A 98,949-nucleotide genomic window follows, 5' to 3' on the forward strand; every position below is an offset into this window, starting at 1 on the left:
GCGGCAGGCTGCCATGCTTTCGAACAAGACATTGAATGCGGCCAAAATCGTTATTTCGATGATTCCCATTTTGGTGGTCTATCCGTTCATGCAGCGGTATTTCATTCAAGGTATTATGTTGGGCTCGGTCAAGGAATAGAAATTGGAGAAGGATTGGATCTCAATGTCCAAACCATTTATATTAGCTAACAACCAATTTCAAATCGAAGTGGGCAAGGCAACCGGGGGGCTTCGTTCCCTGGTTCACCCCAAGGATCCGTACGGCATGAATTGGATCGAAGGGAGCCGTGTTTGGGGCAACTTCATATTGAATAAATATGATCATACCGACTCGATGGCTTCGCGCACAGAAATCCAATTTACCCCTGATCAAGTTTGAAAACCGTGCCGCTCTTCTCATCATACAACTCGCGCAGCATGAAGTCGTAATACAACTCCATGCTCTTCGCCATCATCTCATGATCAACAGTTGATTTCGGCTGCCGGCTTAGGTACGACGCCAGCAGGACGCCCATTCCAATTCTCTCGCGACCCGCATTATGATCATCATGCTTTTGTCCGTAATATTGTTCTTTCGATTCTTATCCAGGCATTGCTGCTTCTCCACAATATATTGGCACCGTGCGGCCAAGATTTTATCAAGAGGAGGTACACTCAGGACGTTTAGATGAGTAGACGCTGAGCCATCTCTCTTGGGAGATACCTTTCCCCACTACTGGAGCACGTTAACGGCTATTGCCTACAAGTATTATTATCAAGCGACCGGTCGGAGTGAATTCAACAAGAAAGCGAACACGATTCTTCGCGGTAATTTATGCTTGTTCGATGCGGATGGTTTTGGTTCGTGTGCGTATCTGTATCCCCACTCGGTCAATCATAGGATGGCAGGATATTATGATCCTTGGGCCAACGATCAGGACTGGGCGTTGCTATATGCGATGAAATTTTTGGATCTCCCATGAGGCAGAAGGAATAAAAGGAAGCAGTTATTCCAGCCGTACCGGCGGGTTGGCTGTTATTATTCTATGAATTAAGTACTGGGAGGATGGTAACCTGTTCAACGATTATTCGGGCAATGCCTCCCCAGTCACAATGGATCAACTCAAACAGTTGAACGATACGTCGTCTGCTTCACCACTACTGGGATTCTTGTACAATCCGGATACCTTGAAGCAAGAATACGCTCAAGTAAATGCGATTTTGAGCGAATTGATTCCTGCCGTTATGAGGGAACAGTCGATCCGGAAAAGACCATTTCGAAATACGTGGATCGTCTGAACAAAGCCGGAATGGCCAAGTTGATCGAAGACGCGCAAAAGCAAATCAATTAGTGGAAATCTGCTAACGGCAAGTAAGCGGCAACCTTGTAGAACCGACCCAATCTCAATTCGCGAACTAGGGAGTAGGGCGGTTCTAATGCCTCGGATGCTGGATACTTTATCTCGAATCACGCATTCGATCGATCCTACCCGTCCAACCATTGCTTGCATGAATCATGGATGGAACGAGGGTGGCTATAGCGATTCAGTGGATATTACGGGCTATAACTATGGTCAAAGAGAAGATCAATATATTCGCGACCATGAGCATATTCCGGAGCGGATCATGATCGGAAGCGAGAGCACGAGTTGTACGACTACACGTGGAATCTATGAGAATGATGCAGTTAGAGGGTAGTATAACCGAAATCAAGCGACAAATGGTTAAAAAGACTCGCGCAACTATTTGGAAGCGCTCACAATTGTGACCGCAGTTGTTCTCATGATGTGAGCTGCTTGTAGCAAGCATAGACGATTGATAGGAAGGGGCCTGATATGCCGATAACAGTCAGATGTTTTCTGCGACAATCTGGAAACAGAATTATCAGATTACACATAAAGGCTGGTTTTTGAGCTTGATTGCTCGGATCAGCCACAAATAGCGAATATTTTAGAAAGGGGGTGTTCTATCGATTTGTTTCTTGAAGCTAGAGCATTAAAAAAGTAGGTAGTGATTGAACTGTTTTAATCAGTGAGTTGAATACGAATTGATGGAGGAGAACAAACGCAGATGAAGAAAATTAGAAGAAGCCTTCACAAAAAGGTAAGTGTTTCATTCTTGGCTGCTATGTTTTTGCTTATGCAAGCTATGCCGGGCATCGGAGTTGCATATGATGGAAAGTCCACAGACTCTGAAATGGGCAAATCACCCGTAATCGAGTCAGTTCTTAATCTTAATGAGAATTCAGGAGAAACTGTTACGGATTCCAGCTATTCTGACTTGTCGCAGCTTGTTCAAGCGGTAACAGTAACGAGCAGTGATCGATTTGAACGAGATTATACATAGTTGCCGGATGACTCAAGCATCGATGAATTGACAGGCACAGTTTCTGAGAAGATCCAGGATGGAAAGTTAACTACTACTCTTTTACCCTATGACCAGCAGCTATTTACCCAGTCACCGATGATCCAGGACGGCTATTACAAGATTAGGCTTAGTTCAAGCGCCTATGACCGATTTGGTTTGATCATCCGAGACAATGGGGAGTACTTAACCACTTTAGTTCATGATGTAAGCGGAAACTGGCACACCAGTTTGTTTAAAAACGGTGAATGGAAGGGCAATATTAGCTACGAAGGAAGCGGATATATCCCAAAAGATGGTGATACTTCTGAGTACACGGTTCATATGGAAGGAAATAGCGTTAAGCTCTGGGTAGATGGCCATGCTAGAAATGGCAACTATGCTGTTAAGAGCATATGAGGTCATGAATGGCAAGGTGGATAAGGTTTCTACTACGCACTTCACTGATGTGTCGCAAATCTCAGCTTGGGCAAAAACAAATGTAGCTACTGCAGCTGAATTGAAGCTTATTAATGGACGCGATAATGGAAAGTTTGATCCTAAGAGTGCTATGACACGTGCAGAAGCAGCACAAGTGATCTACAACCTGATTCAAGACTAATCGATTTCACTTTCCGGAAGTGCTCAAAAAAGGCGGAAAGCCTATCAAAACGACGAGGAGAATGGCAATGAAAATAGAACTCCGTAACCAGTCTAAAAAAGGCTTTAGAGCTACAAAACAAGCAACATACCGCTTATGCCAGGTGTTGGCGATGACGCTCTGCGTATGCCTTGCGATTTCAGGACTACCGATTACAGCTTTCGCTGCTCCTGCTGTCATTGACTCTGGTGCTCCAGACGTTGGTGAAACACTAAGTCCTGAGCTTTACCCGAAATATTTTACGAATTTGGCCAAAGAGACTACGGCAACCTTAAACGTGCCGGAGTACCCCGGTCACCCCGCCAGCCATGCGGTGGACGGGAATTTGAATTCTTATGCCCAAGGAAATGTGGGACAGCTTTTTGACTTGACTCTGAAACTGAAAAATAAGAGCAAAGTGGACACCATTATATTGAAAGATTCGAGTAGTATCTTTGGTAGTTTACCTGCACTCAATCAATTTCAGGTATCTACGTCTGAGGACGGTGAAAACTGGACGGAAGCAGTTACCCATACGGTACAGGACAGTGAGCGTGATCGTGATATTGTGGTAAACTTTGCCTCTGCGGAAGCGACTTATGTAAAAATCGAAATATTGGATGGAGCGACATGGGTGGTGATCACTGAGCTAGAAGTTTACGATACTTCTAGAGTGCCGTCGGTAACAAGCGGTGTAAAAAGTGGCAGTACACTTCCTAAAGGCTGGAAAATTATCTTAAGCGCACCGTTTAATGCGGAGATTTTTTACACTATCGATGGTTCTGATCCCCTAACCTCGGAAACGAAGCAGCGTTATGTAGAGCCTATTGAATTTAGCGGTGATGTTACCATCAAGGCCTATGCCAGAAAAGATGGGATGATTGATTCCGACGTAAATACTTTTAGCTACTTGATGAGGTATATGGACGCATCTCCGGATAGTGGAATAGTAGAAAATGGCGCAACAGTCACCTTGAGCAGTTATCTGCCGGAATCTCATATTTTCTATACCACAGACGGAAGTGACCCAACGACTTCTCATAACGCCAATGAGTATACCCAACCTATCACCATCAATGGATATACGCAAATACTCGCCTATGCTAAAAGTCAGGCTAGTAACACACCGGTATACGAGTTCGTTTACGTCACCGAAAATGAAAACGTCGGAGTTGGCAAAACTGTTACAGCTCAGAGTGGTGACAATCCGATAAATATCAACGACGGCAACGAAGGTACGGTTTGGCAGGCCAGTAAGGATCAGTGGTTCAAAATTGATTTCGGCGTTCCATTTGATTTCTCCGGTATGAAAATCATTTGGGAGGACGACGGCGCCAACTACAAATACTTGGTTGAAACATCCTCTAATAATAATACTTGGTATAAATACTATGAAACCGACATGGGCAAACCGGGGCAAGAGCATGCGATAGTCAATCTGGAAAATCACCGCCAGTATATGCGGTTTAAGATTTTTGATGCGAAAGATGGCGCAACCTATGGCATCAAGGAAATTAAGGTGACTGGTAAAGAGAGTGAATCGGTACCGGAAATTCCTATGTATAATAACCCTGAAACAGATATATATGACCGCGTGGTGGTAAATCCCATTCCCGATCGAGTAGAAGGGGTCGCAGAGCCGGTCATATCTCTAAATGGAGAATGGAAATTCGCAATGTACCCACAAGATGGATTCTGGAGAAATACCACTGATCTATCCCACTGGGATACAGTAAAAGTCCCTGGTGATCTGGACGCGCAAGGCATCCCTGTTTATGATCCGGAAAATCCAGACAAACACTACAGCTTCGGATATGCTATCGAGCATTTTTTCTATCCCGGCAATAATAAGGAAATGGTATATAAAAGAGAAATTGACGTACCGGCAGATTTCGCAGGCCAAAAGGTGTTCCTTCGGGTCGATAATGCTCATAACTATTCTCGTATATGGGTTAACGGCCATTATGTGCGTGACCACCGCGGTGCGTTCAACGCCTGGGACGCTGATATCACCGATTATTTGATGCCCGGTCAGAAAAACTGGATCACCGTTTCGATAACCACCGAAGGCAGCTTAGACGACGATGGAAATTGGTTGAGTTTCCTCGAGTTACGCACTTATCGTGGTATTTTGGGTGACATTACCATGTATGCGACTCCAAAGACTTATTTGAACCGTCTGAATGTAGAGTCTGACTTGGACGATCAATATAAGGACGCGAACCTGACCGTGACAGCAAACACGGATTTAGAGGATGGCAAGAGCGCTGAAGTGAGGCTAACCTTGAAAGACATGAAAGGCAACTCTGTCGATTTAGATACCAACACAGATTTAGATACAAATACAATCCACATTACGGAAAATTTTAAGGATACGAGCGTCACCATTCCAATCCAAGATCCTGCTAAATGGGATCCGGAGCACCCTAATCTCTATACATTAACCGCTGAACTTGTGGTGGATAACAAAACCGTAGAAACAGTGGTTAGGAAGATTGGCTTCCGCGAAATCACCATTGAGTCTGTGGATGGAACAAAGGTGTTTAAAGTCAATGGTATTCCTACAAAGCTGCGTGGAGTCAACTATGGTTTTACAGTTTATGGAACCGAATATATGGGTTATGATTTCGAAATTGATAAGAAGTATTTGGAAGAAATAAAGAAAAACAACATCAACTTCATCCGCGCTGCGCACAATCCGCTTTCCGACAAATTTTTAAACCTCTGCGATGAACTTGGTTTTTTCGTAGAGCAGGAAAGTTCTGTAACCTTTGCTGGAAGGGGTTGGATAAAAGATGGAGCCGAGGATATGCCGTATTACCAGACATATGAGCTCAACATGGTAAGTGAAATGGTAGAAAAGGACAGAAGTCACCCGTCCATTATCATATGGTCCATCGGTAATGAATCCAAATGGGGCGAAAATTATAATATTGTTAGCCAATACATCAAGGCTGTGGATCCGTCCAGACCAATCATTTTCTCGTATGGAGTGCTGGATCCAGAAACCTCTCCGGCTATCGATATCTATAGCAGTCACTATAGTACGGGGGATGAATGGGAAGGGAGAGTAATCTTGAATGACGAATACGCCCATCCCTACGCCCAAGGTGATGAACCCGACATGCAATTTGATCCTGGTTTCAGAGAAAATTATTATCAGAACCTTCAGTATCACTGGGAGGAGATCTACAAGAAGCCCTTCGATATGGGGGGAGCCATCTGGAATTTTAGTGACAACTTCTATGAAGGTAAAAACCAAGTGATGGGGAACGGTAACTGGGGACTAGTTGATGCTTGGGGTCGTGAGAAGCCTGAAATATGGGCTACCAAAAACATATATTCGCCCGTGCAATACAAGGGGGAGGATGCAGTAAAATATCCTGGAGTGAGCAAGGAACTAAAACTTCCATACGAAAACCGATATGAGACAGTCGCATTTAATAATCAGGATTTTGAAATCATGTATTCCATAAACGATATACCGCAGGGGTCTCTCAGGAGTGATCTAGCACCAAAGAATAGTGGTAATATTTCCATCCCTGCGCCGGAGGAAGGATGGGGAATAGGTGACAAAATCACGGTCGAATTTTATAAAACGACCAATGGTATACGCAGAAATGTAGTAACCAACGTGGTCACGATTGGCAATCCTGTGTATTTGTTTGCCCAGTCAGGCGATACAGCACCTGAGCTTGTGGAAACCAACAACGCCATTAAGGTAACAGGGAAGGATTTCTCACTGGAATTCAATAAGCTCACAGGTAAGATTACAAATGGTTCCGTCAAAGAAGAGACAGTTTTGGCGGGAGGACCGCATCTGAATCTAGGAATGAATACGCTGGGCGAATGGAAACTGAATCAGATTCAAGCAAAAACGGAAGAAGGCGCGGTTGTTGTCATCATAGACGGTCAGTACGGTTCTATGGGCTGCACCTTTATTCTCACCATTGATGCGTATGGCAGGATAGACACTCGTTACAAGCTATCCAACACTTCTGCTATTAACAGCTATGAGGTCGGCGTGTCCTTCGATCTGCCATCTACCGCAGACAAAATTTCTTGGGTGCGGGACGGTTATCTGAGCAATTATCCGGAAAACCAGCTTGGCCGCTTAGAAGGCACCGCTGTCAAGGAAACCGAATGGAAGCGCGAATTTGGAGTAAAACCAACCATGGAGTGGAAGGACGATGACAAGGATTTCTTTAGTTTTGGCCGCGATGATGAGGGTGGACGTGGAACGACGGATTTTCGTGCTTCCAAAACAAATGTCCACTATGCGGAAATGGGTTTTGATGGGATAGGAACGACACTAGCGGTGCTGGGCGACGGAAATGGCTCGGTGCGCACAAACATCAACAAGGACGGATCGGTAAGTCTGGCCATCAATAACGCTTGGGGTTTTCCTACCTCGCTTCTTTCTGGTATATATAAGAGAGTTGTGGTTAAGCCCAACTATGAAAACACGATTTCTATGAAACTTACCGACAAAACTCACAATTATTATCGGAATTACACCACAGATGAGAATAATGTCATCGTGAAGCCTGACGGCGACTTGAACGTCCTAACTAAAGATACGATGCAGTTTACCGCCTCAGAGCAAAACGTGAAGTGGAGCGTTGTGAATTTGGATGGTACGAAAACAAATAAAGCTTCCATCGATCAAAATGGTCTACTGAAAGCGTCCGCTTATAGTGGAGAGGTGGCAGTACGCGCCAAGTCTTCGAATGATGGTGGAGTTCAAGGTATATGCATTATCACCATTGACCGATCGGATGTTACGCCGCAGGGACCTTCAAACGTCACTCCAAGCGGAAAACAAGATCATACCGATGACAAAGGTACTCTAACGCTTCCGGCGGACAAACTGATCGGCAACGGGAATGGCAAAGTGACCGTCGAACTGCCGAGCGGCACGACCGAAGTCAAATTGCCGTCCAACTCATCCGAGGCGCTTTCGAATAACAAGCTCGAGCTGAAGTCGGACAAGTTGACTCTCGAGGTTCCGGCAGAACTTCTCAAGCAGTTGGAAGCTAAACTGCCCGCTAGCGAATTGAAGGACGCTTCGATCTCGCTCAAGCTTGTACCGCTGACCTCTTCCGAAGCGAATGATGTGCTGTCCAAAGGCAAATCCGCGTCGAACGCCACGATCAAAGCGGCGGGAGAAATATTCGAATTCAGCTTGTCGATCACTTCGGCGAGCGGTAAAACGGTGTATTTGACCCGGTTCGACCAACCGATCACGATTCGGCTGAAGGTCGGTACGGAAGTCGATCCGAAAACGGCCGGCATCTATTACATTTCCGACGACGGCAAGCTCGAATACATCGGAGGAAAGCTTGAAGGCGGCGAGATGGTCGCGGCAATCAGCCATTTCAGCAAATATGCCGTTCTGCAAGTATCCGTCGATTTCCTGGACGTCGGTTCGAAGCATTGGGCCTACAGCGTCATTCGGGAGTTGGCGGCGAAGCAGATCGTCAAAGGAACGAGCGAAACGGCATTCGAGCCGGATAGATCGATCACTCGAGCCGAATTTACGGCTCTGCTCGTTAACGCGTTAAAGCTGAAGGCGGAAAGCAACGTTAAATTTACCGACGTATCCGCGAATGCCTGGTATGCCAAACCGATTTCCATCGCGTACCAAGCAGGCATTGTCACGGGCAAAAGCGTTTCCAGCTTCGATCCGAACGGTACCATCACGCGGGAAGAAATGGTCACGATGATGATGAAGGCGTACGGCTTGCTGCACGGGCAGCAACCGGTTGCGTCGGGAAGCGCGCCGTTTAACGATATGGAACGCGTCTCGTCGTGGGCTTTCGATTACGTGAAAGCGGCTGGCGGTCTTCACCTGATTAAGGGACGCTCTTCGGGCAACTTCGTTCCCGACGGCGTTTCGACCCGCGCGGAATCCGCCCAGGTCATCTACAACCTGATCCAAACGAATAACTAATTAGACATTCAAGGCTTATTGGAACCGAACCAGGGATGCCATTCGAAATAATGGCATCCCTCTATGAGCTTATGAGGTCATGAATGGCAAGGTGGATAAGGTTTCTTCTACGCACTTCACTGATGAGTTGCAAATCTCAGCTTGGGCAAAAACAAATGTAGCTACTGCAGCTGAATTGAAGCTTATTAATGGACGCGATAATGGAAAGTTTGATCCTAAGAGTGCTATGACACGTGCAGAAGCAGCACAAGTGATCTACAACCTGATTCAAGACTAATCGATTTCGATATGGAATGAAGTACGGGATACCCCCCTGTGTCAGAATAGTTGTCGTACCCCTAAACAGTAGCGAATAACTACTAACGTGGACTCGTTACTGCCTAGCTGCCATGAGCTACAAGGGGAACTAATAACTAATCATTCGTTTTAATGGCAGGGTCACGTCTGCTAAGTCATGGCATCACCTAAGAAGATCTAGATGGCCCTCTAGGTCGTGGCTGGTTTGTTGATGGAACCTACTTACGAGGTTCCACACCTTCCGGTAGTAACCAGATGTCCAGCGACTGCAAGTGAGTTGAGGTTAAGCGTGACAAAATCCCAAGGAAGGGGCCACTTCCTTGGGATTTTGTCGTTAAATAAGTAGAAGGACCGTTCGGTTAATACTTAGCGACCTCTATTTTATGTAACTCCGATTTGCTGAAGTACCATAGCTAAATCCCCCGCAAGAGCACGAAGTTCCTCTTAAGCCCCGAAATTGGATTTGAGTCTAGTACACTTAACAGTGTGTAAGCCAGAAACAGAACCAATGGAGGGGATTTTTTAATGTTTAGGTCTTCTTTGCGATCTTTTCTACCGAAGCCGGTCAGCAGCCACAGGTTGCCAACCGGCTTTTTGTTCGTGGGCTAGATCGGAGTCGATGCGGGGCTACGCCCGGAAGGATGCCACCGCCGCGGTGCGGTGCCTTCGGATTCAAGCGGTGGCCACCAGTACCGGAGGAGAAGCAGATCTCGAAGAAGAAAACCTTCTTGAAAGACAAAACCCTTGTGAGAAATCTCGAAGAAGAAAAGGGCGGGGCTTGATTCGCAGAACGATTCTGCAGCGCTGGCACTTCGCTCCTGTCGTTTTCAATGAGCCACATCCGGCGTATTTCGTATCTGTCATCTTAGCCAACCATGACGAACCTCTCCGTGCAATGGTGGCTTATCTCATTCGAGAACGCCATCCCGGCTTTGCCGGGCAGACCATTGCACTACGAGAACCGGTCATGGTTAAACGTGGCTATGACGGCTTCGAAATACGGATGTTCTGCTCCTTTGAAAACCCCATACGCTCCACGCTTGCCAGCGGCGGCGGATTTGCTTATCAAGCCCTTAAAGATTCCGCTCATCGCCGCTCGGGCTAGACAGGCTTCGGATATTTGGGGTTCAACGGTCACCTTTTTTGATATTCTTGGTATCTGGCCGATAGGTGCCGCCTGGATGTGCAGACATTTATATGAGCATTATCTGTATAATTTTGATGACGTTTTCCTTAGGGAGAAGGCGTATCCGCTCGTCAAGGGGGCAGTCAGGTTCTTCCTTGACTTCATGGTGGAAGCGCCCGAGGGTACAGCTTGTCCCGGAAGTCTTGTGTGCAATCCGACGCATTCTCCGGAGAACGCTTTTGTTGTGGCTGACGGTTCGGCGGGCATATTCACCTATGGCGCAACGATGGATACCGAAATCATCTATGATATTGGCACGATTTGTGTCGAGATGATCGATATTTTAAGCAGAGACGAAGAATAGGATTGACATCAATAGTGAGAATGTTTATCATGTATACGAAAGTGATAATCATTATCACTAAGTGAAGGTTAACTGAAATTCATAGTGAGAAGCAGATTCTCGGTCGAAATATACGTCATAAGCTGCCTGTTTAACGCAGATTACGCAGCATATCCAGCTTTTTGGAAACGAAAAAGCGATCATTTATTAAGGAGTGAGAGTGATGCAAACTGAAACAAGTAAGCCTTGGAATTGGCTGCTCTTTCCCTTTTCATCGATAAAGGCAGGACCTGACTGCGTATTTGCGGCTTCAGTCGGCCACGGAATTTATCAGATTGATGATGAAGGCGGCTGGGAGAAGCTGGGCTCAGGAATGGACGATCTGAACAATGTGAAGCGGCTGCAGCTGCAGCATGATTTGCTCCATGCTTGCACAAGCAGCGGCCTATTCGAGTGGAGCGGAGAAGCATGGGTCAATGATGGTATATCCATACCATGTTATCAATTTCGCAAAATAGGCGGAACAAGTTATGCGGCAACAGAATATGGTCTTTGGTCTAAAGCAGGCTCCAGATGGGAGCAAATCGCTTGTAATGATAAACGAGTCTTCGATTTTTTGAATTTACCCCAATATTTGATCATTGGGCATGAGAATGGAATTTCATTATATGATCGCTTTATGGATGATTGGGCACATTTTGAGCTGGCAGCAAGCATAACAAGCTTGGCTGTGTTCAAAGGTCATTTAATTGGAGCAAGTGATCAAGGTGAGCTGTTCATCGGTGATAAGCAAGGTCGCTTTGATAAAATTCGCTTCGGTAATCGTTTTATTTTTTCTGTACTCGCTAAGGGCAACGACGTTTATGTCTGCACGGATCGTGGACTCTTCAAGCTCACACTCCTTTGTAATCAAGTAACACTGCTATCTGTTAAGCTAGGCTATCCTGTTACGGATATAGATACGTACGGGGGGAATCTCTATCTTGCAACCCTCTTTGAAGGCATACAAACATTACAAGCTAAAGGATAAATAAATAGGAATGGGAGGAATGACAGTTGTCTAAAGTACTGGTGGTGTATGCAAGTATGACGGGAAATACAGAGGAAATGGCGGAAGCTATTGCAGAAGGCGCTAGGTTAGCTGGTGCAGAGGTTGTTTCGAAGGAAGCTTTCGACGCTAGCGCGAGTGAGCTTAATGATTATGATGGCATTATTATTGGTGCATATACTTGGGGTGATGGCGAACTGCCAGATGAGTTTATTGATTTTTTCAATGAGATGGAATCACTTGATCTAAGCGGAAAAAAAGCGGCAGTATTTGGATCAGGTGATACATCATATCCGATCTATTGCGGCGCGGTGGATACAATTGAAGCGAAGCTAAAGGAGCTCGGCGCAGAAATGGCAGGCGAGTGCATTAAATTTGAATACAACCCGTCTGAAGAAGAGAAGGAGCAAGGCAGGAGATTAGGACGCCAGATCGCGAGTCTCGCAGCGGTAGCAGGATAATAATGATGGAGCAGATGCCAGCGATCTTAAGAGTAGAGGATTATAAGTTAGAAGAGCTGCTGCGATGTCCTGAAAGGTTCGCCAAAAGAAAGTCCAGCCGCAAGCAGGGGCGGGATGTGAATTGGAGACAATTGGTTCAATTCGCAGCCAGTCACAGTGTAAATGACTTTTATAGACATCCCAAAGAGACGCGAACCAGAGAAACGATAAATACGTCAGTTGAGTATTGGTGGACAAACCGAAATTATAAATTTCATTCGGATGAGCATTTTTTGCAAATGAAACAAACGATTAAAGAACAGTTAGCTTCCTTTTTGCTTGGCGATTCATGCCCGCTCATGCCGATTGTTTTCTATGAGCAGATGACTGCCTATGTTGAGGAGCTTGATTTGGAGCTATCGCAAATCTTTCATTTGGTTTCTGCAGATCAGGAAGGTTCTCCTAGTGATTATATCGTCCAAAAGCTGTCTGTTGATATGGATGAAGAATCACTTCAATTGCTTTTCCATATGACATCCGTTTTTTGCATGAGCGCCTTTGAGAAGCTTCCTACTCGCATAGAAGTGCTCTCACTCTTAAGCGGGAACCAGGTTGTTTTTGTACCCAATGAGGAATCGCTTGAGCGATCCTACGATTATATGTATTTGATCAAAAGCGTAATGCCGGAAGCAGAAGCCTTTAAGGTTAATCCTGGATCAGCAGTACAGTTAGTTATGTAAAATATGCACTAAAATGGATAGCGTAAATAATAATCCCCCAAACCATTCCCGGCTGAGGAATGTCGGGGGATTTGTTTTGTTGTAGACAAATGAAATGGTTTTCAAGTAACATGAGCAGGAGTCGTTTTTTGCATATTTGCACATGTGTATTGCATGAAGGATTTATTTTGCAATTCATAAATAATCATATGCTGTTAGAAGTAAGTTTTGCTTCGCAAAACTGTATAAGGAGAGAGATTAGGTTGTCAGAAGAGCTATTACTAACGTTTCGTTCACCACCATTGCCATTTTTCATAGAGTCTGACCGATTGGTTTATCGCGCTGGCGAGGAGCATCCGAATCGGACCAACCTTGGCGTATTTGATTTGTTGTATGTAAACAAAGGCGCGCTGCATGTAGCAGAGGATAATCGCAGCTGGACTCTCGAGCCGGGAGATGTACTTATTCTTAGGCCCGACCGCTGGCATTATTCGACGCGTCCTTGTGAGGAAGATACCGTATTTGATTGGATACATTTTCAGACAGTAGGTGCTTGGGAAGAGACGGTTGGAAATCAAAGCGGGTCGCTTAGAGGCGACTACTATACCTATGCCATTCGTCTGCCCAAAAAAATGAAGCTGACGTATCCAGATGAAGCGAATCTTATCTTCTCACAGCTGCATGAGGCTGCCAAAAGCTCGTCTCACGGTGCATTCTGGGATCGCCAACAGCGTTTTCTGCATTTGCTTCAAATGCTGGATGAAGGCTGGCGTTCGGATGCGGCCAAAGCAGCTGTATCCGTTGCGGAGCGTGCGGCTGCCTACTTAAAGCTGAATTATCGTGCTCCGATCAGCAACACGATGCTGAGTGATGTACTTCAACTACATACTAATTACATTACACGCTGTATGAGTGAGGTGTTTGACTGCACACCGCAGCAATATTTACTCTATTACAGATTGGATCAAGCGAAGCTGCTGCTTATTAAGACAGATTGGACCATTGCAAAAGTTGCAGAGGAAACGGGCTTCCGGCAGACGCCGCATTTCTCAAGGCTGTTTGCATCACATACGGGTATGCCCCCACTGAAATTCCGAAAACGATTTACGATGTAAATTGTACGATCAGGAAGCACGGTACTATTTTTAACAACGCGTAAGATAAATGATTCTAACTAGAAATGCTGCATAAATTTCGACACTTTAACAAAAACTGGATTCAACAACGTGAAAAGGGTGGTCGCGATGATTGAACGGTTTTCGTTAACAGCAGAAATTGGCGATATAGTGGAGATGTTTAATGTAGGCAAGGTCATTCGAGGACATACGAACCGCTTTAATGCGGCTCCAACTCAGACGGTATCCATTGTAATGAATGATCGATTTGATCAGCGGACAATGGCGGAGTCGAGATGGGGGCTTTTTCCTTTCTGGGCGAAGGATGCGATTAATGCGGATCATATGACGCTTTCCGAGAAGCCTTTTCTAGATAGAATGCTGCGAAGACAGAGATGTGTCCTGCCATGCAGCGGTTTTTTTGGACAAAAGCAATTCGGAGTAGAACGTGATCCGAGGGCGATGCACATCGTCGTTCCAAGTCAGCCGTTATTCGGCATTGCGGGCATTTACGATTGCTGGAAAAACGTAAACGGCAAAGAAGTGCGTGCCTTTACGATGATTACTGCAGCTTCGACAGGAGCGATGTCGGTATGGCAGCCTCGGGTTCCAGTTATTTTGGATGATGAAGGAATAGAGGATTGGCTTAATCCGCGTATTACAGAATTCAGCGGACTGCGGAAGCATCTGGAGGCTATGGACACGTATCTCATGCGCGCTTACCCTGTTACTAATGCGGTACATGATGATTTGTACGAGTCACCGGATTGTATTCGCGAAATTCGTCCTGATTTTGCATAGGTAAGAAACAGCACGACAAAACAAAGCGTTCTCTCCTTATTGGCTCTTTAAGAAGCCAAGCAGGGGAGGACGCTTTTGTTTATGGGAAATGCTGCACTTTGAGCTGTGGTAGAAGATGGACTATGTGGTGAAATGAGCATAGTTAATTGGGTTAATCTTTTATTAAGACAGGTTCGCCAATAAACGCACGACTGTGGGTAGATTATGGCTGGATGTCTGACTGGTGAGACTTATTAAGGACGTACGCGCTGCAGCTCACTTGTTAATAAGGGCACAACCTCGAACAAATCACCTACGATGCCGTAATCAGCTACGCTGAAAATAGGGGCGTCGGGGTCTTTGTTGATGGCGACGATGACACGGGATTGGCTCATGCCAGCCAAATGCTGAATAGCGCCGCTGATCCCGCAGGCAATATACAGCTGCGGTGTGACGACTTTACCGGTTTGCCCAATCTGAAGGGCATAATCGCAGTAGCCGGCGTCGCATGCGCCGCGCGAGGCGCCAACTGCACCTCCGAGCGCGGTTGCCATTGCTTGCAGCGGCTCAAAGCCAGCTGCGCTGCGGACGCCTCGACCGCCGGATACGACGACGTCGGCTTCGGCTAGATCAAGCTGGCCGCCGGCGCGGCGCACAAGGCTGCGCACGGCGGTGTAGAGCGGCGGCACCGTGAAGGGCAGCTCCGCAACGGTGCCCTTAATTTCGGCGGCGTCAAGCGGTTCCGCCACTGGCAAATTGTTCGGGCGCACCGTGATTACCCACGGCTGGCCCGGTACGAAGCTGCGCCGCTCGAACGCCTTGCCGGCGTAGAGCGGGCGAATGAACAAGGCGTCATCGCCATCGTCTGTTGTTTCGATGGCGATGACGTCGGCAATGTGGCCGGCGCCATAGGCTGCGGCCACACGGGGCGCGAGCTCGCGCCCCATAGCGGTGTGGCCGAGCAATAGCGCGTCCGGCTGCACCGCAGCCATTGCTGCGCCGAGGGCGGCGATGTACGCCTCGGGCGCAAAGGCGCGGAGGGCCGGATCGTCGGCAATATGCACGACGTCCGCGCCCCGCGCGGTTAGCGCGGCGGCGTCTTCCGCCGCGCCGCCGAAGCAGGCAATGACGGCGTGAACAGTGCCGTCGTTGCCTGCGAGCCGCCGTGCTGCGCCGAGTGCCTCCAGCGCCACTCGGCGGAGTGCGCCGTTCCGGCTTTCAGCAAATACGAGGATCGTTTTGGACATAGGATTCATCTCCTCTCTCACAGCTTTTACGAATAAACTAAGCTCAATCAACAAACGTAGAACTAGTTTTTTTTGAATCATAGCCTCGCCAAACTAACTTTTTTAATCGACAGTGGTTAGACAAACTAATGTTCCTCACTAACTTTGCTCATCTACCCGCACACAACTCTACACTGCAGAAAGTACAACAGAAACCTCACGTGAGAGCCCTAAACGAGTGCTACGTTGTAGAAATACAGCAGAACGGACGGATAATCACGTTTGAGTGCCTTCTGAGCGTGATTCTACTGCACAAAGTGCAATGTAGGTTGGCTGGCTAGGATATACGGCTTATTACATTGCAGAAACTACAATGTAGCTTAGTTAGCAAAGTTCCGCAGACTGACATCTACCCGCACAGGTTTCCTACACTGTAATGCTCCCCACTAACTTTGCTCATCTACGCGCACACAACTCTACACTGCAGAAAGTACAACAGAAACCTCACATGAGAGCCCTAAACGAGTGCTACGTTGTAGAAATGCAGCAGAAAGGACGGATAATCACGTTTGAGTGCCTTCTGAGCGTGATTCTACTGCACAAAGTGCAATGTAGGTTGTCTGGCTAGGATGTACGGCTTATTACATTGCAGAAACTGCAATGTAGCTTAGTTATCAAAGTTCCGCAGACTGACATCTACCCGCACAGGTTTCCTACACTGTAATGCTCCCCACTAACTTTGCTCATCTACCCGCACACAACTCTACATTGCAGAAAGTACAACAGAAACCTCACATGAGAGCCCTAAACGAGTGCTACGTTGCAGAAATGCAGCAGAAAGGACGGATAATCACGTTTGAGTGCCTTCCGAGCGTGAATCTACTGCACAAAGTGCAATGTAGGTTGGTCGGCGAGGATGAACCTTCGATTACATTGCAGAAACTACAATGTAGCTTAGTTAGCACAGTTCTATTAATTGTCCTATTGCACAAGTTGCAAAGCTGCACACCCTGTTGGTTACTTAAGCTGCTGTTAGAGGGAGAGGTAATCTCTGCATCCAAGCTACAGTCGAGTAAGAAAGTCATGAGTATTTGCTAGCAACAGTTTTCCTTTTGGTTTCACGCTAGCCACCCGCCGAAGTTCTGCCGAAGTTCCACTCCCGCTCGTCATTCACGGTCAAAGAGGTGCTTTCCGTATGACGCTCTGGTCCGTCAGATACTCGGACACTGCTCAACCGAAGCTCATTCATCCACCATATTACAGCTGTCTTCTTCGTCTAATCTCGACCGCCAGATAATCCGACTTCTGCTCAACCGAAGCTCATTCACCCACCGCTATACAGCTGTCATATTCGTCTGCCTCTCGTCCGCCAGATAATCCGACTTCTGCTTAACCGAAGCTCATTCATCCACCATATTACAGCTGTCTTCTTCGTCTAATCTCGTCCGCCAGATAATCCGACTTCTGCTTAACCGAAGCTCATTCATCCATCGTATTACAGCTGTCATCTTCGTCTGATCTCGTCCGCCAGATACTCCGACTTCTGCTCAACCGAAGCTCATTCATCCACCGCTATACAGCTGTCATCATCGTCTGCCTCTCGTCCACGGCTATACAGCTGCCATTTTCATCTGCCTCCCGTCCGCCAGATATTCCGACTCCTGCTGAACCGAAGCTCATTCAACCACCGCTATACAGCTGTCATCTTCGTCTGATCTCGTCTGCCAGATACTCCGACACTCCTCAACCGAAGCTCATTCATCCACCGCTATACAGCTGTCTTCTTCGCCTGCCTCTCGTCCACCGCTATACATCTGTCTTTTCGTCTAACTCTCATCAATCCACCATCCACCATCCACTACCAATTTCACCTCTACCGAAGCCAAGCCTACAACAGCTTTGCTTCCTCCCGAAGAAGAGAAACTAGCGCTGCTGCTTGTGCGGCGGGCTCGCCGGGGAGGCGCTTGCCCGCTGCGCGAGGCGGGGGAGGGAGCAGCTGCGTCCGAGTGGTACGAGGCGAAGCTTGCTCAAGAGTGAGCGCGCCGCTTGCGATCAGCTCATCGACAGTAATCGTACGAAGCGGCTTGCGCTTCGCCTTCATGATGCCCGGCAGCGACGGATAACGCGGCTCGTTTAATCCCTGCTGAGCGGTAATGAGCGCAGGAAGAGGGAGCGATACCGTTTCTGTATCTCCTTCGACATCGCGCTCGACTAATGCGTAACGCTCAGCGGTCACGGTAGCAGGAGAGCCGAGCACTTCATCAGCTGGCAATAAACTAAGCTCGTCAGCTGTCAAGAGGGTGAGCTTCACCGCGGAAGCAGCATGGGGCAAATGAAGCCGCTCAGCAATTTGCAAAGCAACGCTTCCAGATCCGCTGTCTACTGCAAATAAGCCGGCCAGCAGCAGATCTGGGGCGAGCGGTTTAATTACGGCAGCTAATGCAGCAGCAACGGCGGTGCTGTCATCCGGCAAGTTGGTGTTATCAAGCCGAATGGCTTCATCCGCTCCGATCGCCAGTGCGGTACGCAGCGCCTCTTGTGAGCGCTCGGAGCCGCAGGTGATAACAATGACCTCACCGCCGAGCCGCTCTCTCTGACGAAGTGCCTCCTCGAGTGCATACTCATCGTAAGGATTGATTACAAATTTGGCGTCTTTTTCGTCAACGCCAGCAGGTGTGACAATGATTTTTTCCTCGGTATCGAACGTTTGCTTGAGAAGTACAACTATTTTTAGCATAGGAGTTCCCTCACTTGTACCGCTATTTTGTTGATACTGTCCATCAGTGCTAGGATATGTTTTTTTGCTATGGAATAGACCGTCTGCAATAGCCGTCTGAGCGGCATGTTCAAGGTCCATAGCTCATATACATGGAGCACTGCGGCTATTTTTGTAAGCGCTTCAATACTTGTCCGACTACTGCGCGCGTAGGTGCTCGGCTTAATAAGCCAGCATATAAGGGAGGCGGAGCGTATGCCATCGTTTACGGCACTCAGAAGTATAGATCTACCGTTTTTGGAACTTAGAAATGTTGATCCATCGTCTACTGTACTCAGAAATATCGATCTATCTTTTTCGGCACTCAGAAATATCGATCTACCGTTTTTGGCACTTGGAAATGTCGATCAATGGTTGATAGGGGGAAGATGGGCGTTGTTCGCGGTGGTTGTGCTGTTTGCTATTGCCATGTTCGCGATGGTTGTGCATAGGCGCATCCTGTATATGAGGCTTGGAGTGCCGGCGGTATTTGAACGGTATCGACGTAAGTCTAGCAGCAAAACTAGCTTTACCTCGCAAGTGCTCGGTCATCGAAAGCTGCTGAACGATGTGAAGAGCGGCGTGATGCATTTGGTTTATTTTTACGGCTTTATTGTGCTTCAGTTTGGTGCGGCGGATTTGATTTGGAAAGGGCTGAATCAAGGTGTTCCACTGCCGCTGCCCTACTATAATGGGTTCTCGCTCACGCAGGAGATGACCGTTACGCTCGTATTTGCTGCGGTGCTGTATGGAGCCTTTCGCCGTTACGGGGAGCGGCTGCCACGGCTAAAGCGAGGGTGGAAGCCGTCGCTTGTCATGTGGTTTATTGGCTCATTGATGCTGACCATTTTATTGTCATTAGCCTTTGAGAGATTAGCTGCGGAAGACCGTGTCGGTCCGATAACAGCGGCAAATAAGTCCGCCGCATCTATCGTAGAGGCGAGTTTCGCTCCAGTTAGCGCACCGCTCGCGAGTATGCTGGAGAACGCAGGTATAAAGCCGCAAAGTACGGCTGCCCATGCTGGTTTTGAATTATTTTGGTGGCTGCATCTGCTTGTTTTGCTTAGTTTCCTTGTGTACGTGCCGCAGTCGAAGCATTTTCATTTGTTGACCGCGCCGGTCAATTTGTGGTTTCGGCGAAATACACCTCCCGGCCGGCTTGTGCCGCTCAATTTGGAGGATGAGGAAGCGGAGTCTTTCGGTGCAGGGAAGGTGGAGCATTTCTCGCAAAAACAGATGCTTGATTTGTACTCGTGCGTCGAATGCGGCCGCTGTACAAATGTTTGTCCGGCTTCAAGTACCGGCAAGCTGTTGTCGCCGATGCATCTTATCGTGAAGCTTAGGGACCATTTAACCGAGAAAGGTGCTGCCATAACATCTAAGTCTCCATGGCTTCCAGCGAGCCTAATGCAATCCAAATTACGAGCGCCTAACGCCCATGTGATGGGGGCGGTGCCTCCAGCATGGGAAACTGCATCCGAATGGGGCACCAATATTGCACCTACTATGGCTGCGCAGGCCGGGGCATGGAGCATACGGGAGGACACGAAACCAGAGGACGTAGAGTTGATTGGCGAGGTTTTGACGGAAGAGGAGTTATGGGCTTGTACGACCTGCCGCAACTGTGAGGATCAATGTCCGGTCGGCAATGAGCATGTCGACAAAATTATCGATATGCGCCGTTATTTGGTGCTAATGGAGGGGCGGCTGCCGTCCGATGGCCAGCGAGCGCTGCAAAATATCGAGCGGCAAAGCAACCCTTGGGGCTTGCCGAGAGCTGAGCGGGCCGCTTGGATCAGCGATTGTGAGAGCCGTACCGGTATTCGAGTACCAACCATGCAGGAACTTAAGAAGCAGGGGAAGAAGGCTGACGTTCTGCTATGGGCAGGCTCGATGGGAGCGTATGATATGCGAAGCCGCCGTGTTTTGTACGATGTGGTGCGGCTGCTTGATCATGCGGGGATCAACTTCGCAACACTTGGTTTAGAGGAGAAAAGCTCAGGCGATACAGCAAGACGAATCGGCAATGAGCTGCTTTTCCAAGAGCTTTGCCTTGAGAACATAGAGACGCTTAACAAGTATGGCGTTACGCAAATCGTGACGGCATGCCCGCATACGTTCAATACGTTCAAAAATGAATATCCTGACTTCGGTCTCAGCACGAGTATTATCGTTGAGCATCATACGGAACTGCTCGCGCGTTTGCTTGAGGAAGGTTTATTAAAACCCGAGCATACGATTGAAGAGCGAGTAACGGTTCATGATTCTTGCTATCTCGGCCGCTACAACGATACTTATGAAGCGCCGCGCAGCCTGCTTCGCTCTATTCCAGGCGTAATGATTGAAGAGATGGAGCGCTCGCGCTCAAACGGCATGTGCTGCGGCGCGGGGGGCGGGCTCATGTGGATGGAGGAGCATTCGGGAACTCGCATCAACCATGCGAGAACCGCTCAAGCGCTGGAGGTCAAACCTTCGGTCATCAGCTCGGCATGCCCCTACTGCCTGACGATGATGGAGGATGGACTTAAGGCACTGGGTGCCGACGAGAAAGTGATCGCGCGTGATGTGGCTGAGCTGCTTGCTGAGAGTGTATTTGGCGAGTAAAAGCATTTCAGTCATGTTTCTAAAAAGGAGGAGGAGGCTATGACGATTCAAGCATCGCAAAAAAACAAAGCCGCCATTCGCAAAGCCGCTGTGGTCGGCTCCGGCGTTATGGGAGCGGGCATCGCTGCCCATCTAGCAAATGCGGGCATGCGGGTTATTTTGCTGGACGTTGTTCCGCAGGCGCTGAATGCAGAGGAGGAAAGACAGGGTCTCACACTCTCTGACGCCAAGGTACGCAATCGGCTGGCAAATGCGGCAATTGCAAAAATGGGCAAGGCACAGCCAGCGCAGCTTTACGATCCGTCTTGGTCGTCCCGCATTACGCCAGGTAATTTAACCGATCATCTGGCATCGCTTTCGGATGTGGACTGGATCGTTGAAGCGGTTGTCGAGCGGCTCGATATTAAGCGTGAGGTGCTGGCTGCAATTGAAGCGGCTCGCAAGCCGGGCAGTATCGTTTCCACGAATACGTCGGGTTTATCGGCTGCTTCTATGGCTGAGGGCAGGAGCACGGAGTTTAGGCAGAATTTTGCGGTGACGCATTTCTTCAACCCGCCGCGGTATATGAAGCTTGTTGAGATCGTGCCTACTGCGGACACGACACCAGAGGTTATCCAATTGCTAACAGAAGTATGTGAGAAACGGCTTGGCAAAGGTGTTGTTCTAGCCAAGGATACGCCGAACTTCATAGCGAATCGGATCGGAACCTACGGCATGCTTGTTACGCTTGAGGATACGCTTGCCTTCGGACTTACGGTAGAGGAAGCGGATGCCCTGACAGGACCTGCGATGGGAAGACCAAAGACAGCGACGCTGCGCATGCTCGACTTGGTCGGATTAGATACGCTGCTGCATGTTGTGGATAATGTGCGGGAGCGAAGCAGCGATCCAGCGGAGCAAAAGGTTTTTGCGAGGCCGCCGCTGCTTGAGCAGCTTGTCGCATCTGGGCGGCTCGGTGAAAAAGCTGGCGCGGGCTTTTACCGGAAGGTGAAGGGCAAAGGCGGCAGTGAGATTGAATCGCTCAAGCTGCATACGCTCGAATATGGGCCTAAGCGGTCGGTAAACTCGCCTGTTATTGATGCTTCGAAGGCAGCGAAAGGTGCGGCGGCTAAGGTGAAGGCACTGCTTCGAACCGAACCGAATGATCGCTACGCTAAATTTGCATGGTCAACGATCAAAAAAACGCTGCTTTATGCAGCTGCGCAAGTCGGTGTCATTGCAGATTCGATCTCGGATATCGACCGTGCGATGCGCTGGGGCTTTAACTGGGAGCTCGGTCCGTTCGAACTGTGGGATGCCATAGGGGTTCGCAAGTCGGTGCAGCAAATGCAGAAGGAGGGCGATGCGATACCGGAGTGGGTTGCGGCTTGGCTGGAAGCGGGACATGAAAGGTTTTATAAAGTGGAGGGTACTGAGCGGGTCTACGCTGCGAGCGGCGCATACAAGTTAGAGGCGGAGGAGGCCGATTCCACTTCCTTAGCGGCGTTAAAGGCTGCGGGCAAAACGGTACTGTCTACGTCAGGGGCTAGTCTTATTGATATTGGCGATGAAGTGGCGCTGCTCGAATTCCATTCGCCGAACAATGCGATTGGCGGCGATATTTTATCTGCTATCCGGCTGAGCACAGAAGAGGTATCACAAAACTGGCGCGGACTGGTTGTCGCAAATGAAGGACGTAATTTTTGTGTGGGAGCAAATTTGATGCTTCTGTTAATGGAAGCGCAGAGCGGCGAATGGGATGAGGTGGAGGAGATTATCCGCTTCTTTCAGAGCAGTATGCTGGGGCTCAAGCGGCTCGACCGTCCCGTTGTGGCAGCTCCGCATCGGATGACGCTGGGCGGCGGGGTAGAGGCATGCTTGCCTGCCGACCGAATTATTTATTCACCAGAGACCTATTTTGGGTTAGTGGAAACAGGAGTGGGCCTTATTCCTGCGGGCGGGGGCTGCAAGGAAGCGGCAGTGATGGCAGCTGAACGGGCTTTGATCGCAAATGCCGGTAAGGCAGGCGGGGACTTGCAGCCGCATTTGAATGCGCTGTTCGAGACGATTGCGCTGGCGAAGTCGTCGACCAGCGGCTACGAGGTTAGCCGTTTAGGATTTATGCGCCCGCAGGACCGCGTCATTATGCGGCAGGAGGCACGTATAGCCGAAGCGAAGCGGGCGGTACTGGAGCTCGATCGGGCGGGATATTCAGCTCCCGCAGAAGAGCGTATCCGCGTTGCCGGACGAGAAGGCAACGCGGTGCTTAAGGTAGCGGTGCAAGCAATGCGGCTAAGCGGTCATATTAGTGAGCACGACGCGCTTATTGCCGGCAAGCTTGGACATGTGCTCGCCGGCGGAGATATTCAGCCGGGCGCTGAGGTGAGTGAGCAATATATGCTCGATCTGGAATGCGAAGCATTCCTCAGCCTGTGCGGTGAGCGCAAGACGCAGGAGCGTATGAGCCATATGCTCGCGACGGGCAAGCCGCTGCGAAATTAGCCGTAATTGGGTGCGATAAACAAAAAGGAGGAGAGCGAAATGTCAGCTTCATCACCGTTTGAAGATCACGATCGTGATGCCGTTATCGTTGCTGCGGTGAGGACGGCGGTCGGCAAAGCATCGAAGGGGAGCCTTGCAGAAACGAGGGCGGAGGATCTCGGGCGGACCGTGCTGCAAGGCGCGCTAGAGCGGCTGCCCGGCTTGACGCCAGAGCTTATAGAGGATGTCATTATTGGCTGCGCGATGCCCGAAGGCGAGCAGGGGTTAAATATGGCTCGCACCATCTCGCTTTATGCGGGCTTGCCGGTGACTACGCCGGCAGTAACGATTAACCGTTTCTGCGCTTCGGGTCTGCAAGCAATCGCTTATGCAGCGGAGCGCATTAGGCTCGGTGATGCGGAGATTATTGCGGCCGGCGGTGTGGAGAGCATGAGCCATGTGCCGATGACCGGCTTCAGGCTGTCGCCGCATCCTGCGATTGTCGATGCGTTGCCCGAAGTATACATGGGCATGGGACATACAGCTGAAGAGGTCGCCCGCCGGTATGGCGTGACGCGTGAGGAGCAGGATACTTTTGCAGCATCCAGTCACCGCAAGGCGGCAGCGGCTATCGAAGCCGGACGCTTCAAAGCGGAGATCGTTCCGATCACGACAAGCCGCTCAGGTGTAAACGATGCGGGTCGTCCTTGGTCGAAGGTGTTTACATTCGATACCGATGAAGGGGTAAGGCCGGAGACGAGCGTTCAAACCTTGGCGCCGCTTAAGCCTTCTTTTGCAAGGGAAGGAACGGTTACAGCAGGCAATACATCTCAAATGAGCGATGGAGCCGCTGCTGTAATTGTGATGAGCAGAGCACGTGCACAGGAGCTGGGATTACGTCCGCTCGCGGTATTCCGCAGCTTTAGTGTAGCTGGCGTTGCTCCTGAGGTTATGGGCATAGGCCCCATCGAAGCCGTCCCTAAGGCGCTGAAAAAAGCAGGAATCACGATGGAGCAGGTCGATCTGTTTGAGCTTAACGAAGCCTTTGCTGCTCAGTGCGTGCCCATTATTAAGGAGCTGGGAATTGATCCCGAGCGGGTCAATGTGAACGGCGGAGCTATCGCGCTCGGGCATCCGCTTGGCTGTACGGGGACGAAGCTGTCGGTGTCGCTTATTCATGAGCTTGGGCGAAGAGGCGGAGGAATCGGCGTCGTCACGATGTGCATTGGCGGAGGGATGGGAGCAGCAGGTGTGATTGAAGTTTATCGTTCCGCCCAGTAAGCAATAGGTGCCCTAAGAGCCAGGGGGAAGTTGAGCGGCGGTATTGAACAAAATATTCAGTTGACTGAAAGGAGAGCTGCGGTATGGCTGAAACGATACGTTTTGGCGGTCGGTTTGTCGTGGAGGACAGTATGCCGGAATCGGTCGTGACACCCGAGGATTTTACGGAAGAACAGCGGATGATGGCGGATGCGGCGCAGCAGTTCATGGATGCGGAAATTACGCCGCGCGATGCGGAGCTGGAAGCTTTGAACTATGATCTGACGGTAGAGCTGATGCGCAAGGCGGGCGAGCTTGGACTGCTCGGGGCAGATGTGCCGGAGGCTTACGGCGGGCTGGGGCTCGACAAGGTAAGTACGACGCTGCTCGCAGAAACATTAGCGCGCACCTCTTCCTTCGCGCTGTCAGTAGGTGCTCATACGGGTATCGGAACGCTGCCGATCGTATTTTTCGGTACGCCTGCCCAAAAGAAAATGTACTTGCCTGCGCTTGCGTCAGGAGAGCGGATAGCTGCTTATTGCTTGACAGAGCCTGCATCAGGCTCGGACGCTCTTGGTGCTAAGACGACGGCAAGACTTTCGCCGGATGGCAAGCATTATGTGCTGAACGGATCAAAGCTATATATAACAAACGCAGGTTTTGCTGACCTGTTTATCGTGTATGCGAAGGTAGATGGGGAGTATTTTACGGCGTTTATTGTCGAGAAGGGTATGCCGGGGTTCAGTATTGGGCCGGAGGAGCATAAGATGGGCATCAAGGGTTCTTCAACTCGCCCTCTATTTTTTGAAGATGTTGCGGTGCCGGTTGAAAACGTGCTTGGGGAGGTTGGGAAAGGACATCAAATTGCATTTAATATTTTGAACATTGGACGTTTCAAGCTTGGAGCAGCATGTCTCGGCTCATCGAAGGAGACCATTGAGCTTGCTTCAGCTTATGCGAACACGCGGAAGCAATTTGGACGGCCGATTTCCTCGTATCCGCTTATAGGCGCCAAGCTGGCTGATATGAACATTCGTACTTATGTACTGGAGAGCATGGTCTACCGGACTGCCGGCTGGATCGATGCAATGCTCCGGACAACGGAAGAAGATGAGGGAACGGCTGCAGGTGGCATGACAGTGGCGAAGGCAATCGGAGAGTATGCCATCGAATGTTCGATCATCAAGGTTTTTGCATCTGAAGCGCTCGATTTTGTTGCAGACGAAGGTGTGCAGATACACGGCGGCTACGGCTATATTCGCGATTATAAGGTGGAGAGGATTTATCGGGATTCACGTATTAATCGGATTTTTGAAGGGACAAATGAGATCAATAGGCTGCTCATTCCTGGCACGCTGATGAAAAAAGCGTTAAAGGGCGAGCTGCCGCTGCTGCGTAAAGCTAAAGCGCTGCAAGCTGAGCTCGTGCAGCCTATGCCGATTCCGCCGCTGGAAAAGCCGCTGAGCAAGGAAGCATTCCGTGTAGGCCAAGCGAAAAAGATCTTTCTCGCCATTGGCGGGCTTGCTGTTCAGAAGCTGGGCCTGCGGCTGGAGCAGGAGCAAGAAGTGTTGTGCTCACTTGCTGATCTTATGATCAACATATTCGCTATGGAAAGTGCTTTACTGCGATCACAAAAAATAATGAAAGCCAGCCGCGGCGCGGCTTCGGATAAGACGGAGAATGTTTTGGCAATGACGACGGTCTTCGTACAGGAGTCTATGGAGCGGGTCGAGTCGTTAGCCAAGCTTGCACTCGCTGCGCTGGAGCAGGGAGATGGACTGCAAATGCAGCTTTCGATTTTGAAGAAGCTGATGCGCGCGCCTCTCTCAGATACGGTAGCTTTGAAGCGAACGATTGCTGCTCGTGTTATTAGCAGTGAGCATTATGTCGTGTGAAGGGGGAGAGCTTGAATGGATTCGCTCAGACCGGAAGACCCGTCCTTGCCCGAGCAACCGCTCATTGAAGCTGAAGAGCACGAGCGTCCATGGCTTCGACATTACCCGAAGGAGATTTCTCCTTCGCAGATCTATCCCGATCAGAGCATCGTACAGTTTTTAGTTAATGCGGTTAATAACCACCCGAACCACCCCGCTGTGCATTTCCTTGGCAAAATCATGACGTACCGCGAGCTGCATGAAAATGCGCTTAATCTCGCTTATGGTCTCCAATCGCTAGGCATAGTCAAAGGAGACCGTGTGGCGATTATGCTGCCCAATTGCCCGCAGGCGGTTGCAGCCTTCTATGGCGTGCTGCTTGCAGGGGGCGTAGTCGTACAGACGAATCCGCTATATGTAGAGCGGGAACTTGAGCATCAGCTTAAAGATAGTGGCGCTGTTGCTATTATTACGGTCGATCTGCTCTATGCGCGCTTGTCTCGGGTTCGAGGCGAGCAGCCGGAGTCAGGTCCGCTGCCGCAGCTGAAGCATGCCATTATTACATCGATTAAGGATGGGCTCCCTTTTCCGAAGAACTTGCTTTATCCGCTTAAGCAGCGAAAAGAAGGCTTTCGCGCAGACATCCCCTATGGCAGTTTTGGTGTCATTGCTTATAAGAAGCTGCTTGCAGCCAAGCGAGCAGCAGTGGCGCTGCCGAGTCCAGCTAAGGGCTCTGACCTTGCAGCGCTGCAATATACTGGAGGCACGACAGGAACGCCTAAGGGTGTTATGCTGACCCATCGTAATCTCGTAGCAAACACGATGCAAATATCTGCCTGGTGTTATAGGGCGGAGGATGCCAAGGAACGTTTTCTGGCGGCGCTGCCGCTGTTCCATGTGTTTGGATTAACGGTATTAATGAATATGTCGGTGCTGCGGGCGGGCACATTGATTTTACTTCCGCGTTTCGAAGTAGAGACGGTGCTCCAAACGATCAAGCAGCAGAAACCAACGATTTTCCCGGGTGCGCCAACGATGTACGTCGCACTAATAAACCATAAGTTAGCGGCACAAACCGACCTTTCGTCCATTAATGTATGTGTCAGCGGCTCGGCAGCTTTGCCGCTTGAAGTTCAGGAGAAATTCGAGTCGTTAACCGGCGGAAGACTTGTTGAAGGTTTTGGTTTGTCGGAGGCATCTCCCGTTACACATGCCAATCCGGTGTGGGGGAAGCGCAAAATCGGTACGGTCGGCATCCCTTTTCCAGATACCGACGCTGCAATAATTGATCCTGAAACCGGAAAGAGGCTTCCGGTTGGCGAGCTTGGAGAGTTAATCGTCCGAGGTCCGCAGGTCATGCGAGGGTATTGGAATAAGCCTGCTGATTCGGATCAGGTACTACGGGACGGATGGTTATACACAGGCGATCTCGCAACGATGGACGAAGATGGCTATTTTACGATAATGGATCGGATTAAGGATGTGATCATCGCAGGCGGTTTCAATATTTATCCGCGTGAGGTGGAGGAGGTGCTGTTCGAGCATCCAGCTGTAAGAGAAGCTGCTGTTATTGGGGTGAAGGATGAATACCGGGGTGAAACGGTAAAAGCCTTTATTGTGTTTAAAGAGGGCGTAAAGGTATCGAGCAGCCAACTCGATCGTTGGTGCAGAGAACGCCTAGCCTCCTACAAAGTACCGCACCACTATACTTTTAGGGAAACGCTTCCAAAAACAATGATCGGCAAGGTGCTTCGCCGCAAGCTGCAGGAGGAGGAAGCGGAGCAGGCGCAGGCCGCGAAGGAGAAGGGAGAGTGAGCAGCATAGAAGAGGAATGGTTTGCTCAGCAGGCGGATCAGCTCGGTCATCTGACCAAGCTCGCAGAGCGTGCACAAGCGACTTTTTGGGGACATTTAGGCTGTGAAATTGTGCAGGCGAGTGCGAGTAAAGCGACGATTTGTCTAGATGCCTCTGAGCGGCATCTTAATCTGCTGAACATCGTTCATGGCGGAGTACTGATGTCACTGCTTGATAATGCAATGGGGCTGGTGGTCATGCTGGCGACACCTGATAAGAGCTCGGTTACGGCAAATTTGAATACGCAATTTCTCGCTAGCTGCAAAGGCGGTGTGCTGCTATGCGAGGCAGAACTGATTCATCGAACGCAGCGCACACTGACGCTGCAAGCAGAGGTCAAGGATGACGGAGGAAAGCTGCTTGTATGCGGAATCGGCGCTTATCGAATCCTTTAGGGAAGCCTTGAATAAGTTGCTTGCGTTCCGCAGATTCGGTATAATAATAACTAAAATATGGTAAGTTAATGGAAGTAGAAAAGAACTAATATTCAAGGAAATTTTACCGATAAATATAGTATGGGAAGGAGGCGAGGACATGGTTCAGGGCTGGGTAACGACATTGGTGTTAGCATTTGGAATTGTGGTAGCCATCATTGGCGTGATTGCATATTTAAGAATGTTTCGAAAAGATAGGCTATCGTCTACATCTCATCAGTCAGTCGATGTCTCGCCTCCAAATGTAATGAATGCAGCAGCAGCAAGGGAAGCTGAGCATAATAAGCACGCAAAACCCGAACAAGCCGCACCGAGAGATTAATAAATGCTCACTTTCATATTCCTAACCACAATGATATAATAGTAAGAAAAATGCGAACATTGTGACTCATTGACCATGGAGTTGCCTGTACCGAGTGGGGGGTTCTTGCGGAATAATTGCCGCATGCGGTCTCGTATAATGCTGTTTAGGACGACCATCCAACGTAAAGGGGAGGGGATTTCATGGCGAAACATAGCCAGAATGAAGTCAAGGAAAGCCTGAAAGAACTCACGAGAATTTTTCAACCCAAGGACCCGCGTAAATTTGTTAAAGAGTATATTCGCAAGTACCGGATTACCGGAGGCTACGAAGATGAATTAACGACATTGGTGGAAAATGAATTAGGCAGAATCAACCCCTCGGTTAGCTAAACTCATCATGTATAATGGCTTTGCAGCCTGTCTTATGAGACAGATTGCAAAGCTTTTTTATTGTTAAGGAACAAATAATAGATCAAATGAATGCACAAACAAAACAACTCCTTTACGCGTACTACCGGGTAAAGGAGTTGTTTCCATATTCAGAAAGCATGTTAGTGCTCATTATCCAAAAGTCGACTTGTCGATTCTCGTTCGATCAAGGTAGTTGGAAGATGAATTTCAATAAAGGATTCTGCCGGATTGCTCATTCTCCAAAGCAGCTGCTTAAATGCTTGTCGGCCATATTTACTCAAATCTATAGCGATTGTAGTTGTCGTAGGCGTATTGATTCGCGATAGTTGTCCGTTATCAAAGCTGCAAACGGAGAAATCATCGGGTACCTTGTATCCCATTTGCTGTAAGCACGAAATTAATAAAAACCCTAACCCGTCATTGACGCAAAACCAAGCCGTTGGCAGTGAAGACAGCTTTGACAGCTTGTCGGTTACATCAACTGCTTCCTCGACAGCGTCCTTCACCAGCCACTCCGGATTAATCTCCAGATCAGCCTCATTCATAGCTAGGTTGTAACCTTCCAGTCTCTCGTGATAGCTAGGCGAGAAAGAGGTATTCCCTAAGAACCCAATTTTTTTGTGGCCAAGATTGATTAAGTGGTGAACTGCTTCATACCCGCCAAAGCGATTATTGGTCAAGATACAGTCTGCCTGGATCTTCGGATGATGGTGGTCAATCAGCACGGTCGGAATACCTGTAGCTAATACGGCATTAATATATTCAGTACTAATGTGTGAGAGAACAAGCACACCGTCAACAGTCTGGTTTTGCAGAAAGGACGGCAAAATAAGATGATCTCTGGCATGAGGATTTATGGGCTGTATCTGTAATGTCATTCCGTGTTTTGAACATTCTTGTTCTATTGTTAAATAAATTTCGCCAAAAAAGCTTCTTTGTGAGAAGGCGAAGTCCGATGCAATCAAAGCGATGCTTCTGCTCCGCTCGGACTGTCTTTTCTTTCGAGTTTCGGAGTATGAATATCCCAGCCGTTCAGCTGTTTGTATAACCAGTTGTCTGGTTTCCTCGCTGACCCCATCTTTCCCCGTTAGAGCCTGCGACACGGAGTTTTTAGATATATTTAAAGTTTCAGCAATCATTTGCATCGTCACTTTTTGCTGCTTCAAAAGTACCGTTCCTTTCCAAGTGCACAATGTTCTATTATGCTTAAAAGTTTGTAACGTTACAAATTATATCTCATTCCACACGAAAAAGGAACTGTTTGAAAAAGGAACTCTCACTTATTAAGTTTTGATTGACTTTTTATTTCATGTCATTAATAATGGGTGTAAATTAATTTATAAAGCAAAGTAATTGTTTTATAACGTTACAATTTTTAATTAGTAATGTATTTTGTATTTTTGGTGTATGAAAAAATAAAATTCACGTAAAGGGGAAATTTTGGTGAAAAAGCTGGTTAAAAATGAAGTGAAAGTGTGTGCAACGCTCCTAAACGAATATTTGAACAAAAAAGAATCTGTAACGGATGCGGTAAAGCTGCGATTTGCGGGTGTTGGCGAACGTGATGTATATAACATTACAGCTCCTTTTGAAGACGAGGGGGATCTGGTCATTGCTGGACGCGTAGAGTCCAGAGATAGTGAGCATTCTCAGGTTAAGTTTTTCGTAGAACGGGATGGAGCATGGGTGCCTAAGGAAGGAATGCCGGTGCTGACGCTTCAGGACCCCTTCTATACAAGAATCAATGGTGAAATTGTTCTCGGCGGCGTAGAGGTGTACCCTCATCCTGTTCATGAAGGTGCGCTTGCGTGGCGAACAGTGATGTACAAAGGCAGCACTCTTCAAAGTTTAGAGTTATTTTTCATCGGACCTAACGGAATGAAGGATCTTCGCATAGCGCAGCTGCCTGATGGCAGCGTCGCGATATTTACAAGGCCGCAGGGCGATAAGGGAGGACGCGGTAAGATTGGATTCGTACGCGCAGCTTCTCTAGAGGAGCTAACCATTGAACGAGTAGAAGAAGCTCCGCTTCTGCAAGGGCAATTTATCGAAGCAGAGTGGGGAGGCGCAAATGAAGCCCATGTGCTGTCAAATGGACTTGTCGGAATTTTGGGTCACATCGCGAGCTTCGATGAAGCAGAGGACCGCCATTATTACCCTATGGTATTTGCTATAAATCCGATGACGGGTGAGTTTTCGGATATTGAATTAATTGCAATTCGCGATAAATTTCTCTCAGGCGATGCAAAAAGAAAAGATTTGATTGACGTCGTTTTCAGTGGCGGCCTTGTAAGGCGTAAGGATGGAATGGCTGATTTATATGCCGGAATCAGCGATGCAGAGGCTCATAGAATTACGATTCCAGATCCGTTTCTGAAATTTGAAGGGCTTGAGGTGAACTAGGGATGAATATTTACCGATATGAAGAAAATCCTATTATTACTCCAGCCGATATACAGCCATATCATGATGGCTTTAAGGTCATCGGCGCATTTAATGCGGGTGTTGCTGAATATAACGGCGAAATCTTGTTGCTGCTAAGGGTTGCCGAACAACCAATTAGTGATGATCCGAATAAAGTATTGGCTCCCGTATACAATACGGTTACTGAGAAAATCGATCTTGTAGAGCTTTCTCGAAATGATGAGCGGTATGACTTTTCAGATCCTCGCGTTGTTAGAGATGTTACACAAAGTGCTACGTTTGCCTATTTAACTTCTATTTCATACGTGCGCATTGCGCGAAGCAAGGACGGACACCATTTTACGATAGACAATGAGCCGTTTATTTACCCGTCCAACGCTCAAGAAATTTTTGGAGTGGAAGATCCTCGCGTAACGCAAATGGGAGAAGATTATTATATTTATTTTTCAGTCGTTTCTCCGAAAGGGATTGGGGAATCGATGGTTTCAACCAGAGACTTTATTAACGTTACTCATCACGGAATGATCTTCTGTCCTGACAACAAGGATGTGCTTATTTTCCCGGAAAAGATTGGTGGAAAATATTATGCGCTTCATCGTCCGACGATGAAAAGTATCGGTACGCCAGAGATTTGGATTGCAGAATCGGACAATTTGCTTTATTGGGGAAATCACAAGCATCTGCTTGGCTTGAGGGAAGGCATGTGGGACAGCGGCAGAATCGGCGGAGGGGCAGTACCTATAAAAACGGAAAAGGGATGGCTCGAGCTGTATCATGGAGCGACGAAGGAACATCGTTACTGCATGGGAGCTGTGCTGCTTGATTTGGAGCACCCTGAGAAAGTTATCGCACGTTCTGCAAAGCCAGTTCTGGAGCCTGAGGCTGCTTATGAGCAGAAAGGCTTTTTTGGGGATGTCGTTTTTTCCTGCGGGGTTATTGTGGAGGGGGACCTCGTAAAAATGTATTATGGCGTTGCTGATACTTCAATGGCTTGCGCCGAGCTTAGTCTAAATGAAATATTGGACAGCCTAGTGTATGAGTAAATGATGAAAGCGGTCGAAGAGGACAGTCGAACAGACTGTTTTCTTTTCTGTTCTATTTTTTCTTAGCACTCAAAATAAGATACAGCCTCTATATGATTTCTGAATATCGCATGACTTAACATTACAAAATCACATTACAAGTGTATGAAATAGACAATGATTTTTTTGTAGAATAATGTTGACAAATGTAAAAAGTAATTTAAAATAAGGATATAAAACGTTTACATTTACATTACAATTCATCTTGTTTGGTTGGCTGTCATGCTGATTTGAATAAATGATTTATAGGGGGAGAGAATGTGCGTTCAAAAAAATTTACGGGTTATATCTATATATCTCCGTGGATCATTGGATTTCTTATATTTACGGTCGCGCCGCTCATCTTTGCTTTTTATGTAGGCTTAACCGAGTGGGATACGTTCAACAAACCAAAGTACATTGGCTTTGAAAATTACACAGATTTAATTAAAGATGAGGATTTCCGCAAAGCACTGTGGGTGACAATCAAATTTGCCGTCATATCCGTACCTTTGGGCATTGCGACTTCAATGCTTATCGCTATGTTGGTCAATACAAAGGTAAAAGGGGTTTATTTCTTCCGAACGGCACTCTATTTACCTGCTATCGTCTCTGGGGTATCCATCTCCTTGCTGTGGAAATGGATCTTGGACACGGACTTTGGACTTATCAATCTCCTGCTCTCCAAGGTCGGTATTGCTCCGCTGGGCTGGTTAACAGAAGGATCACTCGTTATGCCTTCCTACTTAATGATGGTGGTGTGGGGAGCGGGAGGCGGCATGCTAACTTATCTCGCTGGTCTGCAGGATATTCCCGGACATTTATATGAAGCTGCTGATATTGACGGGGCAAATGGCTTCCAGAAATTCAAGCATATTACGTTGACGATGCTGACGCCGGTTATTTTCTACAACCTCATAATGGGTATTGTAGGTGCTATGCGTAAATTTGGGGATGCTTATATTATTGGCGGTGCGGACAACGAGGGTCGTTTTTATATGATCTATCTGTATGAGAATGCATTCAAGTTTTTCAAAATGGGATATGCAACAGCAATGGCATGGATATTATTCGTCATTATCATGATTCTTACGCTGATCGCATTTAAGTCATCCTCGGCTTGGGTTTACTACGAGAGTGAAGCCAAAACAAAAAAGCGGAAAGGAAGGTGAAATGAATGGTCTCTTACGGGATAGGAAGAAAGAAGATGAGGATTTTACGCAGCGTTATGTTATATGTCTTGCTCGGAGTCTTCGCCATAAGCACCTTGTTTCCGCTGCTTTGGATGATTTCTACTTCATTAAAATCAGGAGATGTCATTTTTCAAATCCCTCCTCAGTTTTTGCCGGATGGGTTGCATTGGGAAAACTACGCAAGGGCTATTACAGAAATCAACTTTTTTGTTCTCTTTAAGAACACGCTGGTCATCACTTTTTTTCAACTGTTATCTAATGTATTTGTTTCTGCCCTCGTGGCGTACGGTTTTGCAAGGTTCAACTTCCCGGGAAAAAACATATGGTTTCTGCTGGTGCTTTCCACTATCATGCTTCCAGGTGAAGTAACGATGATTCCGGTGTTTATCGGTTTTAGTGAAATTGGTTGGAGCAATTCAATCCTGCCGCTTGTTGTGCCCGGCTTTTTTGGAGGGGCACCGGTATTTATCTTTCTTCTTCGGCAGTTTTTTTACTCGGTTCCGAAGGATCTGGAAGAATCGGCGGTTATCGATGGAGCAAACAGCTTTACTATTTTTCTGAAAATTTTCCTTCCATTATCTATTCCAGCATTGGTTACGATCGGCATTTTCTCTTTCCAAGGAAGCTGGAACGATTTGCTGGGTCCGTTGATTTATTTGAATGACGTAGACAAATTCACTTTGACACTTGGTTTGTCCATGTTTAAAGGGGTTATGAAAGTAGAATGGGGTCCCCTTATGGCAGGATCAATACTGGCTCTGCTTCCGGTGCTTATCATGTTCTTCCTAGCTCAAAAGCATTTTGTAGAAGGCGTCAAGTTAAGCGGAATTAAGGGCTAAGCATTTGTGATCAGGATGAAGCTTGATTTTTGACGATACCGTCGGAATCATTTCAAATATAAATTAAGGGGAACTCTCACATGAAAAAGAATGTAACTGCAAGGTTTGGAATTCTTCTCGTGTTGGTGCTGGCATTAACGGTAGTCTTAGCTGCTTGCGGCGGCTCAAAGAAAAGCGATGCAGAGGGCAAAGAACCAGCAAGCACTGATCAGCCTGCTGGAAAAGTAAAGCTGAAAGTAGCGACTTGGGCAGGAGCGGAAGAGCTTAGAGAATTTGAAGATTTGGTAGCGAAGGTGAATACAAGCGCGACAGATTATGAAATCGAAGTACAAAGCATTCCGGCTGACTATTATCAGAAGCTTCAAACGATGATTGCAGGTAAACAATCACCAGATTTCATGTGGTTGTCCCAAGAATATATAGCGCAATATGCGAGTTTGGGCGCTATCGCTCCGCTTGATGAGCATCTTTCTGGATTAAGCAATTATAAAGCTGATGATTATTTCCAAGGTACAATTGATGTAGGGCAATACAAAGAGCAATTGTATGCACTGCCGTGGATTTCTCAACCGTATATGCTTTATTACAATCAAGATATGTTCGAAAAAGCAGGCGTTGCGCTTCCTACAAATGACTGGACGTGGGATGACTTTATTGCAGCCGGAAAACAATTGACAAAAGACGGCGAATGGGGCGCTTTGCTGAGCAATATCCCAACAGCAATGTACACGTGGTCTTATGGCGGCGATGTATTTGATAAAACAGGGAACATCACACTAGATTCTCCTGAATCGATTAAAGGTTTGGAAATGTATCAATCCATTATCAAATCAGGTATAGCTCCGGCACGCGCTCAAGCCGAGTCTATGGGTAACGGCGATATGTTTAAAACAGGAAAAGTAGCTATGTTCGTAGGAGGTGCAGGCGATGATTTCGAAAAAACGGCAAACTTCAAAGTCGGCATGGTTATCCCTCCGCATGGAACAGAGAATGTAACGTTTAGCTGGATCGGAGTTACGGCAATGGCAAGCTCCACTAAAAACCCGGAGATTGCGGCAAAAGCACTTGTAGACATGACGAACGCCGTTCATCAATGGAAAGTAGTAGCACCTACAAAAAGTGGTTTTGATCTTATTAAAACAAGCCGCCCAGAAAAAGTATATGCAGTTGAAACCATTCGCCAAGCATCTGAAATAGCAAGGGGCTTCAACAATCAGCCGAAGCAAGGTGAAATTGATGGAGCGATTTGGGAGAAGTTGACCCAAGCGATCGAAAAAGGTGAAGACGTGAATACAGCCGTGAAGAGCACCATTGATAAAATTAACACGATTATTAAATAATTGTAATCATTTATATGATTAACATGAAGAAACACCTGCCGCCAATGGAGTGCAAAAACTCCTGTAACGGCGGGTGTTTTTTTATAAGCACGGCGAAGACTTTCCTGTATTATAATCCTTATAAGACCGAACAGAACGTCAAGATCGCCTGCTTGGGCAGCGAAGCCGGACGGAACGAAAACAGGTCATTTTATATTGGATGTAATGAAGGAAATGCGGCGGATGCATCCGGATATTGCCTATGTTATTGATCAAGAAATCGCCATTATCCAGGAGGATAGTATCCTTAATCGAGGGGGTATTAGCTCACCGTTCATGACTGTCGATGTTGCCAGAAATCCGGTCTTAACGGTGGAGATGCAATTGTGGTTTCTTGCGGAAGGGGCTGAGAAGGCGAATGCGGGTGTTCGTTCATTCGAGCTTTCTTATGAGAAGGACGATAGTCTGTCTATGTGGCTATATGCAATGATAGCTATTGGAACAGCGGGAGGTCTTATGTTTGTTTTGATTATGAGGAGGAGAAAATGACATGAAGCTAACTAAGATATCTGTGAAAGGCAGCAGTCCTTGGAATGAGGATGCGCTTGTTATAAATCCTTCGTTAAATATGTATGGAGTCATTGATGGAGCCACTTCGCTTGCGCCTTTTAAGGGTGAGCATGGCGAGACTGGCGGATATTATGCCGCGCAGATCATATCTGAATATTTACAAGAGATGCAAAGCCCCTCGAATAAAGAGTGGAGCCCAGCGGAAGCTTTGCTGCAAGCAAACAGGAAATTACGCGCAGAAATGATGAAGCACGGCATTCAGACGGATCGTAAGGAAGAATTGTGGGGAGCATGTGCCGTTCTGATTCGTATGGGCGACAACTTCATTGAATACGCACAAGCAGGGGATTGTATGCTGATTGCCGAGTATGAGGATGGCACGGTTCGAACTGTCACACATGATCAACTAGCGCATGTGGACAATAAGACAAGAGCGCTTTGGGCGGAAGGGATTGAAGCTGGTCTTCAATCAAGCGAAGACTTATGGGATTATGTAAAGCCTCAAATCGTTAGCGGCCGCCATACCGCTAACACGCAGGAAGGCTACGCTGTACTAAATGGTGATCCTGATTTGTCTCGATACATAGAGAGTGGGAAAATTAACTATATTAAATTAAAAACGCTGCTGCTTATGTCGGATGGTTTATATCATGCGAAGCCAATCGGCCACGAGCCGGCAAATGCGGAAGAAACCGCTCGCTTCGTATCCTCTACGGGACTTGAAGGCTACATTCAGCACCTCATTCAGCTTGAAGAAGGAGATCCGCACTGTCTTCACTTTCCGCGTGTCAAAAAATCTGACGATAAAACCGCGATCTGGATTGATTTTACCTAGAAAGGTGACTACACTATGATTCGAAAAGTGGAACATATGCCTAACTTACCGACCCCCTTCCATATGAGAGATTGGAAGCAGGTAGCAGCTGATTATGACGAGCTAATCTTTAATTTTGAAGCTAAAGGTGATTTTTTTCCGCTCATTTGGTGGGACCAAACAGGTAAAAACACGGGAAGGGCTGCTTTTGCCCTCCCATCCTATATTGGAGCCCCCAGGGATGCTTCTAATCATGAAGCGATAAATTGCGTGACTGCTGTGCTGGGGGCAACGATAGCCGGTATTGATAAGAGCGACCAAAATGGACATAACTGGGTAGAGATGTGTGAATGCTATTACAATACGGATAACGGCGAGAATTTGGTCTTGAATCGTACGGATGCGAATACGGGAAGCAGCTTCTGGTATGAGGTTTATCCCCATGTTCTAATCTATTCGCTTACGCATTTTTATCCTAGAGTAGGTAAGCTGGAGCAAATCATGCAGCAAACGGCTGATAAATGGTACGAAGCTTGTTATGAATTAGGTGGTAAAGATGGAGCAGCTGATTTCAATCATCTATCGTATAATTTCAAGCTTAAGAAACCTGTCGATAATGGCAAGTGGAAGGAGCCGGAGGCGGCAGCAGGCATTGCATGGATGGAGTACATGGCCTATGTCAAATGGGGAAATCCTCGTCACCTGGAAGCGGCAGAATGGTGCATGGATTTTTTGCAGCGGTCAACAGATAACCCGTTTTATGAGATTCTTCTGCCGTATGGTGCTTATACTGCAGCTCGGATGAACGCAGAGCTGGGGTATAATTACGACGTTGCAAAAATGCTGAACTGGTGCTTCGACGGTGATAGCGCATGCCGTAACGGCTGGGGCGTTATTGCGGAGAGATGGGGAGAGTACGACGCTCATGGTCTCTGCGGAAGCTTGACGGACTTCGGACAGCGCTGGGACCAGATGCAGGACAATGCAACGAATGAATATCATGAGGACTCAAGCGGATACGCATTTGCAGCCAATACTTTTTCTCTTGCGGCATCCTTGATTCCTCTTGTACGGTACGATGCAAGGTTTGCCCGCGATATTGGGAAATGGATGCTGAATGCGGCCAATAATGCCAGATTGTTTTATCCAGATGCTTTGCCGGCAATTCAACAATCCTGCCATTTCTTCCGAAGTGATCCGAAGCACGTTATTGCCTATGAAGGGTTGCGAAAAAAATGGGATCACCAAAGTCCCTATGCGACAGGAGACGCTATTCGTTACAGCTGGGGATCTATCGATCTCGGTCTCTATGGCTCCTCCCATGTCGGTATGTTCGGTGGAACAATCTCCTGTACGAATGTTCCCGCAATCCTGCGTTTGGACTGTTTACGAACGGATTATTTCAGAAGTGACGCCTTTCCAACATACCTATACTATAACCCTTATGAAGAAGAGAAACGTGTGAGTGTGGAGCTTGGAGAGGAGGCATGTGATATCTATGATGCGATAACACATACTTACATCTGTGAAAATATTAATGGAGGAACGATGATCACCATACCGGCGGATACTGCGGTTCTAATTGTTATTTTGCCTGCGGACGGTATTAAAAGCATAGATGGGACGAAGCTGCTTGTGAATGATACGATCATTGATTACCATCTCGATTATTAGAAGGAAATATAAACTTAATATGAAGTGCGGTCATAATTTTGTCATATATATGGGCATGTGTCTCCCTTTTCCCGAATAAGTTATACATAGACAAATCTACTCGTTATCATAGAGGTGGATTTTACTTATGTAAAATCTAGGTCAATGCTTTCGAAGTTGATTTTACTTACGTAAAACCTTGAGGAGGTTAGGACACACATGGCAGTGGATTTGAAAACGAAGGAACATATTCGAGGTATTCGTAAAGCTGGTCGTATTGTCGCTGCCTGTCATCAAGCGCTCTCCAAACGGATAGCGCCGGGCGTTACAACACAAGAAATTGATCGGTTCGTTGAACGATTCATGCTGGATCGAGGGGCGACGCCGGCACAGAAAGGCTATAAGGGATATCCATTCGCTACGTGTGCCTCTGTTAACGAGGTTGTTTGCCATGGCTTCCCAGACTCAGAACCGCTTGAAGCTGGTGATATAGTTACTATTGATATGGTAGCTGATTTGGACGGATGGAAAGCTGATTCTGCATGGACATACGCGATTGGCAAGACGAATTCGGCTACCGAAAAGCTGCTCGTTGCAGCAGAACAATCGTTGAACGACGGAATAAAGCAAGCTGTACTTGGCAATCGTTTAGGGGACATCGGTTACGCGGTACAAAGGAGAGCGGAGAGATCTGGCTTTGAGGTAGTCACGGCTTTCGTAGGGCATGGTATTGGCAAATGCATGCATGAATTTCCAGAGGTTATGCATAATGGGTTGCCTGGTCAAGGTGTTGCCCTTGAAGAAGGCATGGTCATAACGATAGAGCCTATACTTACAGCTGGAAGAGCGGATGTATTTATTGCACAGGATGGATGGACAGCGCGCACTAGAGATGGTGCATGGGCAGCACAATTTGAGCATACAGTGGCTATTACGAAGGAAGGTCCGATCGTTTTGACCCGGTGGGATTAATGAGGAAGATATAAACTAAACATGCCCAAAAGCCGAGTGTGTGCAGGATGTCGCTGCTGATGCTCGGCTTTTATTGATATATCATCACGGTATTGACGGAAAAAATATACAGTAATAGTATGTAAGAATAAAGGAACAAGCTATAGCAGAGGGAGAAGTATAAATGGAGAATCACGAATATTTAGAATCAGTTTCTGAGAGGAGCCGAAACAGTCTGCAGTCTGATTGCGAGAACTGCTTCGGCTTGTGCTGCGTGGCGCTGCCATTCTCAGCTTCGATAGACTTTGCAGTAGACAAAAATGCCGGACAAGCGTGCAACAATTTGCAATTGGACTTCCGCTGCGGCGTCCATACTACCCTGAGAGAGCGAGGTTTTCGAGGCTGTACCGTGTATGACTGCTTCGGGGCGGGACAACAGGTTTCTAATGTTACCTTCGGTGGACTCGACTGGAGGAAAAAACCAGATACCGCGAAGCAAATGTTCGAGGTGTTCCCGGTCATGAAACAAATTCATGAGCTGCTTTGGTATTTAAACGAAGCGCTGACATATCAGCCCGCCCGTTCTATTCACAGTGATCTTCGCCTCGCACTCGAAGAGACGGAACGTCTGACTTGTCTTAGTCCTGACGCTCTTATGGAGCTGGATGTGGCAGCGCACCGAGCAAATGTTAATGAGCTGTTGTTGCGGACGAGCGAGCTCGTTCGGGCTGAGGCCAATCGCGAGCAGAAAAAGAAGCAAGATAATAAGAAGGCATTCGGACGAGGAGCAGACCTCATTGGAGCAAGGATGAAGGGTGCTGATCTCAGAGCAGTCAACCTGAGAGGGGCATACCTTATTGCTGCGGATCTCAGAAGCGCAGATCTTAGAATGGCTGATCTCATCGGAGCTGATTTCCGTGACACAGACCTGAGAGGCGCAAATCTCACAGACAGTATTTTTCTTACCCAACCTCAGCTCAACGCCGCGAAGGGAGATACCAATACGAAGCTGCCGCCATCCCTTACCCGTCCAACGCACTGGTGAGTGCACCGTTTATAGGCTGCGAAGTACTTTAGAAGCATTCTCTTTCACTGCTGAAACAATTAAGAACATAGGTCTGCGATTTTCATCTTGCATCATAGGGTTATTCTTGAGCATTTCATCGGAAGGCATAGGTTCTTTGATTGTTTTTAAAACAAACCCAGCTCCAATAAGGTCATTGATATAAGTTGAAATCGTACGATGATATTTAATTACGTTATCTGTGAGAAACGATGTGTCTCGTAATCCCTCTGACTGATATTGATCTACTGGCCAGTGCAGAATGTTTCCCTGATCATCGTAATGCCAATCTTGTACATCGCGAGATGTAAATATAGGATGCTCTACAGAGAAAATAAAATGGCCTCCCGGTTTCAGGCAATCATATATTTTTTGGCAAATGGCTTCGAAGGATTCGATGTAGTGGAAGGCTAATGAACTGATTACGACATCAAATTGTGAAGGTGAGAATTCGATGTCTTCAATCGGCATTTGTAAATAGGATATAGCAGGGTCATCTGTTTGTTCCCGAGCCTTTTGAAGCATTTTCTCAGAGATATCAACACCAATCACAGAACTTGCTTGCTGCTCCCGAGCGTATAAGCAATGCCAGCCGAAGCCGCACCCTAAATCAAGTACGCTTTTATTACTTAAATCTGGTAATAACGATTGGAATACATGCCACTCTCCTGCCGCTTCCAGTCCGTTGATTGAGCGTGCCATTTGCTTATATGCATCAAAGAAAATTGAATTATCATATTTGTTCTGTTTCACTCGTATACACATCCCCAATACTTAAGATTGGTTTCCCATCACAATGCTAACTGATACAAATCAATTTCTCAAGTGACTAACCAGTCTTTGTCTTCCGATAATCAGAAGGGGTTACGCCGAAGCTCTTCTTGAACATCCGGTGGAAGTAGGAGCTGCTCGTATAGCCGCTCTTCACAGCGATATCAACGATCGACAAATCAGTGTTTTCCAGATGCTCCTTAGCTCGTTCCATACGTACATTATTAATGACATCAACTATAGTCGTTAACGTCTGCTGTTTGTATACCCTGCTCAAATAGATGGAAGACATGTCTAGTTCATCGGCTAGCCAGTTCAAGCTGAGATTCGCATTTGCGTATTCCGCATGGATAAGGTCATTAATTTTGCGAATGAGATCCCCTTGCTTCGTCGAGCGTTTCATGGAAAGCTTCATCTGAATGTCATCGAACAAGGAGAAGAACACTTCATTAAGCTCGTTAATTGTTTCAAAATGATCCGGCGTCGGGATTTGAATGCTGAGGCTTGCCTCGACGTCCAAACTGTTGTTTTTCTGAATCGTAAACAATATATTGTTTACCGTCATCGTCAGATGCGAGATCGCCAGCTGAACCACATGGATGGGATACTCGGCTGTTTCCTGGACGATTTCTGCGAATAGCTTCTTCGCCTCCTCTGTCTTGGAGGTCATTAAGGCATCGGTTAGCTTTCGCTCCTTGTCAGCCGGGAAGATATACTCCTTCGATTTCAGGGATATGATGTCCTCGGCATTAATTAACGACTTATGCCCATAAAATAACCGATGCTGCGCTGCTTCTTTCACCAGTCTGTAATGAGTTGAGAGCTGCGCTGCTTGCATCGCTTCAGGACTGTAGGTGATAGAGAGACCAATCTTCAAATAATCTAATGAGGATTGCTGGATCTTCATGAGCATAGTCCTCAGTTGTTCATCATCAGACTCACCCGAGTCACCTTGGCGGCCAAGAAGCATGATGACATAATCGGCATCCATATCGACAGTTTCCACGCGATAATCGCTAACGCCGATCTCGGAGCTAATATTCATAATGGCGAATTTGTAGACATGAAGATCATCGCCGCGCGTTTCCTTCAAGGCAGCAAGCTCGTCAATTTTTAATAGGACAACACGATAGCGTGAATGAAAGTCAAAGGTAATTCCGACTTGCGACAGCTTTTGGAGCTGTGCGTTCGTTTGCAGTGATTGCGAGCCTTGGATCAGACTGCGTAGCATATTTTGCCTAATCGTATAGGAGCTATTGCGTTTCTCTGTTTCAAGTATGCTCATTTTGTTCATGATCTGACGGATAGGTCGATAGAGCATGCGAGAAAGCAGCCAAGAGATAAATAGGCCAATGACCAAAATAACGACAGCAATTAAAATTGTAGTGTTGCGAATGGAATAGATCGCTTTGGTTACTTGTTTGTATGGTGTAACACGTACATACTGCCAGTCCAATGAATCCGGAGAGGTATAAGAGATGAGAGATTTCTTTCCCTCGAAGTCGGCTACAACATAACCGGATTCTTTGTTTCTAATATTTTTGCTGATGAAGGAGCTATCCGCTTCGTTTAATGATTTGGATAAAAGTGAGTCACCTGACAGCAGACGATCCTGATTGTCTAGAATATAGGATTTACCTTCGCTGTCGCTCTTATTGATGCCGATGTCTTTGTTAATCCAAGCGGAAGAAATGTTAATGATAACGGCAGAATTAATCGTTTGTGTTTTGCCGATGGCATCATAACCTAAATAGGTATAAGCCTTCGTAAGCTGCTCTCCAGCCAGAGTAGTAGTTGGGTAGGTTCTCGGAATAGGAGTGAACGGTTTATACTGCTGAAAGTTTTCGAGAATATCGAGTATCCCCTTATCTGCAAGCTGCTCTTTGCTGAACGTCCCCCCTTCTCCATGACGGCTCGCTGTGTAGAATAGACCGTTAGCCGAATTGTACACATAGATGGATTCAATGAAAGGCATAGAGCTCAAGTAGTTGTTCAGCTCGTTCATGGCTGCCGTCTCATCATAAATGTTGGGCTCGTTGTAGAACATGAGCTTAGAAATAGTGAAGGTTCGATAGATTTGGAAAGAGAGTGACTGTGCGCTCTCAGTCATGCTAATTACTTCTTTGCTTGTTTGGGTTAGATTACTGACATCGGATTGGTAAGCTTTCTTCAAATCAATCTGCATATAAGTGAAGAAGTAGAACAAGGAAGATACTAATAAAGTAAGTACGATGCATAAGGTGATCGTGAACAGAAGCTTACTGTATAATTTCCCGTTGTTTTTCAATTGAACGGCTGGCATTCAAGCTCCCCCTTTATGTATATAAAGCGTTATAGACTTGTGTGGATAATACCGGTAGAGTAAGCGCTTCCTAATGTGATTTGTAAATCACTCATCGAGCAGGCAATTAGTTAGAATATTTCACTAGATCACTGCTTGATACAATGAACATTATAATATTCACCCATCGTTTGGTGCAATGAACCAAATAAATGAAGGTGAATGAACCTGATTTAACGCAGTGAACAATACAAACCAGAGTGAACTTATTGGCGAAACGCTCCAATTAAGATGACAAGAAGGTCCCGTATCCGTTAGAATGTCACGGAATTCGATGCTAAGGGCAGAAGGGACCGTGAAGAAATGATAAATACGAAGCTAAAGCAGATCTGGTACGGGGGAGACTATAATCCCGATCAATGGCCGGAAGAAATATGGCAACTTGATTCAAACGTTGTGTGAAAAACATCAGATCGCGGCTCCATTCGAAGCAGCAACAGGTGTTGAACTCGCTCAGAGAGTTAAGGATGGTCAAGTGTATACTTTCGTTTTGAATCATAATAGCCACCAATCGACAATTTCACTCGGAAATGAGAGCTATATCGACCTGTTAACGAGCCGCAAGGTGAGCGAGACGGTAGAAATAGAACCGCATGGCGTCATGATTTTGCAAAAACCATAATTCATTATCTTAAAAACCACGACTTCGTTCGTCTCGAAAAAGCAGTTCGAGCAGACGATATCGTGGTTTTTTTGATGCCTAATGCTAGTGAAACCGCTAATTTATACATAAAAGTTTAAATCGTTCACTGTTCATTACGCTAATTCGTTCACTAACTTTGCTTTCTTACTCTTTCTTCCAAACGGGGCGAGCCGTACAGTGAGAACAGCAGACAACACAAAACAGAAAAGAACGCTTTGAGAGGAGACATCATCTGCATGTTGAAAAAAAATGGAGTGCTTAAGGAGCTTGTAACGAATCGTATACTCTTCCTTATGTTATTGCCGGCGCTTATCTTTTTCGTTATTAACTCGTATGTACCTATGGTAGGTATCTACTATGCATTCACAAGGTTCGACTTCAACACAAGCTTGTTCAACAGCCAATTTGTTGGGCTCGACAACTTCAAGTTTTTATGGAAATCGGGGGTTCTCGCAAGACTTACCTTAAATACGGTCGGCTATAACATCGTATTTATTCTACTCGGAAACGTGCTCGCCATTGCGCTGGCCATTCTTCTAAGTGAGCTGCGCTTGCATTGGTTTAAGAAGCTGACGCAATCGATCATGTTTCTTCCATACTTTGTTTCCTTCGTTATTCTTAGTGTCATCGTATACAACGTGTTCAACTACGAAAGTGGATTTCTGAACTCGACGTTGAAGTCACTCGGATACGATGCAGTGGACGTATACAATACACCTTGGGTGTGGGTATTCCTTATTATCATCTTCTACCTGTGGAAAAATATCGGTTACAGCATGGTCATCTATCTGGCATCGATTACAGGGATCAGCGAGGAATATTATGAGGCTGCCAAAATTGACGGCGCGAACATCTTCCAGCGTATCTGGTACATTACTGTTCCTATGCTGAAGACAACATTTGTTATGCTCCTGCTGTTCGCACTAGGTACGATCATGAAAGGTCAGTTCGACTTGTTCTACCAACTGATCGGCAATAACGGTGTACTTTACAATACGACAGATATTCTCGATACGTATGTGTATCGTTCCCTGAAGGTGACGTTTGATATCGGAATGTCGACAGCAGCAGGTCTTTACCAATCGCTATTCGGCTTCGTTCTCATCATGACCGTCAACTACATCATCAAGAAAATCAATGACGAATACGCGTTGTTCTAAACGAACCGCAGCAACCGATATCAGCTAACTGTAGGAGGTACCCATGAAAATCAAAGACGACAATTATATGAAGTGGTTTAGACTTATTGCTTTTGTAGTCATACTCATTTCAACCGTAGCATGCTTGTTTCCTTTCCTGCTCATCATCTCGGCTTCTTTCACGCAAAATGAGGCGATTATACGAGATGGCTACAATCTGATTCCGACTGTGTTCTCATTAGAGGGATATGCAACGGTGTTCCGCTTTCCGAAGCAGGTATTGACGGCTTATGGCGTGACGGCTTTCACAACGGTTATCGGAACGACACTTGGCCTGTTCCTAATGACGATGGCTGGTTATGTCTTGCAGCGTAAGGATTTCAAATACCGCAACTTCTTCGCCTTCATGATTTATTTCACAACATTGTTTGGCGGCGGACTTGTACCTTGGTACATCTTAATGACTAAATACTTGAAGCTGACGGACAAGCTTGAGGTATTGATTTTGCCGGGCCTTATGACGCCCTTCCTTATTATATTGATGAAAAACTTTATCCGCTCCGCAGTACCGGATGAGGTTATCGAATCCGCTAAGATTGACGGCGCGAACGACTTCACGATCTATAGCCGCATTGTGCTTCAGCTGTCGATGCCGGGTATCGCAACCGTTGGATTGTTCCTGGCGCTTCATTATTGGAATGACTGGTTCACTTCCTCGTTGTTTATTAACGACACGTCCAAGTACCAGCTGCAATATTACTTGTACAACGTCATTAATGCGATGAGCTTTGTCGCACAAATGGGCTCAGGAACTGGCGTCTCGCTTGGCTCTGACATGCCAACCGAATCGACGAAGATGGCGATGTCCATTATCGTAACGGGTCCGATCCTATTCCTATATCCGTTCGTTCAGCGTTATTTTGTAAAAGGATTGACGATCGGCGCTGTAAAAGGTTAGAACTAGACATGGGATTAATAGTCCGCGTTTAGCTAACATAGATAAGAACTTATTAAAGGGAGGATTCACATGATTAAGAAAACAGCAAAAGCAGTTTCAATGTTTCTATCGATCATCATACTTACTACAGTATTAGCAGCTTGCGGATCGAACAACAATGGAAATAGCGGCGGCAATGCTGCAAATGCTCCGACAGACAAAGAAGGCACGACAAACGAAGGCGGAGAAAAAACAGCACTCGACACTTCGAAAAAAGTGGAATTGCAATTTTATATGCTAGGTGATGCTCCTAAAGATATCGCTTCGATTCAAGAGCAAGTTAACCAAATGGCATTGGAAGATTTGAATGCTACAGTTAAATTCAACTACACTTCATGGACAGATTGGGATCAAAAGTACAAGCTTCTGTTAGGTTCAGGTCAACAGGTTGACTTGATCTTCACAGCTGATTGGACGCAATACCAATCGTATGCGAAGAAAGGCGCATTCCAAGCGCTTGATGAAATTCTTCCTGCGGCAGCGCCTACGCTTAATTCTTATGTACCTGCTGATATGTGGGAAGCTGTAAAAATCGACGGTAAAATTTACACGGTGCCGGCTACTTACAAAGAGTATGTAACAGACGGCTTTGTATGGCGCGAAGATCTTCGCGAGAAATACAATCTGCCTACGCCTGTGGATATCCCGACATTCGAGCAGTATCTAGATGGCATCAAGAAAAACGAACCAACGGTTACACCGCTTTCGATGAACTCTGATGTGAAAACAAACCTTATGGACCGCTTCACAGGTATTTCACACTCTCCTGTCGGCGCGCTTCCTTACGGTATCGGCATCAAATATGCAACGCCTAACGAGGTTTACTCCTACTGGGGTTCTGACGAGCAAAAAGAAGATTTGACTGTATTGAAGCGTTGGCAGGATAACGGCTACATGGTGAAAAACGTGTTGGCTGTTAAAGATACTTTGCAGGATCAAATTACAAGCGGTAAAGCAGCAGCTGTTCTTGGCGATAACCCAACTCGTTTCAATGACATGGTTATCAAAATTCAAGCGACTCACCCGGATTGGAAGCTTGGCTACCACCCATTCCCGAAAACAAACGGTATTGCAACACCAGTTCACGCGATCCACAACGGCTTCGCTATTCCAGCTAGCAGTAAAAACGCAGAACGCGCGCTTGCTTTCTACGAGAAGCTAGTTACAGACAAACGTTATAACATGCTTACGCAATACGGCGTTGAAGGCAAAAACTATGAAGTAAAAAACGGCTACTACTCCATGATCGGCGATTCAAACTCCAACGGCTTCCCTCGTGAGGGCATGAACGGTTGGGCTTGGAGAAACCCGGAGTACATGCTGTTCGACAAAAACTATGACGGCGTAAAAGCGATCTTCGACGAGCTTGATAAAATCCAAGTGCCTGATAAATTTACTGGCTTCGCTGAAGATTACACAGCATACCAAGCAGAGCGAGCGGCGCTTGAGCAAGTGGAGAAGCAATACCTGTTCCCGCTTAATGCTGGACTTGTGAAAAGTGTAGACGATGGCTTGAACACATTTATGGAAAAAGCGAAACAAGCTGGACTTGAGAAAATTCAAGCAGAATACACGAAACAATGGCAAGCTTACGTAACGGAGCAAGGAATTAAATAAGTCAGTTTATGAAGACAGGTCATTCCTCTTAGGAGGTTGATCTGTTTTTTTTATTTTGAGCAAGAGCTCGATTCCGAATGGGAATCGAGCTCTTTTTTTAATTAAATGCATAGGTTATTGAGTTGTGAAAGGTTTCTGAGAATAAGTATGAGAGCTATTTAGCCACAGTTTCTAGCGCGACTTCGATCATGTCGTTGAAGGTGGTTTGTCTCTCTTGTGCAGTTGTTTGCTCTCCAGTAAGAATATGATCACTTACCGTTAGGAGGCTAAGGCCTTTTACGCCGAATTTGACTGTTAAATAATAAAGTGCGGCTGTTTCCATTTCTACTGCGAGCACACCATGCCGACCTAGCTTTATAACGGCATCTTTGTCTTCTGTGTAGAAAACATCAGAAGAAAGAACGTTTCCTACGCGAAGGTTAAGGCCTTTGCCTTCTCCAATTTCATAAGCGGACTTAATTAAATCAAAGCTTCCAATCTGAGGGAAGTCAAATCCAGGGAATTGGTTGCGAATGATAGCCGAATCGGTAGCCGCTGCTTGCGCAATAAGAACATCGCGGAGATTAACATCATTTTGAATACCGCCGCATGTTCCGATACGAACGAGATTTTTTGCACCATAATCGTTGATCAATTCATGAATATATATGGACGCAGAAGGCATACCCATTCCTGTACCTTGAATCGATACTCGGTTGCCCTTATATGTGCCTGTAAAGCCTAACATGCCACGTACATTGTTGTAACAAACGACATTTTCGAGGAAGGTCTCCGCAATATACTTTGCACGCAGCGGATCTCCAGGTAATAAGACGGACTCTGCAATTTCGCCAATCTTTGCTTCAATATGAAAACTCATGTGAATTCCCTCCAATGTTTCTTATCGTATATCACAAAAAAGAATGCACGAGAATCATAGCACGGTTCAAATCCACATGATGTTAAAGGGATTACTTTACTTTTGTGAACTGGTTCACAGAATAACTGTTAGCACAGTAACGGAAATAAAGCGCTGTCATTTGTAATATAAGGTGCACGGCATCGTTAAAGGGTATGCCACTTGCGCAGTCTAGGCAGCTCTTCCGTTTCATTACAGATCGATTCTAACATTTCCTTATCAAGGAGGTATAAATACTTATCACGAATGTCGATCAGTCCTTCGGCTTGAAAATCACCGAGCGTTTTGGATATGGATTCTCGTGTGACTCCGAGCATGTTGGCGAACAAGGATTGATTAATTTTAAAGTCAATTTTGTATGCGTTATCATTTGCGACTCCAAAGTTGTAATAGAGATCCAGAATGAGATTAACTACTTTTCCACGTACGTCATGGAAGGTCAAATAACGAATCATACGATTGAGCATTCGAGTTCGCTCTACAAGTATTTTATAAGCGTTTCGCAGGATGGAAGGATATTGATCCACTAGCTGTAGGAAATCTCGTTTTGACAACAGCCAAACGTTGACGTCTTCTATGGCTTCTATGGATGAGATCCGATGATTGTCGCTGGACAAGGCTTCTACTTCTCCAACGATATCGCCAGCACTAATAATACTGAGAACGACTTCTTTTCCTTCATACATGCGATAAACCTTGATCATACCTGAGCGAATAAGATAAACCTCGTCACTTTGGTCATTTTCAAACATTAGAACATGATTCTTTTTGAATCTTCGTTCCTTGAGTAATGAGGTTATTTTTGGCAATTCATCTTTAGGAATGTCCGAGAAAATCGAGATGTCTGAGATGTTGTCAATCATAAGTATTTTTCCTTTCGCATTTCAATATTTAAGCAACTCTCAGGTAAGAGATTGCGAAACGGCTAGAAACGTATTGTAGCATGGATCGAATGGAAAATAGCAATGTATTGCCTTAGCTTTTAATGAGAATTGAGGTGTATTTATGAAATTCGAGCGAATAAGCGTGATTGTGCTGGATAGTGTTGGTATTGGTGCTTTACCAGATGCTTCGGACTTCGGAGATGAAGGCAGCCATACATTAGGGCATATTTGCGAACAGGTACCAGACATGAAATTACCAAATCTTACAGCTCTGGGACTAGGTAATATTGCACCGATGGTTGCGATCTCGCAAGTGGATCATCCTCTAGCACGCTATGGCAAGATGGCGGAGGTGTCCGCTAATAAAGATACAATGACGGGTCACTGGGAACTGATGGGGCTCGAGGTAAAGGTACCCTTTCAAGTATATTCCGATGGATTTCCAGCTGAATTGATTGGAAAGTTCGAAGCCATGACAGGTCGTAAGGTGATTGGAAACAAGCCAGCTTCTGGAACTGAGATTTTGGACGAGTACGGAGAAGAGCAGCTCCGAACGGGCGCATGGATTGTTTATACTTCCGGAGACAGCGTATTCCAAATCGCAGCTCATGAGGATGTTATTCCATTAAAGGAGTTGTATTATGCATGTGAAATTGCACGTGAGTTGACTTTGAATGATCCGTATGTAGTTGGTCGAGTCATAGCTAGACCCTACATCGGTGAGCCAGGTGCTTATAAGCGTACACCTAATCGGCATGATTATGCACTCAAACCTTTCGGAGAAACAGTACTTGATCATCTTAAGAATGAAGGTCTCGATGTTATTTCAGTCGGGAAGATCAACGATATTTTCACAGGACAAGGAATTAGTGAATCCTATCCAACAAAGAGCAATTTGGATGGCATTAGGGCGACGATCAAGCTTCTGAATCGGCCGTTTAAAGGATTGTTATTCACAAACTTAGTTGATTTTGATTCTTTATATGGCCATCGTCGCGATCCTAAAGGATACGCTGACTGCTTGGAAGAGTTCGATCACTATGTACCAGAGCTCATGCAGCAAATGGGCGACAACGATTTACTTATCATTACGGCTGATCATGGCAACGACCCAACCGCGCCTGGAACTGATCATACCCGTGAATACGTACCTATTTTGATCTACAGCCCATCGTTAGCAAAGGAAAGCGTTTCTATTGGCATAAGAAACACGTTTGCTGATTTAGCTGCAACGATTGCAGAAAATTTCATGGTAACTAAACCAGCTATCGGAGAAAGCTTCTTGAAATTTTTAGTAAATCAAACCCATTGCGTGGAACAAAACATTAGGGGGAATTCACAATGAAAAGAACATTGAAAGCATTATTGCCTTTAATACTGATTTTTACGCTAGTCATAACAGCATGCGGTCAAAATGGCAGCAAAACCTCTAGCGATACGGGTAACGCAGGGGCTGCAGGTACGAACGATAAACAAGAGCTTAAAAAGCTGAAAGTCGGAATGGTAACTGACCTTGGCAGTGTAAATGATAAATCCTTTAACCAAAGTGCTTGGGAAGCGTTGCAGAAATTAAAGACGGACTTTGGCTTTGAAGTGAAATACTTGGAACCAAAAACAGATGGTGAAGTTGTTCCTAACTTAAACCAATTTGTCAAAGCAAACTATGATTTAACATGGGCAACTGCTTTTACTTTAGCTGATGCTATAACACAGCTATCCAAAGAAAATCCTGATAAGATGTTTGGAATTGTCGATTCTGATATCGTGCTGCCAAATGTAGCAGCTATCTCCTTTAAGGAGCAAGAAGGCGCGTTCCTCGTAGGCGTTATTGCAGGATTAACGACGAAAACGGATAAAATCGGCTTTGTAGGCGGCATGGAAATTCCCGTTATTAAGCGATTTGAAGCTGGCTTCCGTGAAGGAATAAAAGCTGTAAATCCAGATGCGAAATTAATCGTTAACTATACAGGGCTATTCAACCGGGTAGATATGGGGAAATCTGCGGCCTCTACAATCTATAACGATGGTGCAGATATCATATTCCATGCAGCAGGACTAACAGGCAATGGTGTATTTAACGAAGCGAAGGAACGGGGCAGCAAGGGCGGAAAAGTATGGGTAATTGGTGTGGATAAAGATCAATCTTTAACCTTCGGAGATGATGTTACGTTAACTTCGATGATCAAAAAAGTGGATGAGGCTGTTTACCAAGCTTCAAAAAGATTAGCTGAAGGCGATTTCCCGACGGGTAAAGTGACATTAATGGGCCTCAAAGAAAACGGAGTCGATATTGCTCCTAATTCGGATGTTAATGTAGCGCCGGAGGTTCTTGCAAAGGTCGAGGAATATCGCATGAAAATAATCAATGGTGAAATTGTCGTGCCGGAAAAATAATGCGATGTCGTCCCCTCTTCTATCACTGTTAAATAGGGAGGGGACGAATATTTTGGGGAGGGTCCTATATGACTAAGACAGATGTCGTGTTAGAGCTGAAAGGAATAACCAAAAGATTCCCCGGCGTAGTCGCCAACGATTCGATTAGCTTGCAATTAAAGCGTGGAGAAATTCATGCTTTGCTCGGAGAAAACGGATCAGGGAAATCCACTCTAATGAGTATCGTATTCGGATTATATCAGCCAGACGAAGGTGAAATTCATGTGAATGGGAAACATGAGCTGATGGATAGTCCAAACAAGGCGATTGAGCTCGGGATTGGGATGGTGCATCAGCATTTTAAATTGGTAGAGCCCTTTACGGTAACGGAAAATATCATTCTCGGGATGGAACCCAAAAGGGGTATGAAGATTGATATTAAAGGGGCAAGCAAAAAAGTCCAGGAACTTTCTGAACGTTATAAGCTGGATGTTGATCCAATGGCAACCATTGAATCGATCAGTGTAGGGATGCAGCAGCGTGTAGAAATTTTAAAAACACTGTACCGTGGAGCTGATATTCTAATCTTTGATGAGCCGACTGCTGTGTTAACTCCACAAGAAATCACAGAATTACTGGCTATTATGAAGCGTCTTGTGGCTGAGGGCAAATCTATTATTCTCATTACACATAAGCTTAAGGAAATTATGGAAATAGCGGACACTTGCACTATTATTCGGCGCGGGAAGCGGATTGAAAGTGTGGAAGTTGCTAAGACCGATGCGCAGCAATTAGCAGAAAAAATGGTAGGTAAAGAAGTTAATTTTAAGACTGCAAAAAGAGCAGCTAAACCGAAAGAAGCGTTATTAAAAGTAAAAGAATTGGTGGTTCAAGGTACTAATGGCAAGGCCGCGGTTAATAATCTCAGCTTCTCTGTACGTGCGGGTGAGATTGTCGGTATTGCTGGTGTAGACGGCAATGGTCAGTCCGAGCTAATCGAAGCTTTAACGGGTATGCGAAGCATTCGTTCAGGTGAAATTTGGTTACAAGGTAAAAGCATCGCCAATCTTGCACCGCGTACTATTTCTGAAGCGGGAATGTCACATATTCCGCAGGATCGGCATAAACATGGACTCGTTCTGGACTTTTCTGTCAGTGAAAATACAATTTTACAAACGTATTATCAACCAGAAATAAGCAAGCATGGTTTCATTAATAAGAAAACGATGGATGACATGGCAACGCGTTTAGTGAACGAGTTCGATATACGCACACCTGGCATTGATACATCCGTTCGTTCGATGTCAGGAGGAAATCAACAAAAAATCATTATCGCACGCGAAATCGATAAAAATCCGCAGGTCATGATTGCCGCTCAACCTACGCGAGGGCTGGACGTAGGCGCGATTGAATTTGTGCATCAACAATTAATCGCAGAACGTGATCAAGGCAAGGCTGTTTTGCTTATTTCGTTTGAGTTGGATGAAATACTCAATGTAGCAGACCGTATTCTGGTCCTATTCGGCGGACAAATTGTTGGAGAAACAACGCCAGAAACAACAAATGATCAGCAATTAGGAATGATGATGGCAGGTAAGCATGAAGGAGAAGGGAGAAGGCAACCATGAATAAAATAATGAGTATTTTCAAACGTGAATCTGCACTTATCCCGCTTGTTGCCATTGTCATGGGTTTGCTATTAGGCGCAATTATTATGTGGATCGGCGGCTACGATCCAGTGCTGGCCTATAAATCACTAATCGATAAAACATTCGGCAACCGTTACGATTTTGGAGAAGTCTTGCGTACCATTGTTCCACTCATTATGAGCGGCTTGGCCGTAGCGATCGCTTTTCGTTCCGGGATGTTTAATATTGGCGTAGACGGTCAAATTATTATGGGATCTTTGGGTGCCTTAATAGTAGGCACACAGTTTAGTCTGCCACCTCTGCTGCATGCGCTGCTCGCTGTCCTAGTTGGCGCCTTGCTTGGCGGGATGTGGGGAGCGCTTGTGGGTTATATTAAGGCAAAACGTGGTATTAATGAAGTGATTACCAGCATCATGCTTAATTTTATTGCGCTTTATTTGGCGAATTACATTATTCGTACGTTCATTCCGCAAGCAGGTACACAACGATCTGCCTTGATCCATGAATCTGCCAGTATTCAAATTAGCTGGCTCTCTGAGCTGATGGATGGCGCACGTATCCACTGGGGATTTTTGATTGCGATGGTTGCGGTTGTTTTTTATCACATCTATTTAACCAAGACCACATGGGGTTATGAGCTGCGAGCAGTTGGACTTAATTCTGATGCTGCTAAATATGCAGGAATGAAGGTTTCGAATGTTATGGTTCGTACGATGTTTATTTCAGGCGTATTTGGCGGTTTGATTGGTACCTTTGAAGTTTTAGGTGTGTTTAACTATGTGGCGATCAACTCGGTTTCATCTGGTCTCGGTTTTGATGGTATAGCGGTAGCTTTGCTTGGCGGCAATAGTGCACTTGGCGTATTCCTCTCCGCGTCCCTGATTGGGGGCCTTACCTATGGTTCACAAGGCATGAGCTTTGGTGCAGAGGTGCCAGGCGAAATTATTCGGATGATTATTGCGTTTATTATCTTTTTTGTTGCTGCACCAGGCATTGTTAAGTTGCTTTTCCGGACAATTAAACTCAAACCAAAGAAGAAGGTGTGACGGATGGAGATAATTGGAAATTTACTGAATGGGACGCTCGTATTCTCAACTGCTCTTATCTTTGCCGCACTCGGTGGACTCATTTCCGAACGCTCAGGAGTCATTAATATTGGACTGGAAGGGTTTATGGTATCGGGAGCCTTCTTCTCTGCAATAACGACTCATTATGCAGAAATAGCGGGCTTTGGCGGATTCTCACCTTGGCTTGGCTTACTCGGAGCCTTCCTATTTACAATTATCTTTTCTAGCATTCATGCGGTCGCCTCGATTACGTTTAAGGCGAATCAGGTTGTGAGCGGGGTTGTCATCAATATTCTCGCAGCAAGCTCCACGTTCTTTTTCGTAAAATTACTTTTTGACGGGTCAGCAGAAACACCGCTTCTAACAACTGTATTTCATAAGGTGACGATTCCCTATTTAAGCGACATTCCGTTCATTGGAAATGTGTTCTTCAATGCCTATCCGACTACGTATATTGCCATTGCATTAGTCATCGTCCTATTCACTTATTTATTTAAGACCTCAGGCGGACTCCGGCTTCGTTCTGTTGGTGAACATCCAAGTGCGGCAGATACGGTTGGAATAAAAGTAAATCGCACGCGCTACATCGCTGTTATTTTAAGCGGATCGCTTGCAGCACTTGGCGGAGCAACGATTGTACTTACCTCAAATGGCAACTTTGCTTTTAATACCATTTCAGGACAAGGCTATATTGCGCTAGCGGCTGTTATTTTTGGGAAATGGAATCCTATTGGTGTGATGCTTGCTTCATTATTTTTTGGTTTAGCTCAGGCAGCAAAGGACCAATTGCAAATCTTTGAGTTTGCGGCTAGCATTCCAAATGAGTTCTTCTATATGCTACCATATGTTTTAACATTACTCGTATTAATTGGAGCGGTAGGGAAAGCTCGTTCACCCAAAGCATTAGGGGAACCTTATGATGTTGGGAAACGATAAAAGGTGGTTATACTTTGGAAAGTCGATTGCAGAAAATGTTCCATATTAAAAAAGAAAATTCTACGGTACGTACGGAATTAGTTGCAGGAACAACTTCATTTATGACGGTTGCCTATATCATTGCGGTGAATGGAGCCATCTTGCAGCTAGCCGGCATGCCCTATGAAGCAGCAACGATTGTTACGGTAATCTGCTCTTTTATCGGTTGTATGCTGATGGCACTTTGGGCGAATTCACCGTTAATTCTCGTCCCTGGGATGGGGGACAATGCATTTTTTGTTTTTACTTTGGTATTCTCGTTAGGACTTACGTGGCAGCAAGCACTTGCGGCTGTATTTTTAGCGGGTGTTGTATTTATGTTAACTGCGGTAACGAAAGGGGCTGACTATTTATCGCGCTCGATCCCGACGTCGATGATTAACGCCATGACCGCCGGTATTGGTCTTTTTATTGCTTTTCTAGGATTAAAAAATGGGGGAATTATCGTTGCGAGCGAAGGAACTTTCGTTACTTTGGCGAAGCTGAGTGATCCCTATGCACTAACGACTATATTGACTTTATTGATTGCGATACCGCTTTTCATGCGAAATGTAAAAGGCAGCTTCTTAATTGCCATTATCGCAGGCACAGGCATTGGTGCGCTGCTTGGTATCGTCGACTTTTCAACTTTGCGTGATTTCAGTATTTCCTTTAATGGATACGGAGAGTTGTTTTTTGCCTTGGACTTTAGTGGAATAGGTACGCTTAATTTTTGGACAGCTGTTTTTTCGTTATCGATGGTCATTATTTTTCAAAATATGGGAGCGCAGCTAGGGATGCTTCCAGACAAGGCAAAGTTTCGCAAGTCTTTTCAGGCTAACTCTGTCTCGGTTATAAGTGCAGGGCTTCTTGGTTGTAGCCCGATGACGACAGCAGCTGAGTCTGCAACAGGTATTGCATCAGGCGGGAGGACGGGGCTAACCTCTTTTACAACGGGAATTCTGTTTATTCCTGCTTTGTTTCTCATTCCTCTTTTCAAAATAATTCCAAACAGTGCGATTGCGCCTGTACTCATCATTGTTGGCTGCCTTATGTTTCAGAGCATTAAGGAGATTCTGTTCAATGATTTTACAGAAGCTTTTCCAGCTTATCTGATGATGGCAATTATGCCGCTATCCTTTAGCATTGCGAATGGGATTGCGTTTGGTTTCATTGCGTACCCGATTTTGAAGCTGGTCACGGGTCGGAAGAAAGAAGTATCTATTACGATGTATGTCATCGCATTTTTCTTCTTGCTTTATTTTATATTGGGTTCGATTTAAGCGGAAAGTTGGTACACCATATGTAGGATTTGATACATCGCTAAGTAGGCCGTATGCCTTGGGCGGTGTTTTTTTTATGCTCTTGCTCTGAATCAACAAAGAGTCAATAGCTTGCTGTGATATAGCTTAATTCAATCACGTTTGAGTCGTATCAGCGTCTCAACAGCGTTATAATATTGTATAATGACGGCAATACAAAAACCGTTTCGATATATATTCACACTTTTCGAAAACGATAGAGCAAAATTGGAGGCTAACCGATGAGCGGACTAATGGAACGGATTCGCAAGGGTTATGGTAAAAAGCTCGTTTCACTGCATGCTTGGAACGGCTGGATTGTCGTTATTTTGGCATTAACCGGACTGATATTGGTAGGCGGTTTCTGGCGCGGCGTTCTCGGTGAGGTTCGCGTATGGATTAAGTGGGCGCATGTGGTTGTCGGTATAGCCTCTATTCTCCCAGTCTTCTACTATCTGGCGCTGGCGGGCAAGCATTGGAAGCAGCTTAAGCAAAAGCCTTGGCAGCGATTCAATGTACTCATCGTGCTTGGTCTTTTGCTTGGCTGGTTCGGATCAGGCGTACTGCTTTGGCAATTTAGAGCGGTGGGGCCGGGGGTGTCCAATGCTGCGTTAGTCGTACATGATTTGCTTACATGGATCGGCCTTCCTTATATCATTTATCATTCCATTACGAGGGTCAAATGGTTGAAAGAGCCGAATCGCCGTACAATCAGAAACGAGCAGCAGGAAGCGGATGGCATCCATCCAGCGGGAGCACCTCAGGCGGTTTATACGCGGAAAGCGTTCATTCGCGGAGCAATTGGCTTAGGTTTGGCTGTTACAATCGGGCCTTCTTTTCTGAAATGGCTTGGTACTTCGCTTGGAAGCGTGGGCGGTGGACAAACTATCGATAAGCTGATCGAGAAAGATACGAATATGCTGCTGCCGGCACCACAGCCGCTGCCTGCTTCTGCTCCGCCGATGGGGGGAGGCGCGATTGGGCAGTTCCGTGTGTATACAGTAACGCCGATCCCTTCTTTTACAAATGCGGATTGGAATTTTACGATAGATGGACTGGTAGATAAGCCATTGAAATGGAATTGGGAGCAGTTCGTGGCGCTTAAGCGAACGGTGCAGGTTAGTGATTTTCATTGTGTTACCGGTTGGTCGGTTTACAAAAACACATGGGAGGGTATTCCACTGAAAGAGCTGCTGAAAATGGCGGGTGTGCAGCAAGGTGCTCAAACGGTGAAGCTTTACTCAGGTGATGGGGTATATACAGATACGCTGACGCTAGATCAGGCCGACATGGACGATGTTATGGTGGTGATCATGCATGACGGCAAGCCGATTCCGAGCGATCTTGGCGGTCCGGTACGTCTTGTCGTACCGAAAATGTACGCTTACAAGTCAGTAAAATGGTTAAATCGAATTGAGCTGATTAAAGGGGAGCATGTGGGATACTGGGAGGCTCGCGGATATTCGAACGATGCTTGGGTTTAGTTTCTTTATGAAATTTTAAAGCAACTTTATTCTTACATAAAATTGTCCGTTAATGATTAAACTAATTTTTGTGCTCCAAGGAGCGCAATTACCAGGAGGCGATAAATAATGGCAAAACCGGATAATCGGGCAGATAATGTTGAGCATTTACAGCAAAGTATCCAAAATACAAAGGAAAACATGGAAGAAGCTGAAAATTACTTAAACGAATTTTCATCCGAAATCAACAGCACGGAACGTAACCAAATCGAAGAAAAAAATGCACGCCGCAGAGAAAGTATACAAGGTTTTCAAGAGGAGATTAAAGACGAATCAGCTTTTTCCCAAGAGTAGATAAATAACAGGCGATTCAGTCCCAGACATTCAAATGGGGCTGAATCCATTTAACTTGCATGACAGATTGAGCCTAGCCCCATTCGGGTATCACGTATCTCTCATTGTGGACACCGCGATGACGTCAGGTGCACGATCTATAAGAAGCGGAAGAACGCGTGGGCTGGGCTTAAAAAACTAAGTTAGTCTTATTAAGCCGAGATATCCGGAGTCAACTGAAATAGAAAAGACCCGCTAAGTATTCACATAGCGGGTCATCATAATGAGCTATTTCACAGTAGCTTCAATGTTTGTAAACTTACCTTTGTATTTTACTGTAATGATTGTTTTGCCTTTTTTCAATGCCTTTACAGTACCACCGTCAACCTCTAGAATGCTATCATTCTTAACAGTCCAAACAGCGCGATCGGTCACATCAATCTTAACGTTATCAATATATAGTGCTTCTGCAATCAACTGTTTTTCTGATCCTTTTTTAATTTCAATCTTTGATGGGCTTGAAATAATAGCTTTGACAGCCTTTTCTTTTATTACCTCTACATTAAATGAAAACTCCGTCGAGCCATGGCTTACATAAACAACTGCCTTACCTGGTTTACCCGCAGTCAATATGCCTGAATCTGCATCAACTACGTCACTTTTACTAGTTTGCCATAATACTTCATCTGTCACTTCTACTTTCTGACCATCCTCTGTTAAACCATAAATACGAATTGTTTTCTCGTCACCAGGAAGAAGTTTAATGTTCTTATTAGAAGCTACTAGGGACACATATTGAATGGCTTCCTCCTCTTCTTCTGAGATAACGGTTACTTCAATAGCTACTGTAAGACCATTATAATTAGCAGTTATGGTTGTCGTTCCTTCCGCTACCGCTTCAACTTCGCCAGAATCAATGTCCGCTATGTCACTGTCGTCTGTTGTCCAAACTGCTAAATTCGTTATATCTTTGGCTTTACCATCTGAAAAAGTGCCTGTTAGCTTAATTTGCTTCGTGTCGCCAACGGTTAATATTGTTTTCTTAGTGGATGCTTTAATCGACATAGCAGCATCTTTTGTTACTTTAACGTTAATCGTTAATTTTTTCCCTAAATAAGTAATAACTAGATTCGTTGATCCTACTTTGTTTCCGGCAGTGACTACCCCTTTTTTAATATCGGCTATAGCGGCTGATTCGGACCGAATAACTAACCCCTTATCAGCAGTTACTTCCTTTTCTTCACCGTTCGTATATATAGCATACACTTTAATCTTTTGAGATTTACCTACTCCAAGAACAATTTCCTGCTCAGTAGCTTCCAAGTGATCTAGTGAAGCATTACTACCAGTACCTGAAGAGCCGGTATCAGAAGTGTTTCCTGTAAATTCAATTGTTCCAATCTGATATGCTAATGGCATGTTATCTACGTCATATAAGATAGTCATAGGATAATAAGCCCCTGATTGAGATAATCCTGATCCATATCCTCTTGTATCATCATATAAACTAGACGTGGAAATGAAATCGACCCATTTAAAACGAGAGATGTCGGGTTTTGAACCCCTATAGCTAACAACGCCAATCCGTCTAAAGTTATCGGCCACATCTTCCGGTAAATCATCTAAATTCACATAAGTTACGAAGCCTTTCTCATTAAGTTTGTGCTCTATCCCTTTTGTTAATTCGACAATTTCCTTTCCATCTGATCGAGAAGTTGCATTTCCAATAACCGGAAATATACTGAATAATGTTGCAAATAGCATTAACATAATAATTGCTTTTTTCAATTAACTCACTCCTATGGGTAATATGTCTCATGAACTGGAACTATACGACTATAACACGAAATTGGTAATATTTACACCTTAATTTGTCGTGAATCACTATGGTTGAGGGTAAAACTTCCAACTGGAACGATTGGGTTTCTTGGCAAAATTGTATAATGACCGGGATATTAAAACATTGTTTGTAAATGAAAGTTTCAAGATAATTTCATGGAGAACGGTACGAGATTTGCAAAAAAATTCGAAGTTAATCGTTGTAAGAAAACCGATAGCTGGAGTGATAGAAATCGTACGCCCAAACAAACCTAACTTCGTACCGTGTACATGGCATTCGAATGGAAGGTAAGTGCAAATAGATCTTCTTCTCAAATACACAAAAGATGCCGGGCCTTTCGCCCGTAATTGGCCAGCATCTTGATTAGACAAAGTGACGTTTCTATGATATGGTGTGGGTTACAGACAGGCATTCCACTTTCCGAAGTGGGGTGCCTTGCTGTATATTTACGGAAGTTTTACATTAAATGTATTGTGCCATAATCGGCAGAACATGGAGGTGGTGATGCTATGTTTCGCTCTTTATCCCCTAGCGGGGAAGATTCAGCGGCTAAGGAACCAGCGCAAAAATCTTTTAATAAAGAGGAGAGAGTTAAGCATGACAACATTTATGCAAGCAGAGAAACGTACACATTTGAATACATCAGGGCTTCGTAATCTACGTAAATCAGGACGACTGCCAGGTATTGTGTTTGGTAGAAATGTAGACAATGAGATGATTCATATTTCAACGATAGAATTTCATAGGTGGTTGAAGCAAGGTGCATCTGGTTTTATCGATATACAGCTTGATGGGAAAGATTCGGTGTCCGTACTGCTTGAGGATCTTCAGCGAGATCCGGTAACGCGTGACTTGATTCATGTTGATTTCCAGCAAGTGCAGACTAATGAAATCGTTCGCACAAAGATTCCGGTAAAGTTCATAGGCAAACCAATCGGAATGAAGCAGGGCGGGGTCGTGCAACTTCAGTCCGAGTTTGTTGAGGTAGAAGCTTTGCCAAGGCATTTGCCGTCGGTGATAGAATATGATATCAGCGGCATGAATATCGGTGATTCCGTCTTTGTGAAGGATTTGGATTTGTCATCAGAAGTTACACCTATTTCAGGTGAAAACGAGTTGCTCCTATCTGTATTAAAGCCTTAACTTATCCTATTAGGTTTCAACTATTATAAACACGTCGTATCTGCAGCTTACCTGCTGGTACGACGTGTTTTTGCGTAATTTGACATCTTCCTCCCGTTCTTAAGGACCATTGACGGTGTTTGCAGATTATCCCCATAATAGAAAATGGTGTTACATAAATTTACAGTTGGGAGAGGGTAAAATGTCCAAACGCGTGCTTATTCTAACCGGTGACGGTGCAGAGGTTCTGGAGGTTTATTATCCATTCTATCGGGTGAAGGAAGAGGGCTACGAGGCGGTGATCGCTTCGCCGAGGAAGAAGACATTGAATACGGTATGCCACGACTTCATCGAGGGATGGGATACTTATTCGGAGAAGCCAGCTCATCAGCTGCCGTCTGATATAGCCTTTGCGGACGTGGAGCCTGCTGACTACGATGCCTTGATTATCCCAGGCGGACGCGCTCCTGAGTTCATCCGCAACGATCAGGACCTTCCGCGAATTGTCCAGCACTTTCTGGAAGCCGACAAGCCTGTAGGCGCAATTTGTCACGGTGCTCAGGTATTCCTGGCGCTGCCCGATCGTTCCTACTTCAAAGGCAGAACGTTAACGGCGTACAATGCGTGCAAGCTGGAAGTCGAATCACTCGGTGCAGAATATGCAAGTGAGACACTACATGTAGATGGAAATTTAGTATCGGGTCACGCATGGCCTGATCTCCCTGGATTTATGCGGGAATTTCTAAATCTGCTTGGCCGGACGTCGAACAAGGAACTAACCTCAACTACGAATTAGCTCTTAATACAGCGAAAATGCCAGTGCCTTTCAAGCGCTGGCTTTTGCATACGAATAGCAGAAGGAAAAGACACCTTGGGGGTGTCTTTTTTAACATATGCGCGCCTAGCCTCTCGTCACTAGTATAGTTGTTCTGTCGCAGGAATTGACCAGACACCCGAACTTGCTTACATGCCCTCCGGCTTAATCGTCTCCTTCAAAAGAATGTTCTATATTGTATAAATAAAATCGCCTATTTCTCCATGTCCATGAAGATTGCATTTTTGTATAGTCTAGTGAGTGAAAACAATTCTCATTATCATCTAATAAGCGAGGAGAACATCATGAACCTTCGAAACACAAAAACCATGTTCATTGCCGGACTAAGCTTCATACTGATTATGTTGATCGTTGCGGGCTGTGGCAAGCAAGCGGATAACGGGCCTGCAGCTACAAATTCGAATACTACTCAAGCGACGGAGAGCGGAGAGCCGTCACCGTCAGCTTCCCCTCAGACCAAATCGTTTACGGACGCAATGGGCACCAAGGAAATTCCTGTTAACCCGCAGCGCATTTTCTCGGTAAGCGCGACAACCCAGTTGCTGGCTCTTGGCATAACACCCGTAGGTGGGCTTAAATACGAAATCGAACAAGATTATTATTTGAACGAATATATGGGCGAGATCCAGATTGCGGGAGATTATCCTCCCGACATGGAAGCCGTAACCGCATTGGAGCCGGACTTGATTATCGCTTCTTCATTCGTAGCACCGGAAGTTGTCGAGCAACTGGAGAAGATCGCCCCCACCGTTCTCTATCCTTGGGAATCCAATTTGTATGATCAATTGCGTTTCGTTGCCGATATCGTCGACAAGAACGAAGAGGCGGAAGCATGGATTAAGAAACACGAGGAGAAAGTCGCATCCAACAAAGAACAAATGAAAACGATTGTCGGAGAAGGGGAGACCGTGGCCGCAATCGAAATCTTCAAGGATAAGTTCCAAGTGGCAGGCAACAGAAATATAGGTTTCGTGCTTCATGACCTGCTGGGCTTGAAGCGGCTTCCGTACATCCAAGAGCAAATCGACAAGAATGGTGGATATTTAGTCTATACGGAGGGCCAGTCGATGGAGAAGCTTCCCGACCTAACTTCCGACTATCTTCTGGTAAAAGTAAATGATACCCAGCCTGGTTCGCAGCAATTTTTCGAGGAAATGCAGAAATCGGCGATATGGAAGAGCCTGCCCGCAGTCCAAAAAGGGAATGTTTTCATCATCCCTCATGACAAATGGTGGTCGTACACGTTATTCTCGACTGACGCCCTGCTGGACGAAGCGGTCGCTTTATTCCAAAACAAAAAGTAAATGGATTGCCATACAGAAAGACCCCTATGACGTAGGGGTCTTTTCTGCTTGCCATAACTATAGTACAATCAATAATTGAGAATTGTTATCACTTCAAGGGGGGCTTCAATCGTGTTGAACGAGAGAATGGATGGGGCTTACGATGAGCTGCATTTTCGGTGGCGCGGCCACGAAGTTTGCTGTTATGACTTAAGTGCGCCGCAAGCTCCTTTCGCCGCTGCCGCGCATATGCTATGGCTATGCTATCAAGGTGCAGGGACGGTCCTAATCGACGGGCACCCCTGCTCGATACGCAAGGGCCAATGCATCTTGTTCACTCCTGAAACTAGAGTTGAATTCGTCCAAGTAGCAGGGCAGACCCTACACGTCCATGCCGTGTCCTTTGAAATATCCTCGAGCGGCAGAACGAACTCAGGCGAAGAGGATTTGGCCAAATTCGGAAACCGAGCGGTTTCTGTTCATCCCCTGTCCGCGTTCATCTCGATGATGGATACGCTAAGCGGCTTCAAAACATCCTTCAACGGACTGGATAAATTCAAACGAAACATCGTACTGCAGGAAGCGCTGCATGCCTTACTAACCATCGTCGGCCGCGAGGAACCTATCGATTCCAAAGACGCCGTGGAACAAACGATATCCTATATGCAGAGGAACTTCCACCTTCCCATTAAGTTGACCGACTTGTCTGCCATGGCTTGTATCGGTGTTAGACAATACTCTCATCTATTCAAACAGGTTGCGGGATGCAGTCCGATGGACTATTTGTACCGGATTCGTATCGAAAAAGCTAAGAAACTGCTAAGAACTTCATCGCAGGACATGTTTTCCGTCGCGAATCAGGTTGGCTTCCGCGACGAATTTTATTTCAGCCGCAGGTTCAAGCAGCAGGAAGGCGTATCGCCGTCCGTTTATGTGAAGAATCGGCAGCCGCGCGTCATCGGACTTTTGTACACCTCGCACTTGCTAGCGTTAGGGATTACGCCGATCGGTGCGCCTGACTACCATCTTCATCGGAATGATTTTGTGCGTCCGCGATTATCTGACATGCAATCGTTCGCTTGGTCGCCGATCGACATGGAAGCCGTCGACGCCATGGAGCCCGATTTCATATTAGGCTATGAGCATATGACGAAGGGCGAATATGAGCAATTCTCACAGATTGCAGAAGTCGTTCGGATTCCATGGCAATCCCATGATGTATACCAGCAGTTAAACAGCGTGTCGGCGGTCCTTGACATGCGTCAGGTTGCTCAGGCATGGCTGTACGCGCATTTTGAGAAGGTTGGCCTGGCCCAAGAATGGATGCGGCTTCATATTGGAAGCCAACCGACATGCGCCGCATTCGTCATCGAACGAAATTCGTTTCGAGTGGCAGGCGATCGCAATATTGGGCATACCTTATACCGTTCGCTTCAGTTCATTCCGCATCCGCTCATTCAAAGCTTCATAGACGACTATAACGGCACTAACGCCTTTTCGGAGCCGCAGCCTTTTGAGAAGATCGTCGAATACGATGCCGATTGGATTTTCGTCATGGTAAACGCTCAAGATCCGCAGGCCGAGGAATCGTATTCCCAATTCGTGCAAACCGAACGATGGCAGAACTTGACCGCCGTACGTAACGACCGAGTCAAGGTTCTGCCCTATTCTAGATGGTGGATGTACTCGCCGCTCGCCGTCGATGGGCAATTGGATGACATCTTGACCGGTTTCCTGCATTCGCGGCTCTCTACCTCCAAAGTGCAGTAATAACCGGGCCGTCCTTCGCTATCGCACCGTATGCTCGAACGGAGATTGGAGCTCTGATAGCGGGAACTCGGTTGCGGTGGGCGAGGAGGAAAGTGGGCGAACCGACAACCCAATAAACAAAGAAACTCCTTGAATCTTGTAGATTCGAGGAGTTTTTGTCTGCGCCCGGTTAATGATATCTTGTAATCGTATATAAAATATAACTGGGATTTATGGTAATATAGTTTTGATAGATTATCATTTTATTGTATGGAGGCGCTTACTTTATGGACCAACAGTTGCAGCAAGAGGGGTACTTCGGGGAATTCGGAGGCAGCTTCGTTCCACCGGAATTGCAGGAAGTTCTAAACTATTTGAGCGAGCAATTTTACAAGTTCAGAGACGATCCGGACTTCCAGGAAGAGCTTAGCTATTACCTGCGTGAATATGTTGGCCGCAAGAGCCCACTGACGTATGCGGAGCGGTTGTCCAAAGTATGGGGAGGACCCAAAATATACTTAAAGCGTGAAGATTTGAATCATACTGGGGCGCATAAGATCAACAACGCCATTGGTCAGATTCTGCTCGCCAAGCGGATGGGCGCGAGGCGGATTATCGCTGAGACAGGTGCCGGTCAGCACGGAGTCGCAACTGCGACTGCCTGCGCAATGTTTAATATGGAATGCGTCATCTACATGGGAGCTGAAGATATGCGCCGTCAGGCGCTCAATGTGTTCCGAATGGAACTGCTTGGTGCTACTGTCGTGCCAGTTGATAAAGGTCAGGGTCGACTGAAGGATGCCGTGGATGAAGCGCTGGGCGATCTGGTTCGCAATTATAAAAATACGTTTTATTTACTCGGTTCCGCGGTTGGTCCGCATCCGTTTCCGACGATGGTCAAGCATTTTCAGGCGGTTATCAGCGAAGAGTCGAAGCAGCAGATTTTGGAGAAGGAAGGTCGACTGCCAGATGCGGTGGTAGCCTGTGCTGGCGGCGGCAGCAATGCGATTGGAGCATTCGCTCATTACATTGACGAGCCGAGTGTTCGCCTGATCGGCGTTGAACCCGATCAAGCCCCAACCTTAACGGAAGGCGTTCCGGGCATGATTCATGGCTTCAAGTGTTTGGTACTGCTGGACGAGGAAGGTCAGCCGCGGAAGACGTATTCGATCGCCGCGGGGCTCGATTATCCGGGTATCGGGCCGGAGCATAGCCACTTGAAGGTGACGGGACGCGCCGAATATGCGACGGTTACCAATGAGGAAGTGCTGGAAGCGTTCCAAGAACTGTCCCGTACGGAAGGGATTATCCCTGCTCTGGAGAGCGCGCACGCGATTGCATATGCGAAGAAGCTGGCGCCGACGATGGGCCAGGATCAGATCCTTATTGTTAACCTTTCCGGCCGTGGTGACAAAGATGTCGAGCAAGTATTTCAGATGATTAAATAATAACAACCGCCAGCTGCATTTACGCGGGATAGGGTACAGGACGACCTGAACGATTGCGATTGCAACTAAGTGATCTAGAATTAGGAAAAGCAGGCCGGGAGCCTCCTCAGTGGAGAGACTCTCGGTCTTTGTTTTATAATTAGCTGAAGCGCTCCATTGAAGATTGGAATCACACCATATACTATAGATATGAAGGCTAACGGAGCAATCTAAGGCTAAAGGTTCCATAATGGATTACATAAATGAACGAAAGAGGCGAGTCGGAATGAATAACATCGTGTCGTTGGAATGGTTGAAGGAGAAAATGGGTGAGCCGAAACTAGTCATCGCGGATTGCCGTTTTCGTTTGGATGATCCGGGTGCAGGGCTCAGAGCGTATGAGGAGTCGCATATTCCGGGGGCTGTTTATATGGACCTGGAGAAGGATCTGTCCGGCGAGGTCGAGGAACATGGCGGACGCCATCCGCTTCCGGATATCTTTGAAATGACGATGACGTTCGGCAGGGCTGGCATAAGCAACGATTCGATTGTGGTCGCTTATGACGATCAAGGTGGAGCGATGGCTTCCAGGCTGTGGTGGCTGCTGAAGTATATGGGGCATGAGCAGGTCTATGTGCTGGACAACGGCTTCTCGGCTTGGGCCAAAGAAGGGCTGGCGGTAGCAACCGAGAAGGAAGCGGTGCAGTCTGCGCCATACCTTGCAACGGTGCAGCACAGTATGCTAGTGGAAATGGATGAGGTCAGGGAGCTGCTGGGCAGCGAGGGCGTAACGATCATCGACTCGCGCGAAGCTCCTCGCTACCGCGGCGAGGTTGAGCCGATCGACCGCGTCGCAGGCCACATTCCGGGCGCGATTAACCGTTTCTGGAAAGACGGTCTAACGGAATCCGGCGCGTGGAAGGACGTCGCTGCTCAAGCTGATCGGTTCCATGATCTGGACAAGAACGGTGATCTGATCGTGTATTGCGGCTCGGGCGTCACGGCCACGCCAAATGTCATTGCGCTAGAGGAAGCAGGCTTCACGAAAGTGCGCTTGTATGCGGGGAGCTGGAGTGATTGGATTTCTTATGAGGGGAATCCGGTTGCGACGGGAGAAGAGTAAGAACAGAAAGACGTACAATCGTACTTTATTGACGAAAACATCGCCATGCAGCTTCTATGCCTTGGCGATGTTTTTTTGTTCCCCGAAGTCAACACGGAGTTAACGTACAGCTGGTATACAATTTTTATTTTCTCAAAAAAAGGTATGCATTGAATCAACAAGTGAAGATCGTTTGGGGCAAGTCAACGAAAAATCAACATATTGTTTAAAATGGTTTTTGGAAATTTCATCAGTCAGACAACAGTCGAACTGAGGACTGAGTCAATAAGACTTTCTCCATTATTATTTCGTGGTTGTAAAATAGGATTCCCCTAGAAGCTCCTTCACTTGATAACTGCTTGGTGAAAGTTCTTTTTCAACAAAAGCGTTGATTTCCGACTTTTCAATATCATACATAACTTCAATTTCTTTAGAAAATAATAGCTTTTCTTTTTCAAGCAGGTTAGAAAGAGATGGTTGTTGCTTTGGTTGTATTTCATCCGTATTTAGAATTTGCTTTAGGCCCTCAACATAGGACTCAAACGGACGACTACCTACGATTTTCAATCCTTTATTTTCCTCGTTGATCATAATGATCGTCGGGAAACCTCTAGCTCCAAGGCTTCTAGCGAGACTAAAATCTTCATTCAATAATTGTTGGCCGGTTTGTTGTTCGGCATCTTGAACAATAGCTTCTCCATCAAGTCCAAGCTGATTTACGATGTCTATCATGATAGATTCATCGGCGATATTTCGATTAAATGCGAACAGAGCTTCTCGTGATCGTCTTAAGTAATTATAGGCTAATGCATCGTTATAATTTTTTTGAATCACTTTAAATACACGAGAAGGCGGGAAGGAGGATTGGACCGGATTGTCGAGCATCAGTGAACCGTCAATCGGCATGCGCGAATATTCTCCAACCTCTCTCCAGTGGCCGAAGACGTCAGCAGGTCCTGAGATTCCGTTACGTGGGTCGACAGGCTCATCACTCCATTTTTCCAGCAATCCACCCATAACCGTATGAAAGTTGAAATAATGTCCATGCTGCTCTTTAAAACGACGAAGAACAGGATCAAGCGCCCAGCAGTGAGAGCAAATTGGATCCGTTACATAATAAACTTCAATGGATTTTTGGGGTTGATTAAAATCGATAATCTCTATTTCTTCCTCCCCAGCTACTCCACATACACCTGTTTCTAAATCACAAATCATATGATTATCGTTCGCCATTCGTTTATCCTCATTTACCATGATTGTTGCCTCCTTGAAGTATCATAAACAAGCGTTACTAGAATCATCGCTATGTTTTACAATCAAATTCTAACCATAATCAATCAATCGGAACACCAACAGATCATTCGATTTGTCGTTTATGCAACACATTGATACAATTGTTAAAAAAGTTGGAGGGAGGACATGAGATGACTCAGTCAAAGACAGATCCCCGAATTTTAAGAACTCGTAAGTTAATCATGGACTCTTTTATTGAACTTTCAGGGAAAAAAGAATTCAAGGATATTACCGTTAAGGATATTACAACAGAGGCTAATATTAATCGTGCAACGTTCTATTATCACTTTGAAGATATATATGACTTGTTAGACAAGGTATTATCGGAAGTTTTATTGATTAATTTGAATTCCATAGACTTCGAGAAAAGCGAACTAAATGAAGCATCGATCATTGATATCTTCGTGGCCATAACGGATTTTCAAAGAGCGTTATCCAGTCGGTGTCATAGAGGATACGATGAGACCATAGCCCGTATTATTAGGGAACAGCTTGAAATCATTTTCAATGGAATGTTGCGAAAACAACATAGAACAGAAGAGGATGAATCTCTAAAAATTACAGCTGTCATTTTAAGTTGGGGAGTTTATGGAGCTTCTGTGGAGTGGCGGAGAAGTCGTAAGGAATTATCGCCGGAAGAATTTATTAAGTCGGCCATTCCTTTTCTGATATCTGGGATTGAACACGTTTGAGACTAAGCATACTGTAAATCAAGATAGCCCGGTTTCGGGCTATTTATTTTGGAGGGAAGACTATGCGATACCTCGAAAAATCGCTGTAAGCACGTATTTGCTCTTACAACCTCAAAGTAACCTAGGTTACTCTTCCGTAAGCACACATATGTGCTTATTGCACCAGTTTGGCGTATTCGCTACTCCGAAATATGGCTGTAAGCGCATATTTGCTTTTACAACCTCAAAGTAACCAATATTACTCATCTGTAAGCACGCATATGTGCTTATTGCACCAGTTTGGCGTATGCGATACCTCGAAAAATGGCTGTAAGCGCATATTTGCTCTTACAACCTCAAAGTAACCAATGTTACCCTTCTGTAAGCACACATATGTGCTTATTGCACCAGTTTGGCGTATGCGATACCTCGAAAAATCGCTGTAAGCACGTATTTGCTCTTACAGCCTCAAAGTAACCAATGTTACTCTTCTGTAAGCACGCATATGTGCTTATTGCACCAATTCGGCGTATACGATACCTCGAAAAATGGCTGTAAGCGCATATTTGCTCTTACAGCCTCAAAGTAACCAATATTACTCTTCTGTAAGCACGCATATGTGCTTATTGCACCAGTTTGGCGTATGCGACACCTCGAAAATGGCTGTAAGCGCATATTTGCTCTTACAACCTCAAAGTAACCAATATTACTCTTCTGTAAGCACGCATATGTGCTTATTGCACCAATTCGGCGTGTGCGATACCTCGAAAAATGGCTGTAAGCGCATATTTGCTCTTACAGCCTCAAAGTAACCAATATTACTCTTCTGTAAGCACGCATATGTGCTTATTGCACCAGTTTGGGAGTTAGACTAAGGAACACCCTTTATAATAATCATAAAAAAGGATGAGGTGTGTCATGGGAGAAACACGTAAATCGAAAAGGAGTCAACCTTATGGGTTGGCTCCTTTTCGATTACGCTTGCTTATCGTTAGTAAGGGGGAGTTCTAGAAGGTACTGACTTTACTCGTATCCGGGCACCAGCGGGATGAGCGATAAAAACGGATCAAGATATCAACCGCTTCTTCCGTTCGCAGATGGGTGAGTGCTTCCGCTGCATAAGCTTTGACGTAACGGTCATTGCTGTAAAGCGCTTGCTCCAAGGATCGGGCAATTTCTTGTACATTGCCTGATTTACCTATGCGAAGCAGGGAGAGCGCTGCCGTATATCCGATTTTATTGGTAATGTAGGTCTGAGATGCTACGTAATTCACCGTCTTATTTGCTTGTGAAGCATCGTTAGTTTCGCATTTTAGAGAATCCTTCAATACATTTGCTAATGCCGAAGCTGCCTGTTCACCAGTATGCTTGATCATGCCTAATGATTCAACGGCATTTCGACGAACCCATTCACTCTCATCCTGTAAGCTTGAGATAAGTGAGGAAACCACTTCACCCTCGGATGATCCGATCATCCCGAGTACAAAAATCGCCAACGCCCTGCGCTTCTCATCCTCATGCTTCGTAACACGAAGAAGCTCGGGAATTGCCTCGATGCCAGCACCTTGCAATCCATATGCAGCCCGTCCTGCCGTCAGGTTCGATCCGCTAATGATTTGCCCGATTAGCTCATCGATCCCTTGTGTACCAAGTTGTCCAAGCGCATAGGCTGCATTCAAAGAGGTGATTTCCTCCTCTGACTCAAGCTCTTGCCGTAATGCCAACAATCGCTCTTCACTTATTGTGTCAGCTTGCTTTGCCGATTGTTCACCGCGGAGCCAATCCCATACGTCTTGCCATAAATTCATGTGGATTGCTGGCGTTCCTTCCGGCACAATCATCTCACTGCTCTGATGATTCCAGGTCGGAATCTCCGGTGCGCTCAATCTGAGAAATTGAAACTTAAGCATATAACGATCTAATTCGGATACATTAAGCGATGCTCTATGCCACAAGTCGAAATGCACGAGCACCATAGTGCCTGCTTTCCCTGTGGGGAGCAGTGTCTCACCGCGGTCGCCGAGAAATTTTTCGTAGTATTGGGTGCCCGGCATGATTGCAGTAGGTCCTAAATCTTCGGTAATATCGTGGGTGTAATAGAAGATCATCGCCCACCAAGGTCGATGGCTGCGCATGGAAGACCAATAGCCGTCTTTATGCCATTGCCCGCCACCTGGCGTCGCATTACCCGGTTGGTTGTAATGGCAGTGGCGATGTGGATGCATGTAATAATCAGAACCTAGTACACTGCTTAAGGCTCCCTTGACGGTAGGTGTATCGAAAAGCTGCTGTATGTCCGGTACACGGGGTAGTATGTTGTTTCCAGGATTGCCCTCATTATGCATAACGTGATTGACTTGGTTCATGATGCTCTGATGAAGCTGCTCAGGAATATCGTTCTGAAGTACAAGATAGCCTTTCGTAATAAATTGCATCATTTGCTCATCAGTCAACAAATAGTTACTTTCTATCATGGTAGTACCTCCTTGGAAATCTATGTTCTTACTTAGAAATGTTACAGTATGCGGCTTTTTTTGTATTTGCAAAATCGTCAATTATTTGTACAATCGTCATATCAATTATTAGATTTTCGAACAAGGTGGTGATCGTCTATGGATTTCGCCGACTTACATCCTTACGTGTACTATGCAACCAGGTACCCATTCTCCAAGGGACAGTCTGCTAACAATCGGATCTGTTATGCCTCCTCACTCTATTTGATCAGTGAGGGAAAAGGTGTCATTCACACGTGTGGTCGTACTTATGAAGCAACAGTCGGCTCTCTCGTGTACATACCAGCAGGGCAGCCCCATCATTGGGTTGCCGACAAAGAGGATCCGATGGTCCACGTCTGCTGTTATTTCGACTGGTCATACATAGATCGTCGGGTCGAGTTCATCGATCCTAGCAGGATCTGTTATGATGAATCTACTCTTGATCCTGCTTTAATCGGACCAACTTTTCCCTTTTCTTTACCCGAGCATATGAATGTCGAGAAGCTGCGCTTGTGGATAGATTACTTTGAAAAGTTTTATACCGAAAATAAATATACAAACGATCGGACGTTCGTACGCAGCTTAAAGGTACAGAGCAATTTCCAGCAGTTTATCGAGTTTTACCTCACATTTGCGCTGAAAGAGGAGCATATCCCCAATCTTCGCATGTCCAAGTTGCTCGAGCGATTGGATCAGGACTTGATACAAGGCAATCTGCAGCCTTTGGAAGTATATTACAGAGAGCTACGCATAAGCCGTGGTTACTTTTTTGATTTGTTCAAACAGGCAACTGGATTGCCACCTACACAGTATGTCATCCAATTCAGAATCAATCGGGTGAAGGACGATCTCCTGTTTACGGATCTGAGCATTACTGAGATCGCAGATAAGCATGGTTTTTCATCTTTGCATTATTTTTCGAAGCTATTCCGCAAATTAATTGGACTATCACCACGGGAATACCGAGAAGAGAACAGGGAAGTGCGATGACAAAGTTTTCTCTAAAAAATGGAAAAAGACCGCCCCTTAAAGCATTTACTGTATACTAAAGGGGCGGTCTCTTTTTAATTATTTTTTGATGGCAGTGGTGGGGATAAAAGTGCCTAAGCTTTCTGATAGGTTGGCTAGCTTGGCTGCTGCGGGAACAACAACTCTCGATCATCGTGGGCGAGGATACAATGAAGTTGGCGGATCACAAAGCTCTGTACACGCCCAAGGCTCCTGATCTAAAACCATTTTCACGGCATAACGGACAACTGGAGCGATTGGAGTTCCAGACCGGAGAACCCAGTTGCTACTGTCGAGGAGTAAGAACTGAAAGAAGTATAACTATAATAGTTAGATGACTTTGAGGTGATAGAATATGGTACTTAAGACGATTTTATATATTCTTTTAATTATATGGCCGATTTTAATTATTTACATATTGATTAAGAAAAAGTATAAATCAAGAATCGAAAAGATGGGAATAATATTTTCAGGGTTAGTATGGATATATTTATTGTTGGTTAAATTTTTATTTTAAAGGTGAACTGCACCCCAATTGTTAGACACCATATAACAATTGGAGGTGCAGTTTTTCTATGACCAGGTTCAGTACAGATGAATAAATACATATACATCATATTCCGTACAAGATAAACTAGATGTACTTAATCACTTGAACGAACATGGGACGTCGGTTAGAGAAGCGGCTGCGGTATTTAATATCGCGAGTCATAGTACCATTTTAAGCTGGAAAAGAGGCTTAGATTTAGTAGATGCCCTACAACTAAAGAAAAAGGGGTGCTCATCCATGAAGAAAGGTCCAAAAGAACAAAAGAATCAAACGCCAGTAGAAGGTTCTGTAGAGGCCTTACAAGCAGAGGTTGAACGTTTGCGTATGGAGAATGCGTATTTAAAAAAGTTGAATGCCTTAGTTAAAAACAAGGAAAAATCACCAAACAAGACAAATTACAAGTAGTCTATGAACTAATTCAGGGAAGAAGGGAGTAAGATCAAGATAATGACACAAACCGAGGACCATAATAAAAAACATTGGAAACGAGATATTATTATCTTTCTAAGTAGTCAAACCTTTTCGTTATTTGGTTCTGCATTAGTTCAATATGCGATTATGTGGTACGTTACGCTCACAACAAAATCGGGTATGATGATGACGCTATTTATTGTTTGCGGATTCATTCCTACCTTTCTGTTATCCCCATTTGCAGGTGTGTGGGCGGACCGATTCAACCGAAAATATCTTATTATAATTGCAGATGCGATGATTGCCTTTGTCACACTGGTTCTGGCCATTACATTTTTGCTGGGCTATGATGAGATTTGGTTGTTGTTTGCCATCGCTGCTGTTCGTGCGCTCGGAGCGGGCATTCAAACGCCTGCAGTTGGGGCAATATTACCTCAAATCGTACCAGAGGATAAGCTTACGAAAGTAAATGGAATAAACGGGAGTCTTCAAGCGCTCATGATGTTTGTTGCACCTATCGTAAGCGCGACGTTGCTCACAATGGCAACGATCGAAGTCATTTTCTTTATCGATGTTATCACAGCGGCGATAGCGATCTTTACGTTGTTTACCTTTTTGAAAATACCTTTGCACAAAAAAGCAACTGATAAGCAAACGACTAGCTATTTGGATGATTTTAAACAGGGCTTGAGCTACATTAAAAATCACAGCTTTCTCAAAGCCTTTTTTATTTTTTTCGCCTTTTTCTTTGTATTGATGGCGCCGGCTGCATTTTTAACACCGTTGCAAGTGACTCGCAGCTTTGGAGATGATTATTGGCGATTGACAGCCATTGAAATTGCTTTCTCTATCGGTATGATGGCTGGCGGAGCAATTATTGCATCATGGGGCGGCTTCCGCAACAAAGTATATACGATGACTTTCGCTGGATTGATTATGGGCGTTTGTACGTTAGCTTTGGGTATTGTACCTGTATTTTGGATCTATCTGGCTATGATGGCTGTATTCGGCGTTGCAATACCAATCTTTAATACACCAACGACCGTCATGCTGCAGGAGAAGGTAGATCCGGATTACTTGGGACGCATATTCGGCGTATTCGGTATGATATCAACTTCCATGATGCCAATCGGAATGCTGATATTCGGTCCGCTTTCGGATGTAATCGAGATTGAATGGCTGCTTGTTGTAACAGGGGTGTTTATAGTGATACTGTCCATTTTCTTCATTCGTAACAAACGTTTGGTTGAAGCCGGGATGCCGGTCATCAAGGAAGCGTCACAGGAGCAGGAATGAGAGATACGCTGTGACGGGAAATCTACCAAAAGAATAGATTCGTCTTGCGCCGGGGGCAATTGAAACCCGGCGTTTTTTTTATTTCGGGATTATGTGCATCTGGGAGCCTCTAGTGGTCGAATTGGTCTGGATCGAAATGGTTATTGTCAAGATCAGCCATGAAACCTGTCGGTATGTTGATTAAGATGAAATCAGGAAACGTTTCCTGTAAAGGTTTGAACAATATGCAGGCGGAGGAGTTTTGATGAATTTACTGATTGGTGTAGGGATTCTGGGATTTGCCCATGTCAATGAAAGGAGTGTGAAGTGATATTCTCCGGGTTTCACGGTCACGTAATCATGCATCGGATGGTTACCAGAGAAATACACAACTTCAATATTTTTGCGAAGCGTGGGAGGAGATATATTTATGCACATTGGAACTTTAAGTGGTCTTACCCCTACTGTTAATTTTGCAAGCCGCTCGTATTCCGAGCCTGGTGAGCGATGGGGGCCGCGTGTAATTCCGGATTCGCAATTTTTCTGTGTCATATCTGGGGAAGCTCTGCTTCAGCTGGGCCCGGATCGCTATCGAATCCTGCCTGGGGAATGTGTCTTTTACGGGTCAAAAACCCCTCATGTCCTCTCAGTGATCCGTCCGACTGAATTTTTCAGTTTACATTTTTCATGGAATGAATCCTCCCTGGAACCGGTTCACCCCGATTATCTGATCCGATACGTGTCCCCGGAAGAGATAAGGGAGAAAGCCGATTCCTGTAAGCTAACAGTTTCCGGCTGCGGTGATATTACAATTCCACATCATTTTTCCATTGCCGGAGTGGAAACATTAATGATGAGAATCGTGAAGGAATATCAAAACGAGTATGTTGGCTACCCGTTTGTACTGAGGGCTCTGCTGATGGAGCTGATTACGGTTATTGTCAGACATCTGGGGAATCGGGCACCCGAGGAGCCCGTCAGCAAAATCGAGCCTGCACTGGCTATCATGCGAGAGCAATCGGCAAAATTATGGTCCGTGACGGAACTGGCTAAGCTATGCGGATACCATCCTAGTTATTTTACGTGGCTTTTCTATCGCGAAGTCGGCAAAAATCCTAAGCAATATCTGATAGACGAGCGAATAAAACAAGCGAAGCAGGCGCTTCTGCAAGGGGATCCGATAGATTCGATCGCCGAGAGCTTGGGATATGCGAGCATTCATTATTTTAGCAACAACTTCAAAAAAGAAACTGGACTTACACCGAGCGAATTCAGGCAGCTCCCCGATCAAAAACTAGAAAAAGTGTAAAATTATCTACTGTTTTTGTAAATACGCTAGGACATTCCTTTTGTATGATAAAGGCGTAACTAAAATCATATTCGTTACGATCCAGAAGTGTAACCGTCATGTTAAATAAGCATGAATGGAGGTGCCCGATCCAAATTCCCACTCGGTCAAATATATACATATCTATATAAGCTTATAAACTTTCACTTTAGTTTGTAAGCGCTTACGGTATTGACGAGGAGGGAATCGCCTAAAGTTTATCATAAAAAGGAGGATGTCTATGAAAAGGAAAATGATTAAAGGGGTGTCATTGCTTTTCATCACGATGCTTACTTTAACAACGGTGTTAAGCGGATGCCTCAGCGGCGGAGGTGCGGAATCGTCCAGAGGTCCAGTGAACGAAAATAATAATAAGGCAGAAACCGAACCTGCCGCAGGCAAGGGAGAACAGGTTGACGAGGCAGGTGCAGGCGGTACCGGGGATAATGCCGCAGTACCAGCGATAATTACAGATTTCAAACAGTCTCCCCTATTAGATTCTAAGTCGCTTCAGCCGGTTAAAGAAAGGCTGCCTGAAGACTATAAAATCACAAATGAAATGCCGGCTTCTCAACTCAAATACGAAATCGGCAAATACGGCGGCACGCTTCGGACCGTAACGTCCGCTGTGGATTGGGATGCGGATGTGTTCGTCATGAACAATGAGCCGCTGCTGAACACTCCTGGTATTTTGGGCGAAGAAATTACAGGGAATGTACTGAAGGGCTACGAGATGAGTGAGGATGAGAAGACATTCACCTTCTTCATGCGTAAAGGCTTGAAGTGGTCGGACGGCGAGCCGGTAACGACGGAGGATGTCCGGTTTACCGTTGAAGACATTTTGTTCAACAAGGAGCTTACTCCGATTTTCCCAGGTTGGCTTAAATCGGGTGGAAGTACTTCTGGGACGCCTATGAAATTTGAACTCGTTGACGAGTATACCTTCAAGATCTCTTTTGACCAGCCATATGGTGGATTGCTAATCCGTCTTACGATTCAGGGCTGGAGGGGTTACACCGAACTGATTCGACCGTCGCATTATCTGAAGCAGTTCCACACTAAATATACTGATTTGGCTGCCTTGGAGCCGGAAATCAAAAAGTTAGGCTTCCAGAAAGGCGAGTGGGTAAACCTCTTCAATGATAAAGATATTACGAACTGGGAACTGACTAATTCGAAAGCCGTTGGGTACCCGGTGCTGTATCCTTGGATGTTCGTGAAGAAAACGAAAACGAACGCTACGTTCGAACGGAACCCTTATTACTTTAAAGTGGATCCGGCAGGCAATCAGCTTCCGTACATCGACACGATTCAAAGCACGCTCGTGCAGGACATCGAAATGGTCACGCTCAAAACCATTGCCGGCGAAGTCGATTTTTTGCGTGAATCAGCTGCTCTAGTAAAGATGCCTCTGTACAAGGAAAACGAGAAGAATGGGTACTCGGCACTGCTGTCGAACATGCACGTAACGCCAAGCGACATACACCTAAATTTATCGCATAAAGACACGAATTGGCAAAAGGTTGTGCAGGACGTTCGTTTTCGCAAAGCTCTGAACATGGCGATTGACCGTGATGAGGTTATTGATACCATTTACTTCGGATTTGCGGAGCCTTCTAAAATTGAAGACCCGACTTATAACATTGAAGAAGCCAATAAGTTGTTGGATGAGATGGGAATGAAGAAAGGGCCGGACGGCTTTCGGCAAGGACCGGATGGCAAGAAGTTTACGATTCCGTTTGAAGTCGGGGCTCAGGCGCCCGATATTGTACCGCTGACGGAATTAATCGTAGAGATGTGGAAGCAACTCGGGCTTGATGTTCAGATGAAAACGATCGACCAGGCGCTTTGGGGTAAACGCCGTGAAGCAAATGAATTGAAGGCTACGATGATCTGGACTACAACCCCGCTCTGGTATTATGGCGATTGGGGTCAGAGCATATGGGCTCCCGCATGGGATCTGTACCATACGTCGGGAGGCAAAAAAGGCGTTAAGCCGTCGGATGAAGCAAGTGAATTTTTCAATATGATTGATAAATCGTCTATCAGCAAACCCGAAGACGCGAGAGCGACGTTCGAGGAACTGAAGAAGGTTATGGGCGAGAAGTATTATTATTTCATTCACATTGAGAATGTGAAGCAGCCGCTGATCGTGAATAGTAAGCTGAAAAACATCCCGAATGAACAAGCATTCGCGATCGCAGCCAACTTCAGTGGCGAACAGTTCTTCTACGCCGAATAAGGAAACGAGTCCATAAAGCCCAGACACTGAGGAAGCGTCAGTCGCCTGGGCTTACTCTCTTCGCAGCCTGATAACTACTAAAGGAGGAAAACAATGCTCAACTACATAGGCAACCGTGTGCTGCAGTTGATTCCGCTGCTCATCGCGATCAGCATTATTGTCTTTTTCATTATCCAACTGCCTCCTGGAGATTTTCTTGAAACCTATATTCAGCAGTTGGAGTTGTCAGGTACGGCCGTGGATGAAGGCACCATTCTAAATCTACAGAAACAGTACGGACTGGACCAGCCTTTTATTATGCAGTATCTAGTCTGGATGAAGAACATGCTGCTCGAGGGGGATCTGGGTCGGTCTTTCCAATGGAACCAACCCGTGTCCGAAGTGCTTGGTGATCGGCTTATGCTGACAATGGTCATTTCAGTCATTTCATTAATTTTCGTTTGGATTGTTGCAATTCCGATCGGGATTTATTCTGCCACTCACCAGTACTCGATACTGGATTATGTGTTTACTTTCATAGGCTTCATCGGACTCGCGGTTCCAGGTTTCCTGATTGCCTTGCTTATCCTGTATGTCGTATTTGTCAATACAGGTGTGTCGGTAACGGGACTATTCTCACCGGAATACGTGGATGCCCCTTGGAGCATGGATAAAGTGCTCAACATGCTTCCCAGACTTGTTCTACCCGTCGTCCTGATCGGCATGTCTGGTACTGCGGGACTCATCCGGGTCATGCGCGGCATGCTGCTTGACGAACTATCGAAGCAGTATGTCATAACGGCGCGTGCCAAAGGGGTCGAAGAAGGGAAGCTGCTGTATAAGTACCCGGTTCGGATGGCGATAAATCCATTGATCAGCACGATCGGCTGGACGCTGCCCGCACTCATTTCGGGTGAAGCGATCGTATCGATCGTTCTGAATACCCCGACGACGGGGCCAATCCTCTTGCGTGCACTGATGTTCCAAGATATGTATCTAGCCGGAAGCTTTCTGCTTATTCTTAGTGTACTGACTGTTCTCGGAACGCTGCTGTCCGACATTTTACTTGCGTGGCTTGACCCGCGGATTCGTTTTGGGGGGGTTGCGGATTGAATACAGTTCTTGAAAAATGGAAATCGTACCGGTTTAGATCAAAAAAAACGAAGAAGCCTGAGAAGATGGAAGCTTTCGAAGTTGCCTCACAATGGCAGCTTATGTGGTGGAAATTCAAGAAACATAAGCTGGCCATGTTTGCGGCGATCGTGCTGATTCTCTTGTATCTGACCGCCATCTTCTGTGAGTTTTTGTCACCGAAGGTTCCGCTAGAACGATTCTCCGAATACAAGAATGCGCCGCCACAGGGCATTCACTTTTACAGCAAGGAAACGGGATTCAGCCTCCGTCCCTTCGTATACGACATGAAAATGACGATGGATCAAAAAACGTTTCGCCGTACTTTCCAGGAGGATAAATCCAAGCCGCTTTATATTTATTTTCTCGTAAAAGGCCCGGAATATAAAATGTGGGGTTTATTTAATTCAGACATTCATCTATTCGGGACCAAAGATCCTAATGCCCCGATGTTTCTAGCGGGAACCGATGATCTCGGCCGTGACCTCCTGACACGAATGCTTTATGGAGGAAGGATATCTCTGGCTTTCGGTATTCTTGGAATTGTCTTGACTCTGGTATTAGGATTATTGCTCGGAGGCCTCTCCGGCTATCTTGGAGGCCTTACGGATACCGTCATACAGCGTACAATTGATCTGTTGATCTGTATCCCCACCATCCCGTTATGGATGGCCTTAGCTGCGGCAATGCCGCGAAACTGGTCAGCACTGGAGATTTATTTTGGCATGATCATCATTTTCTCAATTATCGGATGGACGGGACTTGCTAGGGTCGTAAGGGGGAAAATCTTATCCTTACGAGAAGAAGACTTTACGATGGCGGCTCGTTTGGCAGGAGCGAGTGACATGCGGATTGTGACCAAACACCTTCTGCCTTCCTTTGCCAGCTATATCATTGTCAGTGTAACGTTATCAATTCCGGCTACCATACTCGGTGAAACCGCGCTCAGCTTTCTTGGAATCGGACTGATGCCGCCGGTGGTCAGTTGGGGCGTCCTTCTCCAGGATGCGCAAAATCTGGAGACGCTAGCTTACCATCCTTGGTTGTTATGGCCTACTGCACTTATCATATTGACTGTGCTGATGTTCAACTTTCTTGGAGACGGCCTTCGCGATGCAGCCGACCCCTACAAATAAGGAGGGCTATCCATGAGTGTGGATGTAAAAAAACAATTCGCCGGCGCTGACGCTGCAAACTCGGACGTTATTTTGGAGGTTAAAGACTTAAAGGTACATTTTCATCTAAATGAAGGACAGCTAAAATCAGTAGACGGCGTGAACCTCACGATTCGAAAAGGGAAAACGCTGGGCATCGTCGGAGAGAGCGGATGCGGCAAAAGCGTTACTTCTCAGGCGCTGCTCCGCATCGTGCCGCATCCTGGAACAGTGGAGGGCCAGATCCTGTTAAAGCGGGATAGCGCGGAGAATTCGGAGACGGTCGACTTAGTTAAGCTGGATGATAAAGGAAAAGAAATCCGAAGTATCCGAGGCGGAGAGATCGCGATGATCTTCCAAGAACCAATGAAAGCGTTCTCGCCTATTCATACGGTCGGTAATCAGATCATTGAGGCCGTTCTTCTCCATCGGACAAAAGATGAAACGGAGGCAAGAAACATAGCGCTTGATACGCTTCAGAGCGTCGGCATGTCCAATCCTGTGCAGCGGATGAACGAATATCCGCATCAACTATCCGGCGGGATGAGACAACGGGCGATGATCGCCATGGCTCTAGCATCCCATCCGAATATACTCATTGCAGACGAACCGACAACGGCACTCGACGTGACCGTTCAGGCTCAGGTACTGCAACTAATTAACGAGCTGAAGGAAAATACGGGGACATCCGTCATCTTTATTACCCATGATTTGGGTGTAATCGCAGAGATGTCCGATGATGTCGCTGTAATGTATTTAGGTAAAGTCGTAGAATACACCGATGTGGATACACTTTTCTACGGCGCAAGGCACCCCTATACGAAAGCTTTGTTAAACTCTATTCCTTCCGTTTCCAGCAGAAACAAACGTTTGGAATCCATTGAAGGAAGCGTACCTTTTCCGATGAACCTTCCGGAAGGCTGCGGATTTTATTCCCGGTGTCCAAGAGCGGAGGAAGGTGTGTGCAATGTGACGGACATCCCTCTATTCATGGTGAGCGAAAACCATTACGTGAGATGTCTGTTTGCAGAAGAACAAAACCCCGGGGGTGTCGGTAATGAGCATTAGCGAAGAGATCCTGAATGTCCAATCCCTGAAGAAATATTTTATGATCAAAAAAGGATTTCTACAGCGGACGGTAGGTTTTGTAAAAGCGGTTGACGACGTGAATTTCTACATTCGGGAAGGTGAAACCTTTGGTCTTGTTGGTGAATCGGGATGCGGTAAAACAACGCTTGGACGTTGTGTACTGCGTGCGATCGAGCCGTCTGAGGGTGTTACTCTTTTTCGAGATCGGGACGGGAAAATGAAGGATTTGAATGGTCTCGATTCCAAAGAGCTTAGGAGGTTTCGCAGAGATATTCAGTTGATCTTCCAAGATCCGTATTCATCTCTGAATCCCCGAATGACGGTTGAGAATATCGTCGGCGAACCGCTAGTCTGTAATGGTATGGCTAAAGGGGAAGAGCTTAGGGAGCGCGTCAAGGAACTTGTGGAGATGGTTGGCTTAAGCAGCAGGCACCTGGAAAGATACCCTCACGCATTCAGCGGAGGACAGCGGCAACGGATTGGTATTGCCCGTGCACTAGCAACTAATCCCAGGTTTATCGTATGTGATGAGGCCGTTAGCGCGCTCGATGTATCGGTACAGGCCCAGATTCTGAATCTACTTCGAGATTTGCAGAAGCGGCTAAGCCTCAGTTATTTGTTTATATCCCATGATTTAGGCGTCATTCAACATATATCGGATCGTGTAGGCGTCATGTATGTTGGACGCATGGTCGAAACCGCGAAAACAGACGATATGTTTAAACAGCCCAAGCATCCTTATACGGAAGCACTGCTATCGGCTAAGCCGATTCCGGATCCGCGTAAGAAATCTACGCGTATCGTATTGTCCGGCGAAGTCGCTAACCCGTCCAATCCGCCGTCAGGGTGTTACTTCCATCCTCGCTGCCAGTATGCTCAGGATGTATGCAGGAAGGAAAAACCGGAATGGAGAGAGGTCGGACCGGATCATTTTGTCGCCTGTCACCTAGCCGATGAGTTGGCGCTTCAGGGAGTAGTGAAATCATGACTCCAATTGTCGGTGCTATTCTCTTATACTTGATTGCAATGATTGCTTTCATTTTGGGAACCGTATGGATGATTCGGATCTTAGTCGACTACACGGTCGGGAGGAAGCATCGGATTCTTGAACACATCACAGAAACGAGTAACCTGCCGGAAGAATGGTTGAACGGGGGAAGGGACTCTGTACGTATTAAGAAGAAATTAAATAAATTAATGGAATATGTTCGTAAAACCAGGCTGGTCGACAGTGAAGAAACCCGTGCTTTGCTGCTGTCCAAGCTGGAAAAAGCGAAAGTACAGGTGGGGGAATAGTCGAATATGGATTCAATTATCGAGAAAGAACGGCGTAAAGCGCACGCCATGCTCTTATCTTGGATCTTAACCATATTGCCGTCTCTGATTGGTTTAGCCCTATGGCTGTCACTACGCACGCTGGTCGCCCAACTCTTGATTATAAGCGCGATCAGTACCTGGTCGTGGGATGCTATTCAGACCTTTGCTTTTCTCTCATTTGGCTTGCTATGGCTGACAAGCGTATTTTTCATTCAATTCAAGTTGTACAAAAGCGGGATTCAAGGACAAATGTGGAACAAGTTCATGCTGATAAATGCGGTTCTGATTTTTCTGCTGTTATTTTCTCAAGTAGCAATTCTTCCGATCGGTGGACTGCAGTTTTCGACTTCAGAAGCGCTTATGATTTTAGGGGAACTGGTGATAGCCGCTATGTTGTTATTTTTCTATAGAAAAACCCGAAGCAGGAGGATTTGAATGAGTACAACCTGATGTAGTCTGGAAGCGTAATTGTACTCAAGGGAGGAACCTATGAGGGATAATGTTCCACAATATCTTTCAATCAAGCGGGAAATAGCCCGGCAAATCCGAACAAAGCAGCTTCTCCCGAATGATCTGCTTCCTGGCCGTTGGGCGCTCACCGAGAAATTCGGCTGCAGCTGGGCTACCGTGAACCGCGCGATCCAAGAGTTGATTTTGGAAGGGAAGTTGTACGCGGAGAAAGGAAAAGGGACATTTGTAAGCTCTTCTCCCGTCGAAGAGAACATCCAACCTCGTACCATTTCAGTTCTTCTCTGCAATGTCAAAGGAAGCGTCTACTATTCCGTGCAAGCCATGATGGAAGGAATCCGTTCAGCGGCTGGGAGAGAAGGATACTCGGTTCAGTTTATCGATTTGAATGACAGCAGGAGATTTGAACGCCTGGATGAATGGATTGTCATTACACCGGCACTATCCGATTATCCTTTTTTGACGGAAGCGCTTGAGCGCGGGGACCGTTTTGTTGTGCTAGGATCCGAGTTTACTTTTCCGGAAGCCAAGTGGGTCAACTCCGACACGCGAGAAGGCACCCATGAGGCGATTAGCCATTTGCTTGAACATGGCCATCGGCAGATCCTTTTGTTCGGGCTACAGCGAGATCTATCGAATTATTATCTTAAAGTAAGAGGGTACACGGATGCTTTGGCGGAATACGGGTTGATGGCGCAACCGGATTGGATGGTTTACCGACCGGAACGCCAGAAGGATATTGTTAATGTACTCGGAAGCTGGATGAAAAAACATCCCGAATGTACAGCCGTTTTTGCAGCAGACTACATGTCGGCTCTCTCCGTACTGGGATGGGCTTTGGAGAATGGGGTGAATATCCCGGAGGATTTGTCTCTCTTTGTAATGGGAGAGGTGCCTTCCTCACCTCATCTTCGTATACCGCTTAGCAGTGTGGTTCAACCCTTTAAGGATATGGGGAAACGAGCCGTCCATATGCTGCTTGAAGATCACGTCTCGTCATTTGAATCGCTTCCGTGCAAGTTAATTTATCGTGACTCGGTCTATCCCATAGGACAGTAACAGATCATCAAACAGTATCCTACACTACTTCTTCGGAAGTGGTGTTTTATTTTAGGGGATGGCGATGATATACGATCAAGGACTAATAACTCTCTGTTTTCGGGTTTTTGTCAGCGTTTGTTGAGACAAAGCAAAGTAAGTGAATCAATTCACAAAGTAGTCACCTCTTAGCCACATCATTGTGATTTAATTCACAAATCCTATTCGTTTTATGTTTTATAATAAAGACATCAAATACAACAAGCTTATCAGCAGCTAGAAACTAAACGAGGACGGTGATCCCGATGAATATAACACGATCTCAAATGTCGGAGAGTCTGCAGATAAGCTAACAACTCTAAGTCAACTTTTTAACATCCAAGTATTCAAAACTAACAATGAAGAGTGGGAGTGAGTATCATGCTAAAATTTTGGAGAGAGCATAAAATCGCTGCTGTACTAGTCACTATCGTCCGTTTCATAGCTGGGTATGCATGGTTAACCGCTGGATGGCATAAGCTTACGGGCGCAAAGCCTTTTGACGCAACGGGTTTCCTCAATGCAGCTGTTAACAACCCGATAATCGATAAAGCTACAGGCGGGGCGGTTTACCCGACCTACACTGCTTTTATAGAAAACTTTGCATTGCCGAACGTTAAGATCATCAACTTCGCCATTCCATTGGGGGAATTCTTTGTAGGACTTGGACTCATCCTTGGAACATTGACTGTCACTGCCGCTTTCTTCGGAGCTTTAATGAACTTCATGTTTATGTTCGCTGGAACTGTAAGCACTAACCCTTGGCTTTTGCTTCTTGGATTGATTGTCATCTTTGCCGGAACCAATGCAGGCCGCATCGGACTAGACCGTTTCGTCCTTCCGCTAATGCACAAAGGTCTCGATCGTCTCTTCCACCGCAAGCCGAAAAACCCTACAACGGGTGCTGGATTGTTAGTTAAATAACTAGCTCACATAGTTTTATTAATTGACTTGGAATGCGATCAGAACGTATATTAAACAGAGTTTTAAATATGTTGTGACACAAAAAATAGCCTGCCTGAACTTGTATACCGTTCAAGCAGGCTATTTTTGCAATGAATCAGCTCCTCAACCATTAAGCTAACGGGCAGGATAGTTGAACAATTATCCAAAATTGGAACTTTCAAATATTTACATCGTATTAAAACCAATTTTCGATGAACGACTTTTAGGGGGAGATTGGAATGAATAAGTATGTTGGTTATATCGTAGCCAGTTGTTTAGCGATACTAGTACCGTTAATTGGGATACTATACGTCTATTGGGATGCGAGCCAGCCGAAAACAGGACCTATTGGTAACGGTACACCAGCAACCTTTACTCCCGCTCAACTACTTGTAAACATTAATATAATAATTACAGGTGTTCTCAATCTAGTTATAGCGATAAAAGGATATTTAGATCATAAAAATCCAAAAGAAGATGAAAATAAAGGCTTAGATGACTGAACAATTGGTGCAAAAACTCATTAAGCTAACGGGCAGGTTAGTGGAATAAGATGGTCCTTTTAGTCCATCCTTTTTTTGTAATTATGTATTTAATGATAAAGACAAATAGGAGAGGTGAGGGAAGGAAGAATTATAACTGCGTATCCTATATATTAACCTCTCTTATAACAAAATCATGAGAAAATAAGGTGTGATATGTAAGATGAAATATAACTATCGAGTTGAGTTTCTTAAAATTGGCGGAGACAAAAGCTTTGTATTTAGGCTGCCAGATGAGCTTAAAGTAGTTGAGATATTTATGAATTCAGATATTCAAAGTGAGTATGTGAGTAAAAAGTTTAAGGATTATTGTACCCAGGTCCAGAATGGAAAATTAAAGGAAAAATCTTTTTCTGGCGACATCTGCTCAACCACTATCACACCAGACTATGTACAAATAGTACTCAATTATGGTGAAGAGAATAATGTTACTTCTATAGAAACATCTGAATTAATATTATTAATTGAAGCATTTGTTAATGAAAGGAAGAAACATACTATCTGATTTTGTAATTTATGAATTACTCCTAGCCCCCAACTGTAGCGATACAGCATCGGGGCTTTTCTGAACTAACGAGAAACGTTAGTTGAAAAGGATTTTGCGGCAGCCGACCAACCAATCGGCTGCCGTTTTCATTAAGCTAAAGGGAGGATTGTTGAATCACTTCGGGGAAGCCTTCCATATATTCCCGCCAATCAATATTTGCACCACTTTCAACTGATCGTACTCGTTATTTTATCAAAATAAACCACTCTATCGGATTGTTTGAGCAAGTCAAGAAAGAGCAATTTATCGTTTGAATCCTGTATGCCGCCGCGTCTGACGGTCGAATCCGCCGGCTTTCGCGTGCCCGCCGATCGTATCGCGATTGGGCATGAGCATCTCCTTTGCAGATCCGTTTTTACTAACACCGTCTTAAGTTGCTCCGAATATTCTATAGCTATGAATAGTTGTAAAAGGGGGCAACGGTTATCAAATATTACGATCCCAAGTATGGATTCAGCATGCGTATCCCTGATTGGTGGAAACCATATTTGGTTATCAAAAGATCGGGCCGATCTGGCGATGAGGCATACGGCGTGCAATTTCTGTTCAAGTATCGCGGCAAAGTGTATACAGACATTTTCACCGTAAGTATGTACCGTATGACCCGAAAGCAATGGCGCGACAAAGGCTATGAAGACTCGCCCTCCATCGTCCTCTACGCGGGGAACGGGCGCCTATTCGCCTATTACACTCCGGAGGAGCCTCCCGATGAGTTTTTCGACAACAAATCAAAGGACGGCTTCAACAAAAAATACTCCAAGCAGCTAAATCTTCTTAGGCGCATGATCAATGACGATGTCCCCAAGATCGCGAAGACGTTTAAGCCCGCTAATTACAAGCCCCGTAAAATAGTTAAAGCCCGCTGAGCGTCAGCGGGCTTTGTTGCTTAGTTATTAAATACGTATCTACGAGCACGCAGATGGATAGCTCAATAAATACAAAGAAACGGCAGCCTGCATATTGGCTGCCATTTTCTCAACTAACGGGCAGGTTACTTGAAGAAGGATTTATAATGCTGATTGAAGAATAGAATCCCAAAGATATTTATTTTGGGGATAAATTTGTGAATAAAGAACAATTAGAGGTTATAAAAGTTGGAAGTTTAGTCATTATAGCAATCAGTTTAGGTATAATCTCTTGGAGAATTGGAAGTGTGGTTAATTTATTTAAGATTTAGTCCTGGTATCTGGCAATCATTAAGAAAATGTTAATCATAAGGTATAGAATAAATTGCGGAACATTAAGAAAAAGGTGTGAGTAAGATATGTCAGAAAAAACTAACGAAATCGCTGAGCGGAAAAGCGAAATTGTAAAAGCAATGACAATGACAGATGTTGAATTTTACCCTGCCATTATAGAAGAACAGATCTGTGTAGCTAAATACACAAAGCTGCCTCTATCGCGAGTTAAAACCCTCGGGACTGCCTTTGAGCCTTTGACTGCGGCGTTTCGAAATGTGATAAATGGAGGTGGAGCTACAAGTGGATTATATAAAGTAACGATCCCAAAAGGTGGACACCTAGCAGAATTTAAAAATGGTTCTGGATACTTAGGTAGCGTTTTGAAGGAAAACGGTGCAGTAGGTGGCGGACAGGCCGTGTTGAATCCTCTTGTCTGCAATCCAACAATGCTATTTATGGCTGCGACTCTAGCGACCATTGATAAAAAACTCGACAACATCCAAGAAATGCAGAAAGAAATCCTTGATTTTCTTCTTCAAAAAGAGAGGTCCGATCTTAAAGGTGATCTCAATTTTTTGACGGATGTTCTTAATAATTATAAATACCACTGGAACAATGATACATATAAAAATAGCAATTATAATATAGTCCTGCGTATCAAGCAGGAGGCAGAAAGAAAAATTGATTTATACAGAGCCCTGATAACTACTGAAATAAATAAGAAGTCGTCTTTTGTTTATTCGGATCAATGGGTAGAAAAGCTACTAAAAAAAATTCAGTCTATGTTTAAAGACTACCTACTTGCTTTATATTTGTATTCCTTTTCTTCATTCCTTGAAGTAATTCTTTTAGGAAACTTTGAGTCAGCATATCTCGATGGTATTTCTAAAAAAATAGAAGATTATTCACTTAAGTATCGTGAACTCTACACTATGTACTATGACCAAATTGAAGGTTATTCTCAGTCCTCAATACAGTCCAAAGGGTTAAAGGGATTGACAAGCTTTAGCAGAGATGTAGGCGATAATTTAATAAAGGAACGAGATATTAGCAAAGTATTATTGGGCGGGCCCTTTATATTTATTAGCAAAAAACTAGAAAAGAAAGGTTCAGAGAGAACAGAGCGGACTATGGAACAATTTAAAGAAAAGCAGAACGATTACATCCGACCTTTCGTTGAAAAAATTAATACAGTTAACAAACTATATAATCAGCCAATCGAACTCATTTTTGATAAACAGAACATTTACATTGGAACGACAGAAGTGCAATAACAATTGCTTCATGTTTGATATGGACAACGAAATTATTAAAGCTTTAATCTAGATCGAAACGAAGAAGTGAGCCTTAGTATAATCATTTTCTAAATCTGTTTTATCAACTCACGCTCGTTGAGTTAGTTGCGTTACTCAAGTTAAGGAACGAGTAGTTTAGTAAGTCGGTTTGAAATTTTTCTGAATGGAAGTGACCTTTTTAAAAGCGATTCTTGTTCAACTAACGGGTAACGTTAGTTCAATAAAACAGCGACAGTCTAGGACTTTATTTTCTCGTCCTTGGCTGTCGCTGTTTCAATTTCTAGGCTCAGTCTAAAACTTATTTTATGGAGTCTGACGGTATGATAATTCCAAAAGCCGCGTGGAATAAAGACATCCAGTCTAATACTTTATTTTCTGCTGACATTGAAATCATCCGAGACACCACCTAGAATTAATACAGCCATTATACAGCAAAACAGAATACCCTTCCTCGTAATAATCGAGGAAGGGTATCCTGTTTATAAGATGAACTTTTTCAGTGGCCTCGATGAATTCAGAGGTCACCTACTTGCTAGCTGAGCCTAGGGCTCTTTGTTTTAATCGTCTACAATCCGGGTCACAGTTCAGCCTTGGGCGGTCCCTTTTTATAATCTCTTTACGATGGATTCATAGGGTTATCCACTTTTTTTAGATCGATTGCTATAGCCTGAACTCCACCTGTATTAGTAATGGTGACATCGGCTTCTACACTATGCGATTTATTAGAAACATCACGGTATCCAACGATCCGATACTGCCCCGCAGGCGCATAGAGATTAAACGTCTTCGCATTAATTTTTATAAAAGTTAATGTAGATGTTTGATTATGATAAAGCATAATATAACCGCCATCTATGGGAACTAATTCACTGCTTAACGTACCATTGACATTGAAATCGGGCAATTTTAACGTGCTCGGTGTTACCGTCTCACCTTGGATCGTAAAGTTAAAACTTTGCGGTAAAATATATGTGCCACCGTCTACCGTTACGTTCACGACTTGATATTTGCCATTCGGCTCATCCACGTGAATTTGTCCAGCAGTCCAATCAACATAGGATTGCGGGCTCTTAAGATCATCCATGGAACGAAGATTTAAATTGCCATTTTCAACTATGTTCCCCTTAGCATCCGTAATGCTCAGCGTTGGCAGCCCAACACGCTTTTCCTGTATGATCAGCCAACGGTTTATATTTCGCTGAACACTTAAATCATACGGTGTAGTGCCGTGTTGATTCGTTTTATAAGGATCAGCGCCTGCTTTCAGTAGAGCTTGTACAATACTGTAATTTTGAGCATGGACAGCACGATAGAGGGAGTTGTCTATCCCCGGGTCAGCTCCGTGCTTTAACAATGTATCAACCAGAGCTGGGGAAGGATACAAGTCCTTTGAAAAAGTTCCATTCTCAGAAATTCCAATAATGCCTGATGCTGACTCCAGCAACGAACCCGTCCTATCCTTGTAATTTGGGTCTAGTCCTGACGTAAGCAGTAAATCCATCAATTCAGCGTTCTGAAGCACAATTACACTAAAACCTATGTCTGGACCAGCATCCTTGATTGTAGCCCCGCCATTTAATAATGCACGAGCAGCATCCGTTCTGTTATTAGAGATGGCATAATTTAATGGTGTATTATCTAAGTATTCGAAGAGTAATTTACCATTCGGGTCCGCTCCCCGCTTTATCAAGTTTGTAACCGCAGCGTCATCGCCCTTTCTCGCAGCCTCAAACAAACTACGCAGTAAAGCCTTTTTCGCATCTTCAGTCATTCCGAAAACCAGTTGGCCATTTTTTGAATCGTATTTCACATCCTTGCCAAGTACAATGGCAAGGAATCGTGCCGGTACATAAGTGCGTCCGTCCTTTACAATGGGCGGCTGTGTCAAACGAAGTTCTCGATTTCCGATATAAATACGCGTTTGATCTACTTCTGCTTTAAAAGTAACTCCCCCGCGATTCACTGTAATCCACTTTTTGTCGAATTTCGAGCTGATTTTCAGCGCATCAAAAATACTTTTTGCGTGCAGCATTGCGCTGCCCTTAACCTCGATCGGATTTACGGGCAGTTTAATCTCAGAACCATCAACAATGACCTTAATGAGTGGCTTACTAGCAGCGTTGACCGAATTCCCATACTCAAATAACGATAAAGAACTAAATATTAAGACTAGCAATAAAGCATTTTTTATTAAACGCACTTCTTCAAGCCCCTCACATTAGAAATTATTACCATTATATCATTTATTCCTTTGGCTATGTTAAACTTTGTTGTTGATTTTTATTAAGCTAACTGGCAGGTTAGCGCAACTATTAGATGGATTTATGGTTCTCATATGATACAATTTATCCCAGATATCTTCGCGGGTTAATGAAAAGCGGTGGTGTTGACTAATAGGTGACCAACACAAAAAGAGGGGTAGTTTTATGAATATGCATTAGTCACTATAGGAGGTGCTTATGATGAAAGGCGTGTCGAAGCCGCTCAAGTGGATATTATTTCTAGCCCTAGCCCTTGTTCTTATGGGTACGCTCTGCTTTACCATCTTATTCCTCGGTTCGTCTGAACCAATTGTAACGGAGATTCATGAAGTGCCTGGAGAGATGGAGATAAAAGTGTTGCCTGACAATGGACAAAGCGGGATTGGAAGAGTGGAAGTGAAGTGGCAAAGCCCGTAAGCGTAGGGCACAGCTCATAATACGAACGGAGAACTATAGCCTAACTAAACAAAGGTGATTGAAACCTTGTAGACGGTAATAAACCGTTGAGCTAACGGGAAACGATAGTTGAGGAGTATGCGCTTGCACAGCTCCTCATTTGTTTATCTAAGTAACTGCCAGGATAGCTCAATAGTTAGAAATTTTTGCGTGGAACTAAAAGAACATCTAAACTCTATTGACATAACGATTAAAGTGGACAAAAATGGAAAAGTATAGGTGATTTTTATTATGAAAGGGAACTACATATTCAAATAAGATATGGGGTGTTTTTATTTCGATCGTGTTAGCAATGCATATCCTTACACATTTTCTTGTAGGGGGGGTTATTTGCACCGTACTGGCGGGAAGACAAAAGATGTCTTTCTATAACAAAATCGCCTTTATTTCGATGGGAGGATTTTTTGGTATATTCCCAGATTTTTTTGGACCTCGTGATATTTCGCCATGGTCACATTCCATTCTTATAATGTCTTTGATAATGATACCAATAGCTTACCTACTCAAGAGGTTTATTTTTAACCGCACCTATTTATCCATATATATAAGTGTAACGGGCAGTGTGTTGATAGGTCACATCTTTGTTGATTATCTGGGGCATGGAGTACATATGTTCTATCCAATTTCACAAAAGGCCTTCTCCCTGCACCTCATTTTTCTTAGCGATCCCACAGTCTGGTTTCCTATTTTAATCGGAATCGTTATTTTCCTTCTTCCGATCAAACGAAAGCTATTTGTTGATTGGATGTTAGTTTCCCTTGTAATTATTTATTTGGGAATAAAATTAATCACGGTGTTGCAAATTGAACAACACATCGGTGAGAAATATGCTCTTACAGGAAACGCGGTTGTAAGTGTGTATCCCTTAGAAGAATATCAAGTCGAGGAGTTAAGTGATTATTGGAAATTAGGATTTGATATAACTGACTCGCAAAGGGATATCAGGGGTATTGTACCGATATTGACAAAGGACAATTTTGTCAATGTAAATTATATCTACAATTCAAAAGGTGAAGTCATCATAAGTCCTACTGGGAAGGATAAGATGGAAAGGGTCTACCGAGAATCGGCAATGAACAATGAACAACCCTTCTTTGTAAAAGAGGAAACTCAGGTTGGTAATAACGCTGTTATTTTAGCTGAAAATCGGGAGGGAGATGAGTATGTATTTTTCCTCCAAGATAATATATGGAGTTTAGTTCCTGTGGATGCTAAAACTCAACTGATTACCGAGGGTATGGGGGTGGAATGATGTTCGTTTCCATTACGCTAACGGGAAACGTTAGTTAAATAAAACAGCGACAGTCTAATACTTTATTTTCTGCTGACAGCATGTGGCGGGACCCCAAGAGGTAAAAAAAATGCCAACGCACAGATCTGCGTTGGCATTTTTTTTATTTTGTGATGACTACTTCATAACCTAGTGCTTCCGTAATAAAACGAACCGGTACATATGTGCGTCCGTTCTGAACAAACATTGGTGCATCTAAAACGACTTTCTTGCCGTTAACTATTGCCATTTTTGAATTAAGCTGTAGCTCAACTTTAGCCGACCCTTTAACAATGATAACCTTGTCCGCTTGAAGTTCCAATTTCCCTTCTACCGTTTCAACCAAATCACGAACTTGAATGTAAGAGCGATTCTTTTTGATGATCGGAGCGACTTGCAATTGTTTAAATTCCCCATTCACTTTAAGGCTGATGCCTTTGGCAACTGGAACAACCTCTTTATTTACGGCATTGATACCAAGCGCCGTAACCATTTTGCGGAAGACTTCGGTGTTATCCATGTATCCGGTAAACAGATCGGAACCAGGTCCCATCGTATTAATTGGCACATCATCAAATGTGTGAACTTCGGTGCCTTCATCATGAGGAAGATTTCCGTTAAAATGTGCACCATTTGGATCTCTTTCAGGATTTGCAATATACCAAGTTTTATCTTTCACGTTTGGATCTTGAATCGTAGGACTCATCGGTTTCTGATTCGATAAGAAATCATCGTTATAATCCGGATGGTTACCCCAGCCGACAGCAAGTTTCCAATCGGAATCTGGATTGTCCGGAAAGCCGTCTCCGTCATTATCCACATATGTTGGGAATTTAGAGTTTTCGTAGGTTCCCACAAATTCTCTAAGTTCATCACCTGTTTTACCTGCAGCTGCAGACGTATCATACGTACCATTTAATGTCATAGAATGACCATGGTCGGATGTAACGATTACTAGGGTTTCTGGGTGCTGCTTTGCATATTCTTTTGCAAATCCAATGGTCTGGTCAAACTCGATGGTGTCCCAAATGAGGCGCTCCATATCCATTGGATGAGCCTGCTTATCAATTGAAGCTGCTTCTACCATAAGGAAGAATCCATTTTTATTGTTATCTAATGTATCAATTGCAATTTTGGTCATTTCCATAAGCGTCGGCTGGTCGGTGTCCTTACCTAACACGTCTGGGTTTGGACGATATTCACGGTCATAGTACACGTCCATGGTGCTTTTCTTAAATAAGCCTAATACTTTATCAGAATTAGAGATCTTATTTAGTTCTGTCGCATTTGCAGCATAGGAGTAGCCTGCATCTTTAAATACGTCAACCATGTTCTTTCCGTCTTTACGTTTTCCGCCTTGATCTGCAGGCAAGAACCACTGAGAACCACCTCCCATAATGACATCAGGACGGGACCCTTGTTCAAAGAACATATTAACAATCGCCTCGGAAGTGCCGCGATTGCGCGTATGAGTTGCCATTGCAGCTGGAGTTGCATCTGTTACATCCGCTGTGGTAACTACGCCAGTAGACATTCCTTTGGTGCGTTTTACGAGTTCTACGATATTTTCAACACGCGGGTCATCTAGAGGATCAGTTGTATTGTCGGGATAAACACCTTCAGCGCTTACTGCCGTTTTATGACCTGTTGCATAAGCAGAAGCAGAGTTAGCCGAATCTGTTACGATGGAATCCATCCCGGACGTTGTAACCATACCCATATGGTCCATTTTCTCCATTTCAAGCCAACCGTTAAACTTTCCTTCTTCTATTCCTTTAGAGACGACACGTGCGGCCGTACGAATATTGGCACTCATGCCATCACCAATCATCAACACAACATTCTTAGCATTTTTACCATTTCCATAAGCTGCATAAACTTCGTAGTTTACTTCCTTGGAAACGAGCTTTCCACCGACATTCACTTGTGCCTTTACTTTAATTGCCTCAGGCTTATTAAAGCTGACGCCGCGGATTGTAAATTCGGCACTTGTTTCTCCTGTATTTGTTTTAACCGCAGGCTTCCCAAAATATTTTTCAGCGTCTACGCCGTTAATGGTTACTTTCATATCTTCTTTATTTGCTTTGCTGCCGTTCAGTTCCACTCGGAAGTCAATCGTTTGACCCGCGAGGATGGTAGCGCGGTCAATCGGAAGAATGGTCATGATCGCTTCTTGTTGTTGAATTTGCGATTGCTCAGCAAACGAGATTGCAGACGTTGCAGCGGCAAAACTCGTCGTAACACTTAATACAGCAATTGCAATTTTACTTGCTAGTTTCGTTCTCATTTTTTTTCCCCCGTTAATGAATGAATTATGAACATGGATGTAAGCTTACCGCTGTTATATAAAACGGGGAGCAGATTTATATCAATTTCTTGTAAAAATTAGATGAAAGAATTGTAAAGCCCGACGAACTATTCCTACGACGATGCAAACGTGTGATAATTCAAATTTAAGTTTGTAAACCGTATGAATTATATTACAAACTCCACTACCGGCTAAGATCTCATTAGACCATGCTTGGAATAACACGAAATATTTACACTTACATACGAGGTTTTTTTAATCAAACTTTATTACAAAGCAACAATAGCACATCCAGCCAATGACCATTGAGTGAAATTTAGCAATACGATGATGATGATTTTATTTAACTAACTATAGGGGAAAATACCATTCCGTTATGATTATTGGGATTTTTTCATTAGATTGAAAGACATTGGCTATAACGAACTTTCGAATCTGCTGTCCTGCTCTAATAAACAGGGGAATTGTTTGAGACTATTACAAAACAGTGAAATTCAATCTTTTTGAATAACTTTAGCCGAGATATTTTGAAGGAAAGCATACTTTTTCGTGTATTCAGACTTTCAAGTATTTATTACTATCTGATTGTAATTCAAATATTGAAGCTTGCAACGGAGTAGGAGGGAACGCTTATAGAGATTTCTGGGTAACTCCACTTAGATGTTGCATGGCGATAATAACGAAGGGAGGTCTTCTGGGGAATCATTTTATCCTGGATAAAAACGTTTATCGTTTTTATAAATATTAAAGAGGAGAGTGTAATCATGAAGACAAAGAAAAAAAAACATTTAGCGGTCATTTTGGCATCAGCACTAGCCATGGGTACGATACTGCCAACTGGTATTGTACATGCCGGTGGCGATACTCTACCCCCGCGTGTCGGTGAACAAGGCTACAAGGGTAAAAACCAGCCGGTTTATCATGGACACCGAAAACAAGATATCTTGAATTGGACTCCTGAAACAGACGAGTTTTATGAATTTATGAGAGCAAAAGTACCGCTTCAGAAACGTAATGA

General features: G+C 45.3%; 87 protein-coding genes and 2 pseudogenes. 74 read left to right on the plus strand and 15 right to left on the minus strand.

Going from position 1 to position 98,949, the window contains the following annotated elements:
- Window positions 1-139, plus strand: a pseudogene (locus AC0YN6_RS25340) (carbohydrate ABC transporter permease); the annotation flags it as partial.
- Window positions 140-163: 24 nt separating this feature from the next.
- Complete coding sequence (locus AC0YN6_RS25345) at window positions 164-379, plus strand: hypothetical protein (RefSeq protein ID WP_475750376.1); 216 nt, start codon at window positions 164-166, stop codon at window positions 377-379.
- Here AC0YN6_RS25345 and AC0YN6_RS25350 read toward each other — a convergent pair.
- Window positions 360-515: a hypothetical protein gene (locus AC0YN6_RS25350; RefSeq protein ID WP_475750377.1), complete on the minus strand. Its 156-nt coding sequence runs from the start codon at window positions 513-515 to the stop codon at window positions 360-362. The genes AC0YN6_RS25345 and AC0YN6_RS25350 overlap by 20 nt on opposite strands.
- Window positions 516-692: 177 nt before the next feature.
- Here AC0YN6_RS25350 and AC0YN6_RS25355 point away from each other — a divergent pair, with 177 nt between their 5' ends.
- From AC0YN6_RS25355 to AC0YN6_RS25425, 15 genes are all read left to right on the plus strand, one after another.
- A complete protein-coding gene (locus tag AC0YN6_RS25355) occupies window positions 693-962 on the plus strand; it encodes a hypothetical protein (RefSeq protein ID WP_475750379.1) in 270 nt (89 codons plus the stop codon).
- A 246-nt stretch (window positions 963-1,208) separates the two neighbouring features.
- The gene (locus AC0YN6_RS25360; protein ID WP_475750510.1) at window positions 1,209-1,331 is read left to right on the plus strand and encodes a DUF3502 domain-containing protein; all 123 of its coding nucleotides are present in this window, start codon (window positions 1,209-1,211) and stop codon (window positions 1,329-1,331) included.
- An 85-nt stretch (window positions 1,332-1,416) separates the two neighbouring features.
- Window positions 1,417-1,677, plus strand: a complete 261-nt coding sequence (locus AC0YN6_RS25365) for a hypothetical protein (RefSeq protein ID WP_475750381.1) — start codon at window positions 1,417-1,419, stop codon at window positions 1,675-1,677.
- A gap of 372 nt (window positions 1,678-2,049) precedes the next feature.
- Window positions 2,050-2,325 carry a hypothetical protein gene (locus AC0YN6_RS25370; RefSeq protein ID WP_475750383.1) on the plus strand — a complete coding sequence of 92 codons (276 nt, stop codon included), beginning with the start codon at window positions 2,050-2,052 and terminating at the stop codon, window positions 2,323-2,325.
- Window positions 2,326-2,742 carry a hypothetical protein gene (locus AC0YN6_RS25375; RefSeq protein WP_475750385.1) on the plus strand — a complete coding sequence of 139 codons (417 nt, stop codon included), beginning with the start codon at window positions 2,326-2,328 and terminating at the stop codon, window positions 2,740-2,742.
- Between the two features lie 4 nt (window positions 2,743-2,746).
- A complete protein-coding gene (locus AC0YN6_RS25380; RefSeq protein ID WP_475750386.1) occupies window positions 2,747-2,944 on the plus strand; it encodes an S-layer homology domain-containing protein in 198 nt (65 codons plus the stop codon).
- 67 nt (window positions 2,945-3,011) lie between these two features.
- Window positions 3,012-8,915, plus strand: a complete 5,904-nt coding sequence (locus AC0YN6_RS25385) for a glycoside hydrolase family 2 TIM barrel-domain containing protein (RefSeq protein WP_475750388.1) — start codon at window positions 3,012-3,014, stop codon at window positions 8,913-8,915.
- Window positions 8,916-8,994: 79 nt separating this feature from the next.
- Window positions 8,995-9,192: an S-layer homology domain-containing protein gene (locus tag AC0YN6_RS25390; protein WP_475750390.1), complete on the plus strand. Its 198-nt coding sequence runs from the start codon at window positions 8,995-8,997 to the stop codon at window positions 9,190-9,192.
- A 639-nt stretch (window positions 9,193-9,831) separates the two neighbouring features.
- Window positions 9,832-10,317: a hypothetical protein gene (locus tag AC0YN6_RS25395; protein ID WP_475750391.1), complete on the plus strand. Its 486-nt coding sequence runs from the start codon at window positions 9,832-9,834 to the stop codon at window positions 10,315-10,317.
- Window positions 10,271-10,702, plus strand: a complete 432-nt coding sequence (locus AC0YN6_RS25400) for a glycosyl hydrolase family 95 catalytic domain-containing protein (protein WP_475750393.1) — start codon at window positions 10,271-10,273, stop codon at window positions 10,700-10,702. The genes AC0YN6_RS25395 and AC0YN6_RS25400 overlap by 47 nt, the downstream gene beginning before the upstream one ends.
- A gap of 202 nt (window positions 10,703-10,904) precedes the next feature.
- The gene (locus tag AC0YN6_RS25405) at window positions 10,905-11,711 is read left to right on the plus strand and encodes a hypothetical protein (protein ID WP_475750394.1); all 807 of its coding nucleotides are present in this window, start codon (window positions 10,905-10,907) and stop codon (window positions 11,709-11,711) included.
- 26 nt (window positions 11,712-11,737) lie between these two features.
- Window positions 11,738-12,190: a flavodoxin gene (locus AC0YN6_RS25410; protein ID WP_475750396.1), complete on the plus strand. Its 453-nt coding sequence runs from the start codon at window positions 11,738-11,740 to the stop codon at window positions 12,188-12,190.
- A 2-nt stretch (window positions 12,191-12,192) separates the two neighbouring features.
- Entirely contained in the window at window positions 12,193-12,909 is a 717-nt protein-coding gene (locus AC0YN6_RS25415; protein ID WP_475750397.1) for a hypothetical protein, read from the plus strand.
- Between the two features lie 242 nt (window positions 12,910-13,151).
- Window positions 13,152-14,003: an AraC family transcriptional regulator gene (locus AC0YN6_RS25420; protein WP_475750399.1), complete on the plus strand. Its 852-nt coding sequence runs from the start codon at window positions 13,152-13,154 to the stop codon at window positions 14,001-14,003.
- Between the two features lie 129 nt (window positions 14,004-14,132).
- Window positions 14,133-14,804: an SOS response-associated peptidase gene (locus tag AC0YN6_RS25425; RefSeq protein ID WP_475750400.1), complete on the plus strand. Its 672-nt coding sequence runs from the start codon at window positions 14,133-14,135 to the stop codon at window positions 14,802-14,804.
- Between the two features lie 233 nt (window positions 14,805-15,037).
- Here AC0YN6_RS25425 and AC0YN6_RS25430 read toward each other — a convergent pair whose 3' ends face one another.
- From AC0YN6_RS25430 to AC0YN6_RS25440, 3 genes are all read right to left on the minus strand, one after another.
- Window positions 15,038-16,030 (minus strand): electron transfer flavoprotein subunit alpha/FixB family protein, encoded by a 993-nt coding sequence (locus AC0YN6_RS25430; RefSeq protein WP_475750401.1) that lies wholly within the window; start codon window positions 16,028-16,030, stop codon window positions 15,038-15,040.
- Between the two features lie 1,102 nt (window positions 16,031-17,132).
- On the minus strand, window positions 17,133-17,258 hold the full coding sequence (locus tag AC0YN6_RS25435; protein WP_475750403.1) for a hypothetical protein: 126 nt from the start codon (window positions 17,256-17,258) through the stop codon (window positions 17,133-17,135).
- A gap of 639 nt (window positions 17,259-17,897) precedes the next feature.
- Window positions 17,898-18,746 carry an electron transfer flavoprotein subunit beta/FixA family protein gene (locus tag AC0YN6_RS25440; protein ID WP_475750404.1) on the minus strand — a complete coding sequence of 283 codons (849 nt, stop codon included), beginning with the start codon at window positions 18,744-18,746 and terminating at the stop codon, window positions 17,898-17,900.
- Between the two features lie 447 nt (window positions 18,747-19,193).
- Here AC0YN6_RS25440 and AC0YN6_RS25445 point away from each other — a divergent pair, with 447 nt between their 5' ends.
- From AC0YN6_RS25445 to AC0YN6_RS25480, 8 genes are all read left to right on the plus strand, one after another.
- The gene (locus tag AC0YN6_RS25445) at window positions 19,194-21,368 is read left to right on the plus strand and encodes a (Fe-S)-binding protein (protein WP_475750512.1); all 2,175 of its coding nucleotides are present in this window, start codon (window positions 19,194-19,196) and stop codon (window positions 21,366-21,368) included.
- A 39-nt stretch (window positions 21,369-21,407) separates the two neighbouring features.
- Window positions 21,408-23,849 (plus strand): 3-hydroxyacyl-CoA dehydrogenase/enoyl-CoA hydratase family protein, encoded by a 2,442-nt coding sequence (locus tag AC0YN6_RS25450; protein ID WP_475750405.1) that lies wholly within the window; start codon window positions 21,408-21,410, stop codon window positions 23,847-23,849.
- A gap of 39 nt (window positions 23,850-23,888) precedes the next feature.
- Window positions 23,889-25,109: an acetyl-CoA C-acyltransferase gene (locus AC0YN6_RS25455; protein WP_475750407.1), complete on the plus strand. Its 1,221-nt coding sequence runs from the start codon at window positions 23,889-23,891 to the stop codon at window positions 25,107-25,109.
- An 83-nt stretch (window positions 25,110-25,192) separates the two neighbouring features.
- The gene (locus AC0YN6_RS25460; protein WP_475750409.1) at window positions 25,193-26,983 is read left to right on the plus strand and encodes an acyl-CoA dehydrogenase family protein; all 1,791 of its coding nucleotides are present in this window, start codon (window positions 25,193-25,195) and stop codon (window positions 26,981-26,983) included.
- A gap of 15 nt (window positions 26,984-26,998) precedes the next feature.
- Window positions 26,999-28,777, plus strand: a complete 1,779-nt coding sequence (locus AC0YN6_RS25465; RefSeq protein ID WP_475750410.1) for a long-chain-fatty-acid--CoA ligase — start codon at window positions 26,999-27,001, stop codon at window positions 28,775-28,777.
- Window positions 28,774-29,211 carry a PaaI family thioesterase gene (locus AC0YN6_RS25470; protein WP_475750412.1) on the plus strand — a complete coding sequence of 146 codons (438 nt, stop codon included), beginning with the start codon at window positions 28,774-28,776 and terminating at the stop codon, window positions 29,209-29,211. Before AC0YN6_RS25465 ends, AC0YN6_RS25470 begins: the two co-directional genes overlap by 4 nt.
- Before the next feature lie 139 nt (window positions 29,212-29,350).
- A complete protein-coding gene (locus AC0YN6_RS25475; protein WP_475750414.1) occupies window positions 29,351-29,572 on the plus strand; it encodes a hypothetical protein in 222 nt (73 codons plus the stop codon).
- 182 nt (window positions 29,573-29,754) lie between these two features.
- The gene (locus AC0YN6_RS25480) at window positions 29,755-29,943 is read left to right on the plus strand and encodes a hypothetical protein (RefSeq protein WP_475750416.1); all 189 of its coding nucleotides are present in this window, start codon (window positions 29,755-29,757) and stop codon (window positions 29,941-29,943) included.
- Between the two features lie 161 nt (window positions 29,944-30,104).
- Here the strand turns inward: AC0YN6_RS25480 and AC0YN6_RS25485 are convergent, their stop codons facing one another.
- The gene (locus AC0YN6_RS25485; RefSeq protein WP_475750513.1) at window positions 30,105-31,109 is read right to left on the minus strand and encodes a substrate-binding domain-containing protein; all 1,005 of its coding nucleotides are present in this window, start codon (window positions 31,107-31,109) and stop codon (window positions 30,105-30,107) included.
- A 298-nt stretch (window positions 31,110-31,407) separates the two neighbouring features.
- On the opposite strand from AC0YN6_RS25485, the gene AC0YN6_RS25490 reads away from it, so the two are divergent.
- The 10 genes from AC0YN6_RS25490 (at window position 31,408) to AC0YN6_RS25535 (ending at window position 41,833) form a co-directional block, all read left to right on the plus strand.
- Complete coding sequence (locus AC0YN6_RS25490; protein ID WP_475750418.1) at window positions 31,408-32,367, plus strand: MTP-1 family protein; 960 nt, start codon at window positions 31,408-31,410, stop codon at window positions 32,365-32,367.
- 2 nt (window positions 32,368-32,369) lie between these two features.
- On the plus strand, window positions 32,370-33,431 hold the full coding sequence (locus AC0YN6_RS25495) for a BtaManbiosPhlase (protein WP_475750420.1): 1,062 nt from the start codon (window positions 32,370-32,372) through the stop codon (window positions 33,429-33,431).
- A gap of 299 nt (window positions 33,432-33,730) precedes the next feature.
- A complete protein-coding gene (locus AC0YN6_RS25500) occupies window positions 33,731-34,621 on the plus strand; it encodes a carbohydrate ABC transporter permease (protein ID WP_475750422.1) in 891 nt (296 codons plus the stop codon).
- A 35-nt stretch (window positions 34,622-34,656) separates the two neighbouring features.
- Complete coding sequence (locus tag AC0YN6_RS25505; RefSeq protein WP_475750424.1) at window positions 34,657-35,481, plus strand: carbohydrate ABC transporter permease; 825 nt, start codon at window positions 34,657-34,659, stop codon at window positions 35,479-35,481.
- 80 nt (window positions 35,482-35,561) lie between these two features.
- Window positions 35,562-36,821, plus strand: a complete 1,260-nt coding sequence (locus AC0YN6_RS25510; protein ID WP_475750426.1) for an ABC transporter substrate-binding protein — start codon at window positions 35,562-35,564, stop codon at window positions 36,819-36,821.
- 213 nt (window positions 36,822-37,034) lie between these two features.
- A complete protein-coding gene (locus AC0YN6_RS25515) occupies window positions 37,035-37,349 on the plus strand; it encodes a hypothetical protein (RefSeq protein WP_475750428.1) in 315 nt (104 codons plus the stop codon).
- Between the two features lies 1 nt (window position 37,350).
- Window positions 37,351-38,205 carry a protein phosphatase 2C domain-containing protein gene (locus tag AC0YN6_RS25520; RefSeq protein ID WP_475750430.1) on the plus strand — a complete coding sequence of 285 codons (855 nt, stop codon included), beginning with the start codon at window positions 37,351-37,353 and terminating at the stop codon, window positions 38,203-38,205.
- Between the two features lie 15 nt (window positions 38,206-38,220).
- Window positions 38,221-39,858 carry a hypothetical protein gene (locus AC0YN6_RS25525; protein WP_475750431.1) on the plus strand — a complete coding sequence of 546 codons (1,638 nt, stop codon included), beginning with the start codon at window positions 38,221-38,223 and terminating at the stop codon, window positions 39,856-39,858.
- Window positions 39,859-40,056: 198 nt separating this feature from the next.
- Window positions 40,057-40,809 (plus strand): type I methionyl aminopeptidase, encoded by a 753-nt coding sequence (gene map / locus AC0YN6_RS25530; RefSeq protein WP_475750433.1) that lies wholly within the window; start codon window positions 40,057-40,059, stop codon window positions 40,807-40,809.
- Between the two features lie 163 nt (window positions 40,810-40,972).
- On the plus strand, window positions 40,973-41,833 hold the full coding sequence (locus AC0YN6_RS25535) for a pentapeptide repeat-containing protein (RefSeq protein ID WP_475750434.1): 861 nt from the start codon (window positions 40,973-40,975) through the stop codon (window positions 41,831-41,833).
- A gap of 9 nt (window positions 41,834-41,842) precedes the next feature.
- On the opposite strand, the gene AC0YN6_RS25540 is transcribed toward AC0YN6_RS25535, so the two are convergent.
- Both AC0YN6_RS25540 and AC0YN6_RS25545 read right to left on the minus strand, forming a co-directional pair.
- Window positions 41,843-42,604 (minus strand): class I SAM-dependent methyltransferase, encoded by a 762-nt coding sequence (locus tag AC0YN6_RS25540; RefSeq protein WP_475750436.1) that lies wholly within the window; start codon window positions 42,602-42,604, stop codon window positions 41,843-41,845.
- A 76-nt stretch (window positions 42,605-42,680) separates the two neighbouring features.
- The gene (locus AC0YN6_RS25545) at window positions 42,681-44,924 is read right to left on the minus strand and encodes an AraC family transcriptional regulator (RefSeq protein ID WP_475750437.1); all 2,244 of its coding nucleotides are present in this window, start codon (window positions 44,922-44,924) and stop codon (window positions 42,681-42,683) included.
- 421 nt (window positions 44,925-45,345) lie between these two features.
- On the opposite strand from AC0YN6_RS25545, the gene AC0YN6_RS25550 reads away from it, so the two are divergent.
- The 4 genes from AC0YN6_RS25550 to AC0YN6_RS25565 all read left to right on the plus strand — a co-directional run bounded on the left by AC0YN6_RS25550 (window position 45,346) and on the right by AC0YN6_RS25565 (window position 49,359).
- Window positions 45,346-45,585: a Beta-galactosidase C-terminal domain gene (locus tag AC0YN6_RS25550; RefSeq protein ID WP_475750439.1), complete on the plus strand. Its 240-nt coding sequence runs from the start codon at window positions 45,346-45,348 to the stop codon at window positions 45,583-45,585.
- Window positions 45,586-45,842: 257 nt separating this feature from the next.
- Window positions 45,843-46,766 (plus strand): ABC transporter permease, encoded by a 924-nt coding sequence (locus tag AC0YN6_RS25555; protein WP_475750441.1) that lies wholly within the window; start codon window positions 45,843-45,845, stop codon window positions 46,764-46,766.
- Between the two features lie 43 nt (window positions 46,767-46,809).
- Entirely contained in the window at window positions 46,810-47,703 is an 894-nt protein-coding gene (locus tag AC0YN6_RS25560; RefSeq protein WP_475750443.1) for a carbohydrate ABC transporter permease, read from the plus strand.
- Window positions 47,704-47,766: 63 nt separating this feature from the next.
- Window positions 47,767-49,359 (plus strand): extracellular solute-binding protein, encoded by a 1,593-nt coding sequence (locus tag AC0YN6_RS25565; RefSeq protein ID WP_475750514.1) that lies wholly within the window; start codon window positions 47,767-47,769, stop codon window positions 49,357-49,359.
- Window positions 49,360-49,513: 154 nt separating this feature from the next.
- Here AC0YN6_RS25565 and deoD read toward each other — a convergent pair whose 3' ends face one another.
- Both deoD and AC0YN6_RS25575 read right to left on the minus strand, forming a co-directional pair.
- Complete coding sequence (deoD, locus tag AC0YN6_RS25570; protein ID WP_475750445.1) at window positions 49,514-50,218, minus strand: purine-nucleoside phosphorylase; 705 nt, start codon at window positions 50,216-50,218, stop codon at window positions 49,514-49,516.
- Between the two features lie 185 nt (window positions 50,219-50,403).
- Window positions 50,404-51,120 (minus strand): Crp/Fnr family transcriptional regulator, encoded by a 717-nt coding sequence (locus tag AC0YN6_RS25575; RefSeq protein ID WP_475750447.1) that lies wholly within the window; start codon window positions 51,118-51,120, stop codon window positions 50,404-50,406.
- A 142-nt stretch (window positions 51,121-51,262) separates the two neighbouring features.
- Here AC0YN6_RS25575 and deoB point away from each other — a divergent pair, with 142 nt between their 5' ends.
- The 8 genes from deoB (at window position 51,263) to tlp (ending at window position 60,302) form a co-directional block, all read left to right on the plus strand.
- Window positions 51,263-52,486, plus strand: coding sequence for a phosphopentomutase (gene deoB, locus AC0YN6_RS25580; RefSeq protein WP_475750449.1), 1,224 nt, complete (start codon window positions 51,263-51,265; stop codon window positions 52,484-52,486).
- On the plus strand, window positions 52,483-53,535 hold the full coding sequence (locus AC0YN6_RS25585; protein WP_475750451.1) for a BMP family lipoprotein: 1,053 nt from the start codon (window positions 52,483-52,485) through the stop codon (window positions 53,533-53,535). The genes deoB and AC0YN6_RS25585 overlap by 4 nt, the downstream gene beginning before the upstream one ends.
- A 68-nt stretch (window positions 53,536-53,603) precedes the next feature.
- On the plus strand, window positions 53,604-55,142 hold the full coding sequence (locus AC0YN6_RS25590) for an ABC transporter ATP-binding protein (protein WP_475750453.1): 1,539 nt from the start codon (window positions 53,604-53,606) through the stop codon (window positions 55,140-55,142).
- Window positions 55,139-56,209, plus strand: coding sequence for an ABC transporter permease (locus tag AC0YN6_RS25595; RefSeq protein WP_475750455.1), 1,071 nt, complete (start codon window positions 55,139-55,141; stop codon window positions 56,207-56,209). Before AC0YN6_RS25590 ends, AC0YN6_RS25595 begins: the two co-directional genes overlap by 4 nt.
- 3 nt (window positions 56,210-56,212) lie before the next feature.
- Window positions 56,213-57,166, plus strand: a complete 954-nt coding sequence (locus AC0YN6_RS25600) for an ABC transporter permease (protein ID WP_475750456.1) — start codon at window positions 56,213-56,215, stop codon at window positions 57,164-57,166.
- 14 nt (window positions 57,167-57,180) lie between these two features.
- Entirely contained in the window at window positions 57,181-58,467 is a 1,287-nt protein-coding gene (locus tag AC0YN6_RS25605) for an NCS2 family permease (protein ID WP_475750458.1), read from the plus strand.
- A 260-nt stretch (window positions 58,468-58,727) separates the two neighbouring features.
- Window positions 58,728-59,969: a molybdopterin-dependent oxidoreductase gene (locus tag AC0YN6_RS25610; RefSeq protein WP_475750460.1), complete on the plus strand. Its 1,242-nt coding sequence runs from the start codon at window positions 58,728-58,730 to the stop codon at window positions 59,967-59,969.
- 108 nt (window positions 59,970-60,077) lie between these two features.
- Window positions 60,078-60,302, plus strand: coding sequence for a small acid-soluble spore protein Tlp (gene tlp / locus AC0YN6_RS25615; protein ID WP_475750462.1), 225 nt, complete (start codon window positions 60,078-60,080; stop codon window positions 60,300-60,302).
- Between the two features lie 267 nt (window positions 60,303-60,569).
- Here tlp and AC0YN6_RS25620 read toward each other — a convergent pair whose 3' ends face one another.
- On the minus strand, window positions 60,570-62,069 hold the full coding sequence (locus AC0YN6_RS25620; protein WP_475750464.1) for an Ig-like domain-containing protein: 1,500 nt from the start codon (window positions 62,067-62,069) through the stop codon (window positions 60,570-60,572).
- A gap of 649 nt (window positions 62,070-62,718) precedes the next feature.
- On the opposite strand from AC0YN6_RS25620, the gene AC0YN6_RS25625 reads away from it, so the two are divergent.
- From AC0YN6_RS25625 to AC0YN6_RS25650, 6 genes are all read left to right on the plus strand, one after another.
- On the plus strand, window positions 62,719-63,264 hold the full coding sequence (locus AC0YN6_RS25625) for a 50S ribosomal protein L25 (RefSeq protein WP_475750465.1): 546 nt from the start codon (window positions 62,719-62,721) through the stop codon (window positions 63,262-63,264).
- A gap of 181 nt (window positions 63,265-63,445) precedes the next feature.
- Entirely contained in the window at window positions 63,446-64,039 is a 594-nt protein-coding gene (locus AC0YN6_RS25630) for a DJ-1/PfpI family protein (RefSeq protein WP_475750467.1), read from the plus strand.
- A 323-nt stretch (window positions 64,040-64,362) separates the two neighbouring features.
- A complete protein-coding gene (locus AC0YN6_RS25635; RefSeq protein ID WP_475750469.1) occupies window positions 64,363-65,382 on the plus strand; it encodes an ABC transporter substrate-binding protein in 1,020 nt (339 codons plus the stop codon).
- A 111-nt stretch (window positions 65,383-65,493) separates the two neighbouring features.
- Window positions 65,494-67,131 (plus strand): helix-turn-helix domain-containing protein, encoded by a 1,638-nt coding sequence (locus AC0YN6_RS25640; RefSeq protein ID WP_475750471.1) that lies wholly within the window; start codon window positions 65,494-65,496, stop codon window positions 67,129-67,131.
- 266 nt (window positions 67,132-67,397) lie between these two features.
- Window positions 67,398-68,558 carry a tryptophan synthase subunit beta gene (gene trpB, locus AC0YN6_RS25645; RefSeq protein WP_475750472.1) on the plus strand — a complete coding sequence of 387 codons (1,161 nt, stop codon included), beginning with the start codon at window positions 67,398-67,400 and terminating at the stop codon, window positions 68,556-68,558.
- A 265-nt stretch (window positions 68,559-68,823) separates the two neighbouring features.
- A complete protein-coding gene (locus tag AC0YN6_RS25650; protein WP_475750516.1) occupies window positions 68,824-69,660 on the plus strand; it encodes a sulfurtransferase in 837 nt (278 codons plus the stop codon).
- A 282-nt stretch (window positions 69,661-69,942) separates the two neighbouring features.
- Here the strand turns inward: AC0YN6_RS25650 and AC0YN6_RS25655 are convergent, their stop codons facing one another.
- On the minus strand, window positions 69,943-70,893 hold the full coding sequence (locus AC0YN6_RS25655) for a DsbA family protein (RefSeq protein WP_475750474.1): 951 nt from the start codon (window positions 70,891-70,893) through the stop codon (window positions 69,943-69,945).
- Between the two features lie 170 nt (window positions 70,894-71,063).
- Between AC0YN6_RS25655 and AC0YN6_RS25660 the strand changes: the two genes are divergently transcribed.
- Entirely contained in the window at window positions 71,064-71,624 is a 561-nt protein-coding gene (locus tag AC0YN6_RS25660; RefSeq protein ID WP_475750475.1) for a TetR/AcrR family transcriptional regulator, read from the plus strand.
- Window positions 71,625-72,610: 986 nt separating this feature from the next.
- Here the strand turns inward: AC0YN6_RS25660 and AC0YN6_RS25665 are convergent.
- A complete protein-coding gene (locus AC0YN6_RS25665; protein WP_475750476.1) occupies window positions 72,611-74,077 on the minus strand; it encodes a HEAT repeat domain-containing protein in 1,467 nt (488 codons plus the stop codon).
- 138 nt (window positions 74,078-74,215) lie between these two features.
- Here AC0YN6_RS25665 and AC0YN6_RS25670 point away from each other — a divergent pair, with 138 nt between their 5' ends.
- From AC0YN6_RS25670 to AC0YN6_RS25740, 15 genes and pseudogenes are all read left to right on the plus strand, one after another.
- Window positions 74,216-75,088: a helix-turn-helix domain-containing protein gene (locus AC0YN6_RS25670; protein WP_475750477.1), complete on the plus strand. Its 873-nt coding sequence runs from the start codon at window positions 74,216-74,218 to the stop codon at window positions 75,086-75,088.
- A gap of 628 nt (window positions 75,089-75,716) precedes the next feature.
- Window positions 75,717-76,018, plus strand: a pseudogene (locus tag AC0YN6_RS25675) (IS3 family transposase); the annotation flags it as partial.
- Window positions 76,019-76,103: 85 nt separating this feature from the next.
- A complete protein-coding gene (locus AC0YN6_RS25680) occupies window positions 76,104-77,363 on the plus strand; it encodes an MFS transporter (protein WP_475750479.1) in 1,260 nt (419 codons plus the stop codon).
- Between the two features lie 409 nt (window positions 77,364-77,772).
- Window positions 77,773-78,651, plus strand: a complete 879-nt coding sequence (locus AC0YN6_RS25685) for a helix-turn-helix domain-containing protein (protein ID WP_475750481.1) — start codon at window positions 77,773-77,775, stop codon at window positions 78,649-78,651.
- Window positions 78,652-78,910: 259 nt separating this feature from the next.
- Window positions 78,911-80,911, plus strand: coding sequence for an ABC transporter substrate-binding protein (locus AC0YN6_RS25690; protein ID WP_475750483.1), 2,001 nt, complete (start codon window positions 78,911-78,913; stop codon window positions 80,909-80,911).
- 93 nt (window positions 80,912-81,004) lie between these two features.
- Entirely contained in the window at window positions 81,005-82,003 is a 999-nt protein-coding gene (locus AC0YN6_RS25695) for an ABC transporter permease (RefSeq protein ID WP_475750485.1), read from the plus strand.
- The gene (locus tag AC0YN6_RS25700) at window positions 82,000-83,157 is read left to right on the plus strand and encodes an ABC transporter permease (RefSeq protein ID WP_475750487.1); all 1,158 of its coding nucleotides are present in this window, start codon (window positions 82,000-82,002) and stop codon (window positions 83,155-83,157) included. The genes AC0YN6_RS25695 and AC0YN6_RS25700 overlap by 4 nt, the downstream gene beginning before the upstream one ends.
- 12 nt (window positions 83,158-83,169) lie before the next feature.
- Window positions 83,170-84,243, plus strand: a complete 1,074-nt coding sequence (locus AC0YN6_RS25705) for an ABC transporter ATP-binding protein (protein WP_475750489.1) — start codon at window positions 83,170-83,172, stop codon at window positions 84,241-84,243.
- Window positions 84,239-85,252 carry an ABC transporter ATP-binding protein gene (locus AC0YN6_RS25710; RefSeq protein ID WP_475750518.1) on the plus strand — a complete coding sequence of 338 codons (1,014 nt, stop codon included), beginning with the start codon at window positions 84,239-84,241 and terminating at the stop codon, window positions 85,250-85,252. Before AC0YN6_RS25705 ends, AC0YN6_RS25710 begins: the two co-directional genes overlap by 5 nt.
- Window positions 85,249-85,560: a hypothetical protein gene (locus AC0YN6_RS25715; protein WP_475750490.1), complete on the plus strand. Its 312-nt coding sequence runs from the start codon at window positions 85,249-85,251 to the stop codon at window positions 85,558-85,560. Before AC0YN6_RS25710 ends, AC0YN6_RS25715 begins: the two co-directional genes overlap by 4 nt.
- 6 nt (window positions 85,561-85,566) lie before the next feature.
- Window positions 85,567-86,016, plus strand: a complete 450-nt coding sequence (locus AC0YN6_RS25720) for a hypothetical protein (RefSeq protein WP_475750492.1) — start codon at window positions 85,567-85,569, stop codon at window positions 86,014-86,016.
- A 54-nt stretch (window positions 86,017-86,070) separates the two neighbouring features.
- Window positions 86,071-87,108 (plus strand): LacI family DNA-binding transcriptional regulator, encoded by a 1,038-nt coding sequence (locus AC0YN6_RS25725; protein ID WP_475750494.1) that lies wholly within the window; start codon window positions 86,071-86,073, stop codon window positions 87,106-87,108.
- Between the two features lie 399 nt (window positions 87,109-87,507).
- On the plus strand, window positions 87,508-88,050 hold the full coding sequence (locus AC0YN6_RS25730) for a DoxX family membrane protein (RefSeq protein WP_475750496.1): 543 nt from the start codon (window positions 87,508-87,510) through the stop codon (window positions 88,048-88,050).
- Window positions 88,051-88,310: 260 nt separating this feature from the next.
- Window positions 88,311-88,574 carry a hypothetical protein gene (locus tag AC0YN6_RS25735; protein WP_475750498.1) on the plus strand — a complete coding sequence of 88 codons (264 nt, stop codon included), beginning with the start codon at window positions 88,311-88,313 and terminating at the stop codon, window positions 88,572-88,574.
- A 202-nt stretch (window positions 88,575-88,776) separates the two neighbouring features.
- Window positions 88,777-89,118, plus strand: coding sequence for a hypothetical protein (locus AC0YN6_RS25740; RefSeq protein ID WP_056620486.1), 342 nt, complete (start codon window positions 88,777-88,779; stop codon window positions 89,116-89,118).
- 209 nt (window positions 89,119-89,327) lie between these two features.
- Here the strand turns inward: AC0YN6_RS25740 and AC0YN6_RS25745 are convergent, their stop codons facing one another.
- Entirely contained in the window at window positions 89,328-89,525 is a 198-nt protein-coding gene (locus tag AC0YN6_RS25745; protein ID WP_475750499.1) for a hypothetical protein, read from the minus strand.
- Window positions 89,526-89,648: 123 nt separating this feature from the next.
- On the opposite strand from AC0YN6_RS25745, the gene AC0YN6_RS25750 reads away from it, so the two are divergent.
- Both AC0YN6_RS25750 and AC0YN6_RS25755 read left to right on the plus strand, forming a co-directional pair.
- A complete protein-coding gene (locus tag AC0YN6_RS25750; RefSeq protein WP_054024922.1) occupies window positions 89,649-90,026 on the plus strand; it encodes a hypothetical protein in 378 nt (125 codons plus the stop codon).
- Between the two features lie 398 nt (window positions 90,027-90,424).
- A complete protein-coding gene (locus AC0YN6_RS25755) occupies window positions 90,425-91,615 on the plus strand; it encodes a hypothetical protein (RefSeq protein ID WP_475750501.1) in 1,191 nt (396 codons plus the stop codon).
- A 637-nt stretch (window positions 91,616-92,252) separates the two neighbouring features.
- Here AC0YN6_RS25755 and AC0YN6_RS25760 read toward each other — a convergent pair.
- Complete coding sequence (locus AC0YN6_RS25760) at window positions 92,253-93,836, minus strand: stalk domain-containing protein (RefSeq protein WP_475750503.1); 1,584 nt, start codon at window positions 93,834-93,836, stop codon at window positions 92,253-92,255.
- A 259-nt stretch (window positions 93,837-94,095) separates the two neighbouring features.
- On the opposite strand from AC0YN6_RS25760, the gene AC0YN6_RS25765 reads away from it, so the two are divergent.
- Together AC0YN6_RS25765 and AC0YN6_RS25770 are read left to right on the plus strand one after the other, a co-directional pair.
- The gene (locus AC0YN6_RS25765; RefSeq protein ID WP_475750504.1) at window positions 94,096-94,314 is read left to right on the plus strand and encodes a hypothetical protein; all 219 of its coding nucleotides are present in this window, start codon (window positions 94,096-94,098) and stop codon (window positions 94,312-94,314) included.
- Window positions 94,315-94,711: 397 nt separating this feature from the next.
- Entirely contained in the window at window positions 94,712-95,605 is an 894-nt protein-coding gene (locus AC0YN6_RS25770; RefSeq protein WP_475750506.1) for a metal-dependent hydrolase, read from the plus strand.
- A gap of 142 nt (window positions 95,606-95,747) precedes the next feature.
- Here AC0YN6_RS25770 and AC0YN6_RS25775 read toward each other — a convergent pair whose 3' ends face one another.
- On the minus strand, window positions 95,748-97,910 hold the full coding sequence (locus AC0YN6_RS25775; RefSeq protein ID WP_475750508.1) for an alkaline phosphatase: 2,163 nt from the start codon (window positions 97,908-97,910) through the stop codon (window positions 95,748-95,750).
- 785 nt (window positions 97,911-98,695) lie between these two features.
- On the opposite strand from AC0YN6_RS25775, the gene AC0YN6_RS25780 reads away from it, so the two are divergent.
- Window positions 98,696-98,949, plus strand: a 254-nt coding sequence (locus tag AC0YN6_RS25780) for a hypothetical protein (RefSeq protein ID WP_475750509.1), incomplete at its 3' end; no start/stop codon positions are given.

It is taken from the genome of Paenibacillus sp. J22P15, from assembly GCF_056269345.1.

What these genes read in the sequence shown, in the direction of transcription:
- AC0YN6_RS25450 (WP_475750405.1), top strand. Translation starts at nt 21,408, where the DNA reads ATGACGATTCAAGCATCGCAAAAAAACAAAGCCGCCATTCGCAAAGCC.
- AC0YN6_RS25610 (WP_475750460.1), top strand. Translation starts at nt 58,728, where the DNA reads ATGAGCGGACTAATGGAACGGATTCGCAAGGGTTATGGTAAAAAGCTC.
- deoD (WP_475750445.1), bottom strand. Translation starts at nt 50,218, where the DNA reads ATGAGTTTTCATATTGAAGCAAAGATTGGCGAAATTGCAGAGTCCGTC.
- AC0YN6_RS25435 (WP_475750403.1), bottom strand. Translation starts at nt 17,258, where the DNA reads ATGAATGAGCTTCGGTTGAGCAGTGTCCGAGTATCTGACGGACCAGAG.
- AC0YN6_RS25630 (WP_475750467.1), top strand. Translation starts at nt 63,446, where the DNA reads ATGTCCAAACGCGTGCTTATTCTAACCGGTGACGGTGCAGAGGTTCTG.
- AC0YN6_RS25510 (WP_475750426.1), top strand. Translation starts at nt 35,562, where the DNA reads ATGAAAAAGAATGTAACTGCAAGGTTTGGAATTCTTCTCGTGTTGGTG.
- AC0YN6_RS25735 (WP_475750498.1), top strand. Translation starts at nt 88,311, where the DNA reads ATGAATAAGTATGTTGGTTATATCGTAGCCAGTTGTTTAGCGATACTA.
- AC0YN6_RS25755 (WP_475750501.1), top strand. Translation starts at nt 90,425, where the DNA reads ATGTCAGAAAAAACTAACGAAATCGCTGAGCGGAAAAGCGAAATTGTA.
- AC0YN6_RS25370 (WP_475750383.1), top strand. Translation starts at nt 2,050, where the DNA reads ATGAAGAAAATTAGAAGAAGCCTTCACAAAAAGGTAAGTGTTTCATTC.
- AC0YN6_RS25465 (WP_475750410.1), top strand. Translation starts at nt 26,999, where the DNA reads ATGGATTCGCTCAGACCGGAAGACCCGTCCTTGCCCGAGCAACCGCTC.
- AC0YN6_RS25680 (WP_475750479.1), top strand. Translation starts at nt 76,104, where the DNA reads ATGACACAAACCGAGGACCATAATAAAAAACATTGGAAACGAGATATT.
- AC0YN6_RS25625 (WP_475750465.1), top strand. Translation starts at nt 62,719, where the DNA reads ATGACAACATTTATGCAAGCAGAGAAACGTACACATTTGAATACATCA.
- AC0YN6_RS25690 (WP_475750483.1), top strand. Translation starts at nt 78,911, where the DNA reads ATGAAAAGGAAAATGATTAAAGGGGTGTCATTGCTTTTCATCACGATG.
- AC0YN6_RS25665 (WP_475750476.1), bottom strand. Translation starts at nt 74,077, where the DNA reads ATGATAGAAAGTAACTATTTGTTGACTGATGAGCAAATGATGCAATTT.
- AC0YN6_RS25475 (WP_475750414.1), top strand. Translation starts at nt 29,351, where the DNA reads ATGGTTCAGGGCTGGGTAACGACATTGGTGTTAGCATTTGGAATTGTG.
- AC0YN6_RS25415 (WP_475750397.1), top strand. Translation starts at nt 12,193, where the DNA reads ATGATGGAGCAGATGCCAGCGATCTTAAGAGTAGAGGATTATAAGTTA.
- AC0YN6_RS25725 (WP_475750494.1), top strand. Translation starts at nt 86,071, where the DNA reads ATGAGGGATAATGTTCCACAATATCTTTCAATCAAGCGGGAAATAGCC.
- AC0YN6_RS25455 (WP_475750407.1), top strand. Translation starts at nt 23,889, where the DNA reads ATGTCAGCTTCATCACCGTTTGAAGATCACGATCGTGATGCCGTTATC.
- AC0YN6_RS25730 (WP_475750496.1), top strand. Translation starts at nt 87,508, where the DNA reads ATGCTAAAATTTTGGAGAGAGCATAAAATCGCTGCTGTACTAGTCACT.
- tlp (WP_475750462.1), top strand. Translation starts at nt 60,078, where the DNA reads ATGGCAAAACCGGATAATCGGGCAGATAATGTTGAGCATTTACAGCAA.
- AC0YN6_RS25425 (WP_475750400.1), top strand. Translation starts at nt 14,133, where the DNA reads ATGATTGAACGGTTTTCGTTAACAGCAGAAATTGGCGATATAGTGGAG.
- AC0YN6_RS25655 (WP_475750474.1), bottom strand. Translation starts at nt 70,893, where the DNA reads ATGGTAAATGAGGATAAACGAATGGCGAACGATAATCATATGATTTGT.
- AC0YN6_RS25635 (WP_475750469.1), top strand. Translation starts at nt 64,363, where the DNA reads ATGAACCTTCGAAACACAAAAACCATGTTCATTGCCGGACTAAGCTTC.
- AC0YN6_RS25670 (WP_475750477.1), top strand. Translation starts at nt 74,216, where the DNA reads ATGGATTTCGCCGACTTACATCCTTACGTGTACTATGCAACCAGGTAC.
- AC0YN6_RS25555 (WP_475750441.1), top strand. Translation starts at nt 45,843, where the DNA reads ATGTTGAAAAAAAATGGAGTGCTTAAGGAGCTTGTAACGAATCGTATA.
- trpB (WP_475750472.1), top strand. Translation starts at nt 67,398, where the DNA reads ATGGACCAACAGTTGCAGCAAGAGGGGTACTTCGGGGAATTCGGAGGC.
- AC0YN6_RS25515 (WP_475750428.1), top strand. Translation starts at nt 37,035, where the DNA reads ATGCGGCGGATGCATCCGGATATTGCCTATGTTATTGATCAAGAAATC.
- AC0YN6_RS25775 (WP_475750508.1), bottom strand. Translation starts at nt 97,910, where the DNA reads ATGAGAACGAAACTAGCAAGTAAAATTGCAATTGCTGTATTAAGTGTT.
- AC0YN6_RS25365 (WP_475750381.1), top strand. Translation starts at nt 1,417, where the DNA reads ATGCCTCGGATGCTGGATACTTTATCTCGAATCACGCATTCGATCGAT.
- map (WP_475750433.1), top strand. Translation starts at nt 40,057, where the DNA reads ATGGCAGTGGATTTGAAAACGAAGGAACATATTCGAGGTATTCGTAAA.
- AC0YN6_RS25720 (WP_475750492.1), top strand. Translation starts at nt 85,567, where the DNA reads ATGGATTCAATTATCGAGAAAGAACGGCGTAAAGCGCACGCCATGCTC.
- AC0YN6_RS25520 (WP_475750430.1), top strand. Translation starts at nt 37,351, where the DNA reads ATGAAGCTAACTAAGATATCTGTGAAAGGCAGCAGTCCTTGGAATGAG.
- AC0YN6_RS25770 (WP_475750506.1), top strand. Translation starts at nt 94,712, where the DNA reads ATGTCTTTCTATAACAAAATCGCCTTTATTTCGATGGGAGGATTTTTT.
- AC0YN6_RS25405 (WP_475750394.1), top strand. Translation starts at nt 10,905, where the DNA reads ATGCAAACTGAAACAAGTAAGCCTTGGAATTGGCTGCTCTTTCCCTTT.
- AC0YN6_RS25430 (WP_475750401.1), bottom strand. Translation starts at nt 16,030, where the DNA reads ATGTCCAAAACGATCCTCGTATTTGCTGAAAGCCGGAACGGCGCACTC.
- AC0YN6_RS25715 (WP_475750490.1), top strand. Translation starts at nt 85,249, where the DNA reads ATGACTCCAATTGTCGGTGCTATTCTCTTATACTTGATTGCAATGATT.
- AC0YN6_RS25585 (WP_475750451.1), top strand. Translation starts at nt 52,483, where the DNA reads ATGAAAAGAACATTGAAAGCATTATTGCCTTTAATACTGATTTTTACG.
- AC0YN6_RS25705 (WP_475750489.1), top strand. Translation starts at nt 83,170, where the DNA reads ATGAGTGTGGATGTAAAAAAACAATTCGCCGGCGCTGACGCTGCAAAC.
- AC0YN6_RS25390 (WP_475750390.1), top strand. Translation starts at nt 8,995, where the DNA reads ATGAATGGCAAGGTGGATAAGGTTTCTTCTACGCACTTCACTGATGAG.
- AC0YN6_RS25395 (WP_475750391.1), top strand. Translation starts at nt 9,832, where the DNA reads ATGCGGGGCTACGCCCGGAAGGATGCCACCGCCGCGGTGCGGTGCCTT.
- AC0YN6_RS25350 (WP_475750377.1), bottom strand. Translation starts at nt 515, where the DNA reads ATGGGCGTCCTGCTGGCGTCGTACCTAAGCCGGCAGCCGAAATCAACT.
- AC0YN6_RS25445 (WP_475750512.1), top strand. Translation starts at nt 19,194, where the DNA reads ATGTTCGCGATGGTTGTGCATAGGCGCATCCTGTATATGAGGCTTGGA.
- AC0YN6_RS25535 (WP_475750434.1), top strand. Translation starts at nt 40,973, where the DNA reads ATGGAGAATCACGAATATTTAGAATCAGTTTCTGAGAGGAGCCGAAAC.
- AC0YN6_RS25600 (WP_475750456.1), top strand. Translation starts at nt 56,213, where the DNA reads ATGGAGATAATTGGAAATTTACTGAATGGGACGCTCGTATTCTCAACT.
- AC0YN6_RS25740 (WP_056620486.1), top strand. Translation starts at nt 88,777, where the DNA reads ATGAAATATAACTATCGAGTTGAGTTTCTTAAAATTGGCGGAGACAAA.
- AC0YN6_RS25345 (WP_475750376.1), top strand. Translation starts at nt 164, where the DNA reads ATGTCCAAACCATTTATATTAGCTAACAACCAATTTCAAATCGAAGTG.
- AC0YN6_RS25385 (WP_475750388.1), top strand. Translation starts at nt 3,012, where the DNA reads ATGAAAATAGAACTCCGTAACCAGTCTAAAAAAGGCTTTAGAGCTACA.
- AC0YN6_RS25440 (WP_475750404.1), bottom strand. Translation starts at nt 18,746, where the DNA reads ATGCTAAAAATAGTTGTACTTCTCAAGCAAACGTTCGATACCGAGGAA.
- AC0YN6_RS25380 (WP_475750386.1), top strand. Translation starts at nt 2,747, where the DNA reads ATGAATGGCAAGGTGGATAAGGTTTCTACTACGCACTTCACTGATGTG.
- AC0YN6_RS25695 (WP_475750485.1), top strand. Translation starts at nt 81,005, where the DNA reads ATGCTCAACTACATAGGCAACCGTGTGCTGCAGTTGATTCCGCTGCTC.
- AC0YN6_RS25650 (WP_475750516.1), top strand. Translation starts at nt 68,824, where the DNA reads ATGAATAACATCGTGTCGTTGGAATGGTTGAAGGAGAAAATGGGTGAG.
- AC0YN6_RS25505 (WP_475750424.1), top strand. Translation starts at nt 34,657, where the DNA reads ATGAGGATTTTACGCAGCGTTATGTTATATGTCTTGCTCGGAGTCTTC.
- AC0YN6_RS25525 (WP_475750431.1), top strand. Translation starts at nt 38,221, where the DNA reads ATGATTCGAAAAGTGGAACATATGCCTAACTTACCGACCCCCTTCCAT.
- AC0YN6_RS25685 (WP_475750481.1), top strand. Translation starts at nt 77,773, where the DNA reads ATGCACATTGGAACTTTAAGTGGTCTTACCCCTACTGTTAATTTTGCA.
- AC0YN6_RS25495 (WP_475750420.1), top strand. Translation starts at nt 32,370, where the DNA reads ATGAATATTTACCGATATGAAGAAAATCCTATTATTACTCCAGCCGAT.
- deoB (WP_475750449.1), top strand. Translation starts at nt 51,263, where the DNA reads ATGAAATTCGAGCGAATAAGCGTGATTGTGCTGGATAGTGTTGGTATT.
- AC0YN6_RS25575 (WP_475750447.1), bottom strand. Translation starts at nt 51,120, where the DNA reads ATGATTGACAACATCTCAGACATCTCGATTTTCTCGGACATTCCTAAA.
- AC0YN6_RS25460 (WP_475750409.1), top strand. Translation starts at nt 25,193, where the DNA reads ATGGCTGAAACGATACGTTTTGGCGGTCGGTTTGTCGTGGAGGACAGT.
- AC0YN6_RS25480 (WP_475750416.1), top strand. Translation starts at nt 29,755, where the DNA reads ATGGCGAAACATAGCCAGAATGAAGTCAAGGAAAGCCTGAAAGAACTC.
- AC0YN6_RS25560 (WP_475750443.1), top strand. Translation starts at nt 46,810, where the DNA reads ATGAAAATCAAAGACGACAATTATATGAAGTGGTTTAGACTTATTGCT.
- AC0YN6_RS25660 (WP_475750475.1), top strand. Translation starts at nt 71,064, where the DNA reads ATGACTCAGTCAAAGACAGATCCCCGAATTTTAAGAACTCGTAAGTTA.
- AC0YN6_RS25545 (WP_475750437.1), bottom strand. Translation starts at nt 44,924, where the DNA reads ATGCCAGCCGTTCAATTGAAAAACAACGGGAAATTATACAGTAAGCTT.
- AC0YN6_RS25595 (WP_475750455.1), top strand. Translation starts at nt 55,139, where the DNA reads ATGAATAAAATAATGAGTATTTTCAAACGTGAATCTGCACTTATCCCG.
- AC0YN6_RS25485 (WP_475750513.1), bottom strand. Translation starts at nt 31,109, where the DNA reads ATGCAAATGATTGCTGAAACTTTAAATATATCTAAAAACTCCGTGTCG.
- AC0YN6_RS25590 (WP_475750453.1), top strand. Translation starts at nt 53,604, where the DNA reads ATGACTAAGACAGATGTCGTGTTAGAGCTGAAAGGAATAACCAAAAGA.
- AC0YN6_RS25765 (WP_475750504.1), top strand. Translation starts at nt 94,096, where the DNA reads ATGATGAAAGGCGTGTCGAAGCCGCTCAAGTGGATATTATTTCTAGCC.